General features: G+C 71.8%; 106 protein-coding genes and 1 pseudogene (2 of these 107 cut by a window edge). 65 read left to right on the top strand and 42 right to left on the bottom strand.

Going from position 1 to position 113,391, the window contains the following annotated elements; genetic code table 11:
• Both rpmF and F4562_RS02520 read left to right on the top strand, forming a co-directional pair.
• Positions 1–78 carry the end of a 50S ribosomal protein L32 gene (gene rpmF, locus F4562_RS02525; RefSeq protein WP_184540614.1) on the top strand. It extends 90 nt beyond the left edge of the window, so only the last 78 of its 168 coding nucleotides appear in the window; its start codon lies beyond the left edge, outside the window; its stop codon occupies positions 76–78.
• Between the two features lie 133 nt (positions 79–211).
• Complete coding sequence (locus tag F4562_RS02520) at positions 212–1,030, top strand: class I SAM-dependent methyltransferase (RefSeq protein WP_184540613.1); 819 nt, start codon at positions 212–214, stop codon at positions 1,028–1,030.
• Positions 1,031–1,089: 59 nt separating this feature from the next.
• Here F4562_RS02520 and F4562_RS02515 read toward each other — a convergent pair whose 3' ends face one another.
• From F4562_RS02515 to F4562_RS02500, 4 genes are all read right to left on the bottom strand, one after another.
• Positions 1,090–2,460, bottom strand: coding sequence for an aminopeptidase P family protein (locus F4562_RS02515; protein WP_221206609.1), 1,371 nt, complete (start codon positions 2,458–2,460; stop codon positions 1,090–1,092).
• A complete protein-coding gene (locus F4562_RS02510) occupies positions 2,453–2,740 on the bottom strand; it encodes a hypothetical protein (RefSeq protein ID WP_184540612.1) in 288 nt (95 codons plus the stop codon). The genes F4562_RS02515 and F4562_RS02510 overlap by 8 nt, the downstream gene beginning before the upstream one ends.
• Before the next feature lie 129 nt (positions 2,741–2,869).
• Entirely contained in the window at positions 2,870–3,514 is a 645-nt protein-coding gene (locus F4562_RS02505) for a hypothetical protein (protein ID WP_246473335.1), read from the bottom strand.
• Between the two features lie 210 nt (positions 3,515–3,724).
• Positions 3,725–6,517 (bottom strand): NACHT domain-containing protein, encoded by a 2,793-nt coding sequence (locus F4562_RS02500; RefSeq protein WP_184540611.1) that lies wholly within the window; start codon positions 6,515–6,517, stop codon positions 3,725–3,727.
• A 362-nt stretch (positions 6,518–6,879) separates the two neighbouring features.
• Here F4562_RS02500 and F4562_RS02495 point away from each other — a divergent pair, with 362 nt between their 5' ends.
• From F4562_RS02495 to F4562_RS02465, 7 genes are all read left to right on the top strand, one after another.
• Complete coding sequence (locus F4562_RS02495; protein ID WP_184540610.1) at positions 6,880–7,239, top strand: hypothetical protein; 360 nt, start codon at positions 6,880–6,882, stop codon at positions 7,237–7,239.
• 211 nt (positions 7,240–7,450) lie between these two features.
• Entirely contained in the window at positions 7,451–8,341 is an 891-nt protein-coding gene (locus F4562_RS02490) for an NAD(P)-dependent oxidoreductase (RefSeq protein ID WP_184540609.1), read from the top strand.
• 151 nt (positions 8,342–8,492) lie between these two features.
• Complete coding sequence (locus F4562_RS02485) at positions 8,493–9,761, top strand: pyridoxal phosphate-dependent aminotransferase (protein WP_184540608.1); 1,269 nt, start codon at positions 8,493–8,495, stop codon at positions 9,759–9,761.
• 118 nt (positions 9,762–9,879) lie between these two features.
• Entirely contained in the window at positions 9,880–10,383 is a 504-nt protein-coding gene (locus F4562_RS02480) for a TIGR00725 family protein (RefSeq protein ID WP_184540607.1), read from the top strand.
• A gap of 406 nt (positions 10,384–10,789) precedes the next feature.
• Positions 10,790–11,557, top strand: a complete 768-nt coding sequence (locus tag F4562_RS02475) for a serine/threonine-protein kinase (RefSeq protein ID WP_184540606.1) — start codon at positions 10,790–10,792, stop codon at positions 11,555–11,557.
• A gap of 155 nt (positions 11,558–11,712) precedes the next feature.
• Positions 11,713–12,657: an adenosine deaminase gene (gene add, locus F4562_RS02470; RefSeq protein WP_184540605.1), complete on the top strand. Its 945-nt coding sequence runs from the start codon at positions 11,713–11,715 to the stop codon at positions 12,655–12,657.
• 72 nt (positions 12,658–12,729) lie between these two features.
• A complete protein-coding gene (locus F4562_RS02465) occupies positions 12,730–13,098 on the top strand; it encodes an Mth938-like domain-containing protein (RefSeq protein ID WP_184540604.1) in 369 nt (122 codons plus the stop codon).
• An 82-nt stretch (positions 13,099–13,180) separates the two neighbouring features.
• Here F4562_RS02465 and F4562_RS02460 read toward each other — a convergent pair whose 3' ends face one another.
• The 3 genes from F4562_RS02460 to F4562_RS02450 all read right to left on the bottom strand — a co-directional run bounded on the left by F4562_RS02460 (position 13,181) and on the right by F4562_RS02450 (position 17,550).
• Positions 13,181–13,996: an SGNH/GDSL hydrolase family protein gene (locus F4562_RS02460; protein ID WP_184540603.1), complete on the bottom strand. Its 816-nt coding sequence runs from the start codon at positions 13,994–13,996 to the stop codon at positions 13,181–13,183.
• 162 nt (positions 13,997–14,158) lie between these two features.
• Positions 14,159–15,853 carry an ABC transporter ATP-binding protein gene (locus F4562_RS02455; RefSeq protein WP_184540602.1) on the bottom strand — a complete coding sequence of 565 codons (1,695 nt, stop codon included), beginning with the start codon at positions 15,851–15,853 and terminating at the stop codon, positions 14,159–14,161.
• On the bottom strand, positions 15,850–17,550 hold the full coding sequence (locus F4562_RS02450; RefSeq protein WP_184540601.1) for an ABC transporter ATP-binding protein/permease: 1,701 nt from the start codon (positions 17,548–17,550) through the stop codon (positions 15,850–15,852). Before F4562_RS02450 ends, F4562_RS02455 begins: the two co-directional genes overlap by 4 nt.
• A gap of 164 nt (positions 17,551–17,714) precedes the next feature.
• On the opposite strand from F4562_RS02450, the gene F4562_RS35630 reads away from it, so the two are divergent.
• From F4562_RS35630 to F4562_RS02430, 5 genes are all read left to right on the top strand, one after another.
• The gene (locus F4562_RS35630; protein ID WP_260315883.1) at positions 17,715–17,837 is read left to right on the top strand and encodes a hypothetical protein; all 123 of its coding nucleotides are present in this window, start codon (positions 17,715–17,717) and stop codon (positions 17,835–17,837) included.
• Positions 17,834–18,856 (top strand): ABC transporter substrate-binding protein, encoded by a 1,023-nt coding sequence (locus F4562_RS02445; protein ID WP_184540600.1) that lies wholly within the window; start codon positions 17,834–17,836, stop codon positions 18,854–18,856. The genes F4562_RS35630 and F4562_RS02445 overlap by 4 nt, the downstream gene beginning before the upstream one ends.
• 116 nt (positions 18,857–18,972) lie before the next feature.
• Positions 18,973–20,007, top strand: coding sequence for a FecCD family ABC transporter permease (locus F4562_RS02440; protein WP_221206608.1), 1,035 nt, complete (start codon positions 18,973–18,975; stop codon positions 20,005–20,007).
• On the top strand, positions 20,004–21,014 hold the full coding sequence (locus F4562_RS02435; RefSeq protein ID WP_184540599.1) for a FecCD family ABC transporter permease: 1,011 nt from the start codon (positions 20,004–20,006) through the stop codon (positions 21,012–21,014). The genes F4562_RS02440 and F4562_RS02435 overlap by 4 nt, the downstream gene beginning before the upstream one ends.
• Positions 21,011–21,823 (top strand): ABC transporter ATP-binding protein, encoded by an 813-nt coding sequence (locus tag F4562_RS02430; protein ID WP_184540598.1) that lies wholly within the window; start codon positions 21,011–21,013, stop codon positions 21,821–21,823. The genes F4562_RS02435 and F4562_RS02430 overlap by 4 nt, the downstream gene beginning before the upstream one ends.
• Before the next feature lie 14 nt (positions 21,824–21,837).
• Here F4562_RS02430 and F4562_RS02425 read toward each other — a convergent pair whose 3' ends face one another.
• Both F4562_RS02425 and F4562_RS02420 read right to left on the bottom strand, forming a co-directional pair.
• Positions 21,838–22,440 carry a CBS domain-containing protein gene (locus tag F4562_RS02425; protein ID WP_184540597.1) on the bottom strand — a complete coding sequence of 201 codons (603 nt, stop codon included), beginning with the start codon at positions 22,438–22,440 and terminating at the stop codon, positions 21,838–21,840.
• Between the two features lie 2 nt (positions 22,441–22,442).
• Positions 22,443–23,144: a CBS domain-containing protein gene (locus F4562_RS02420; RefSeq protein ID WP_184540596.1), complete on the bottom strand. Its 702-nt coding sequence runs from the start codon at positions 23,142–23,144 to the stop codon at positions 22,443–22,445.
• Between the two features lie 495 nt (positions 23,145–23,639).
• Here F4562_RS02420 and F4562_RS02415 point away from each other — a divergent pair, with 495 nt between their 5' ends.
• From F4562_RS02415 to F4562_RS02400, 4 genes are all read left to right on the top strand, one after another.
• The gene (locus F4562_RS02415; protein WP_184540595.1) at positions 23,640–24,281 is read left to right on the top strand and encodes a DUF305 domain-containing protein; all 642 of its coding nucleotides are present in this window, start codon (positions 23,640–23,642) and stop codon (positions 24,279–24,281) included.
• 399 nt (positions 24,282–24,680) lie between these two features.
• Entirely contained in the window at positions 24,681–24,992 is a 312-nt protein-coding gene (locus tag F4562_RS02410; RefSeq protein WP_184540594.1) for a heavy-metal-associated domain-containing protein, read from the top strand.
• 260 nt (positions 24,993–25,252) lie between these two features.
• A complete protein-coding gene (locus F4562_RS02405; protein ID WP_184540593.1) occupies positions 25,253–25,696 on the top strand; it encodes a hypothetical protein in 444 nt (147 codons plus the stop codon).
• A gap of 86 nt (positions 25,697–25,782) precedes the next feature.
• Positions 25,783–26,409 (top strand): DUF305 domain-containing protein, encoded by a 627-nt coding sequence (locus F4562_RS02400; RefSeq protein ID WP_184540592.1) that lies wholly within the window; start codon positions 25,783–25,785, stop codon positions 26,407–26,409.
• A gap of 344 nt (positions 26,410–26,753) precedes the next feature.
• Here the strand turns inward: F4562_RS02400 and F4562_RS02395 are convergent, their stop codons facing one another.
• Positions 26,754–27,122: a BlaI/MecI/CopY family transcriptional regulator gene (locus F4562_RS02395; RefSeq protein WP_184540591.1), complete on the bottom strand. Its 369-nt coding sequence runs from the start codon at positions 27,120–27,122 to the stop codon at positions 26,754–26,756.
• 539 nt (positions 27,123–27,661) lie between these two features.
• On the opposite strand from F4562_RS02395, the gene F4562_RS02390 reads away from it, so the two are divergent.
• Positions 27,662–28,255 (top strand): TetR/AcrR family transcriptional regulator, encoded by a 594-nt coding sequence (locus F4562_RS02390; RefSeq protein ID WP_184540590.1) that lies wholly within the window; start codon positions 27,662–27,664, stop codon positions 28,253–28,255.
• Between the two features lie 198 nt (positions 28,256–28,453).
• Here F4562_RS02390 and F4562_RS02385 read toward each other — a convergent pair whose 3' ends face one another.
• Positions 28,454–29,089: a GNAT family N-acetyltransferase gene (locus F4562_RS02385; protein WP_221206606.1), complete on the bottom strand. Its 636-nt coding sequence runs from the start codon at positions 29,087–29,089 to the stop codon at positions 28,454–28,456.
• 483 nt (positions 29,090–29,572) lie between these two features.
• On the opposite strand from F4562_RS02385, the gene F4562_RS02380 reads away from it, so the two are divergent.
• Entirely contained in the window at positions 29,573–31,945 is a 2,373-nt protein-coding gene (locus tag F4562_RS02380) for an acetyl-CoA acetyltransferase (RefSeq protein ID WP_184540589.1), read from the top strand.
• A gap of 89 nt (positions 31,946–32,034) precedes the next feature.
• On the opposite strand, the gene F4562_RS02375 is transcribed toward F4562_RS02380, so the two are convergent.
• From F4562_RS02375 to F4562_RS02345, 7 genes are read right to left on the bottom strand one after another with little or no spacing between them, the layout of a single operon-like run.
• Complete coding sequence (locus tag F4562_RS02375; RefSeq protein WP_184540588.1) at positions 32,035–32,745, bottom strand: GntR family transcriptional regulator; 711 nt, start codon at positions 32,743–32,745, stop codon at positions 32,035–32,037.
• A gap of 28 nt (positions 32,746–32,773) precedes the next feature.
• A complete protein-coding gene (gene deoC, locus F4562_RS02370; RefSeq protein WP_184540587.1) occupies positions 32,774–33,454 on the bottom strand; it encodes a deoxyribose-phosphate aldolase in 681 nt (226 codons plus the stop codon).
• Positions 33,455–33,502: 48 nt separating this feature from the next.
• Positions 33,503–33,973: a D-ribose pyranase gene (gene rbsD, locus F4562_RS02365; RefSeq protein WP_184540586.1), complete on the bottom strand. Its 471-nt coding sequence runs from the start codon at positions 33,971–33,973 to the stop codon at positions 33,503–33,505.
• A complete protein-coding gene (locus F4562_RS02360; protein WP_184540585.1) occupies positions 33,970–35,475 on the bottom strand; it encodes a sugar ABC transporter ATP-binding protein in 1,506 nt (501 codons plus the stop codon). Before F4562_RS02360 ends, rbsD begins: the two co-directional genes overlap by 4 nt.
• A gap of 1 nt (position 35,476) precedes the next feature.
• A complete protein-coding gene (locus F4562_RS02355; protein WP_184540584.1) occupies positions 35,477–36,508 on the bottom strand; it encodes a sugar ABC transporter substrate-binding protein in 1,032 nt (343 codons plus the stop codon).
• Positions 36,509–36,533: 25 nt separating this feature from the next.
• A complete protein-coding gene (locus F4562_RS02350; RefSeq protein ID WP_184540583.1) occupies positions 36,534–37,553 on the bottom strand; it encodes an ABC transporter permease in 1,020 nt (339 codons plus the stop codon).
• Position 37,554: 1 nt separating this feature from the next.
• On the bottom strand, positions 37,555–38,466 hold the full coding sequence (locus F4562_RS02345) for a ribokinase (RefSeq protein WP_184540582.1): 912 nt from the start codon (positions 38,464–38,466) through the stop codon (positions 37,555–37,557).
• A gap of 263 nt (positions 38,467–38,729) precedes the next feature.
• On the opposite strand from F4562_RS02345, the gene F4562_RS02340 reads away from it, so the two are divergent.
• Positions 38,730–39,821, top strand: coding sequence for an adenosine deaminase (locus F4562_RS02340; protein WP_184540581.1), 1,092 nt, complete (start codon positions 38,730–38,732; stop codon positions 39,819–39,821).
• A 63-nt stretch (positions 39,822–39,884) separates the two neighbouring features.
• On the opposite strand, the gene F4562_RS02335 is transcribed toward F4562_RS02340, so the two are convergent.
• Positions 39,885–41,483: an RICIN domain-containing protein gene (locus F4562_RS02335; protein ID WP_311733918.1), complete on the bottom strand. Its 1,599-nt coding sequence runs from the start codon at positions 41,481–41,483 to the stop codon at positions 39,885–39,887.
• Between the two features lie 343 nt (positions 41,484–41,826).
• Positions 41,827–42,846, bottom strand: a complete 1,020-nt coding sequence (locus F4562_RS02330) for a LacI family DNA-binding transcriptional regulator (RefSeq protein ID WP_184540579.1) — start codon at positions 42,844–42,846, stop codon at positions 41,827–41,829.
• A 274-nt stretch (positions 42,847–43,120) separates the two neighbouring features.
• Between F4562_RS02330 and F4562_RS02325 the strand changes: the two genes are divergently transcribed.
• The 4 genes from F4562_RS02325 (at position 43,121) to F4562_RS02310 (ending at position 48,903) form a co-directional block, all read left to right on the top strand.
• The gene (locus F4562_RS02325; RefSeq protein ID WP_184540578.1) at positions 43,121–44,380 is read left to right on the top strand and encodes an extracellular solute-binding protein; all 1,260 of its coding nucleotides are present in this window, start codon (positions 43,121–43,123) and stop codon (positions 44,378–44,380) included.
• Positions 44,381–44,451: 71 nt separating this feature from the next.
• Positions 44,452–45,402 (top strand): carbohydrate ABC transporter permease, encoded by a 951-nt coding sequence (locus tag F4562_RS02320; protein WP_184540577.1) that lies wholly within the window; start codon positions 44,452–44,454, stop codon positions 45,400–45,402.
• The gene (locus F4562_RS02315) at positions 45,402–46,361 is read left to right on the top strand and encodes a carbohydrate ABC transporter permease (protein ID WP_184540576.1); all 960 of its coding nucleotides are present in this window, start codon (positions 45,402–45,404) and stop codon (positions 46,359–46,361) included. Before F4562_RS02320 ends, F4562_RS02315 begins: the two co-directional genes overlap by 1 nt.
• A 40-nt stretch (positions 46,362–46,401) precedes the next feature.
• Positions 46,402–48,903 carry a glycoside hydrolase family 2 protein gene (locus F4562_RS02310; protein WP_184540575.1) on the top strand — a complete coding sequence of 834 codons (2,502 nt, stop codon included), beginning with the start codon at positions 46,402–46,404 and terminating at the stop codon, positions 48,901–48,903.
• Between the two features lie 77 nt (positions 48,904–48,980).
• Here the strand turns inward: F4562_RS02310 and F4562_RS02305 are convergent, their stop codons facing one another.
• The gene (locus F4562_RS02305; protein ID WP_184540574.1) at positions 48,981–49,787 is read right to left on the bottom strand and encodes an alpha/beta fold hydrolase; all 807 of its coding nucleotides are present in this window, start codon (positions 49,785–49,787) and stop codon (positions 48,981–48,983) included.
• Positions 49,788–49,988: 201 nt separating this feature from the next.
• On the bottom strand, positions 49,989–50,972 hold the full coding sequence (locus F4562_RS02300) for a zinc-dependent alcohol dehydrogenase family protein (RefSeq protein ID WP_184540573.1): 984 nt from the start codon (positions 50,970–50,972) through the stop codon (positions 49,989–49,991).
• Positions 50,973–51,305: 333 nt separating this feature from the next.
• Here F4562_RS02300 and F4562_RS02295 point away from each other — a divergent pair, with 333 nt between their 5' ends.
• The 16 genes from F4562_RS02295 (at position 51,306) to menC (ending at position 69,755) form a co-directional block, all read left to right on the top strand.
• Entirely contained in the window at positions 51,306–51,725 is a 420-nt protein-coding gene (locus F4562_RS02295) for an acyl-CoA thioesterase (protein WP_184540572.1), read from the top strand.
• The gene (locus tag F4562_RS02290) at positions 51,722–52,468 is read left to right on the top strand and encodes an energy-coupling factor ABC transporter ATP-binding protein (protein WP_312872050.1); all 747 of its coding nucleotides are present in this window, start codon (positions 51,722–51,724) and stop codon (positions 52,466–52,468) included. The genes F4562_RS02295 and F4562_RS02290 overlap by 4 nt, the downstream gene beginning before the upstream one ends.
• On the top strand, positions 52,465–53,094 hold the full coding sequence (locus tag F4562_RS02285; protein ID WP_184540571.1) for an energy-coupling factor transporter transmembrane component T family protein: 630 nt from the start codon (positions 52,465–52,467) through the stop codon (positions 53,092–53,094). Before F4562_RS02290 ends, F4562_RS02285 begins: the two co-directional genes overlap by 4 nt.
• Before the next feature lie 16 nt (positions 53,095–53,110).
• A complete protein-coding gene (locus F4562_RS02280; RefSeq protein ID WP_311733916.1) occupies positions 53,111–53,692 on the top strand; it encodes a biotin transporter BioY in 582 nt (193 codons plus the stop codon).
• A 47-nt stretch (positions 53,693–53,739) separates the two neighbouring features.
• Entirely contained in the window at positions 53,740–55,620 is a 1,881-nt protein-coding gene (locus F4562_RS02275; RefSeq protein ID WP_184540569.1) for an AMP-binding protein, read from the top strand.
• Positions 55,547–56,851: a thiolase family protein gene (locus tag F4562_RS02270; protein WP_184540568.1), complete on the top strand. Its 1,305-nt coding sequence runs from the start codon at positions 55,547–55,549 to the stop codon at positions 56,849–56,851. Before F4562_RS02275 ends, F4562_RS02270 begins: the two co-directional genes overlap by 74 nt.
• A 222-nt stretch (positions 56,852–57,073) precedes the next feature.
• On the top strand, positions 57,074–57,889 hold the full coding sequence (locus F4562_RS02265; protein ID WP_221206601.1) for a sugar phosphate isomerase/epimerase family protein: 816 nt from the start codon (positions 57,074–57,076) through the stop codon (positions 57,887–57,889).
• A 219-nt stretch (positions 57,890–58,108) separates the two neighbouring features.
• Positions 58,109–59,590 carry a serine hydrolase domain-containing protein gene (locus F4562_RS02260; RefSeq protein WP_184540567.1) on the top strand — a complete coding sequence of 494 codons (1,482 nt, stop codon included), beginning with the start codon at positions 58,109–58,111 and terminating at the stop codon, positions 59,588–59,590.
• A gap of 114 nt (positions 59,591–59,704) precedes the next feature.
• Positions 59,705–61,252 carry an ABC transporter substrate-binding protein gene (locus F4562_RS02255; protein ID WP_184540566.1) on the top strand — a complete coding sequence of 516 codons (1,548 nt, stop codon included), beginning with the start codon at positions 59,705–59,707 and terminating at the stop codon, positions 61,250–61,252.
• A gap of 1 nt (position 61,253) precedes the next feature.
• The gene (locus F4562_RS02250) at positions 61,254–62,198 is read left to right on the top strand and encodes an ABC transporter permease (RefSeq protein WP_184540565.1); all 945 of its coding nucleotides are present in this window, start codon (positions 61,254–61,256) and stop codon (positions 62,196–62,198) included.
• The gene (locus tag F4562_RS02245) at positions 62,195–62,989 is read left to right on the top strand and encodes an ABC transporter permease (protein WP_184540564.1); all 795 of its coding nucleotides are present in this window, start codon (positions 62,195–62,197) and stop codon (positions 62,987–62,989) included. Before F4562_RS02250 ends, F4562_RS02245 begins: the two co-directional genes overlap by 4 nt.
• Complete coding sequence (locus F4562_RS02240; protein WP_184540563.1) at positions 62,986–64,650, top strand: oligopeptide/dipeptide ABC transporter ATP-binding protein; 1,665 nt, start codon at positions 62,986–62,988, stop codon at positions 64,648–64,650. Before F4562_RS02245 ends, F4562_RS02240 begins: the two co-directional genes overlap by 4 nt.
• 55 nt (positions 64,651–64,705) lie before the next feature.
• Positions 64,706–66,241: an N-acyl-D-amino-acid deacylase family protein gene (locus tag F4562_RS02235; protein WP_184540562.1), complete on the top strand. Its 1,536-nt coding sequence runs from the start codon at positions 64,706–64,708 to the stop codon at positions 66,239–66,241.
• Positions 66,238–67,806 (top strand): PucR family transcriptional regulator, encoded by a 1,569-nt coding sequence (locus tag F4562_RS02230; protein ID WP_184540561.1) that lies wholly within the window; start codon positions 66,238–66,240, stop codon positions 67,804–67,806. The genes F4562_RS02235 and F4562_RS02230 overlap by 4 nt, the downstream gene beginning before the upstream one ends.
• Positions 67,807–67,860: 54 nt before the next feature.
• On the top strand, positions 67,861–68,649 hold the full coding sequence (locus F4562_RS02225) for a GNAT family N-acetyltransferase (protein ID WP_246473332.1): 789 nt from the start codon (positions 67,861–67,863) through the stop codon (positions 68,647–68,649).
• The gene (menC, locus tag F4562_RS02220; protein WP_184540559.1) at positions 68,646–69,755 is read left to right on the top strand and encodes an o-succinylbenzoate synthase; all 1,110 of its coding nucleotides are present in this window, start codon (positions 68,646–68,648) and stop codon (positions 69,753–69,755) included. The genes F4562_RS02225 and menC overlap by 4 nt, the downstream gene beginning before the upstream one ends.
• Before the next feature lie 187 nt (positions 69,756–69,942).
• Here menC and F4562_RS02215 read toward each other — a convergent pair whose 3' ends face one another.
• Genes F4562_RS02215 through F4562_RS02205 form a run of 3 tightly spaced genes read right to left on the bottom strand, consistent with a single transcriptional unit; the run spans position 69,943 to position 72,920 of the window.
• Positions 69,943–70,788 (bottom strand): M55 family metallopeptidase, encoded by an 846-nt coding sequence (locus F4562_RS02215; RefSeq protein ID WP_184540558.1) that lies wholly within the window; start codon positions 70,786–70,788, stop codon positions 69,943–69,945.
• 26 nt (positions 70,789–70,814) lie between these two features.
• Complete coding sequence (locus F4562_RS02210; protein WP_184540557.1) at positions 70,815–72,248, bottom strand: MFS transporter; 1,434 nt, start codon at positions 72,246–72,248, stop codon at positions 70,815–70,817.
• Positions 72,249–72,308: 60 nt separating this feature from the next.
• Entirely contained in the window at positions 72,309–72,920 is a 612-nt protein-coding gene (locus F4562_RS02205) for a TetR/AcrR family transcriptional regulator (protein WP_221206600.1), read from the bottom strand.
• Positions 72,921–73,001: 81 nt separating this feature from the next.
• Between F4562_RS02205 and F4562_RS02200 the strand changes: the two genes are divergently transcribed.
• Entirely contained in the window at positions 73,002–74,315 is a 1,314-nt protein-coding gene (locus tag F4562_RS02200; RefSeq protein WP_184540556.1) for a M14 family zinc carboxypeptidase, read from the top strand.
• A gap of 135 nt (positions 74,316–74,450) precedes the next feature.
• On the opposite strand, the gene F4562_RS02195 is transcribed toward F4562_RS02200, so the two are convergent.
• Positions 74,451–74,735: a YiaA/YiaB family inner membrane protein gene (locus tag F4562_RS02195; protein WP_184540555.1), complete on the bottom strand. Its 285-nt coding sequence runs from the start codon at positions 74,733–74,735 to the stop codon at positions 74,451–74,453.
• Between the two features lie 238 nt (positions 74,736–74,973).
• On the opposite strand from F4562_RS02195, the gene F4562_RS02190 reads away from it, so the two are divergent.
• Complete coding sequence (locus F4562_RS02190) at positions 74,974–75,789, top strand: tRNA(His) guanylyltransferase Thg1 family protein (protein WP_184540554.1); 816 nt, start codon at positions 74,974–74,976, stop codon at positions 75,787–75,789.
• A 47-nt stretch (positions 75,790–75,836) separates the two neighbouring features.
• On the opposite strand, the gene F4562_RS02185 is transcribed toward F4562_RS02190, so the two are convergent.
• Complete coding sequence (locus F4562_RS02185; RefSeq protein WP_184540553.1) at positions 75,837–76,940, bottom strand: cytochrome P450 family protein; 1,104 nt, start codon at positions 76,938–76,940, stop codon at positions 75,837–75,839.
• Positions 76,941–77,571: 631 nt separating this feature from the next.
• A pseudogene (locus tag F4562_RS02180) lies at positions 77,572–78,306 on the bottom strand (enoyl-CoA hydratase family protein); the annotation flags it as partial.
• Positions 78,307–78,437: 131 nt separating this feature from the next.
• On the opposite strand from F4562_RS02180, the gene F4562_RS02175 reads away from it, so the two are divergent.
• The gene (locus F4562_RS02175) at positions 78,438–79,217 is read left to right on the top strand and encodes an SDR family oxidoreductase (RefSeq protein ID WP_184540552.1); all 780 of its coding nucleotides are present in this window, start codon (positions 78,438–78,440) and stop codon (positions 79,215–79,217) included.
• Between the two features lie 165 nt (positions 79,218–79,382).
• Positions 79,383–80,012 carry a TetR/AcrR family transcriptional regulator gene (locus F4562_RS02170; RefSeq protein WP_184540551.1) on the top strand — a complete coding sequence of 210 codons (630 nt, stop codon included), beginning with the start codon at positions 79,383–79,385 and terminating at the stop codon, positions 80,010–80,012.
• A gap of 99 nt (positions 80,013–80,111) precedes the next feature.
• Here F4562_RS02170 and F4562_RS02165 read toward each other — a convergent pair whose 3' ends face one another.
• Both F4562_RS02165 and F4562_RS02160 read right to left on the bottom strand, forming a co-directional pair.
• Positions 80,112–80,867 carry a CoA-transferase subunit beta gene (locus F4562_RS02165; RefSeq protein WP_221206599.1) on the bottom strand — a complete coding sequence of 252 codons (756 nt, stop codon included), beginning with the start codon at positions 80,865–80,867 and terminating at the stop codon, positions 80,112–80,114.
• A 2-nt stretch (positions 80,868–80,869) separates the two neighbouring features.
• The gene (locus F4562_RS02160; RefSeq protein ID WP_221206726.1) at positions 80,870–81,805 is read right to left on the bottom strand and encodes a CoA transferase subunit A; all 936 of its coding nucleotides are present in this window, start codon (positions 81,803–81,805) and stop codon (positions 80,870–80,872) included.
• A gap of 91 nt (positions 81,806–81,896) precedes the next feature.
• Here F4562_RS02160 and F4562_RS02155 point away from each other — a divergent pair, with 91 nt between their 5' ends.
• Positions 81,897–82,988, top strand: coding sequence for an NAD(P)H-dependent flavin oxidoreductase (locus tag F4562_RS02155; protein ID WP_184540549.1), 1,092 nt, complete (start codon positions 81,897–81,899; stop codon positions 82,986–82,988).
• Between the two features lie 35 nt (positions 82,989–83,023).
• On the opposite strand, the gene F4562_RS02150 is transcribed toward F4562_RS02155, so the two are convergent.
• From F4562_RS02150 to F4562_RS02135, 4 genes are all read right to left on the bottom strand, one after another.
• Complete coding sequence (locus F4562_RS02150; protein ID WP_184540548.1) at positions 83,024–84,136, bottom strand: acyl-CoA dehydrogenase family protein; 1,113 nt, start codon at positions 84,134–84,136, stop codon at positions 83,024–83,026.
• 9 nt (positions 84,137–84,145) lie between these two features.
• A complete protein-coding gene (locus F4562_RS02145; RefSeq protein ID WP_184540547.1) occupies positions 84,146–85,141 on the bottom strand; it encodes an acyl-CoA dehydrogenase family protein in 996 nt (331 codons plus the stop codon).
• The gene (locus F4562_RS02140; RefSeq protein ID WP_184540546.1) at positions 85,138–86,280 is read right to left on the bottom strand and encodes an acyl-CoA dehydrogenase family protein; all 1,143 of its coding nucleotides are present in this window, start codon (positions 86,278–86,280) and stop codon (positions 85,138–85,140) included. The genes F4562_RS02145 and F4562_RS02140 overlap by 4 nt, the downstream gene beginning before the upstream one ends.
• A gap of 121 nt (positions 86,281–86,401) precedes the next feature.
• Positions 86,402–87,280, bottom strand: coding sequence for an enoyl-CoA hydratase (locus F4562_RS02135; RefSeq protein WP_184540545.1), 879 nt, complete (start codon positions 87,278–87,280; stop codon positions 86,402–86,404).
• Positions 87,281–87,422: 142 nt separating this feature from the next.
• On the opposite strand from F4562_RS02135, the gene F4562_RS02130 reads away from it, so the two are divergent.
• From F4562_RS02130 to F4562_RS02120, 3 genes are all read left to right on the top strand, one after another.
• The gene (locus tag F4562_RS02130) at positions 87,423–88,601 is read left to right on the top strand and encodes an acyl-CoA dehydrogenase family protein (RefSeq protein WP_184540544.1); all 1,179 of its coding nucleotides are present in this window, start codon (positions 87,423–87,425) and stop codon (positions 88,599–88,601) included.
• Positions 88,598–89,413, top strand: a complete 816-nt coding sequence (locus tag F4562_RS02125; RefSeq protein WP_184540543.1) for an SDR family oxidoreductase — start codon at positions 88,598–88,600, stop codon at positions 89,411–89,413. The genes F4562_RS02130 and F4562_RS02125 overlap by 4 nt, the downstream gene beginning before the upstream one ends.
• A 158-nt stretch (positions 89,414–89,571) precedes the next feature.
• Positions 89,572–90,723 carry an acetyl-CoA C-acetyltransferase gene (locus F4562_RS02120; protein ID WP_184540542.1) on the top strand — a complete coding sequence of 384 codons (1,152 nt, stop codon included), beginning with the start codon at positions 89,572–89,574 and terminating at the stop codon, positions 90,721–90,723.
• Between the two features lie 186 nt (positions 90,724–90,909).
• On the opposite strand, the gene F4562_RS02115 is transcribed toward F4562_RS02120, so the two are convergent.
• Positions 90,910–91,425 (bottom strand): MarR family winged helix-turn-helix transcriptional regulator, encoded by a 516-nt coding sequence (locus tag F4562_RS02115; RefSeq protein ID WP_184540541.1) that lies wholly within the window; start codon positions 91,423–91,425, stop codon positions 90,910–90,912.
• 18 nt (positions 91,426–91,443) lie between these two features.
• Here F4562_RS02115 and F4562_RS02110 point away from each other — a divergent pair, with 18 nt between their 5' ends.
• From F4562_RS02110 to F4562_RS02075, 7 genes are all read left to right on the top strand, one after another.
• The gene (locus F4562_RS02110) at positions 91,444–92,445 is read left to right on the top strand and encodes an EamA family transporter (protein WP_184540540.1); all 1,002 of its coding nucleotides are present in this window, start codon (positions 91,444–91,446) and stop codon (positions 92,443–92,445) included.
• Between the two features lie 397 nt (positions 92,446–92,842).
• A complete protein-coding gene (gene kdpF / locus F4562_RS34530) occupies positions 92,843–92,932 on the top strand; it encodes a K(+)-transporting ATPase subunit F (protein ID WP_184540809.1) in 90 nt (29 codons plus the stop codon).
• Positions 92,932–94,593 carry a potassium-transporting ATPase subunit KdpA gene (kdpA, locus tag F4562_RS02095; protein ID WP_184540539.1) on the top strand — a complete coding sequence of 554 codons (1,662 nt, stop codon included), beginning with the start codon at positions 92,932–92,934 and terminating at the stop codon, positions 94,591–94,593. Before kdpF ends, kdpA begins: the two co-directional genes overlap by 1 nt.
• A 2-nt stretch (positions 94,594–94,595) precedes the next feature.
• Entirely contained in the window at positions 94,596–96,722 is a 2,127-nt protein-coding gene (gene kdpB / locus F4562_RS02090; RefSeq protein ID WP_184540538.1) for a potassium-transporting ATPase subunit KdpB, read from the top strand.
• Positions 96,723–97,583, top strand: coding sequence for a potassium-transporting ATPase subunit C (locus F4562_RS02085; protein WP_184540537.1), 861 nt, complete (start codon positions 96,723–96,725; stop codon positions 97,581–97,583).
• Position 97,584: 1 nt separating this feature from the next.
• Positions 97,585–100,173, top strand: coding sequence for a DUF4118 domain-containing protein (locus F4562_RS02080; RefSeq protein ID WP_184540536.1), 2,589 nt, complete (start codon positions 97,585–97,587; stop codon positions 100,171–100,173).
• Positions 100,174–100,284: 111 nt separating this feature from the next.
• A complete protein-coding gene (locus tag F4562_RS02075) occupies positions 100,285–100,917 on the top strand; it encodes a hypothetical protein (RefSeq protein WP_311733914.1) in 633 nt (210 codons plus the stop codon).
• A 191-nt stretch (positions 100,918–101,108) separates the two neighbouring features.
• Here F4562_RS02075 and F4562_RS02070 read toward each other — a convergent pair whose 3' ends face one another.
• Both F4562_RS02070 and F4562_RS02065 read right to left on the bottom strand, forming a co-directional pair.
• Positions 101,109–101,321: a DUF397 domain-containing protein gene (locus F4562_RS02070; RefSeq protein ID WP_184540534.1), complete on the bottom strand. Its 213-nt coding sequence runs from the start codon at positions 101,319–101,321 to the stop codon at positions 101,109–101,111.
• A complete protein-coding gene (locus tag F4562_RS02065; protein ID WP_184540533.1) occupies positions 101,309–102,145 on the bottom strand; it encodes a helix-turn-helix domain-containing protein in 837 nt (278 codons plus the stop codon). Before F4562_RS02065 ends, F4562_RS02070 begins: the two co-directional genes overlap by 13 nt.
• A 231-nt stretch (positions 102,146–102,376) precedes the next feature.
• On the opposite strand from F4562_RS02065, the gene F4562_RS02060 reads away from it, so the two are divergent.
• Positions 102,377–102,889, top strand: a complete 513-nt coding sequence (locus F4562_RS02060; RefSeq protein WP_221206597.1) for an ATP-binding protein — start codon at positions 102,377–102,379, stop codon at positions 102,887–102,889.
• Between the two features lie 61 nt (positions 102,890–102,950).
• On the opposite strand, the gene F4562_RS02055 is transcribed toward F4562_RS02060, so the two are convergent.
• On the bottom strand, positions 102,951–103,127 hold the full coding sequence (locus F4562_RS02055; RefSeq protein WP_184540531.1) for a hypothetical protein: 177 nt from the start codon (positions 103,125–103,127) through the stop codon (positions 102,951–102,953).
• Between the two features lie 720 nt (positions 103,128–103,847).
• A complete protein-coding gene (locus F4562_RS02050) occupies positions 103,848–104,105 on the bottom strand; it encodes a hypothetical protein (protein ID WP_184540530.1) in 258 nt (85 codons plus the stop codon).
• Between the two features lie 346 nt (positions 104,106–104,451).
• Between F4562_RS02050 and F4562_RS02045 the strand changes: the two genes are divergently transcribed.
• A complete protein-coding gene (locus F4562_RS02045) occupies positions 104,452–105,408 on the top strand; it encodes a cyclase family protein (RefSeq protein ID WP_246473330.1) in 957 nt (318 codons plus the stop codon).
• Positions 105,409–105,740: 332 nt separating this feature from the next.
• Positions 105,741–106,175 (top strand): ester cyclase, encoded by a 435-nt coding sequence (locus tag F4562_RS02040; RefSeq protein ID WP_184540529.1) that lies wholly within the window; start codon positions 105,741–105,743, stop codon positions 106,173–106,175.
• A 196-nt stretch (positions 106,176–106,371) separates the two neighbouring features.
• On the opposite strand, the gene F4562_RS02035 is transcribed toward F4562_RS02040, so the two are convergent.
• Positions 106,372–107,061, bottom strand: a complete 690-nt coding sequence (locus tag F4562_RS02035) for a PhzF family protein (RefSeq protein WP_184540528.1) — start codon at positions 107,059–107,061, stop codon at positions 106,372–106,374.
• A gap of 241 nt (positions 107,062–107,302) precedes the next feature.
• On the opposite strand from F4562_RS02035, the gene F4562_RS02030 reads away from it, so the two are divergent.
• The 3 genes from F4562_RS02030 to F4562_RS02020 all read left to right on the top strand — a co-directional run bounded on the left by F4562_RS02030 (position 107,303) and on the right by F4562_RS02020 (position 109,451).
• Positions 107,303–108,175, top strand: a complete 873-nt coding sequence (locus F4562_RS02030; protein WP_184540527.1) for an alpha/beta fold hydrolase — start codon at positions 107,303–107,305, stop codon at positions 108,173–108,175.
• A 262-nt stretch (positions 108,176–108,437) separates the two neighbouring features.
• Positions 108,438–109,031: a DUF6194 family protein gene (locus F4562_RS02025; protein WP_311733913.1), complete on the top strand. Its 594-nt coding sequence runs from the start codon at positions 108,438–108,440 to the stop codon at positions 109,029–109,031.
• A gap of 147 nt (positions 109,032–109,178) precedes the next feature.
• On the top strand, positions 109,179–109,451 hold the full coding sequence (locus tag F4562_RS02020) for a hypothetical protein (RefSeq protein WP_184540526.1): 273 nt from the start codon (positions 109,179–109,181) through the stop codon (positions 109,449–109,451).
• Positions 109,452–109,641: 190 nt separating this feature from the next.
• Here F4562_RS02020 and F4562_RS02015 read toward each other — a convergent pair whose 3' ends face one another.
• The gene (locus F4562_RS02015; RefSeq protein WP_184540525.1) at positions 109,642–110,640 is read right to left on the bottom strand and encodes an EamA family transporter; all 999 of its coding nucleotides are present in this window, start codon (positions 110,638–110,640) and stop codon (positions 109,642–109,644) included.
• Between the two features lie 69 nt (positions 110,641–110,709).
• Here F4562_RS02015 and F4562_RS02010 point away from each other — a divergent pair, with 69 nt between their 5' ends.
• Both F4562_RS02010 and F4562_RS02005 read left to right on the top strand, forming a co-directional pair.
• Positions 110,710–111,567 (top strand): LysR family transcriptional regulator, encoded by an 858-nt coding sequence (locus F4562_RS02010; RefSeq protein WP_184540524.1) that lies wholly within the window; start codon positions 110,710–110,712, stop codon positions 111,565–111,567.
• 173 nt (positions 111,568–111,740) lie between these two features.
• Positions 111,741–112,049 carry a MiAMP1 family antimicrobial peptide gene (locus F4562_RS02005; RefSeq protein ID WP_184540523.1) on the top strand — a complete coding sequence of 103 codons (309 nt, stop codon included), beginning with the start codon at positions 111,741–111,743 and terminating at the stop codon, positions 112,047–112,049.
• A gap of 154 nt (positions 112,050–112,203) precedes the next feature.
• On the opposite strand, the gene F4562_RS02000 is transcribed toward F4562_RS02005, so the two are convergent.
• Positions 112,204–112,689 (bottom strand): GNAT family N-acetyltransferase, encoded by a 486-nt coding sequence (locus F4562_RS02000; protein ID WP_184540522.1) that lies wholly within the window; start codon positions 112,687–112,689, stop codon positions 112,204–112,206.
• A 48-nt stretch (positions 112,690–112,737) separates the two neighbouring features.
• On the opposite strand from F4562_RS02000, the gene F4562_RS01995 reads away from it, so the two are divergent.
• Positions 112,738–113,391, top strand: partial view of an HAD family hydrolase gene (locus F4562_RS01995; RefSeq protein WP_184540521.1) — the 5' portion only. 78 nt of this gene lie beyond the right edge of the window; the window shows 654 of its 732 coding nt (coding positions 1–654); the start codon lies at positions 112,738–112,740; the stop codon falls past the right edge of the window.

Below are 113,391 nucleotides of genomic sequence, written 5' to 3'. Positions count from 1 at the left end.
ACCGTGAACGGGCGGGAACTGCTGGTGCCCCGCCGTCTCGTCCGCGCCTACCGGCGCGGCCTGGTCGTCCCCGACTGACATCCGGGGAGACGGGCCCGCGGCGGTCCGGCACGGCCACACCATGCTCTGCCGTGCCAGATCAGACCACGCCGGCCCGGTCCGCGGGAGCGGGCCGGCGTGGTCGTCACGACTCCACAACGAGGAGGAACCCATGGAACCGGCGAAGGTCGGGGCGATCTTCGACGCCACCCACGCCGAGTTCGCCCTGCTGTCCCCGCACCTGTGGGACCCGATCGGCGAGGCGAGCGTCGCAGCCGCGGGCATCGGCCCGGGTGACCGGGTGCTGGACGTGTGCTGCGGCGCCGGCGCGTCCGCCATCCCGGCGGCCGCGGCGAGCGGGGCGAGCGGCTCGGTCGACGCGATCGACCTGGCGGAGTCCCTGCTGGAGCAGGGGCGCCGCCGCGCCGCCGTCCGAGGACTGGACACCGTCCGCTTCATCCGGGCGGACGCGACCCGGTGGGTGCCCGCGGACGGCGAGCCCTACGACCTGGTGTTGTGCGTGCACGGAATCTTCTTCCTGCCCGATATGGACGCCGCCGCCGCGCGCCTCGCCGGCCTCCTGCGCCCGGGAGGCCGGTTCACCGTCACCACGTGGGCGAAAGGCGCGTTGGAGCGGTTCGGCATGGCGTTGCACGCGGCGGTCGAGCGAGAGCGCGGCACGCCGCCGGAGTCGCCGTCCAACCGCGACTCGGTCACCAGGATCGACTCCGAGGACGGCATGCACGCCTGGCTGGCCGGCCTGGGCCTGGTACGGACACGTGTCCGGCGCGTGCCGCTGACCGTGCCGCTGACCGCTGACCTGGCATGGCTCCTGGTCATCGGCAGCGGCTTCCGCGGCATGCTCGACGGGATGGAGCCGGAGGCGGTCGTCCGGGTGCGCGAGGGCCTGCTCGGGCTCCTCGACGAACGGGGGATCGACTCGGTGGACGCCACGTCACTGGTCGGAGTCGGCGTGGTGACCCGGCCGTAGGAGGCTTCCCCGGGTGTCGATCCCCGAGGCCGTCGAACGCGGTGCGCGACCGCCGACGTCTACCGTCTCCCCTCGGTGGCCCGGCTCATCCACTCCTCCAGCCCGGTCGCGTCCAGGGGCAGCTCGGCGGTGAGGGAGACCATGCCGTCCGCCGTGACCAGCAGGTCGTCCTCGATGCGGACCCCGATGCCGCGCAACTCGGGCGGGACGGTGCGGTCGTGGGCGTGGAAGTACAGGCCGGGTTCGACGGTGAGCACCATGCCGGGCGCCATCAGCGCGCCGTGGTAGGCCTCGGGGCTGGACCCGGCGCAGTCGTGCACGTCCAGCCCCAGGTGGTGGCCGATGCCGCAGACCAGGTAGCGGCGGTGGTGCTGGCCGCGCTCGGAGAGCGCCTCGTCCACCGAGACGGGCAGCAGCCCCCAGTCGTGCAGCCCCCGTGCGATGACCTCCATGGCGGTGTGGTGGAAGTCGGTGAACCGGCGGCCGGGGGCGACCTGCTCCAGGGCCGCCCGGTGTGCCCGCTCCACCAGGTCGTGCACCTGCCGCTGGGCGGGGGAGAAGGTGCCGGAGGCGGGGAAGGTCCGGGTGACGTCGGCGGTGTAGTGGCTGCGCACCTCCACGCCCATGTCGAGCAGCAGCAGCTCGTCGGGGAGCACGGGGCCGTCGCAGCGCACCCAGTGCAGGGTGGGGGCGTGCTTGCCGCTGCCTACGATGGTGGCGTAGCCGGGGCCGTTGCCGTACGCCCTGGCGTGGCGGTCGAACGTGCCCTGCAGCCAGCGCTCGCCCGGCCCCTTCACCGCCGTGGGGATCTCCGCGAGCACCGCGGCGAAACCCTCGACGGTGCGGTCCACGGCCTGGCGGAGCTGCCCGATCTCCCACTCGTCCTTGATCATGCGCAGCTCGGCCAGCACCCGGCCCAGCTCCTGCGACGGCTGCTCCCAGCCGGGGCCGGCGCACAGGGCGCCGCCGGGCGGGCCGGCGAACTCGGTCAGCGGCCGGACGTCGAGGCCCAGCGCCGCCGACCAGTCGGCCAGGGTGGGGGCCGCTCCCACCCACAGCTCGCCGTGGGCAGCGTCGTCGAAGAATCCCGGCTCGCCGGGATACGCCGGGGCGGGCATGTACAGCGTGGCGTCGCCTCCGCCGCCGAGCACGACCACGGCGTTCTCGACCGCGCAGCCGGTGAGCCAGTAGAAGTCGCTGTCGGGACGGAAGTCGTAGGCCGTGTCGTTGCTGCGCACCGGGGCCCGGCCCGCCGCCACCACGACGACCCGGCCGGGGAGCGCGGCGGCGAGCCGCACCCGGTGGCCGGCGGCGGCCTCCGCCGCGCCGGGCACCACGGGCGGGGTGCGGTCGGGCACGTCCCAGCCCTGGGCCATGTACTCGGTGAACGCGGGGATCTCGGACAGCTTCGGCAGCTTGCCGTCACTCACCGGTGATGCCTCCTCCTGTGTCGCGGACGAGCTCGGACGGCCGGGCGAAGACGCGTTCGTCGCCGACGCCGTCGTGCCGGTCCTCGTTGGTGACCCTGACCCGGGTGTCACAGGCCCGGGCGGCCGTGTCCAGTCGCAGGCCCGCGCCGACGTACATGTCGTCGAAGCGGACGGCGGCCGATGGCACCTCGTCGGTCGCCGGCCGGTCCGGGTCGTACGGCGGCGGCCACTCGGTGCGTTCGGCGAGCAGCTCTACGGTGGCAGGGAAAGGACGAAGCACGCGAATCTCCTTGAATGCCCAAGGATAGATCATTTCCCCGATGAACGGCAGTGGCCCGGCCGTCCCCGCGAAACCGGGTGACGCGTGCGTTCCCGCTCGGCGGCCCGGGCCGTCCCGTCCGGTACGCCCCTACACGCCGGGTACGCCGGCGAGCAGCAGCACGCCCCAGGCGACCGCCGCGGCGGTGATCGCGCCTGCGGTGACCTGTGCGGGCGTGTGGTGGCTCACCCGCACGCGGGCCCAGCCGATCACGGCGACCAGGACGGCACCGGCGGCGAGAGTCGGCGCGGCCGGCAGCACGTGCGCCAACACCACGGCCGCTCCGGCCGACACTCCAGTGTGGAAGCTGATCTTCCACACCAGGGTGATCGAGCCCAGCACCACGATCCACCCGAGCATCACGGCGGCGGTGACCGTCACCATGAGCGGGGCGCCCAGCAGGACGAGCAGGACCAGACCGGCCACCACCGCGGCGAGCCCGGCCAGCATCGGCCCGGTCCGGCCGGCCCGATCGACCACATGCATGGAGTCCAGGCGGCCACGGCGCACTCCGACGGCGATCACCGCCGCGGGCACGCCCGCGCACACGGCGGAGGCCAGCAGGCCCCAGGCGGCCCCCGCCCACCCGCCGGACAAGCCGCCCGCCACCACCGGCAGCGCGAGCGCGACGTACTGCGGGGCGAAGACGTCGGTCAGCATCCAGGCCGCACGACGACCACCGCCCGAAACGCGCGGGCCGGACGCGCGCTCACCGGTCAACGGTCGATCGCTCATGTCGTCCCCCTGGGAAGCGGCGCCGCACGGTGCGGTCGTCCGGGGCGGCCCGTCGATCTCCTCCGGCCCCGTCCCCGTGGGAGATCCCCATAGGAGAGGGGAAGGCACCGACGATCTTGACCAAGATCAGAAGGGTAACGTACGGGACGCGCGGAGCCGTCATCGGGGTCGCGCTCACCATCCGGAACCGTCGTCCGGTGGCCGGAGGAATCATTCACGTCCCACGGAGCGATCCGTCCCCCCAGGGCCGTCGCGGCGACCCGCCGGAGGATGCCGGGGATCGCAGAGCACGGCTCGCAGCCGGTCATGCCTGAACTGGATCCTCGGACCGGCGGCGCGCAGGACCCCGCGGTCACGGGCATCGTCGAGAAACCGCTTCCCGCGCAAGGGGAAGACACCGCGCAGCCGGAGCTGGAGGAAGAGCAGGCAGGTGCGCCAGGCGTCGGAGATCCCGACCATGGAACCGAGGGCGATGATCGTCCCCAGGCCGAGGGCGGCGGCGATCCCGGCCGCCGGGCCGTGCGCGTGGCCGTTCTGGACGCCGAGCGCCAGCCCGATGGGAACTCCGGCGGTGAGGCCGACGGCCAAGGCACGATGGCGGTCCCGGCGCCAGGAGGTGCCGGGGTCCGGCGGGGTGTCGGCGTCGGAGACGGGACGTGCGGCCGCGGTCATGAACCCGAAGGTGAATCCGGAGATCAGCCCGGCGGCGACCCCGTACGACGGGGTCTTGGTGAGACCGTAGGCGAGCCCGACCGGCAGGCCCGCCGCGAGAGCGGTCACGAGGTCGGTTCCGTCGGGACGCGGCCTCGCCCACCACGGCCGGACGCCCGAGACGACGCGGATCCTCATGGCGGCACGGCCGGCGGTGACGGCGATGACAGCGCCGGCGGGCAGGCCGGACGGGTAGCCGCTCTGGTTGCCGACGGCCATGGTCACCGCGGTGAAGAGGAACAGCCCGATCGCGGGGCTGTAGGCGAACCGCGACGGCCGCCACGGAACGCGCCGGGCCCATCGCGGGACGACCGACCGGATCGCCCTTTCCCAGCCGGGGCCGGGGTCTCTGAGTTCGGAGATCAGGGCGGCCATGAACCCGAAGAGCCCTCCCATGGCGGCCCCGTAGCCCGCGCCGAAGAGGGCACCGGTGTGCCCGGCGACGGTGTACCGGCCCACCGGGCCGAAGACCAGCGCGCCGACGCAGCTCATCAGCGCCACCCCCGCCAGGGTGTTGAGCAGACATCGTTCCCAGGCGGGCGCCCAGTGGTGCATCCGCCACCAGTCCAGGTCGCCGCGGCCCATCCGGGAGGCCAGGTAGCCCAGCCACCGCCGTGCCCGCTCCGGATCGGGGCCCGGCTCCCGGCCGGGCTCATAGGCCGTGGGGACGACGCGGCCGAGGAGGAAGTCCTCGACCTGGTCGCGGGTCCCGAAGCGGCCGGATGTCAGCAACTCACCGGCGGCGTGCGGGTCCTCGCGGACGAGGCTCAGGTTCAGCGGCGTGTCCAGCGCCCGGCTGACCTGGTCGTCGGGGCTGTGCCGCAGGCGGTCGATCAGCTTCTCCAGTTCGTCGCCGCCACGGGCCGGGGAACGCCGGAAGCCGCTCAGATACCCGATCGCGCGGTCGGGGGAGACCGGTGCCAGTTCGACCGCCACGGCACCGTGCAGGGGCAGCCCTCCGGCCTCCACCGCGGTGGCGAAGGCGTCGGTGCGGGTCAGCACCACCAGCCGGAAGGTGCGGCGCCGCCGGTTGATGTGCCGCAGTGCCTCGGCCCGCCGCGCGTCGTCCATCTCGTCGAAACCGTCCAGGAACAACGCCACCCGGCCGCCGCGCACCAGCTCGGCCGCCGCGTCGGGGCCGTACTCGGGGGCGTGCAGGAAGCCGTAGGTGGTGGCGAGCTGTCCGGCGAACCAGTCCCCGAGACTCTGGCGGCGGGGATCCCAGCCGTGGGCGGCCAGCAGGACGGGGACCGGGGTGCGCACCCGCATGCCGGCAGGAAGACCCACCCGCTGGTCCAGCGCGTCGAGCAGCATCAGGATCGCCGTCGTGGTCTTGCCGCAGCCGTAACCGCCCATCATGACGATCCGGCCGGAGCCCAGCCCGGCGTAGAGGGCGAACAACTCGTCAAGCCCTCCCTCGTGCACCAGGTCGGCTGTGGCCCGCGTATGGCCCGGCAGCGCCGCGAACCGTACCCGCCGCGCCGGATCCCCGACGGCCACCTCGACGGGGCCGATGACCGGCCGCCGTGTGCCGATCCAGCGCGGCGGGATCGGCGGCGGGATGTCCAGCCCACGCCAGGCCGCCTCCTCCTCCCACTGCGCGTGGACGTTCCGCGCCAGCGCGTCCGCCGCCCGCGACAGCGGATCGGCCGGTTCCTCCTGGTACGCCGGTCGCGGGCGGCGCCCGTCCTCGTGCGGCGGGTCGTACCGCCCGCCGCCGTGGCCCCGCGGGGTCGCCGCCGGGATCGGGGCCCCCTCCGGTTCCCCGCCCCACGCCGGGCCGGGGCCGCCCCACGCAGGGGCGGGGCCGGTTCTCTCGCCGGTGCCGTCCGGGAGACCGGCCACGTCTTCCCGCCCGGCCCGCGTCGGTACGGCGACACCGCGTGGCTCCGCGACCGTGGCCTTCAACGGCACCTTCGTGACCCTCGCGGACGAGGCGTCGGCGGCGGAGCTGACCGCGGCGCGTCCTCGCGCGTGCCTGCGGGCCTGCCACAGGGGATGAACCCTCCTGCGCCAGGCGAGAAACCTGAAGCGCTCCTCGGACGTCGCACCGGCGAGTTCGAGGACGGAGTCAGCCATGGCCTCCCGCGGAAAATAGCTGCCCTTACGCCAGTGGCCGACCGTCGAGGGAGCGACTTCCAGTGCCTGGGCCACCTCACTCTGTTTCGGCTCCCGGCCGGATCCCATGGTGAGCTTCCGTCGTGCCGCCTCCACCGCCAGATCCCAGAAGCGGTCGAAGAATTCGGCGACCTCGTCATTTTCCTCGTCTGCCTTCCGATAGGCCCTGACCATGCCTTTGTCGGCCTCCTTTAATTCGAGGTCAGGGAGCCAGGTTACATCCCTCTCCCCATGCCCGGAGGCCGACGGCGACACGTTTCCGGATTTCCGTCCGTACCCGGGGAAAACACGGGAAGGAAGTGAACGAAAGCTCGATTTCAAATTTCATTGCACCGGGCCATCGCAGGTCGCAGGCGTGAAACATTTCATTACGGCTTCCCGTTGCGGAAGGGCTTCACAGGCCCGCAGGCATGATGATCTGCTCTCCCGTGCCGCCGATCGGCGGCGCATCCCCAGTACGGATCACCCGGGGGGCGGAACGCTCCGGCTGTGCGGAACACCGGACGCGCCGGCCGGCCGGGTGGAGAGGAAAACAAATGCGAAGCAGCAGGAAAGCCAGATGGGCCGCCGCGGTGATCGCGGTCGCCGCCGTGGGCGGCGGTCTCACCGCGGCGACCTCCGGAGCGGCGCTCGCCTCCGCGACCGGGACGGCGACGGCCCCGTCGGCGGTGTCGGCCGCCCCGTGCGGCCTGAGCTACAGCGGACCGGTGGGAGGCCGGTATGACTACACCATCCGCAACTGCCACAACTACGCCGTGGAACGCAAGCTCGATCTCCGCAGGCCGATCGTCGGCTACCCGGACGGCAAGTGTCACCGCATCCCGGCCAACTCCTCCATCAGAGACTGGGTGAGCCTTCCCGACAGCGTATCGATCGCCGGTATGAAACCCTGCTAGGACCGTGATCGGGGACATTCACCGGACCGTGTAGCCACGTTGCCACGGCGGGAGGGCGTCCGCCCGGCGGATGCCCTCCCAGGGTGGCCGCGGGCACCCACGCGGCGGTGAGCGGTCCGCCCGGGGCCGTCGCGGCACAATCGTTCAAGACGCCCGCCGTCGCACCGGAGCGGAACGGTCACCGGGAGCAGGCGTCACAGGAGGTGGGTGGATGGACATCGGTTTCATCGGTCTCGGGCTCATGGGACAGCCCATGGCGCTCAACCTGGCCCGCGCGGGGGCGTCCCCCGTCGTCTGGAACCGCACCGCCGGCAGGAGCGAGCCGCTGCACGCGGCCGGCGCGGCGGTGGCGGACAGCCCCGCCGAGGTGTTCCGGCGGGCGCGCGTGGTGTTCCTCATGCTGGCCGACGACACCGCGATCGACTCCGTGCTGGAGCGCGGGACACCCCGGTTCGGGGAGCGCGTCGCGCGGCGCGTCATCGTGCACATGGGCACGACCTCGCCCGCCTACTCGTCGGGACTGGAGGCCGACGTCCTCGCCGCCGGAGGCGGTTACGTCGAGGCCCCGGTCTCGGGCTCGCGCGGCCCCGCCGAGGCCGGGCGGCTCGTGGCGATGCTGGCGGGCCGGCCCGAGACCGTCGAGGAGGTGCGTCCGCTGGTGCGGCCGATGTGCCACGAGGCGATCGTGTGCGGCCCGGTGCCCTCCGCCCTGCTGACGAAGCTGTCGGTCAACCTGTTCCTGATCACCATGGTGACCGGCCTGGCGGAGGCCGTGCACTTCGCCGACCGGCACGGTCTCGACCTGCGCCTGCTCCTGGAGGTGCTCGGCTCCGGCCCGATGGCCAGCGACGTCTCGCGCGCCAAGGCGCTCAAGCTGGTCGAACGCGACTTCACCGCCCAGGCGTCGATCGCCGACGTGCTGAAGAACAACCGGCTCATCGCCGAGGCGGCACGGGAGTCCCGCGTGGCCTCGCCGTTGCTGGACGCCTGCCACGCCCTGTTCGGCGAGACGCTCGCACTGGGGCACGGTGCGGCGGACATGGCGGCCGTCGTCCGCGCGATCGAAGCCAGGACCGAATCGGCGCGGGGGCCGCAGCGCTGACCGGTCACCCGGCCGGGACCCGCCCCGGGGGGACCGGACGTGCCGGGCCGGCCGCGGGTTCCCCCTGTCATCGCTGCCCCGCGCGGGGCATGCTGGACACGTGCCCGGCCCGGTGCCGCTCCCGCCGAGCGGCCGAACGAAGGCGGTTCCCATGACTGCGCATTCCGCGACGCTCGCCGTCGACGAGGCCGTCCGCGCCCGCCGCGAAGCCGGGCACGACGTGCTGCACCTGGGGTTCGGTGAGGCCGGGCTGCCGGTCGCGCCGGGGTTGGCCGAGGTGCTCGCCGACGCCGACCGGCGCAACGGTTACGGCCCCGTCGCCGGCTCGCCGCAGGCCCGTGCCGCCGCGGCGGGCTGGTTCACCCGCCGCGGCCTGGACACTGAGCCCGGCCAAATCCTGTTCGCCCCGGGCAGCAAGCCCCTGCTGTTCGCGTTACTGGCCGCCGCCGGCGGTGACGTGGTGCTGCCCCGCCCCTCGTGGGTCTCCTACGCCGCGCAGGCCGCCCTGCTCGGCCGGCGTGTCATCCGGGTACCCGTCCCGGAAGGGGCCGGGGGCATCCCCGATCCCGGGCGCCTGGAGCGGGCACTGCGGAGAGCGTCGGCGCGCGGCGCCCGGCCGGGTGTGCTGATCCTCACCGTCCCGGACAACCCCACCGGGACCGTCGCCCCCGCCGAGCAGATCGAGGCGGTCTGCGCGATCGCCGGCCACCACGCCCTGACGGTTGTCAGCGACGAGATTTACGCCGAACTGCACCATCACGCCCCCGTCACCGGTCCGGCACACCACCTGCCCGAACGCACCGTCGTCACCACGGGCCTGAGCAAGTCCCTGGCCCTGGGCGGATGGCGGATCGGTTACGCCCGCACCCCCTCGGGCGCCTGGGGCCGGCGCCTGCACCGGAAGCTGACCGGGGTCGCCAGCGAGATCTGGTCCAGCCTGGCCGCCCCCATGCAGGCCGTGGCCACCCATGCCCTGAGCGACCCGCCCGAGATCGTCGAGCACATCGCCGCGTCCCGCCGCCTGCACGCCCGCGTCGCCGCCGCGGCGCACGCCCGGTTGCTCGCGGCCGGAGCCCGCTGCCGCCCGCCCCAGGCCGGTTTCTACCTCTACCCGGACTTCGCCCCTCTGCGTGACGTCCTGCGCGCCCGGGGGATCACCACCGGCACCGGCCTGGCCGCCGCCCTGCTCGACCGGCACGGCATCGCCACCCTGCCCGGCAGCGCGTTCGGCGACCCCGGCACCGCCCTGACCCTCCGGGTCGCCACCAGCCTCCTGTACGGTGCCACTCCCGGGCAACGCCGGGCGGCGCTGAGCGCGGATGAACCGGAGACCCTGCCCTGGATCGCATCCGCTCTCACCCGTCTCGGTGACGAGCTGGGAGCGCTGACCGGCGAGCGGCGTTCCCACCGCCGTCCGTGACCCCCGGCTCACCCGGCGTCCGCCGCCGCAGGTGCCGGCGGCGGACAGGCACCGTGCCGTACGTCGCGTGCGGTCACTTCACGGCATCCCCGCTGCCGCCTGCGGGCAGGATCTCACCGTGACGATCCAGGTATCGGTGTGCGGTCCGCGTGACTGCACACGCGAAGAGGAGTCCGACGCCCGTGAGGTCGGCCGGTTGCTGGCGGAGCGCGGCGCGGTGGTGATCTGCGGTGGTTACACGGGGGTCATGGCCGCCGTGGCGGCCGGGGCCCGGTCGGCGGGCGGGACGGTGGTGGGCGTCCTGTCCCGCGCGGACCGGGAGCAGGCCGGCCCGGACCTCTCCATCGTGATCCCGACCGGTGCCGGGGAGGCACGCAACACCATCATCGTCAACTCGGGTGACGCTGTGATCGTCGTCGGCGGATCGTGGGGGACGCTGTCCGAGCTGGCGCTCGCGATGCGCCGCGGGCGGATCCCCGTGGTCCAGCTCGGCGGCTGGCGGATTCTCGACGGTGAGGGGCGCCCGGTCGCCGGCGTCCGGCACGTCTCCTCCCCCGAGGAGGCGTTGGCGGCCACCGGGCTCTGGCCCGGCCACGACGACTCCCCGGTGACTCCTCGCTGACCCCCGGGGCTCCTCGGTGACCGAGCCGCGGGCGTGAGGGGCGACGGCGGCGAGCGACCCGATCCAGGGTGGTGGGGGCCGAACGCGCGGCCGGTACGGCGACACGGTTGAACAATCGGTGATCTCCTGGACCGTTCACGGCATCGGGCCGGATCCGCGGTCGTTTGAAGACCCCTTTTTTTCTACGGCCTGTCCCGGCTGACCGCCAAGAACGCCGCGCTCATCGCCAACATGATGCGGCGCTGCCGGGCCTGATACGAACGCACCTGACAGTGGTCGGGGCCGGCCTCGTTCTCGGCCGTCCGAAAGCATTCCTCGATATCGGAGGCCCGGAACCGGGGCCGCTCATCAGCCCATTCCCGAGTTCGTTCCTACGACGACGCGGTTCGCTCCCTACTATTTGTCAATGACATTTTTCGGGGTCGATGGTGTCATCACCGGAACCATCGGGCCGTTCAGAATCGTCCGGTTACTGGGTGAAGGCGGCATGGGCCGGGTCTTTCTCGGGACTTCACCCGGCGGCAGACAGGTCGCGGTCAAGGTCGTCCGGCCCGAACTGGCCTCGGACCCCGGTTTCCGGCGCCGGTTCAGGGGCGAGGTCGAAGCCGCCATGGCGGTCAGCGGTGCCTTCACGACACCTGTCGTGGACGCCGACCCTGAAGGTCCGCTGCCCTGGCTGGCCACGGTGTACGTGCCGGGACCGTCGCTGCAGGCCGAGATCGACGCTCGCGGGCCGATGGCCGAGCCCGAGGTCCGGACGCTGGGGGCGAGGCTGGCCGAGGCGCTGGTGGCGATCCACCGCGCCGGGCTCATCCACCGGGATCTCAAACCGTCCAACATCCTGCTCGCCGATGACGGGCCCCGGGTCATCGATTTCGGGATCAGCCGGGCCATCGAGGGGACCGCGCTCACCGCGACCGGCGGCGTCATCGGGTCTGCCGGCTACATGTCGCCGGAGCAGGTGGCCGGGAACGAGTTGACTGCGGCCAGTGACGTGTTCGCGCTCGGCGCTGTGGTGACGTTCGCCGCGACGGGGAGACCCGCGTTCGGGACTCGGAAAGACGACCCGTACAAGTGGGAAGTCCTCCGCGCTCCGGGCCGACTGATCGCCAAGTACGAGCGGGAACTCCACGCCTTCGACTTCCCCGGCTCGGACGCCACGACCGTCAGCTGACGGACTCGTCGAGACGGACCGCGGAAACCCGAGGTTCGCCGCCCTCATCGGTGAGGTCTCCACGCGCCACGACGACGACCTACCGGGACCGGAGGCCGGTGCGCGGGCGAATCCCTCCGATCTCAACTCCGCACAAGCCCTCTAGGGTGGAAGGGGTGAGGGATCTCCGCTTGTTGCCCAAGGCCCACCTGCACGTCCACCTGGAGAGCACCGTACGGCCGCAGACCGTGCGCGAGTGGGGCGGGCCGCCCGAACCGGAGGGGCCGTTCGCGAGTTTCCGTGAGTTCGCCGACCAGCGGGCCCGGGTGCGCGAACTGCTGTGCACGCCCGAGCGGTTCCGGCGGGTGGCGCTGGAGTTCTGCCAGGACGAGGCGGCCCAGGGCACCCGCTACGCCGAGGTGACCTTCACCGCCGCCTCCCACGGTGAGCGCGTCGGGGCACTGGAGATGCCGCTGGAGGCGGTGCTGGACGGACTGGCCGAGGGCAGGCGCTACGGGATCGAGTGCCGGGTGCTGCTCGACCACTCACGCCGCCGGCCGGTGGAACGGCTGTGGCGGACGCTCAAGCTGGCGACCCGCTACGACGAGGTGATCGGCATCGGGCTGGCGGGTGACGAGAGCCACCCGCTGGCGCCGTTCGCCGAGGTGCTGGACGCGGCCAGGGACGCCGGACTGCACCTGGTGCACCACGCGGGCGAGTCGGCCGGGCCCGCCGGCATCCGCGAGGCCCTCGACCTGGGTCACGGCGAGCGGCTCGGGCACGGCATCCGGGTGCTGGACGACCCGGCGCTGGTGGCCGAGGTGCGCGAGCGTGGCGTCCCGTTGGAGGTCTGTCCCACCTCCAACGTCCTGCTCGGGCTCGTCCCCACGCTCGCCGCGCACCCGCTGCCCCGCCTGCGCGAGGCCGGGCTGGTCGTCACGATCAACACCGACGGTGAGACCGCGCTGGCCGACGAGTACGCCCGGCTGCGCGATGTCTTCGGCTTCACCGATGCCGACCTGGCCGAGCTGGCCGCGGCCGGGGCCGGGGCCTCCTTCGCCCCGCCCGCGGTGAAGGAGCAGATCACGGCGGGGGTGACCGCCTGGCTCGGCCACCCGTAGCGGTCGGTCGGTCGGTCGGGGTGAGCCGGGCAACGCTGATCTCTGTGACCCGGAGATATGTATTCTCACCGTATGGAACGCCGATCTCCGTTGATCACCCATATCTCCTGGGGCCGGACAGCAGCCGAGGGCCTCGGCGAAGGCAAGGACCTCAAGCTCCACCCCGGCGGCGGACGCCCCTGGGACTGGAACGAGACGGGGACGCGGCACGCTCCCGGCATCCAGCCCGCCGACGTTCAGGAACTGCTCGACCACGGCAGCCAGGTGATCGTTCTCTCCCGTGGAATGCAGATGGTGCTGCAGATCTGTCCCGAGACGCTGGATCTGCTGAAGGACAGAGGCGTCGAGGTCCACGTGGAGGAGACGACGGCCGCCGTCCGGCGCTACAACGCCCTCGCGGAGACCGTCGCCGTGGGTGGTTTGTTCCACTCCACATGCTGATCGGACGCGTGACGTCCCCCGCGTGACCTGAAGCATACGCGCGGCCGTCCCTCATCGCCTGCTGAGCGGCAGCCTCGTGGTGTCACAGGCCGAGGTCGGCGGGGTAGGTCAGCTCGGCGAGCAGCCGCTGGCCGGCGGTATTGGGATGGAAGTAGTCCCAGGTGCTCAGATGGGACAGCTCGAACGGATGGTTGAAGACGGCACCGCCGTCGTGGCGGCAGGCGACCTGCTCCACGCAGACCCTGGACAGCACCGCGTTGAAGTCGGCCACGCGCCGGTGCACCCGGTCGCGCCTGTCGGCGTCGGCCTGGTCGGTGGAACGCGGCCTGGCCAGCATCGACTGGCAGATGTTCAGGGTGGACCAGGCGGCGCGGGCGGCGGAACTGTCCTTGCCGGCCTCCCACAGCCGCTCGATGTCGGGGATGCTCGAGACGAAGATCGATGCGCCGGGGAGCCCGGTGGTGAGCGTCCGCATCGCCGTACGGAACCCGGCCTCGAAGTCGGCCACCGTGGTCATGCCCGCCTCCGACGAGGCGCAGGCGTCGTTGGCCCCCACCAGGATCGTGACGTAGTCGACCCCCTGCGAGACGGCTTTGCGTGCCTGCTCGGGCAGGTCGGCGACCTTGGCGCCCGACTTGCCGTCGTTGTGGGCGACGAGGGACGGGTTCACCCCCCGGGTGCGCAGGTAGTGGCTGTTCACGGTCGGGCTGGACCCGGTGGACCACGACCTGGACGGACAGTCGAGGTAGAAGCCGCAGGCGTTGAATCCGCGGGTGATGGAGTCGCCCATCGAGGCCATGGAGCCGGGGACCGGCGGGGCGTCCGCCACGGCCGTCGCCGGGACGGACGTGAGGGTCGCTGCCGCGAGGAGGGTGAGGATGCGGCGGGGGGTGGTCAAACGGGCCTCCTGAGGTTCTCCCCGGATCAGCTCTGTCGCTCAGAATGTTGGCCCACTTCACTGCCTTTACAAGGCTCCATTGCAATTCATTGACTTCCCGGTGGCATTCGCGGTCCCGGGCCGGGACGGCTCGGCGGGCCGCCGGGCAGGGGCGTGGGCGGCTCACACGCCCTGCGACTCCAGGTCCAGCAGGCGTGCCAGCCGGCTGCCCGGCTCGGCGGTCAGCGCGGCGAAGGTGCCCTGGTCGACGACCCTGCCCTCCTCCAGCAGCACGATGTGGTCGGCGCGGCGGATCGTGGCCGGGCGGTGGGCGACGACCAGCGTGACCCGGTTCTCGGCCGCCGCCGCCAGGGCCTGGGCGAGGCGGGCCTCGTTCTCGGAGTCGAGGTTGGCCACGGCCTCGTCGAGGACGAGCACGGGCGGGTCGCAGGCCAGTGCCCTGGCGACGGCCACCCGGGCCCGCTGCCCGCCGGAGAGGGTGACGCCGCGTTCGCCGACGGGCGTGGCGGGGTCGACGGTGAGCTGCGCGGCGGCCAGGGCCGGGGAGACATCGGCCGCGGGGGCGCCGAGCCGCACGTTCTCCTCGACGGTGCCGGCGAACAGGTGCACGTCCTGGGGGACTACGCCGACGTGGGCGGGTAGGTCGGCGATCCGGTCCAGGGGGGTGCCGCCGAGCAGGATGCGGCCCCCGTCGGGGTCCCAGTAGCGCAGCAGCAGGGAGACACAGGTGGACTTGCCCGCCCCGGACGGGCCGACGAGGGCGACCGTCTGCCCCGGGGAGACAGTGAAGGACACTCCGCGCAGGACCTCGGGGCCGTCGGGGGTGTAGCGGAAACGCACGTCGTCGAAGACCACGGTGAAGGGTGCGGCCGGAGGCAGCGGGTCGTCCGGTTCCTTGACGGTGGCGGGGGCGGTGACGAGGGTGTGCACGCGGTCGGTCGCCGCCCGCAGTGTGCCGTACTCCTTGAGCAGCAGGGTCACCTGGGTGGCGGGACCGAGGGATCCGGCCGCGAGGACCATCGCCAGCGGGGCGAGGGCCGGCGCCAGGTCGCCGGAGCGCACCAGCAGCGCCACAAGCAGGAGCGTGCCCGCCGCCGCGACCGCGACGAGCATGTCGATCAGGGCGGCCTCCAGCCCGCCCCGGGCGGCGCTCGCGGCCTGCGCGCGGGCCAGGGCACGCGTGCGGCCGGCCAGCAGCCGCCTGCGCCGGTCGAGCGCGCCGAAGGCGGTCAGCTCCCGTAGCCCTTGGACGGTGTCCACGATGTCGGAGGCGAGTTCGGCGGTGGCGGCGCGCATCTCGTAGCCGTGACGACGCGATCGGCGGTGCAGCCACAGCGGCAGCGTCAGCACGCACAGCGCGACGGGCAGCGAGACGGCGAGCAGCCACGGGCTGATCATGGCCGCCGCGACGGTGCCGGTGACCAGCACCGCCGCGGTGGTGAGGAGCTGGGCCAAGGTATGGGCGAAGAGCCACTCCAGCGTCTCGACGTCCGACAGTGCGGCGGTCGACAGGTCACCGGTGCGCCGCCCGAGCATCCTGGCGGGGGCGATCCTGGCGATGGCGTCGTAGACCTGCCCGCGCAGCCTGGCCAGGACGAGATAGGCCAGGTCGTGCGAGACGTAGGCCTCCCACCAGGTCGCCAGCGTCACCACGAGTACGAGCAGCGCGAGCGCGGCGGCGAGCGGGCCGAGCGGGGTGGACTGGCCCGTGGCGACGCGGCCGAGCAGCCACGCGGCGCCGGCGACGGCGGCCAGGGTGGCGACCTGGCCGATCAGGTTGGCGGCGAGGGTCGAGAGGAAGGCGCGGCGATGGCCGCCGACGGCTCCGGCGAGCCAGCGCATCGGGGAGCGGGTCACGCGGAGACCTCCTGGGCGGCGAGCAGACGGTGGTAGTGGCCGCGGGAGGCGGCCAGCGCGGCGGGGACGCCGCTCTCGGTCACGGCGCCGTCGTCCAGGACGACGATGCGGTCGGCGTCCCCGACGGTGGACAGGCGGTGGGCGATCAGCAGGCAGGTCCGGCCGCGCCGCAGCTCCGACAGGGCCTGCTCGGTCTGGCCGTCCACGTGGGAGGTGGCCTCGTCCAGCAGCAGCACGGGCGCGTCCGCCAGCAGGGCGCGGGCGATGGCCAGGCGCTGGCGTTGTCCTCCGGACAGGGTGGCGCCGCGCTCGCCCAGCGGGGTGGCGTACCCCTGGGGGAGCGCGGTGACGAAGGCGTGGGCGCAGGCCGCCCGCGCCGCGCGCTCCAGGTCGGCGTCGGAGGCGTCCGGGCGGGCCAGCCGCAGGTTGTCCGCCACGGTGCCGTGGAACAGGTAGGTGTCCTGTGCGACGACGGCGATCCCGGAGCGCAGTGTGGCCGCAGTGAACTCGCCCAGCGGCCGGCCGCCGATGGTGACGACGCCCTCGTCGGGGTCGAAGAGCCGCTGCAGCAGGGCCGCCAGCGTGGACTTGCCCGCTCCCGAGGGGCCGACCAGGGCGACGGTCTCCCCCTCCCGGACGGTGAAGGTGACGTTCCGGACGGCAGGTCGCCGCCCGCCGGGGTAGGTGAAGGTGACGCCCCGGAAGGTGATCTCCGGGTGGGCGGGGAAGGCGGTCACCGTGCCCGTGTCGTCCACCGCGGGCTTGGCCGACAGCAGCTCCTCCAGGCCGTCCACGGCGGTGACGCCCAGGTATCCGGCATGCCAGGCCGCCGACAGGTCGCGCACCGGGCGGAAGCACTCGACGGTGACCGTCAGCACCGCGAAGACGCTCCAGGCGTCCCCGGCCCCGGCCGAGGCCGCGGCCAGGACGGCGCCCGCGGTGCCCGCCTGGATGAGGAAGGTGCTGACGCCCGTCTCCACCAGGGAAATCCTGAGCTGGCTCATGGTGGTGAGATACAGCTCGTGGGCGCGGGCGGCCAGTTTCGTGCCCAGCCGCCCGGCCGCGCCGAAGGCGCGCAGCGTGGCCATGCCCTGCATGGCCTCCAAGTAGTCGGAGGCCAGGTCGGCGAAGGCCGTCCACCTGGCCCGGCCCCGGCGCAGCAGGGAGGCGTCCCACAGGCGCGGGACGACCAGCACCGCGCCGACCGCCGCCGCGAGCACGCCGGCAGCCGCGCTGTTCACCGTGAACAGCCATCCGACGAGGGTGACGGGCACACAGAAGGTGATGACGACCTGGGGGAGATACCGGCTGAAGTAGGCGTCCAGCCCTTCGACGCCGTCGACCAACGTGGTCTGCACGCGTCCCGTGCGGGCCCCGGTGAGGTAGGCCGGGCCGAGCCGGCCCAGCTGTTCCACCAGGCGGTCGCGCAGTCGGGCCCTGATCAGCGCGCCGGCCCAGGCGGCGACGGTCTGACGCGCCCACAGCAGGACGGCGCGCACGGCGACGACCGCGAACGCCCAGGCGAGCAGGGTCACGGCGGTGTCGTAGCGGCCCGCGGAGAGCTCCGTGAGCGTGGAGGCCAGCAGCAGGGCCTGGGTGACGTAGGAGGCCGAGACTGCGAGGCCCAGGGTGACGCAGGCGGCGACGGGCGCCCGCACGCTGCCCGCGAGCTGGAGGAGTCGCCGGTGGACGATCATGTGTTGTCCTTCCCGCCGCCGGCGGCGGCATCCGGGAGAGAGAAGACGTAGGCCCGGAAAAGTCTCAATCCCGACAAATCCCTATTTTTCACGCCAGCAACTTGGCGTGACACGACCGCAAATGGTAATCGTTCCCATAATGGTTTTCATCTCTAGGAGGTCTGATGAGCAGCACGGTGCTCTCCTTCCGGGCCGAGGCCGCGCTGGATCCGGGCCTGTCCGCCATGTCCACCGCTCTCCGGGCCGTGTACGCCATGTCCGCCGCTCCCGTCGGGGCGGGACGATGACGCGCGCGGGCATGGTGGCGCGCAGGGGCGTCGCCGCGGCGCTGCTGGTCATGCTGGCGGCCTGCGGGCAGCAGAACACGTCCCCGGCCGCCGCTCCGGCGAGCCTCCCGACCGGCGGAGCCGCCACCGCCACCCAGACCGCAGCCACCCCGGCGGCGGCGACCCCGGCCGCGGCCTCGCTCAGCGTCACCGATCCCGCCGGGAAGAAACTGACCCTGGACGAGGTACCCGAGCGGATCGTCTGCCTGACCGGCATCTGTGACGACATGCTCGTCGAGCTGGGCCTGACCCCCACCGCCACGACCACGCCCAAGCTGCTGACGCGGCCTGACTACCTCGGGGCCGCCGGCGCCGGGATCCCGGTGATCCCGGGAACCTTCGGCGGTGAGGACGTCGCCGCGATCGCGAAGGCCGAGCCCGACCTGGTCATCGGCCTGGCCGGGGTGCACGACCAGCTGCGGGCGGCGGTGGAGAAGTTCGCACCACTGTGGGTGGTGAAGGTGAAGAACCACGAGGACTCCATCGCCTACCTCCGCGCGCTCGCCGCGCTGACCGGGCGCGGGCAGCAGCAGGCCCAGGCCGAGGACCGCTTCCGCGGAAAGATCGCCCAAGGGCTGGCCGTCTCCCGGGAGAAGGGGCTGGACCGCGTGACCGCGCTGGCCATGTACGGCAGTTCCTCGGTGGGCGTCAACACCACCGACGACGTCCTGGGTGCCTTCCTGGACCAGTTCTTCGCCTACCCGTGGCCGAGCAAGGGCGGCGGCTTCGAGACCGCGCAGGCGTACAGCATCGAGGAGATCCTCGCCCGGGCACCGCAGGTGATCTTCGTGCAGTCGTTCGCCTTCGGCGGCGCCAAGCCGGTGACCGAGACCTACCGCGACAATCCGGTGTGGAAACGCATCCCCGCGGTCGCCGCCGGCAAGGTCTTCGAGGTGCAGCCCGAGCTGTGGGCCTCCGGGCGTGGCACCAGGGCGTTCGGCATCATCCTCGACGAGGCGATGGCGAAGGCGTCCGGGTGACGGACTCCCCGCAGCGGGGAGGCGGCCCGGCCGCGTCCCCGCACTCCGCCGTCGTGCCCCCCGCGAGCGGCGCACCCCCCGTAACCGGTACGACGACCGTACTCCCCACGACCACCGTGCCTCTTACGACTGCCGCACCCGCCGCGACCGGCGATGGCGCGGTGTCGCCGCGGGCACGCCGGACACCGGCCCTGGCCGCCCTGGCCGGTGTGCTGGCCGTCCTGGTGACGGCCGGACTGTGCCTGGGCACCCCGCTCATCGCGCCCCACCGCCTGCCCGCCGTGCTCGGTGACCCGGCGTCGCTGGAGTACGTCGTGCTCTGGGAGCTGCGCCTGCCCCGGCTGCTGATCGGGCTGCTCGGCGGGGCCGCCGTGGGCGTCGCCGGGCTCATGCTGCAGGAGTCGCTGCGCAACCCGCTCGCCGTGCCCGAACTGCTCGGGGTGTCGGCGGGCGCCGCGCTGGCGGTGGCGGCCTGCGTGGTGTGGGCGCTGCCGGTGCCCTTCGCCCTGCACCCGCTCGTCGGACTCGCCGGGGCGGTGCTCGGCGGCGCCGTGACGCTGGCCGTCGCGCGTACGGCCCGCAGTGCCCAGGGGGTGCTCCTGGTGGGGGCGGCGGTCTCGACCGCCGTCCAGGCGCTGATGCTGGCGGTGCTGGCCACGGCCGACCGGCTCCAGTACGACCTGCTCTTCCGCTACCTCGTCGGCAGCCTGAGCGGCCTGATGTGGGAACAGGCCGGCCACGCGCTTCCCTGGTTCGCCGTCGCTGTGCCCCTCGTGCTGGCCTGCGTGCCCGCGCTGGGCCTGCTGCGACTGGGCGACGAGGCGGCCGCCGCCCTCGGCGGCCGGGTCACCGCCGCCCGCCTGGGAGTGCTGGCCGTCGCCGCGCTGCTCGTCGGCTCCGTCGTGGGTCCGTGCGGCCCTGTCTCCTGGGTCGGTTTGATCGCCCCGTTGCTGGCCAGGCGGCTGCGGCCGTCCGGCGACGCCCGGGTGTGGCTGCCGTGGTCGGCGGCGCTCGGCGCGTCCGTGACCGCGGCGGCCGACCTGGCCGCCCGGCTCGCGCTCGCCCCGGTCGAGACACCGCTGGGCGCCTGGACCGCGTTCGCCGGCGTGCTCGCCGGAGCCCTCCTCTTCCGGGGCGGGAGGACGGCGTGACCGGCGCCGTGCGGAAACCGCTCATCCCGGTGGCGTTCGCCCTGGTGACGGTCCTGGCGGCCGTCGCGCATCTGCTGGCACCGGGGATCTCGCCGCGCACGCTCGTCGGGGTGCTGGACGCCGCCCCGCAGGGGCTGCAGGAGCGGATCGTCTGGGAGCTCGGCCTGCCGCGCCTGCTGACCGCCCTGCTCACCGGTGCGGGGCTGGGCGTGGCCGGATTCCTGTTGCAGGCCTCGCTGCGCAACCCGCTGGCGGCTCCCGAGTTCACCGGGGTCAACCCGGGCGCGGTCCTCGGCCTCCTCGCCGGGATGACGCTCGGTCTCTTCCCCGCCGACTCCGTGACCGGCGCGCTGGCCGCCGCCCTGCTGGGCGGGGCCGCCGGGGGAGCGCTCAGCTGGACCTTCACCGCCCGCGGCGGTGCGGATCGGCTCGTCGTGGGAGGCCTGCTGTGCTCGGCGGTGCTCGCCGGGCTCACCACCATGCTGCTGGCCTACCGGCCCGACCGTTTCGGCAACGCGCTGCGCTGGCTGATCGGGTCGGCAGAGGGCCGGGTGTGGGACCATCTGGGTTTCGTCGGCTGGTGGATCCCCGTCTGGATCGCGCTGATGTGGGGCTGCTCGGCGGTGTTCGCCGTGCTGGCCGGCGGGGACGACCACGCCAACGCGCTCGGTGTGCCTCCGCACGCCGCACGTGCACTGGCGCTCGCCGGGGCGGTCGCGCTGACGGCGGGCGCGGCCAGCCTGGCGGGCGCGGTCGCCTTCGTCGGCCTCGTCGCACCGCACGCCGCCCGATGGCTGGCCCGGGGCGGGCCGCGTGCGGGCGTCCCCGCCGCCGCGCTGGCCGGGGCCGTCGTCCTGGTCGCCGCGGACGCGCTCGCCCAACTGCTCACCCGGCTCGTCTCCGGCGGCGCGCTGGCCCAGCGTCTCGGCGTGCCGACCGGGGTGGTCACCGCGCTGACCGGCGCCGCCGTCCTGATCGCCCTCGCCAGGAAAGAGAGGACCGCATGACCGTCCAGGTACGTGACCTGACCTTCTCCTACGGCCGCGAACCGGTGCTGTCCGGTGTCGACCTGACCGTCGCCTCCGGCGAATTCGTCGCCCTCCTCGGTGTGAACGGCTGCGGCAAGAGCACCCTGCTCAAGCTGATCGCCGGACTGCTGACCCCCACGGAGGGAGTCGTCCTGCTCGACGGCATCCCGCTGAGCGGACTCTCGCGCCGGCAGATCGCCCGCCGGGTGGCCGTGCTGCACCAGAGTCTGCCTCCAGTGCCGGGGCTGACCGTGGAACAGCTCGTGCGACAGGGCCGTTATCCCGCCCGGGGCCCTCTCGGCATGCTCTGGGAACCCGACGCCGATCACCACACCGAGGAGGCCCTCGACCTGGCCGGGGTGACCCACCTGGCGGGCCGGGTGCTGGACACCCTGTCGGGTGGTGAGCGGCAGCGCGTCCGGCTGGCCCTGGCCGTGGCCCAGCGGGCCCCCGTCCTGCTCCTGGACGAACCCACCGCCCACCTCGACATCCGTCACCAGCTGGAGGTCCTCACCGTCGTACGTGAACTGCGAGCCGCGCGCGGCCTGACCGTCATCGCGGTCCTGCACGAGATCGATCACGCGGCCCGCTTCGCCGAGCGCATCGTGGCGCTGCGCGGAGGAAGAGTCCACGCCGACGGCCCGCCGGACCGGGTGGTCACCCCCAGACTGCTCGCGGAGGTGTTCGGCGTGGCCGGCAGAGTCGTCATGGACGAGCTGCACCGCAGTCCGCGCTGCCTGCCCGACCACCCCGTCGCCACGCCCGTCGCCGCGTCCGGTGGCGCGTGACGGGCGGTGGAACGTCACCCGGGACGCGTGACCCGGACGACACCGGGGACCGTGCGGGCGATCAGGCCGGCGATCCGGTCGTGCTCCTCCGTCTCACCGGTGGTCGCGCGGATCTCCGCGATGCCGTCACGGACGACGACGTCCCAGCGGGGGCCGGAGGGGAACTGCTCGCGCAGCGCGGCGATCACGTCGGAACGCAGGTCCTCGTCCGGGCGGGCCAGTGCGGCGATCAGATCCCGGCGGCTGATCATGCCCACGACGTGGTCGCCCGCCACCACGGGCAGGCTCTTGATCCGCTTGCTCACCAGCAGGTCGGTGAGTGTGGCCGCGTCGGTGGTCTCGGTGACGGTGACGACCTGCCGGGTCATGACGTCCTCGACCCGGTGGGCGGAGGAAGCCGGCCGGCTGGGGAGGGGACGCATGCTCGCGCGGGGGTCCGGGTCGAACTCGCCGCGCAGCAGATCCATCTCGCTGACGATCCCGACCAACCGGCCGGTGTCGTCCAGGACCGGCACCGCGGTGATGTCGTGCTCGTGCAGAACCCTGATCACCCGCCGCACCGTGTCGCCGGGGTGCACGGTGACCACCGGGTGTGTCATGACCTCTCTGACCAGCATGGTTACCGTGCCCTCCAGGCCGGGGTGTCGTCGACGTCCCACTCCAGTTCGTCGATCACGTCGACGACCCCGTCCACCCGGCGGGTCATCAGCACGGCGAGCTGGGCGTCGCCGCGCCGGTGCATGCGCCCGGTGAGCGTGACGATTCCCTGCGAGACGGTGGCGGTGGCGTCGTTGGGCTCGGCCCACAAGGAATGGCCGAGGATGTCCTCGCGCACCTCCTCGGCGATGTCGGCGTCGCCGCGGACGAAGACCTTCAGCAGGTCATGGCGGCTGACGATGCCCTGGAGCACCCCGTCGCGGTCGACCACGGGCAGCCGCTTGACCCCGTGCTCCTCCATCAACCTCGTCGCGGTCACGATCGAGGCGTAGGGCTGGACCGTGACCGCCGGGGCGGTCATCAGCTCCGCGGCGACGTCGCCCCGGGCCTTGTCGCGGCCGTGGTCGCCCTCCCGGGCGAGGTGGTGGCGCATCCGGGCGCGCAACGGCGGCTGGTACCCCTCGTGGTAGTAGCGTTCCTTGAACTCCTCCTTGTGCAGCAGGTCCGCCTCGGAGACGACGCCGATGACGTGCCCCTCACCGTCGACGACGGGGACCGCGCTCACCCCGTGGGCGATGAGCACCTCGGCGACGTCCTTGAACGGGGTGCTGCCGTTGACCGAGGCCACCTGCCTGGTCATGACGTCCTTGACCTTCACCTGCATCACTGAACCCCTCTCACCCGGGCCCGATCCGGCGGGACGGGCCCGCGGGCCGCCGGCCTCCCACGGGCGTGGTCCCGGCGGGGCGGGCCGCCGCCTGCCGTTCACCGGGTTCCCTTACCCCATCTCACCGCCGTCGGACGTCCCGCGGTACAGCCGGAGGTCCCGCGCACCGGGGTCTTTCGGCAGGCGGCGGGTTGACGCCCGACCTCAGTGCCATCGGGAATGACCGTCCAGGACCTCGCCTTGCGGACACCGAGCACGGTCGCGGCTCTGCCGGGGAACAGCGGCACCGGCCCGCCCGGTACGCCCGTCGCAGCTCCGGCCGCCGGAACCTGAAGATCACACTGTGTACCCGGCTCGGCTACGGGCAGACAAGCCATGCACCTCAACGGCCCCCGGTGGCCGGTGCGCAGACCGAGTGTGTGCGCGGGAAAGTCCCGTGGACCTGCCCGCGGCCAGGTCTGGCGGTGTCTAGGAGCATGGAAAGGAAACGTCATGTCCGACAACCGATCCATCACCCGCAGGCTCGCTCTGACCGCCACAGCGGGAGCCGGTGCCCTCGCGCTGCTCACCGCCTGCGGAAACAGCGACGGCACCGTGACCAAGCTCGCCGGCATGGCCGATGCCCCGGTTGCCTCCCCGACCCGGCAGCCGGGTGCGTCCTTCAACGAAGCGGACGTGATGTTCGCCCAGATGATGATCGAACACCACCGGCAGGCCGTGGAGATGGCCGACCTGGCCGAGACGCGCGCCACGAACCCCGAGGTCAAGCAACTGGCCGGCAAGATCAAGGAGGCTCAGCAGCCGGAGATCGACACCATGACGGGCTGGTTGTCAGAGTGGGGCGTGCCCGGGACGCCCGCACCGGCCGAGACGCCCTCGGAGGGGATGGGGGGCCATGGCATGCCCGGAATGATGAGCCCCGAGGACATGCGGAAGCTGGAGGCGGCCGAGGGGGCGGAGTTCGACCGCCTGTTCCTGCGGATGATGATCGACCACCACGAGGGGGCGATCAAGATGGCCAGGATCGAGCAGGAGCGGGGAACCAGTCCGGAGGCCGAGGAACTGGCCAAGATCATCGAGACTACCCAGCAGGCGGAGATCGAGCAGATGAGGAAGCTGCTCGACCGAATGTGATCCGTACTTCGGCGCGAAGCCGTGATCACGGCGCGTCTTCACCGCTGCGGGCAGTGCAGGAAGGCCGGCTGAATCCCGTACCCATCCGGGACCGGATACGTTCCATGATCGTAATTGCCGGCTCGCCGGGTCCGGGCATGGCGTGCCCGCCCCTCCAGCTGACCCCAAAAGTACTACTGGCGATAGTAGGAAGTGGGTCCTGGGTGGTACCGGAGCTGTCCGGCGCATATCAGGGTGGGCCTCTGACGTGAACGAATGGGCGGTTCGTGCCCCCGTTCCGGCGTGGAACCGGCCGCCCGTCGACGACGTCGCGGGTCCCTCTGGGAATATGAACCCCCTGGGGGTATGTTAAGCTCACAATGAGATACCCCATAGGGGTACATGTGAGAGGAGAACCTCATGTGCACGGCATGCTCATGCGGCACCGCGGACGCCGTCACCGCCCCCCAGGCCGAGGCGGTGGCCCGAGCCGCCGACGCGAACGTCTACACGGTCGGCGGGATGACCTGCGGGCACTGCGTCTCGTCGGTCTCCGCCGAGATCGGCAAGGTCGGCGGTGTCACCGGGGTCTCGGTCGACCTGCCCACCGGCGTCGTCACCGTCCGTGGCACGGGCTTCTCCACCGAGGAGATCCGCCAGGCCGTCGACCGGGCCGGTTACGTCCTGGCCGACGCCTCGCCCACCGACGCCTCGCCCGCCGGCGCCTCGTAGGGATCTCGCCCGGAGAACCGACGGTGGGCGTGCACTGGCGTGCGCGCCCACCCGCGGGGCCGGTCCGGCTTCGACGCTTGCTGTCGGAACTGCGAGGTACCGATCGGGTGTCTCGGCCTGATCCGGCGCGGAGGTCATTCCGATCGTGGGCCCGCGCCATGCGGCCGCTCGCCACCGTGGAGCCTCTCCGTATTTTCTACGACTATCCATCGTAAGATGCTGGGAGGAAGTGGCCGGGTCGTACGCGGGCGAGGGGGAAGATGAACGGTTCATCCCGCCGGTCCGCCCTGCAGGTGTCACGCTGGCTTCTCATCGCTCTGATCCTCGGCATCGCCGGGATGCACACACTGGGGCACCTGAGCCACGAACGGGGACACGGCGGCCTGGCCGCCGTCTCCGGGCATGCCTCACCTGATGATCACAAAATCCCGGAAGCCCGGCCTGTCTCCGCCCCCGTCCCGGAGACCGGCATCGAGCACCTGCTTCCCCTGCCCGGTGACCCCCTTCCCGTTCTGGATCCGACCTCCGTCTGCCTGGCGGTTCTGGCGTCGCTCCTGCTTCTCTTCCTCGGCGTGTGGTCGGCGTGGACGCGGCAGGTTCAGGACGCCCGAGCCGCCGACGCCTCACCGGTGCTGCTCGTCGCCCGCCCTCCCCCGCGAAGGACGGCGCTGCGCCTGGCCTCCCTGTCGGTTCTGCGGATATAGGCCGACCATCCGCGCGGACGGCATCTGAGATCCGTCCGCAGACGATCGGCATGCAGATACGACGAACCAGAAAGAGATCACCAGGTATGTTCGCCAACCGATCCGTTCTTCGCAGGCTCGCGCTGTCCGTCACGGCGGGAGCCGGTGCCCTCGCGCTGCTCACCGCCTGCGGCGGGGGCGATGATGCGATGACAGGCCATGCCGGCGTGTCCAGCAGTGTCCCCACGCCGACCGCGAGCCAGTCGCCGGGAGCCTCCTTCAACGACGCCGACGTCATGTTCGCGCAGATGATGATCCCGCATCATGAGCAGGCCGTGGAGATGGCCGAGCTGGCCGAGACGCGGGCCGCTGATGCGAAGGTGAAGGAGCTGGCGGCGAAGATCAAGGCCGCCCAAGACCCGGAGATCGCCACCATGACCGAGTGGCTGACCGCCTGGGGCCGGCCTGCGGTTCCGGAGGGAGGCCATGGCGGGCACGGCATGCCCGGCATGATGACCGAGGAGGACATGGTCAAGCTCCAGGCGGCCAAGGGGGCAGCGTTCGACAGGCTCTTCTGCCGGCTGATGATCGCTCACCACAAGGGGGCGATCGAGATGGCCGGGACCGAGCAGGCGCAAGGGGCCGACCCCAAGGCCAAGGAGCTCGCCAAGACCATCGAGACCGCCCAGCAGGCGGAGATCGAGCAGATGCAGGAGATCCTCGACCGGCTCTGATCCGGTAGGAAAGTCGGCGGTGTCCGAACCCGGTCCGCATCCGGACACCGCCGGCTTTCGACACCGTGGTTCACGCGCCGCGTTCGCCGAAACCCGCATCCTCTCCCGGCAGCCGCTCGGCGAGACCACCGATGACGCCGCGGAGACAAGGTCCCCGCGGCTTTCTCCCGCGCGAGTCGGCGCAGGCGCGGCTCCGGCCAGGCCTGTCGTGGCCCTCAGCTGCGGGCGGGGCGGTAGATGATGGAGAACCGGCGTCCCCGGCGGTCAGGGCGGGGTGATGCCGCCCGCACGGATGGGTCTGTTTGCGGGCGGGCAGGCCGGTCACCTGCTCGGGGTGGCGGCCGTCATCCGTGATCCCCGAGCGGATACACCCGCAGCGCGGCCTCCAACGCGACCGCCTCCTCGGGGGTCAGCCGCTCCAGGAAGTGCACCAGCGTGGCCGCCTGGTTGCCGCTGGAGGCGAGCGTGCTGCGCATCAGCTCCGCGGTGTAGGCCTCCTTGCTGGCCACCGTCTCGTAGATGTACGCCCGGCCGACCGCCTTCCTGCGGAGCAGGCCCTTCTTGTGAAGCTTGTCCATCACCGTCATGACGGTGGTATAGGCGATCTCCCGCTCACGGCGGAGGTCTTCGAGCACATCCCTGACCGACGTGGGCCGGCGGTACGACCACAGGCGCTCCATGACCGTGGACTCCAGCTCTCCCAGACCACGCATCGCATGAAACTCCCATCCACCGGTGAAATTTCAATTCTACCGACCGTCGTGGACATCGGGTCAGGTGTCGTTCCTGCCGTCGGCCGGCGAATGGCGAGCTCGTGATTCAGCCGGTCCTGATGTCATGGAATGCGCTTCCGAAAGAGTCGTTTCCATATACCCGAACCCCGTATGAGGTAGGCGGGATTGAGACAAGATGTGGGCCTGGAGGATTGCCGTGCCTGAGTCCACACCGCATTGGTCGCCTCGAGCGTGAGAAGAACCACGGACATGGCCGTCACGCGCACCCAGAGTATGCGAACCACGCGGATCAAGCGGACCACACGAGTCATGTGAACCACACAGGTCATGAATCGTCCGAGTTCGGTGGAGCCTCCACCCGCACCTGGGAGGATTCACTACTCACTCCCCGTCCTGGCCTCCTGCTGACCTGCACTGTGACGGTCGGGACCGGCCATCTGTCGGCCCTCGTCACAACGCGGCCCCGACGACTCGTACTCGTTCAAGTACCGAGGTATCGTCCCTGGTACTTTTGAGCCATGGTCAGAGGCCTGTCGGAGAAGTCACGCGCACGCCGCGAGGAGATGATCGGCGAGTTGCTCACCCTCTTCCTGGCCGAGGGTTTCGCCGCCTTCAGCGTCGAAGACCTGGCCAGGCGGCTGCGCTGCTCGAAGAGCACGCTGTACCTGGTCGCGCCGAGCAAGGAACAGATCGTGGTCACGGTCGTGCGCGCGTTCTTCAAGGGCGCCGCGGCCCGGATCGAGGCCCGGGTGGCCGTGCGCGACGCGGGGGAGCGGCTGGCCTCCTACCTGGAGGCGGTCGCCGGGGAGCTGCGACCGGCGTCTCCGGCGTTCTACGCCGACCTCGCCGCGTTCGCGCCGGCCAACGAGGTCTATCTGGACAACACCCGCATGGCGGCCGGGCGGGTGCGCGACCTGGTCGCCGAAGGGGTCGAGGCCGGGCGGCTACGCCCCGTCGACGCCTCGTTCGTGGGGGCCGCGGTGGGACAGGTGATGGCCGCCGTCCAGCGTGGCGAGATCAAGGCCGCGACCGGCCTGGACGACGCGGAGGCGTACCGGCGGCTCGCCGATCTCCTCATGACCGGCCTCACCGGCGACCGCGTCCACCGATAGGGCGACCCTCCTGGTCATCTGCAGACCGTCCGCCGGTGCCGGTCTCCAACGTCATGAGGAGCCCCGCGTTTTCCGGACGGCTTCATGAAGATTCGGGGCACCTCAGTCCCGAATACTCAGGCGGCAGCGGACGAAGTCCTGGAACCGGGGTTCCCCAGAGGTCGGATGTCCACCACACCGGGTCGACTCCGGCTGTGATCAAATTTTGAACATGGACAGGGGAGCCACGCAGAGGGTCTGCTCGGCGCCGTACTCCTCGAACGTGCTGACGGGGCGAAAGCCAAGGCGGGCGGCGAGTTTCAGCGATCGCTTGTTCGCGGTCTGGGTCACGAGCAAGACCGGCTGGTCGGGGAGTTCGTCAGCCGCAGCGCGCAACACGGCCGTCGCGGCCTCGAATGCGAACCCCACGCCCCATGCGCTGCGCCGCAGTACGTAGCCCAGTTCCAGTTCCCCGCCATCCTCGGTGACATGTCCGGGGGCCTCGGCCGACCGGCGGGCGAGCATCAACGTTCCGATAAATCGGTTCGTCGTGCTGTCCGCGATGACATAAGCGCCGGGCTTGGATGTCGCGTCGGCGATTGCTGCGTCGAAGCGCTGCTCGACGTCACTCCGAGGCCGGGGACCGCCGATGTACGCCTGAACCTCGGGATCGGTCGAAAGCTCGATGAACCCTTCACGGTCGGCATCGTGCAACGCTCTGCGAAGCAGGAGTCGCTCCGAAGAGATTTCCGCGGCGGACAGCGTGCGTGATGGGCCCATAGGCCCGAGATCATAGAACACGGGATCCTTGTCCGGGCTGCCGCTCCCGCCCGCCCCCGTGACGTCGATGCGCACCTGGCCGGCCTCCGGGACGTCGCCTACGCGGCCTACCGGTTCGTGCCTCTGACCGCCTCCCATCGCGGGGCCGGCCCCTTAGTCAAGGAGCAAGCATGGCTGCGTCTGTTCGCCGACGCCTGTCGCCTTCCCGCGCGCTTCGAGGACCGCGGCACCGGTCCGTGTCGTGCGTGCGTGCGTGTGGAAGCCGGTCATGGCCAACAACCACTGTCAGGTGTAAATATATGTATAAGTCCTATTATTAATATTTCGGCGTGATATTTATTCTATAAGTGGTCGATTGTCCGTTTATTGTCTGTCGTATTCTGGCGCGTCCGAAGTTACTTTGGGTCGCGCGGGGGAGCAGCGGGTGACCGGAAGGAAAGTGATCGTGAATGCCGGGAAGCGGAAACGCCCGCGCCTTGCTTCTCCCGGGGGGCCGAGTGGTCGACGTCACCCGCGGAGGAGGGGGACCCTGGTCCCCTCAGTTCTTGGAGTATGACGATGACCTTTCATGACATAGATTCCCGCACACCGGTGCTCGTAGGCGTCGGGCAGGCGTCCGAGCGGATCGGGGAGCCCGGATACCGGCGGCTCTCGCCCGTCGAGCTGGCCGCGGCGGCGGCCCGCGAGGCGATCGCCGACACCGGGGCGGACGCCGCGGCCGTCGCCGCGGCCGTCGACACCGTGGCGGGGGTGCGCCAGTTCGAGATCTCCACGCCCGTCGCCCGGGCCCCGCTGGGGAAGTCCACCAACTACCCCCGGTCCGTCGCCGCGAGGGTCGGAGCGCGTCCCCGCCGGGCGGTCCTCGAGGTGGCCGGCGGGCAGGCCCCCCAGCACCTGGTCAACGAGTTCGCCGCGACCATCGCGGCGGGTTCCGCGCAGGCGGTTCTGCTCTTCGGGTCCGAGGCGATCTCCACGGTGCGGCACTTCGCCAAGGCCGAGGACCGGCCCGACTTCGGGGAGACCGTCGAAGGCGACCTGGAGGACCGCGGCTACGGTCTGAAGGGGATGGCCTCCCGGCTGCACACCGCCCACGGCCTGACGGACGCGCCGAGCCAGTACGCGCTGTTCGACAACGCGCGCCGGGCCAGGCTGAAGCAGAGCCGGCAGGAGTACGCCGCCGGAATGGGAGCGCTGTTCGCCCCGTTCACCAAGGTCGCCGCGGCCAACCCGCACGCCGCCGCACCCGTCGAGCGCAGCGCCGGGGAACTGGTCACCCCCACCCCGGGCAACCGGGTCATCGCCGACCCCTACCTCCGTTACCTCGTCGCGCGGGAGAAGGTCAACCAGGGGGCCGCCGTCCTGCTGACGTCCGTGGCCACGGCCCGGCGTCTCGGCGTTCCCGAGGAGAGATGGGTCTTCCTGCACGGGCACGCCGACCTGCGCGAGCGCGCTCTGCTGGAGCGGGCCGACCTCAGCTCCGGCCCGGCCTCCGTCATGGCCGTGCGGCACGCCCTCGACGTGGCCGCCCTCGGCGTGGACGACCTGGACTTCATCGACCTGTACAGCTGTTTCCCGATCGCCGTGTCGAACATCTGCGACGGTCTCGGCCTGACCGGTGACGACCCGCGCGGCCTGACGGTCACCGGCGGCCTGCCGTTCTTCGGCGGGGCGGGCAACAACTACTCGATGCACGCCATCGCCGAGGTCGTGCAGCGGCTCCGGGCACGGCCCGGCGCGTACGGGCTGGTGGGTGCCAACGGCGGGACGCTGAGCAAGTACTCGGTCGGCGTCTACTCGACCACCCCCGCCGAATGGCGCCCGGACGGCAGCGCCGCGCTCCAGGCCGAGATCGACGCCTGGCCCGCCGTCGAACAGGCCGTGCACGCCGACGGCTGGGCCACGATCGAGACCTACACCGTCAAACACCGTCGTGACGGCGGCCGGACCGGCATCGTGATCGGCAGGCTGGAGGCCGACGGGCGGCGCTTCCTGGCGACGGCGGCCGACGGGGACGAGGAGATGCTCGACCTGCTCGGCGACGGCGAGCCCGTCGGCCGCCGCGTCTACGCCCGCTCCTTCGGCTTCGGCAACCGGGTGAGCGGCAGCGACACCCGGATGGACGAGCTGTTCCCGCCCCGGCCCGCCGTGCTCCGCGACGACTACGAGCACGTGCTCGTACGCCGGGACGGGCACATCCTGGAGATCACCATCAACCGCCCGGAGAGCCGCAACAGCCTGCACCCGCCGGCCAACGACGAGCTGGACGAGGTGTTCGACGCCTTCTTCGCCGACCCCGGCCTGTGGGTCGCGATCCTCACCGGCGCCGGCGACAAGGCGTTCTCCGCGGGCGACGACCTGCTGTACTCGGCCTCGGGCAGGTCCATGTGGATACCCAGGAACGGCTTCGCCGGGCTGACCGGCCGCAGGGAGATGCGCAAGCCGGTCATCGCCGCGGTCAACGGCTTCGCCATGGGCGGAGGCTTCGAGGCCGTCCTGGCCTGTCACCTGGTGGTGGCCGACGCCACCGCGCGCTTCGCGCTGAGCGAGGCGAAGGTCGGCCTGGTCGCCGGCGCGGGCGGCCTGGTCAGGCTGCCCCGGGAGATCCCGCCGAAGCTGGCCACCGAGATGATCCTCACCGGTCGCCGCCTCCACGCGGCGGAGGCCCTGGAGCACGGCCTGGTGAACCGGGTGACCGGGGCGGGGAAGGCTTTGGAGGGTGCCCGTGAGCTCGCCTGGGAGATCCTGGAGAGTTCCCCCACCTCGGTCCGGGCCTCCCTGCAGATCATGGAGGAGACGCGGGCGATCCCGGACGTGATGGACGCCGTCACCCACCCGTCCGAGGCCGTGGACGACCTCCTGGCCAGTGAGGACCTCATCGAGGGCCTCACGGCCTTCGCCGAGAAACGCCCGCCCCGGTGGCGCAACCGCTGAGGAACGCCGGTGGCGCAACCGCTGAGGAACGGACGTCGGCGCCGCGCCCGTGCAAGCACGGGCGCGGCGCCGTGTTCAGGCAGGAGCCGTCACCGCCTGGTCAGCAGGGACGACACCTTCAGCAGGTCGCTGTCGATCCACACGTCCGAGTACTCGACCGGACGCCGGTCGTCCAGGTAGGTGACCTGCTCCAGGTAGAGCACCGGCCTGCCGGGTGCCATGCCGAGCGCCGCGGCCACCTCGCCGTCGGCCGCCTGCGCGCTGAACGTGCGCCGCCCGGTCTCGATCCGCAGGCCGTACTTGCCCTCGATGGTGGCGAACAGCGTCTCCGTCGAGAAGTCCACCTCCTCGATACCGGGGCACACGTCGACGCGGACGTAGTTGACGAACAACGCCACCGGCCCCGACGCCGTGTGGCGGCGGCGCCGGAGCAGGAACAGCGGGGTGTCCTGCGGCAGATCCAGCAGCGCCGCCACCGGCCGGGGGGCGGGGACGACGCGCTGGTCGAGCACCTCGGTGGTGAACGGTATGCCCTGCTGGGCGAAGTCCTCCGACAGGGAGTGCAGCTTCTGCGCGATGGACGGTTCGATCGCGGCCGAGGTCACGAAGGTGCCCCGGCCACGGATCTGGACGAGCAGACCCTCCGCGAGGAGGGTCTGCATCGCCCGGCGTAACGTGCCGCGGCTGACGCCGAAGGCCCCGGCCAGGTCGGGTTCCGGCGGCAGGCGGTAGTGCGGCGGCCACTCACCCGTGGCGATGCGAGCCCGGACCTGCTCGGAGATCTGGGCGTGCAGGGGCACGGGGACCTCCCTGCTGAGCCCGGGGGGCTCAGTAGGCGACGGCCGGGGCGACCTGCTCTCCGCTGACAATTGACACTCCCGCGCTCGTGCCCAGCCGGTCCGCCCCGGCCTCCAGGAGGGCGACCGCCTGGGCGTAGGACTTGATACCGCCAGAGGCCTTGACCTTGACGCCGGCCGGCACCCGCTCCTTGAGGAAGCGGATGTCCTCCGGGGTCGCGACGCCGACGGCGCCGCTGCTGGCATTCTTCACATAAGCCACTCCGGCTTCCACCGAAAGCGCCACGGCCGCCTCCCGCTCGGCCGGGGTCAGCAGGGGCAGCTCCAGCATGACCTTGATCGGCACACCGGCCGCCTTCACCACGGCGGCGATGTCGTCGCGGAAGTCGTCGAACCTGCCGCTGCGCAGCCAGCCGACCTGGACGCCGATGTCGATCTGCTCGGCGCCGAGGCGGACCAGCTCGGCGGCCTCGGCGGCCTTGCCCGCGGTGGTCATCGCGCCGACGGTCGGGAAGTCGAGCGCCGAGGCGACCGTGATGCCGGTGCCCTTGAGCACGTCGACGGCGAGGGGAACCCAGGAGCCGGCGACCATCGCGGCGTCGAACCCGTAGGTCACGCACTCCTCGCAGTGGGCGATCATCTGTTCCCTGGTGAGGCCGGTCTCGATCCGGGTGTGCTGGATGTGGCGGGCCAGTTCCGCGGGGCTGTTCACGTCTTCCTTCTCTCTACTCTGCGTTCTGTCACGGGGTGGTCTGCGGTTTCACGCGCCTTGTGCCTCCACGCGGGCGCGGTAGTAGTCGGGGACGACGACGCCGTCCTTGGCGAAGAAGCGGGTGACGTCGACGCCGCTGACCAGGCCGACGTTGCCCCACGGCTCGTACGCGCCGGTGCGCACGACGGCCTTGGCCTCCCGGGCGACCGCGCCGAGCATGTCGGTGTGCGGGCGCTCCTCGAACTCGGCGTCGCCGAAGCGCTCGCGCAGCCACGCCTCCAGCGGGGCGTTGAACTCCGGCACGTCCCCGGCGCGGACGACCCGCTCCACGATGATCTCGTTCGCGATCAGGTCGATGACCGTGCGCAGGTCGGGCAGGTCGGGGGCGACGGCGAGGTCGATGCGCTCGGCGTCCCGCGGGATCGGGAAGCCCACGTCCACGACCAGCAGCAGGTCGCCGTGGCCGAGCGAGGACAGCGCACCGGCCAGCCGCGCGTTGAGGATCCCCTGTCGTTTCATCGGTCTTCCCCTCCGGCCACGCCGGTGGCGATGGCCATGATCTTCTCTTCGGTGGCCTCCTCGCGGCTGAGCACGCCCGCCAGCCGGCCCTCGCGCATGACCGCGATCCGGTCGCAGACCCGCAGCAGCTCCGGCAGGTCGGAGGAGGACATGACGATCGCGACGCCGTCGGCGGCCAGCCCGCCGAGCAGGTCGTAGATCTCCGCCTTGGCGCCCACGTCGATGCCGCGGGTGGGCTCGTCGAGCAGGAGCAGGCGGGGGTCGATGGACAGCCAGCGGGCGATGACCGCCTTCTGCTGGTTGCCGCCGGACAGCTCGCCGATGCCCTGGACGCCCGAGGCGTGCTTGACCCGCAGCCTCCGGGCCCGTTCGGCGGCGTCACCGGCCAGGCGGCGCCGCGACAGCAGGCCGAACCGGGAGGCGCGGCCCAGCTGGAGCACGCCGATGTTGTCGGCGACGCTCATCGTGGGCAGGATGCCCTGCTGACGGCGTTCGGCGGGGACGTAGGCGACGCCGGCGCGGATGGCCTCGGCCGGCGAACGGAACGTCACCGCCTTCCCCTCGATCCTCAGCGAGCCGCCGGTGAGCGGGTCGGCGCCGAACACGCCGCGCAGCAGCTCGGTGCGTCCGCTGTCGGGCAGCCCGGCCACGCCGAGCACCTCGCCGCGCCGCACCTCGGCCGACACCCCGGCGAAGCCCCTGCCGGTCAGGCCGTCCATCCGGGCCAGGACCGGCGCGGCGGGGTCGGCCCACCGCCCCCGCTCCTCCTCGGCGAGCTCCCGGCCGACCATGGCGCCCACGACCTCGTCCGGGGTGGTCTCGGTGGTGCGCCAGGAGGCGGTGATCCGGCCGTCGCGCAGCACGTGGATGCGGTCGGCCAGGGCGAACACCTCGGGGATGCGGTGCGAGACGTACAGCAGGGCGACGCCGGAGCCGCGCAGCCGGCCCAGCAGGGTGAACAGCCGCTCCGACTCGGCGGGGGTGAGCATCGCGGTCGGCTCGTCCAGGATCAGCACCCGGCACCGGCGGGCCAGCGACCGGGCGATGACGACGAGCTGCTGGGTGGCGAGGTCGAGGCGGCCGACCGGCGTGCGCGGGTCGAGGTCTAGGTCGAGCTCGGCGAGCAGTTCGGCGGTGCGCCGCTCCAGCAGGGCCCGGGAGGGGAAGGGGCCCCGGCCGGGCTCCGTGCCGAGCAGGACGTTCTCGGCGACGGTGCGCTCCCGGCAGAGCGCCAGCTCCTGGGGGACGAGCGCCACCCGGTGGCGGGTCAGCAGCTCGGCGGGCTCGAAGCGCCGCACCTGCTCCCCGTGGATGACGACCCGCCCCTGGTCGGGAGGCTGGAGCCCGGCCAGGATCTTCATCAGCGTGGACTTCCCCGCGCCGTTCTCGCCCATCACGGCGCTCAGCTCGCCCGCGTACGCGTGCAACGTCACGTCGTCCAGCGCCCGGTTCGCCCCGAAGGACTTGCCGGCGCCCTCGACCAGGACCGCCGGTTCGGCCATGTCAGCCCTCCACCGGCACGTCGTCGACGTTGTCCTCGGTGACCAGCACGGCCCCGGTGTCCACGTCCGCGATGGGCGTGCCGTCGCGCAGGTGGTCGACGAGGAGCTTGACGGACCGGTAGCCCTGGTCGACCGGGTTCTGGCTGATGGTCATGTCGACCACGCCGCCCTTGAGGTACTCCACGGTCTGCGGGAGGACGTCGAAGCCCACCGCGTGGATCTTCCCGGTGTTGCCGGAATCCTTGATCCACTTGGCTGCGGCGGTGAAGCTGCAGCAGTCCAGGGAGGCGACGGCGACGGCGTCCTTCTGCGCGGCCATCGTGCTCTCCACGGTGTTGTACGCCTTGCTGGGCTCGTTCCCGGTGTTGACCGGGCCGACGATCTCCAGGCCGGATCCCTCCAGGCCGCGCTTGAACCCGGTGAAGCGGTCGTGCGACCAGCCGGCGCCGGTGTCCACCGAGAAGACGACGACCTTGCCCTTCTTGTCGCCGACCAGCTTGACCAGCTCGGCGGCCTCGGACTCGCCGGACTTCTCCAGGTCCTGGCCGACGAAGGCCATCTGCGCGGAACCCGGGTTGTCGGTGTTGAAGGAGATGATCGGGATGCCCGCCGCCGCGGCCTGGGCGATCACCGGCTTGAGGGCGTCGCTGCTGGCCGACGAGACGGCCAGGCCGTGGACCTGCCCCTGGTTGATGAGGGTCTGCAGCTCCGACACCTGCTGGTTGGCGTCGCCGCCGGTGGGGCCGACGATCTTGGCGTCGACGCCGAGTTCGGCGGCGGCCTTCTCCACGCCCTGACGGATGGGGGAGGCGAAGGCGAGCGACGGGTCGTGGTAGCTGAGCCGGATCACCAGCTTCTTGTTCTGCTTGACGTCGTCGCTGATGCGGGAGGCGAGCTTGAACTCGCCGCCGGAGGCCGCGTCACCGCCTGCGGCGGCCGTCCCGCCGGGGGCCTCGATCGCGCCGCATCCCGCGGCCAGCAGGACGGAGGCGGTGACGGTGGCGACGGTGAGCAGGGAACGGAACTTCTTCATGGGGGGTACTCCTCTCAGGAGCGTCTCAGGAGCGCGTACGGCGGCGCAGGAGGGTGTCCACCGCGACCGCGAGGATGATGACGGCGCCGGTCGCGACCGTCTGCCAGAAGGAGGAGATGCCGCGCAGGTTCAGCACGTTCTGCAGGACACCGATGAAGGCGACGCCGATCAGCGTGCCCCACATGGTTCCCGAACCGCCGAACAGCGCGGCGCCGCCGATGATGACGGCCGAGATGACGGTCAGCTCCATGCCGGTGCCGGTGACGCCCTGCACGTAGCTGAGGAAGGACAGGCCGAGCACCCCGGCGAAGGCGGCGAGGGTGCCCGACATGACGAAGGCGAGGATCTTGACCCGGCCCGCGTCGATCCCGCACAGCCGGGCCGCCTCCTGGCTGCCGCCGACGGCGTAGGTGTGGAAGCCGTACCGGGTGCGCGACAGGATCACCCAGCCCAGGAGCACGGTGAGGATCAGGAAGATGAGCTGCATGGGGACGACGCCGAACAGCCGTCCCTGGCCGAGGAGGGTGAACTCGGCGACGCCGGGGGTGCCGGAGCTCAGGGAGATCGGGGAGCCGTCGCTGAGCAGCAGCGCCAGCCCGCGGAAGACGCTCAGGCTGCCGAGGGTCACGATGAAGGAGGGGATGCCCAGCCCCACGGTGAGCGCCCCGTTGAGGAACCCCGCCGCGGCGCCGGACAGCACTCCCGCGAGCGCGGCGACCGTCCACGGCAGCCCGTCGCTGATGAGCAGGCCGGTGACGATGGCGCCGAGCGCGTAGATCGAGCCGACGGACAGGTCGATCTCGGCGTTGATGATCACGAAGGTGACGCCGACCGCCATGATGCCGATCTGGGCGATCTGCTGGCCGACGGTGAGGAAGTTCTGCGTGGACAGGAAGCCCGGGGCCAGGGCCGCGCCGATGAGGAGCAGCACGACCAGGGCGGACAGGGTGCCGCTCTCGCGTGCGTGCAGCAGGCGCGTCCAGCCGGAGGGGCGGGACGCCGACGCCCGCGCCTGCGGGCGGGCGTCCGATTGGAGTGCGGTCATGTCAGGCTCCTGCGAGAAGTGCGTCGACGTCGGATCGGTGGGGCAGGGCGGGGATGACCTCGGCGCGGCCGACCGCGTGCGCTCCCGCGGCGGCGGCGAACCCGACGGCCTCCGCCAGGGACGCCCCCTCGGCGATCCGCACGGCCAGGGCGGCGGTGAAGGCGTCGCCCGCGCCGGTGGTGTCGACGACCTCCGGAGCGCGGACGGGTGCGACCCGGGCCCGGATCCCGGCCTCGTCGACCAGCGCGCCGTCACCGCCCAGCGTCATCACCAGCGCGCCGCCGAAGCCGCCGGCCCGCAGCGCGTCGGCCAGGCGGTCCGGGTCGGTCTCGCCCGGGGCGTCCGCGAGGATCCGCGCCTCGCTCATGTTCGGCGTGAGGTAGTCGATCCAGCCGAACGCCTCCCGCGGCAGCGGGACGGCCGGCGCGGGGTTGAGCAGGGTCGTCGTGCCCGCCTCCCGGCCGGCGCGCAGCGCCGCGAGGGCCGTGGCCAGGGGGATCTCCAGGCTCACCACCAGCAGGTCGGCCGCGGCGATCTCGCCGGCGAAACGCTCGACGTCGCTCTCGCCGAGCTCGTCCAGGGCACCGGGGGCGACGAGAATCCGGTTCTCGCCCCCCGGCTCGACCATGATGAAACCGATCATGGTCGCACCGGTCCCGGTGCGCACGTGAGCGTGACCCACGTTCTCGGCCGCCCACAGCTGCCTGGCCTGGTCGCCGAAGGCATCGGGGCCGACGATCGTCAGGAGGTCGACATGGCCGCCGAGGCGGGCCGCGGCGATCGCCTGGTTGGATCCCTTGCCTCCGGGGCCGAGGCTGAACACGCCACCGAGCACCGTCTCCCCGGCCTCGGGGATCCGGGAGGCCGACATGGTCATGCCGACCCCGTAACTTCCCACGACTGCGATCCTCATCCGCCACCTCTTGTATATGGACATATATGAACATGAGGTTGGGGAGAAGTTAAGCCCTCGTCCCGTTCGTGTGTCAAGGGGGTAAAACGCGCATTTCCTAGCGTTCGACGGTGACACCGGGTGAAGACACGCGACCGCTCCGGCACCGGGCGGCGGGAACGCCGCGTCCCACAGGGACGCGGCGACCCGGCGCGGATGCCGGCGTGGCCGTCGGAGAGGTCGCTACCGGTCGGTGCCGGTCGGTGCCGATGGGGACGTCGGAGATGTCGGAGACGGCGGCGGAGGACACCGCCTCCGGAACGGGGGAGAGCGTGATCGAGCTGTTCCAACTGCCCAAGGCGGAGCTGCACCTGCACATCGAGGGCACCCTCGAACCGGGGCTGGCCTTCGAACTCGCGCACCGCAACCGGGTCACCCTGCCGTTCGGCTCGGTCGAGGACCTCGCCTCCCGGTACCGGTTCGAGAACCTGCGGGGGTTCCTCGACCTCTACTACACGACCATGGCCGTCCTGCGCACCGAGGACGACTTCGCCGACCTCGCCCGCGCCTACCTCGGCCGGGCGAAGGCCCAGGGTGTCCGGCACGCCGAGGTGTTCTTCGACCTCCAGGCGCACCTGCGCCGCGGCGTGCCCGCGGAAGCGGTCGTCGACGGCCTGTCGGCCGCCTTGGCCGAGGCCGAACACGACGCGGGGATCACCGGCGGGCTCATTCTGTGCTTCCTGCGGGACCTGCCGGTGGCCGACGCCGACGCGGCCCTGACCGCCGCCATGCCCCGCGTCGACCGTCTCCTCGGCGTCGGCCTGGACTCGGCGGAGCTCGGACACCCACCGGGGCCGTTCGCTCCGGTGTTCCGGCGCGCGCGTGAGGCCGGACTGCGCGCGGTCGCGCACGCGGGGGAGGAGGCGCCGGCCGCCTACATCCAGGAGGCGCTCGACACCCTGGGCGTCGAACGCGTCGACCACGGCATCCGCGCCGTCGACGACCCCCGCCTGATCGAGCGCCTCGTCACCGGCCGCGTCCCGCTGACCGTCTGCCCGCTGTCGAACGTCCGGCTCAAGACGGTCGGAAGCCTCCGGGAGCACCCGCTCCCGGAGCTGATGGACCTGGGGGTCGTCGTGACCGTCAACTCCGACGACCCCGCCTACTTCGGCGGTTACGTCGCGGACAACTTCCTGGCGCTCTCCCGGGAGGCGGGGCTGACCCTCCGGGCGGCCGAACGCCTGGCCCGCAACTCCATCGCGGCGTCGTTCGTCACCCCCGGGCGGGCGGCGTCGTTAATCGCCGAAGTGGACCGCTGGGCACACGCCGTCCGCGACCGCCCGCCGGGCCGGCCCGCCGCCGGACCGCCGTACTGATCCCGCCGGCGGGCCCGGTACGGGGTCGCTGCCCGGCCCGCCGCGTCCGGCGGACCCGGCTGATCATCGCGGGATCGTGTCCGCGCCGCCGACGCCGGCGCCCGCGGCCGGCGGTGTGGAGGAGGCGGAACCGGCCGAGTAGGCGTACGGCGGCGGCGGAACGCTGCCGTCGGCGCGCAGCCAGTCGCTCATGGTGCTGCCGCTGCTGTTCGCCCGCCGGATCGTCGCCCTGTCGTAGAAGTTGCTGCCCGTCCAGGTCAGCTTCGTGTCGCCGAAGTCCTCCGTGATCGTCTTGGCGCTCTTCACGTGGTTGCTCTCGGCGTAGACCTCGCCCCCCTTACCCAGGCCGATGAAGTAGTCGTCGACCTCCACGTAGTTGGCGAACACGTGGGCGTACCCGAACCGCACCCGCGGATGGCGGGTGTTGGACCCGTCGAACCAGTTGTGGTGGTAGGTGACGCGCAGGTAGCCCGTGTCCTGCGCGCCGTTGCCGTCGCTGTGCCCCAGCAGCATCGACTTGTCCGTGCCGACATACCGGTTGTGGGAGACGGTCACCAGGTCCGACCCGCGCTTGACGTCCACCGAGCCGTCGGCCGACGGGTGGAAGGTGTTGTGGTCGATCCACACGTGATGGGAGTAGCACTGCACGTTGATCGAGTCGTCGGCGGAACCGGTGAACGTCAGGTTCCGGATGATCACATTCTGGACGTGGGTGAACCCGTCCTTCTCGGCGGGGTCGCAGAGGTCACCGCCCCACGCGACCTCGTCGGGGCCCCAGCCGTTGACGTCGAATCCGAACCCGTTGATCGTCGCGTTCGACCCGACGCCGATGATGGTCTTGTTCGACCCGACGTCCAGCATCTTCGCGCCGTTGCCGTTGATCGTGCCCGACACCCGGACGATCCGGGGTGTGTCGTCGGCGACGGCCGCCGCCAGCTGCGCGTAGTCGCCGACGGTCACCGTCTGGCCGCCGGCGCCGCCGTTCGTGCCGGTGCGGCCGTGCCCACTCAGGGTGGCGAAGCCCACCAGTCCGGCGGCGCTGCCCTGGGAGCCGGTCGGTGTCACTGTCGGTGTCACCGTGGGTGTGACGGTGGGACCCGCCGTCGGGGAGACGGTCGGGGACGCGGTCGGGGTCGGGGATCCGGCAGGGACCAGCCGCCACTGCTTGCTCGCCGCCGAGTCGCAGGAGTTCTGCTGGACCGGTGCGCCGGCGGCCGTCGAGCCGTCCCTGGTGTTGAGGCACTTGCCGCTGCCCGCGTTGACCACCCGGTGGTTCGAGCCGGAGGCGGCCGGCTGCCAGGTCTGGGAGGCGGCGCCGGTGCAGCTCTCCTGCCGTACGGCCTTGCCCGCGGAGGCGCTCGCCCCCTCGACACCCGCGCACTTGCCGCTGTGCGCCGCCTTAAGCTGGAACCCGCCGCCGACGGCGGTCAGGTGCCAGGTCCGCGCGGCGGAACCGTCGCAGCCGGACTGGGTGAGCTGTACGCCGTCGGAGCCGCCGGCGCCGGGCACGGTCAGGCACAGGCCGCTGCCCGCGTTGACGAGCGTGTAGGCGCCGGGGGCCGGATCGGCCGCGGCGGCGGAGGCGCCGATCGCCCATCCGGAGGCGGTGAGGACGCCGGCGACGGCGATCGCGGCGGCTCTCCTGCCGAATCTGTTCTGCACAGTCGAGCTCCTTGCTGGTCCGGCAGGCCCGCGTGGACCTGCCTCCCGGATTCCCCCCAGCGAGTGCACGCCGCTCACACAGGTGAACGCACCCGTTCCAACGGATGGAATCACCATAGGAAAGCGCTTTCCTAGTGTCAACGAGCCGTGAAACTTTCAGCTTCGTACCGGGGTGGGCCGTCGTCCGAAAACGCGGACAAGCGCCACCGGAGCACTCCGGAGGGCGAGCCGATGACGGGGCGTCGGCGAGCAGTGACTCAACCGTTTGACGACCGCCGGCGCGGCGGAGGCGTCCGGCCGGCGCCCGTACCGAATGCCGCCGGCGCCGGTGCCGCCGAGGACCTCACGCCCGTGCCGGCGCTCCCGTGCTGCCCCGCGGGGTGAGCTGCGGCGCGGCGTCCTCGAAACCCGCGACGCGCTCGCCGGCGATCAGGGACATGAGCGCGCGGGCGGCGTGGCCGCCGTAGGCGGGGATGTCACGGCTCAGCGCGGTGAGCGGGGGCCTCACCACCTGGGAGAGGGGCGAGTCGTCCCAGGCGACGACGGACAGGTCGCCGGGGACGTCGAGCCGTAGTTCCTGGGCGACGGACAGCCCGGCCACGGCCATGATGTCGTTGTCGTAGACGACCGCGGACGGACGGCCCGGCGCGCTGAGCAGGCGGCGGGTGGCGCGGGCGCCCTGCTCGCCGGTGTAGTCGGTGTGCACGATGACGTGGCCGTCCAGGCCCAGCTCCTCGCACACCTCGGTGAACGCGCGGTCGCGCAGGACCGTGTGGACGAGCCTCGGCAGTCCGGCGACGCGGGCGAGGCGGCGGTGACCGAGCGCGGCGAGGTAGCGCACGGTCTCGCGCACGGCCGCGCCGTCGTCGGACCAGACCGGGGTGAGCGAGCCCGCCTCCGACGGGTGGCCGATCACGACGGCCGGCATGCGCAACGCCTGTGTCACCGCCACCCGGGGATCGGACAGGTGCAGATCGACCAGGATCGCCCCGTCGATGCGACCCTCGCCCCACCAGCGCCGGTAGAGGTCCATCTCCTCGGTGTGGTCCCTGACGACCTGGAACATCAGGGCGTACGACTGGGCGGACAGCTCGTCCTGGATACCACTGATCAGCTCCATGAAGAACGGCTCCACGCCGAGTATGCGCGCGGGCCGGCACAGGGCCAGGCCGATGGAGCGCGCGCGGGCGCCGTTCAGCGCGCGGGCGGCGCTGTTCGGGCGCCAGCCGATCTCCTCGGCGATGGCCATGATCGTCGCCCGGGTCGTCTCCGACACCCCGGGCTGGCCGTTCAGCGCGTAGGAGACCGCGACCTTCGACACGCCGGCGCGCCGGGCGATGTCCGCAATCGTCGGTCGCTTCACGAAGCCCCCTGGCTGAACCGGTTATTCGACGTGTTTCCCGCCGCGTACCTTACTACGCCCGATATGCCGGCCGCTGCCGGGGATCCGGGCCGCATGTCCGAGCAAACGGCGGGACTTCGGGTGGAGGGCGGGCGTATACGGGGAGAGCCGGGGCGGGTCAAGGAACGGTCACATCGTTAACACACCGTTGACATCGTTGTCATCCGCCTTCTAGATTCAGGCGCACTTACCCGGTTAAGTGCCCCTCCCCACCCCCCGACATCAGGAGGACACCGTGCACAGACGCCTCACGGCCACGGTGGCTGTCATCACGATCGGCCTGCTGGCCGGTGCCTGTGCGACCGGCACCGCCCCGCAGGCGGAGCAGGCCCCGGCCGGCGGCCCGGCCGACCTCACGTTCTGGATGACCGGTTCGGAAGACGACGCCCTGGTCATGCAGAAAGCCGCGGATCTCTACACCCGGAGCCACCCGAACGTGAAGATCAAGGTTTCGGCGCTGAGCTGGGACGACGGCCACGCCAAGGTCCTGGCCGCGGCCACCGGCAAGAACGGGCCCGACATCGTCTCCGGCGGCCTGTCGTGGGGCATCGAGTTCGGCGGCCTGGGCGGCATGGTCGACCTGCGCGAGCAGGGCGTCCCGGACGCGGTCAAGGGCAAGACCCAGCAGGGCGTCTGGGAGTCCATCACCTCGCCGGACGGGGCGGTCTACGGCACCCCGCTCGACATGACGGTCTACCTGACCTACTACCGCAAGGACCTGCTGGAGAAGTCCGGCCTCCAGCCGCCCAGGACCTGGCAAGAGCTCACCGCCGCCATCCGGAAGCTCCGGGCGGACGGGGTGAAGGTGCCCTACTCGATGGACTGGGGCAACATCGACTGGCTGCAGTACTTCAACTTCCTGCGCCAGGCCGGCGGCAGCCTCTACACCCCCGACTGCGAGCCCGCGCTGAACGACGACGCGGGCGTCACGGCTCTCGACTACTGGGCCGGGCTGTACACCGAGCACAAGGCGCCGACCCAGACGGCCGAGGTGCCCGCCGCGCTGGCCAACGGCGTCGCGATGGTGTCCGGCGGCAGCTGGCAGATCAAGGCCGTCGACACCGCCCAGCCGAAGATGAAGGGCAAGTGGGCCACCGCACCGCTGCCCGCCGGTCCCGCCGGTCCCGGTGCCTTCATCGGCGGCCGGATCGTCGGCGTCATGTCCCACAGCAAGTACACCGCGCAGGCCGCCGACTTCATCAAGTCCCTCTACACCCCCGAGGCGGTCAGGACCCTCACCGAGGCCGCCGCGGCGCGCGGCGTGCTGTGGATCTCGCCGTTGACGGACAACATCGCCGACCTGCCCGCCACCCCCGACCAGGTCGAGGCGATCAAGGCCGCGTTCGCCTCCGGGTACGGGCCGCCCAACTGCCCCGGCTGGGAGACCAGCCAGGCCGAGGTGACCAAGAAGCTGCAGGAGGTCGTCTACGGCAGATCCGCCGCCAGGACCGCCCTGGACGCCGCCGCCAAGATCATGGAACGGAACGCGGGCTGACCGCCGCCCCGGCCCCAGGGCCGGCCGCACGTCACCGCGCGGCCGGCCCCGACCTACCGAAAGGGGACACGATGGCCACCGCTGCCGTCGATCGCCGCAAGGGGCGTCACACCGGTCCCGGCCTCGGCTCCGCTGCCCGGCGGGTGCGACGGGACATGACGTCCTACCTGATGCTCCTGCCGTTCCTGGCGCTGTTCACGGGCTTCCTGGTCTGGCCCCTGATCAACTCCCTCTATCTGAGCCTGACCACGTTCAACGGCGTCAAGCCGCCGCGGTTCGTCGGCCTGGCCAACTTCCGGCGCCTGCTGCAGGACGAGCGTTTCCTGCACGCGCTGTCCAACACGCTGGTCTACGTGCTCGCGGCCGTGGTGCTCACCTCGGGGTTCGCGCTGGCGCTGGCGCTGGCCTTCCGGGGGCAGGGCTGGGGCGACCGCGTCATGCGGACGATCTTCTTCCTGCCCTCGGTGACGTCCACGATCGCGCTGTTCCTGATGTGGCGGTGGATCTTCGCCGCCGAGGACTACGGCCTGGCCAACACGGTGTTCGGCTGGTTCGGCGGCGACCCGGTGGCCTGGCTGGCCACCCCCTCGCTCACCGTCCCCGTCATGGTGCTGATGGCCACCTGGTCCGGGATGGGATACGCGATGGTCATCTTCGTCGCCGGCCTCAACACCATCCCCGAGGAGTACTACGAGGCGGCCAGGATCGACGGCGCCACCACCTGGCAGCAGTTCAGAGGCATCACCCTGCCGCTGCTGCGTCCCGTCACCACCTACGTCGTCGTCACCACGATGATCGCCGCCTTCCAGGTCTTCGAAGCGGTCTACATCGTCTTCCGCCAGGTCAGCAACGTCGGCGGCGTGCTCGACTCCGGGCTCATGATCGTGCCCTACCTCTACGACATGGGCTTCACCAAGTTCCAGCTCGGCTACGCCTCCGCGATCGCCTGGGCCCTGTTCCTGATCATTTTCGTCATCAGCCTGGTGCAGCTGCGCATCGGCCGTGCCATGAGGGAGCTGTGATGGTCGTTCGGACCCGGCCGCCCGCCTCCCGCACCGCCCCGGCGGCGCCCGGCGGCACCCGCGGCCGCCTCCGCGGACGCCGTTCGCGGGCGGGGTGGGCGAAGGCGCCCCTCCACCTGCTCGCGATCACCATGATCGTCCCGTTCTACTGGATGGTGATCACCGCCTTCAAGCCGGTCTCGGAGATCACCCGCAACCCGCCGTCGTTCGTCCCGGAGAGCCCGACGACCGTCGGCTACCACGACCCGCGGTGGCGTCCCGACGCGGACAACCCCGGCCACGTCGCCGGCCTGTTCCAGCGCTTCACCGAGGTCGACCTCGGCTTCTGGCGGTTCGCGGTCAACAGCGTCGTCATCGCCACGGTCATCACCGTCCTGGCCCTGCTCGCGGCCTCCCTGGCCGCCTACGTCATCACCAAGCACGACATCAGGGGCCGCAGGGTGATCTTCCTGATGATCCTCGGCTCGATGATGATCCCGTGGCAGGCCACGCTGGTCCCCAACTACCTGGTGGTGCGCAACCTCGGCTGGGTCGACAGCTACCTCGGATACATCGTCCCGGCGATTCCCAAGGCGTTCGTCGTCTTCTTCCTCGTGCAGTACCTGCGGTCGATCCCCGACGACCTCATCGAGGCGGCCCGGATCGACGGCGCGGGGGAGTGGCGCATCTGGTGGCAGGTCGTCATGCCGCTGCTGCGGCCCGCGCTCGCCGCGATGTCGATCTTCGTGATGCTCAACGAGTGGAACAACTTCCTCTGGCCGCTGATCATCGTGGAGAGCGACCAGATGGCCAACCTGCCGGTGGCGCTGGCCCGGCTCAACTCGGCCTTCACCGGAGCCCAGCACATGGGCGTGATCATGGCCGCGTCGCTGCTCGCCTCGCTGCCGACGGTCGTGTTCTTCCTGCTGTTCCAGAAGCACTTCACCCGCGGCATCGCCATGTCCGGGCTCAAGGGCTGACCCGGCCCGGACCGTACCGCCTCACCAAGGAGAACCCCACTTGAGCACCTACCGCCCGCTGCACGACGGCTGGACCCTCACCCAGGTGGACGGTGACATCGCGGGCGTGGCCGCCACCGTCCCCGGGTGCGTGCACACCGACCTGCTGGCCGCCGGGCTCATCGACGACCCCTACCTGGACGACAACGAGAACCGGCTGACCTGGATCGGCCGCACCGGCTGGGAGTACGGGACCGTCTTCACCTGGGCCGACGACGGGCACGACCGCGTCGACCTGGTCTGCGGGGGGCTCGACACGGTCGCCGCGATCGAGCTCAACGGCGTCGAGGTCGCCACCACGGCCAACCAGCACCGCTCCTACCGCTTCGCCGTGCGCGAGCTGCTGCGCGAGGGGGAGAACACGCTGCGGGTGCGTTTCACCGCCCCCTACGCATACGCCGAGGCGCGCCGGGCCGAACTGGGGGAGCGTCCGGGGGCCTACGACGAGCCGTACCAGTTCATCCGGAAGATGGCCTGCAACTTCGGCTGGGACTGGGGGCCGACGCTGGTCACCTCGGGCATCTGGCGGCCCATCGGGCTGCACTCGTGGAGCGGGGCCCGGCTGGCCGGGGTGCGTCCGCTGGTGAGCGTGGACGGGGCGGACGGCCTGGTCGAGGTGCACGTGACCGTGGAGACCACGCTCGCACACCCCGTCACGGTGACCGCCGAGGTGGCCGGGATCGGCAGCGAGGTGACGCTGGAGGCGGGCGAGCGCGACGCGGTCCTGAGGCTGCGGGTCCCCGGTCCCGACCTCTGGTGGCCGCGCGGGTACGGCGGGCAGCACCGCTACGAGCTGACCGTCCGCCTCGGCCCCGGCGCAGGGACCGGGCGGACCGGGACGGCCGGGCGGGACGAGGTGGCCGGATGGGACGGGACGACCGGGCGGGGCACGCGGACGGCGAAGACCGGGGCGGCCGAGGGGACCGGGGAGACCGGGGAGACCTGGCGCCGGTGGATCGGCTTCCGGGACGCCCGCCTGGACCGGACCGGCGACGGGTTCACGATCGTGGTCAACGACGTGCCGGTCCTGGTGCGCGGCGTCAACTGGATCCCCGACGACTGCTTCCCGGCCCGCGTCACCCGCGAGCGCCTGGCGGAGCGCTTCGGCCAGGCGGTCGACGCCAACGTCAACCTGCTGCGGGTCTGGGGCGGCGGCCTGTACGAGAGCGAGGACTTCTACGACCTGGCCGACGAGCTGGGCCTGCTCGTCTGGCAGGACTTCCCGTTCGCCTGCGCCGCCTACCCCGAGGAGGAGCCCTTCGCCTCCGAGGTGGCGGCCGAAGCCCGCGAGAACGTCGCCCGCCTGTCCTGGCGGCCCTCGCTGGTGCTGTGGTGCGGCAACAACGAGAACATCGAGGGGCACGCCGACTGGGGCTGGCGGGAGAAGCTGGACGGGCGGACCTGGGGCGGCGGCTTCTACTACGACCTGCTGCCCCGGATCGTCGCCGAGCTCGACCCCACCCGCCCCTACTGGCCGGGCAGCCCCTACTCCGGAGCCCCCGGCCTGCCGCCCAACGACCCCGCCCGCGGCACCATCCACATCTGGGACGTGTGGAACCGCGAGGACTACACCCGCTACGGCGCCTACACCCCCCGGTTCGTCGCCGAGTTCGGCTTCCAGGGCCCGCCTGCGTACGCCACCCTGCGCGGCGCGGTCAGCGGCGAGCTGGCCGCCGACGCCCCGCTGGTGCGCCACCACCAGAAGGCGATCGACGGCGACGCCAAGCTGCTGCGCGGGCTGGGCGAGCACCTGCCGCAGCCGCGCGACTTCGACGACTGGCACTACCTGACCCAGCTCAACCAGGCCCGCGCGGTGACCTTCGGCATCGAGCGCTTCCGGTCGCTGGCGCCGTACTGCGCGGGCACGATCGTCTGGCAGCTCAACGACTGCTGGCCGGTCGTCTCCTGGGCCGCGGTCGACGGCGCCGGGCGGCGCAAGCCGCTGTGGTACGCGCTGCGCCGCGTCTACGCCGACCGGCTGCTGACCGTCCAGGACGGGGTCGTGGCCCTGGTCAACGACGGCGCCGGATCCTGGAGCGGCGAGCTGGAGCTGTCCCGCCTTGCCCTGGACGGGCAGCCGCTGGCCAAGGAGGCCGTCCCGGTCGACGTGGCGCCCCGCGCGGTGCTACGCGTCCCGCTGCCCGGCGCCGTCGCCGTCCCCGGCGACCCCACCGCCGAGCTGCTCGTCGCACGGCTGGGCGAGCACCGCACCGTCCGGTTCTTCGCCGAGGACACCCGGGTGGCCTTCCCCGCCGCCGATTACCACACGCGGGTGTCCCCGGCCGGCGACGGCCTGGACGTCACCGTCACCGCCCGGACGATCCTGCGCGACCTGGCGCTCTTCCCCGACCGCCTCGACCCGGACGCCCGGGTCGACGACCTGGCGGTGACGCTGCTGCCCGGCGAGAGCGTCACCTTCCACGTCACCACGGACCGCGAGTTCGACCCGGCCGCGCTGACGGCACCCCCGGTGCTCCGCTGCGTGAACGAGGCGCGGGCGTGACCGTCCCGGCCGCGGGCATCGGCGGCGCCACGTCCGCGGGGGTCACCCGGCGTCCGGCCCGTCCAGTGACGCGGGGGTCACCCGGCGTCCGGCCCGTCCAGTCCTTCCAGCCACGACACGAGCAGCTCCGCGAAGGCGTGCGGGCGTTCCAGGTGCAGGAAGTGGCCGGTGTCCGGCCAGGTGACGACGCGCGACCCGGGCGGCGCGGGGACGGACGCCTCCCACGCGGCGGGCTCGGGCCGCGAGCGCAGGCACAGGACCGGGCGGGAGCGCCGGGCCAGATACCTCTCCGCCGCCCGGCGCGTGCCGAACGCCCCCGGGGTGAGATACAAGCCCTCGTAGCACTGGGTGAGCACATGACCGGGGGTGGCGAGCAACTGGTCCCGGATCGGGCCGGGCAGGGTGCCGAGCTGGCGTACGGCCGCGGCCGGGCCGTCGGCGCGCAGCGCCGCCCGCCGGCCGGAGAACAGGAGCTCCTCGCGGTCGTCGGCGCCGTAGGCGGGGTCGACGACCACCAGCGCGGCGACCCTGTCCGGGTGTTCCACGGCCAGCGCGGTGACGACCTGGGCGCCCATCGAGTGCCCGACCGGTATGGCGGCCGCGACGCCGAGCCGCTCCATGAGCGCCACCAGGTCGCCGGCCAGGTCGGCGGGGCGGTAGCCGTCCGGCGGCGCGGACGACCCGCCGTGGCCGCGCAGGTCGACGCCGATCACGCGGAAGCGCGGTGGCAGGGCGGCGGTCACCGGCTCCCAGGCCCGCGCGTGGCCGCCCCAGCCGTGCACGAGCAGCAGCACCGGGCGGTCGCCTCCGGCCCGGCCGCCGCCCTCCCGCGGGCCCTCGTCGGTGTAGTACAGCGTGACGTCGCCGAGTTCCGCGACCGCCATGGGCCCTCCTTGGTGGTGGGTCGGTTCGAACCTTGTCGTCAACCTGCCGTCCACCGGCCCGCGTCCCGCCGCAGGTGCTGATCGAGTCGTTGTCCGCCGAGATGGTCGCGCTCGGCCCGGAGGAAGTTTCCGGAGCCGGAGGGAACAGCGGGGCCGGGGGACGTCCCGGACCGGCGGACCCGGACCCGGAGGGAGACCGGGTCAGGGCAGGATCAGCACCTTGCCCAGGCTGGCGCGGGTCGTGCTCGCCACGATGGCGTCCCTGACGCCCTCCAGGGGGAACTCCTCCTGGACGGGGGTGGCGACGTCGCCGCGCAGCACCAGTTCGCCCGCCTCGTCCAGGGCCCGCTGGATGCTCGGGTGGTCGGCGGTGTGCACCCACGACCGCAGCATGTACAGGGCGACGCGCAGGTCGGGGCGGCGGCGCGCCAGATCGGGCGGCAGGGGGCGCCCCGACAGCAGGCCGTAGTGGACGAGGGTCCCGCGGGCGCGTGTCAGCAGCGCCAGCTGCTCGCCCTCCTCACCGCCGACCGCGTCGAAGGCGACGCCGGGCCCGCCGCCGGTCAGCCGGGTCAGCTCCGCGGGCCAGTCCGGGGCGTCCGTGCTCAGCACCGCCGACCACGGCTCCCCGGCGGACGAGACGGGCGGGGCGGGATCGGCGGGGCCGCGCACCAGCCCGACGGCGTGGACGCCCCGGCGGCGCAGCAGCCGGGCGAGGATCACGGCGATCGCCGACCGCGCCGCGTTGACCGCGACGACGGGACGGCCGAGGGGGTCGACGAACTCCTCGACCATCCGCAGGGCGGTGAGCGGGTTGATGTAGGAGAGCGCGGCCTGGGCGTCGGTCAGCTCCGGCCGCACCCGGAAACACCAGTGCGCGGCGGTGGTCTTGACCTGCTGCCAGGCTCCGGCGCTGCCGATGGGGAGCACCCGGTCGCCCGGTCTCAGCCCGGTGACGCCGGGGCCGGTGCGTTCGACCACGCCGACGCCCTCGAACCCGGGCACCAGCGGCAGGACGGTGCGCGAGCGGTAGGCGCCGGAGATGGTGACGAGGTCGGAGGGGTTGACGGTGGCGGCGGTCATCCGCACCCGCACCTCGCCCTCCTGCGGGGGAGGAGGGGTGTAGGACTCGACCTCCACCACCTCGGCCGCGGGCCCGAAGGCCCTGGCGATCGCTCGGCGCACGAAGCCACCTCCCCTTCGGGACTCTCCCGGACCACCCGGCCTCCGGCGGGCGTACGGGCTCCGCCGGTCGCAGCATAGTGTGGTCGCGGTGCCCCGCTCCACGGAGGCGGGACGTCGTCGTCCCGTTCCCGCGCGAACCGGTCGGCGACTATTCGGATAAGCTCCTCGGTTAATCGACAAATACCGAAAACATAGTGACAATTGGTTGGCCGGTTCGACGATCGGTTAGTCTGTCTCCCCGCGGCATTGCCCCCGTATGTGATGTTGTGCCGGTAAGCATCTGGTCGGCGGGGAGAAGGCCAGGTGGAACGAGTAGTGCGAAAGGACCGGGCGATGCGACTGCGGGTCCCCTTTTCCGATGTGGACATGCATGGGAATGTCCATAATGGTCGCTATGTCGCCTATGCCGAGGACGCCATCAATGAGTTCATCAGGGAGAGCGGCCTCAGCGACCAGTTCGACCCCGCCTCCTCCAGGCTCGCCTACCACGTCAAGAAGGTGGAGATCGTCTACGAGCGTCCGCTCGGCTTCGGCGAGCTCGCCGACATCACCGCGCGCGCGGCCCGCGTCGGTCGCACCAGCCTGACCTTCGAGGTGCTCGTGCACCCGGCCGAGCCCGCCGGGGCGCCGCCCGCGGTCCGCGCTCAGGTGGTGTGGGTCTGCGTCGACCCCGAGACGCGCGTCCCCTCGCCGGTGCCCGAGTCCACCGCCGCGGCGCTGCTCCTCGCCTCAAGGGCGGGCACGCCGACGTGAGGGCGGCGGGTGACTCGACGACCCCTGTCCCGGAGTCAGCGGCGGGATCCCCGCCCGCCCCGGCGCCGGTCATCGAACTGGACGGGGTGAGCGTCTCCTTCGACGGGCGGCCGGTGCTGCGGGAGGTGTCCCTGCGGCTCGCCGAGCGCCGCATCGGCGTCATCGGGCAGAACGGCTCGGGCAAGAGCACCCTCGCCCGGCTGCTCAACGGCCTGGTCCTGCCGGACGAGGGCAGCGTCCGCGTCGACGGCCTCGACACCGGCAAGGACGCCCGGCGGGTCCGCGCCAGGGTCGGGTTCGTCTTCCAGAACCCCGACAACCAGATCGTCTTCCCCATCGTCTCCGAGGACATGGCGTTCGGCCTCAAGAACCTGGGTGTCCCGAAACGGGAGATCCCCGGCCGCGTCACCGCCGCCCTCGGAGAGTTCGGCATCGGGCACCTCGCGGAGCGCCAGGCCCACCTGCTCAGCGGTGGGGAGAAGCAACTCGTCGCGCTGGCCGCGGTGATGGTCATGCGTCCCTCGGTGGTGGTCTTCGACGAGCCGACCACGCTGCTGGACCTGCGCAACCGCAACCTCATCCGGGACGCCGTCGCGCGGATGGAGCAGAGCGCGGTCATGGTGACCCACGACCTCGACCTGCTGGCGGGGTTCGACCGGGTGCTGGTCGTCCACGAGGGGCGGATCGCCTACGACGCCGACCCGGCGTCGGCCGTCGGCTGGTACCGGGAGCACTGCTCGTGAGCCTCTCCCTGTACGAACCGGGCACCACACCGCTGCACAGGCTGCGGCCCGGGGCCAAACTCGGTGCCCTGTTCGTGGTCGGCGTCGTGGTCTTCCTGGTGAGCGACCTGCGGATCCTCGCCGCGGCGGTGGCGACGGCCGCGGTGCTGCTGCTGTCGGCCCGCGTCCGGCCGAAGGTGCTGGCGAGAAGACTGTCCGGGGTGGCGGTCATGCTCGCGGTGCTGTTCGCCGCGACCGGCCTGCTCCAGGGATGGGACACCGCGCTGACCGCGTTGCTGCGGCTGGTCACGCTGATCCTGACGGCGTTCGCGGTGACGCTGACCACCCGGCCCGCCGCGCTGCTGGAACTGTTCGAGTGGCTGATCTCCCCACTGGCCCGGCTCGGCGTCGCCAACCCCGAGCGCATCAGCCTCAGCGTGTCGCTGGTGCTGCGCTTCGTCCCCGAACTGTCGCGGCGCTACCACGAGATCCGCGAGGCGCAGGCGGCACGCGGCCTGCACGCCAACCCCGTGGCGCTGCTGGTGCCGCTCATCGTCCGCACCCTGAAATCGGCCGATGACGTCGCCGACGCCATCGACGCGCGTTGTTATCCACCGCCGCGCCGCTCCCCCGGCGGCCGTGCCTGAACACCTGGAGTACCTCGTGAACGGTCGTGTGGAGAAAGGGATCACCACCCGGGACGTCGTGCTCGTCGCGCTGTTCGCGGCGTTCATCATCGCCCTGGGACTGATCCCGCCGATCACCGTCGGGATCGTCCCGGTGCCCATCACCCTGCAGACCCTCGGCGTGATGCTGGCCGGGGTGGTCCTGGGACCGGTGCGCGGGATGCTGTCCTGTGCCCTCGTCATGCTGCTCGTGGTCGTCGGCCTGCCGGTCCTGGCCGGGGGACGCGGCGGCATCGGCGTCCTGGCCGGCCCCACCGGCGGCTACGCCCTGGGGTGGATCCCCGGCGCGCTGGTCACCGGGCTGCTGGTGAAGTACTGGGCGGTGCGCCTGACCCGTCACTGGGCCCGGATCGCCGCCTACGCGCTGTCATGCGTGGTCGGCGGCATCCTGGTGGTCTACCTGCTCGGCGTCCCCTGGCTCTCCGTCGCCACCGGGGTGACGCTCGGCAAAGCGGTGGTCGGCAACCTGGTCTTCCTGCCCGGCGACCTGATCAAGGCGGTCGCCGCGGCGCTCATCGGGCACGGTGTCCACCGCTCCTACAGCATGCCGCTGAAGTAGATGAGGCGGCCGACGGCGCCGTACCCGGCGCGGGAGGATGGGCTGCGATGCCGCTGACCGAGCGGATCGTCACCTGGGCCGGACGCCGCCCCCAGGCGCCGGCGTTCACGGTGGGGGAACGGACCGTCACCTACGGGGAGCTCGCGGCGCGCGCGGCCGGCGTCGCGGCGGGGCTGCGCGCGGCCACGGGCTCCTCGGCGCGCTCCGACCTGACGAGCACGTCACTGCTGGCGCTGGGGGTGGGCAACACCCCCGAGTTCGCGGAACTCTTCGCCGGGGCCACCGCCGGAGACGGGGCGTGCGCCGTGCTCGACCCGGCGTGGCCGCGCGAGCAGGTCCGGGAGGTGCTGCTGCGGCTCCGTCCCGACCTGGTGGCCGCGGAGGCGGGCTCGGCCGTCGCCGCGGCGGCGCGCGAATGCGGGATCCCGCTGCTGGTCACGCCCGCCCCCTGTGCCGCAGGGGACGGCGAGGACGCCCCGGAGGGCGGGGAGGCCGGCGGTGGTCCGGCAGGTCCGGAGCGTGGGGAAATTGGTGCCGGCCCGGCGGACCCGGAGCGCGGGGACGTCGGCGGCGGCTCGGCGGACCCGGAAGGCGCGGACGTCGGCGACACCCCGGCCGGGACGCCCTACGCCGCGTGGCTGGCCCGGCACCGCATCGGCGCCGACCCCGCGCGCGACCTCCGCGCCGGCGACCCCGGCAGTGCGTTCCTCGTCGGATTCACCTCCGGCACGTCCGGCCCGCCCAAGGCGTTCCACCGGTCCCGGCGGTCATGGCGGGAGAGCCTTTCCCGCGCGGCCGAGGTGTTCGGCACCGGACCGGGCGACCGCGTCCTGGCGCCCGGCCCGCTCTCCCACGGACTCGGCCTGTACGCCCTGGCCGAAGCCCTCCACGAGGGGGCGGAGTTCACCACCCTCCCGCGCTTCGACGCCGCCGACGCCCACGCGGTCATCGCCGCGCGCGGCATCACCCGCCTGGTGGTCGTACCGACGATGCTGCGTGCCCTGTCCCGGGACGGGGAGGACACACCGGGGGAGGACACGCTGGGGGAGGACGGCGCCCGCTGCGCCGAGGCGGGCCCTACGGCCCGCCGTGCCGAGGCGGGCCCTGCGGCCCGCGACGGCGCGCGGCCCGCGCACACCGGTGTCACCGCCGTCGTCAGCAGCGGGGCCAAGCTCGACCCGGCCACCTTCCTGCGCGCGCGCCGCGTCTTCCCCGGCGCCCACGTGTACGAGTACTACGGCGCCTCCGAGCTGAGCTTCATCACCGTGCGGCACACACCCCCGCACGCCGAGCCGGACGAGCGGCCGGGGGTCGTCGGCCTGCCCTTCCCCGGTGTCGAACTGCGGATCGGCCCGCAGGACGGCACGGCCCCGGGCATCCCCACCGGTCCCGGAACGCCGGGAACGGTGTGGGTGCGCGGGCCGCTCACGAGCGGCGGTTACCTGTGGGGCGACGACGGCAGGGCCTTCCGGACCGAGGGCCCCTGGGCGACGGTGGGCGACCTGGGATGGCTCGACGAGCAGGGGGAGCTGCACATCGCCGGTCGCTCCGGCGGCATGGTGATCACCGGCGGGTACAACGTCTACCCCGCCGAGGTCGAGGCGGTGCTCAGAGGCGTCGACGGCGTGGAGGAGACACAGGTGCTCGGGGTGCCCGACGACTACCTCGGCAGCGTGCTGGTCGCGGTGGTCTCCGGCCCCGCGGCCGGGAGCCTCACCCACGACGACGTCGTCCGCGAGTGCGGGCGTGCTCTTCCCCGCTACAAGATTCCACGCCGGGTGTACATGGTGGGGAAGTGGCCGATGACGCGCAGCGGGAAGATCTCCCGCGTGACCCTTGAGGAGTGGATCCACCATGGTGACGGCCGGCTCGTCCGACTCCCCGCCCCGCCGGAGCCGACAGGACGCCCCCTTGCCCCATTTCCGTGACGGCCGGCGCCGTCCCGTCGTCGTGGCGGCGCTGCGCACGCCGGTCGGCCGCGCGGGCGGCGCACTGGCCGGGGTCAGGGCCGAGGATCTGCTGGCCCCCGTGCTCCGCGCCGTACTCGACGCCTCCGGAGCGCGACCGGAGGAGATCGACGACGTCGTCATCGGCAACGCGGCCGGCGGGGGCGGGAACGTGGCCCGGCTGGCCGCGCTGACGGCGGGGCTGCCGGTCGGGGTCCCGGGCGTCACCGTCGACCGGCAGTGCGGGTCCGGGCTGGAGGCCGTCATGCTGGCGGCCCGGCTCGTCGCCGCGGGTGCCGGGGACTGCTACCTGGCCGGTGGTGTGGAGAGCACCAGCACCGCCCCCTGGCGGGCGGAACGCCCGGAGCGGCCCATGGGGATGCCGCGGTTCTACGCCCGCGCGCGGTTCTCCCCCGAGTCGATCGGCGACCCGGAGATGGGGGTGGCCGCGGAGAACGTCGCCCGCGCCTACGGCATCAGCCGGGAACGGCAGGACGCCTTCGCGCTGCGCAGCCACCGGCGCGCGGTCGCGGCGGCGCAGGCGGGGAGATTCGCCGCCGAGACGGTGCCGATCACGGTGCCGGCCGGGGTTCGCCGGCGCGGGGAGCGGGTCGTGGTCGACACCGACGAGTGCCCGCGCTCCGGCACCTCGGCGGCGGCGCTCGCCGCGCTGCGTCCGGCCTTCGCCGAGGGCGGCACGGTGACGGCCGGCAACTCCTGCCCGCTGAACGACGGAGCGAGCGCCATGCTGGTGACCACGGCGGACAACGCCCGCCGCCTGGTCGAGGAGAACCGGAGAAGGGGCCGCGGGGAGGGGAGCGGCGGGACCGCGCTTCTCGGCTTCGTCGACGGCGCGTCCGCCGGTGTCGACCCGAACCTGCTCGGCATCGGACCGGTGGAGTCCACCCGCCGGTTGGTCGCCCGCAACCCCGGCCTCGTCCCGGGGGCGACCGCCGTGGAGTTCAACGAGGCGTTCGCCGCGCAGGTCCTGGCCAGCCTGGACGAGCTGGGCATCGACGAGGAGGAGGTGAACCCGGACGGCGGGGCCATCGCCCTCGGTCATCCGTACGGCGCCTCCGGCGCGATCCTGGTGACCCGCCTCTACACGCGGCTGGCCCGTGACCCCGCGCCGGTCCGGACCCGGGGGATGGCCATGCTCGGCATCGCCGGCGGCCTCGGCCTGACCGCCCTGTTCGAGCGCGTCGAGGTGTGACGCCCGGCGTCGAGGCGTGACGCCCGCGCCGAAGGACGGCGACCCGGTCCGGGCAGGGGAGCGGTTCGTGCCGGGCGGGGTGGGTGACCGCTCCTGGTCGGGCGACCGCGAGCCGCGTTTCCATCGCCCGGCCTTCCCGGACGGCGGGCGGACGCGCTTGGTAAGCGTTTTCCGTGATGCCCTAGCATGACGGCGACCATGAACGCGAAAGGGTGATCCAAGGTGTGGAAGAAGCCGCCGCCGTTCCTCACGGCGGGTATGTGCAGCGTCACCTATCGGCCGCTTCCCCCCGGCCGGATCATCCGGCTCGCCGCGGACGCCGGTCTCGGCTGCATCGAATGGGGCCAGGACGCGCACATCCCGCTCGGTGACGAGGCGCAGGCGCGACGTGTGGGAGAGGCGACCCGGGCCGCGGGACTCGACGTCTCGGCCCTGGGCTCGTACTACCGTGCGGGGACCGTCGCCGACCCCGACGAGGACAGGCTGGTGTGGGGCCGGGTCCTCGCCGCGGCGCGTGCCCTGGGGGCCCCGCGCATCCGGGTCTGGGCAGGGGACACGCCGTCGGCGGCGGTGACTCCGGCCGGCCGGCGGCGAATCCTGGACGCCCTGCGACGGTGCGTCGACAGCGCCGCGGAGGCCGGGGACATCACGGTCGCGACCGAGTTCCACGGCGACACCCTGACCGACGACGCCGGCTCGGCCCGGTCGATGCTCGACGACGTCCCCGGGCTGCGGACCTACTGGCAGCCGCCGAACGGGATGCCCCACGCCGAAGCCCTGTCCGGCCTGGGCCTGGTGCTCGACCGCGTGGACGCGGTGCACGTCTTCAGCTGGTGGCCGACGCACCGCGAGAGGTGGCCGCTCGACCACCGCGAGACGCTGTGGCGGGAGGCCCTGGGCATGGTCGCGTCGGCGCGCCGCCGGATCGACGCGTCGATCGAGTTCGTCCCGGAGGACGACCCCGCCGTCCTGCCTCGGGAGGCGGCGACCCTGCGGCGCTACCTGGACGACGCCTCCTCCGCCCTGCCCCGCCCGTGAGACCCTCCGCCCGGACGGCCCCGCGGGGCTGAAGCGTTCTCACGTGGTGAGACCGAGTGACGGCCGTCTCACCAGCCGGGAAGGCTTCGGCCCCGAGCCGTGCGCGTCGCCTTGTGCCCGCAGGACGAAGAGCCTTGTGCCCGCAGGACAAAGAACGGTGCGCATCCGTCGTCGCGCACGCCAAAGGGCGGCACCGGTCGCCTGGTCGATACTGACGGCATGGATCTCGAACGAGTCAAGCGCGAGGTGTCCTCGCTGGTCAGCCCGCATGATCCCGGCCTGGCCGTAGGAGTGTACGTCGACGGCGCCGCGGTGCTCACGGTCGCCCAGGGGGCGGCGTGCGTGGAGTTCGACGTACCGGTCGATGAGCGTACCCGGTTTGACATCGCCAGCATGAGCAAACAGTTCACGGCGGCGTGCGTGTTGCTGCTGGAGCGCGACGGGAAGCTGACGCTCGACGACGATGTGCGGGTGCACGTGCCGGAGCTGAGCTTGGAGACGCCGGTGACGTTGCGGCAGTGCCTGCAGCACACGGGCGGCCTGCCGGAGTGGTACATGCTGCAGGCGCTGACGGGTGTGCCACTGGCGGAGATGACGGAGCAGCGGCTGCTGGAGGTGCTCGCGGGCATCCGCCGGACGACGTTCGCGCCGGGCACGAATTTCTCCTACTCCAACACCGGGTATGTGCTCGCGGCGGTCGTGGTGGGCAGGGTGGCGGGTTCATCGCTGGCGGAGTTCGCCCGCCAGCGGCTCTTCGAGCCGCTGGGGATGGCGGACTCGGTGTTCCGGGACGACGCGTCGGTGCCGCTGGAGAGGCTGGCGTACGGCTACGCCAACGCGAAGGGCGAGCCACGCCGGGCCGACACCGAGGAGAGCGCGGTCGGCGACGGCGGGCTGGTGACGAGCGTGGCGGATCTGGCGCCGTGGTTCGGGTTCCTGGCGGACGGGCGGGTGCTCGGCGCCGATCTGCGCGAGCGGTTGCTGGAGCGGGGGGTGCTGGCCGACGGCACGGTCGAGCCGTACGCGCTGGGGATCTATCACGGCGAGAACTGGTTCGGCCACGCGGGTGGCATGCACGGGTACCAGTCGAACCTGCTGTATCTGCCCGATCCGGGTGTCGGCATCACGGTGCTGACCAACCAGACGGCGGTCGATCCGGTGAAGCTGTCGCACCGGCTGGCGCGGCTGCTGCTCGGCAGGGAGGAGCCGCCGAAGCCCGGACCGGGGACGCCGGCGCCGCCGGAGCGGCTGCACTGGCACGATCCGATGGGGGACGGGACGCTGACCCTCGAACCCACCGCTGAGGGCATCGCGATCAAGGACATCGGGGTGTTCACCGCCGGCGCCGACGGGCGCTGGCACGGGACGGGAGACGCCGAAGGCGCCTGGCTGGAGATCGACGGTGACCGGCTGCTGCTCCGCGTCGGCCCCATATCGCGACCCCCGGTCGCCTTCGACACCGCCGAGCCGCCCTCGGACGCGCCGATGCCCGACGGCGTCTTCCACAGCCGGGAGCTCGGCGTCGACGCCACCGTGAGCGGCGGCGAGGTGAGCATCGGCCGCGAGCTGAAGCTGCACCCGGTTCCGGCCCCGGGCGGGGCGTGGGAGGCCGGGCTGTTCACGTTCCGCATGCATGAGGGCGACCTGCTGGTGAGCGGCGGCGGCCTGCGGCGGATGCGCTTCGAGGGCACACGCGGCTGATTGTCCTGTAGGACGAGGCGGGGGCCGTCGGTTTTGGCTGCCCGGTCAGTGAACGGCAGCTGTCCTGCTCCTAGCGTCCGACTATCCCCCGCCGTACCTTTCCGAGGTGGTCCCATGGCATACGCGAAAACCGCGACCGTTGCCGTCGTACTCGCGCTCACCACCGCCTGCTCCTCTGGAGGAACCACGCCCCAAACCGACGACTCCCTGCTCTGGGCCGTCAACAACCCGCCCAACAGCCTGGACATCGCGCACGGTTTCAACAACGCCTCGACCCTCATCCAGACCGCGGTCCTCGACACAATGGTCACCCTCGACGCCCGCGGCGTCCCTGCGCCCCGGCTGGCGACGCAGTGGACGCAGCCGGACCCGGCCACCTACCTGTTCACGCTGCGCAAGGGCGTTCGCTTCGCCGACGGCACCCCGCTGACGGCCGACGACGCGGCGTTCTCCCTGCGCCGCCACCTGGATCCGAAGGTCGCCTCGCAGGCGGCCAGCTACTTCACGACGGTCAAGCAGGTCGAGGCGGTCGGCGACGACCAGGTCAAGGTCACGCTGAAGCGGCCGAACTCCGCGTTCCTCGCCATGTCGGCGATCGCCTGGCAGGTGACGCCACGTAAGCTGGCCGAGGCGCATCCCCAGGACCTGGGCAGCCCCGAGGTGGGCACGATGGGCACCGGCCCCTTCAAGGTGACGAAGTTCTCGCTCACCTCAGGCGTGGTCCTGGAGCGCAACGAGTCGTACTGGGGCCGCAAGCCCGCGCTGCGCAGGGTGGAGTTCAAGACCATCACCGACCCGGAGACGCTGCGGCTGGCGGTCAGGTCGGGCGAGGTGGACGCCACCGACGGCCTCTACGTCCGCGACGCGCGCAAGTGGACCGGCCTGCCCGGCGTCAAGACGATCTTCTACCCGGGCAACAACATCGGCTACCTGTCGCTGGCGGTCAAGACGGGCCCGCTGAAGGATCTGCACGTGCGGCGGGCCATCGCGTACGCGATCAACCGCAAGGCGGTGGCGGACCTGATGACCGCCGGTCACGGCACGCCGGCGGCGACCATGCTACCGAGCCCGCAGCTGGCGGCACTGTACGGCGACGGCCTCCCGGCCCTGCCGGCCTATCCCTACGACGTGCAGGCGGCCAAGGCCGAGCTGGCCAAGTCCGCCCACCCGCAGGGGTTCGAACTGGAGGTGCCGTACGCCAGCACCGGTGACGGCGGCACGGTCATGCAGGCCGTGGCCTCCGACCTGGCCAAGATCGGCATCAAGCTCATCCTGCAGCCGAGCCCCGTCGACCAGTACCGGGCACGGGTGATGCAGCACGACCGCCTGTCGATCCAGTACGTCAACCTGGCCTACGGCACGCCCGATCCGCTCGAGGTCCTGCCCGACATGGTCAGCCGCGCCGCGGCCGAGCCGGAGGGCTTCAACTTCTCCGGCTACGGCACCGCCGCCACCGACAAGCAGCTGGACACCCTGGCCTCGACGACCGGTCAGGAGAGAAAGGAGCAGGTCACCGCGCTGCTGACGGAGATCGCCGAACAGGTGCCGTACATCCCGCTGTTCTACACCGACCAGGCCGTCGCGCTGAACGAGAAGTTCACGGGCACGTTCACCACCTGGTCCACGGACGGCATCGCCTCGCTCCGCCCGGCGGGCCGCTGACATGGCGGTCATCAAGCGCCTGTGCGCCGCCGTACTCCTGCTCGGGGTCCTGTCCGTGCTCACCTACGGGCTGCTCGCGGTGGCGCCGGGCGGTCCCGAGCAGGTGCTGCTCGGCGGGCGCCCGTCCACGCCGGAGACCAGGGCGGCGATCCGCGAGCAGTACCACCTGGACGATCCGTTCCCGGTCCGTTACGCGCGCTGGCTGGGCGACGCGCTGCAGGGTGACTTCGGCACCTCGATCTCCTCACGCGAGCCGGTCACCACGATGATCGCCGACCGGCTGCCGGTGACCGCCGGGCTGGCGGGCTACGCGCTGGTGCTGACGGTCGTGGTGGGCGTGCCGGCCGGGCTGATCGCGGCGATGCGCCGCGGCGGCAGACTGGATCAGGGCATCACGCTGGCGTCGCTGGTGGCGTTGTCGATCCCGTCGTTCGCGCTGAGCATCCTGCTGCTGTACGGCTTCGCGGTCGCGCTGGACTGGTTCCCGGTCTTCGGCGCCGGTGACACCCCGATGGACCGTCTCGTGCATCTCACGCTGCCCGCGATCGCGCTGGCCGCCGCGCAGGCGGCGATCGTCGTCAGGCAGATGCGCGCCGCCGCACTCGACCTGGCCGCGCAGGACTTCCTGACCTTCGCCAAAGCGCGTGGCCTGCCCCGGCGACGGGTGTGGGTCAGTTACGCGCTGCGCAACGCGGCGCTGCCCGTGCTGACGGTGGGCGGGCTGCTGCTGGCGGCCAACCTGACCGGCTCGGTCTTCGTCGAGCAGGCATTCGGGCTGCACGGGCTGGGTGCGCTGCTGATCGGCGCGGTCGGCCAGAAGGACATCCCGGTGGTGCAGGCGCTGGTGCTGCTCGGCGGGGCAATCGTGATCATCGTGAACCTGCTGATCGACCTGGCCTACGTGGCCGTCGATCCCCGGGTCAGGCACAAGGCGGCTGCGGCATGAGGGCGATCCTGGTGGCCGTACTGGGCCTGGCGCTGGTGGCGGCCGTGGCCGGTTCGTGGCTGGCGCCGTACGATCCCGCCGCGCAGGATCTCGCGCTCGGCGCAACCGGCCCGAGCGCCGCGCACTGGCTCGGCACCGACGACCTGGGCCGCGACGTGCTGTCGCGGCTGCTGGCCGGCGCCGGCTCCGCGCTGATGTGGCCGGTGCTCGTCGCGGTCTGCACGATGGTGCTGAGCACGGCGCTCGGGCTGCTGGCCGGCTACCGGCTGGGCTGGGTGGACGCGCTGATGATGCGCACGGTCGACCTGGCGATCGCGATGCCGGGAATGCTCGTGCTGATCGTGGTGGTGGGCGTGCTCGGTGGCGGGTACGGCTGGGCGGTGCTGGCCATGGCGTTGCTGTTCACGCCCGGTGACATCCGGGTGATCCGCAGCCTCACCATCGCCCAGCGTGAGCTGGCCTACGTCGAGGCCGCCCGCACGCTCGGCCTGCCCGCGTCGCGGATCATGTTCCGGCATCTGCTGCCGAATCTGGCGCCCACGGTGGTGGCCAGCGCGCTGCTGAGCTTCGTGGCGGCGTTGGTGGCGCTGGCGGGCCTGTCGTTCCTGGGGATCGGGCTGCCCGCCGGCACGCCCGACTGGGGCCTGATGATCGAGGAGAACCGCGGGCTGCTGGATCTGAACCCGTGGGCCTCGATCGCACCCGCGGCTCTGATCACCGTGGTCGCGTGCGCGGCCACCCTGCTGGGCGACCGCGTGTTCGAGTCGCTGTCGAAGGGAGGACTGCGGTGAGGATCTCCGGGCTGCGCATCTCCGGATCCGGGCTCATCGTCGACGGCGTGGACCTGGAGGTCTCCAGCGGCGAGACCGTGGGCCTGGTCGGCGAGTCGGGCAGCGGCAAGTCACTCACCGCGCGGGCCGCCGCGGGCCTGCTGCCCAAGGGGCTGCGCGCCACCGGCTCGGTCACGCTCGACGGCCGGGAACTCCTCGGCACGCGTGAGCGGGTGTGGCGCTCGGTGCGCGGCACCCGGGTGAGCCTGCTCATGCAGGACCCGTTCGCCATGCTGAATCCCCTGCGTACGGCGGGTGCCCACATCGCCGAGTCGATGCGGGGGCGCCGGGACCGGGCGGAGGTGCTGCGCCGGCTGGCCGAGGTGGGCATCGACGATCCGGACGTGGCGAGGCGCCACCCGTTCCAGCTGTCGGGCGGCATGCGGCAGAGGGTGGCGCTGGCCGCCGCGCTGGCGGCGGACCCCGAGCTGCTGATCGCCGACGAGCCCACCACGGCACTGGACGCCACGACGCAGCACGAGATCCTCATGCTCATCAAGGACATCCAGCGGACGCGCGGGATGGGCGTGCTGCTGATCACCCACGATCTGCGGGTGGCCTTCGAGCTGTGCGACCGGGTGGCGGTCATGTACGCCGGGCGCATCATCGAGCAGGGGCCGGCCGCCGAGATGGGCAAGGAGCCGGCCCATCCGTACACGGCGGGACTGCTGGCCGCCGTGCCGACCGTCGAGCGGCGGCTACCCCGGCTGACCGGCATCAGGGGCAGCGTGCCCGCCGCGGCGGAGGTGAGTGACGTGTGCGCGTTCGCCGCCCGCTGCGACCAGGCGACGCCCGAGTGCGCGCACACCCGGCCGCCGCTGCGCGAGCTGCGTCCGGACCGGCTCACGGCCTGCCTGCACGAGGTGCGTCCCCGGATCCTCCCCGAGGAGGGGCCGCGGGACCGCCGCGAGATCGGCGCCGAGGAGGTGCTGCGCGTCACCGAACTGCGCAAGGCGTACGGCTCGTACGTCGCGCTGGGCGGTGTCTCCCTGCACGTCAACCGCGGCGAGAGCGTCGGTGTCGTCGGCGGTTCCGGATCGGGCAAGACCACGCTCGCCCGCTGCGTCCTGGGCCTGGTCAGGCCGGACGCGGGCACGATCGAGCTGGCCGATCCGCTTCAGCCGCGGCACCGGCTGGTGCAGTGCGTCTTCCAGGACCCGTCGACCTCGCTCAACCCGGCCCTGACGGTCGGCGCTACGCTGGCGGAGGCGGCGGCCCAGGGGCCGGCGAAGGGCGGGCTCACCGTGGCCGAACTGCTCGAGCTGGTGGGGCTGCCGGCCACGTACGCGAGCAGGCGGCCGGCCGGGCTGTCGGGTGGGGAGCGGCAGCGGGTGGCCATCGCCAGGGCGTTGTCCGTGCAGCCGGCGCTGCTGATCTGCGACGAGCCGGTGGCCTCGCTGGACGTCTCGGTCCAGGCGCATGTCCTGGAACTGCTGCGGGAGGTCGGCACCAGCATGGTGTTCATCACTCACGACCTGGCGGTGGTCAGGCAGATGGCCGACCGGCTGGTGGTGCTCTCACGCGGTGAGGTGGTGGAGAGCGGCGACACGGCTCAGGTGCTCGACGCCCCGGCGCACGACTACACGCGCAGACTTGTGGCCTCCGCACCCGCCACGCCCTGACATTCCATCTTTTCGTACCTAGCGCCCGCGACGGCGGGCAAGGGAGGCTGACGCTATGCATGACCTGCTGCTTCGTGACGGGACCGTCCACGACGGGCTCGGGGGGGCGCCGCAGCACGCCGACGTCGCGATCGCCGACGGACGCGTGGTCGCCGTCGGGCACGGCCTCGGCCCGGCCCGGCGCGTGATCGACGTCTCCGGCCTGCTCGTCAGCCCGGGGTTCGTCGACCCGCACAGCCACTCCGACACCGTGCCCTTCCTACAGGAGCCGCAGCCGTTCAAGCTGCTGCAGGGCGTGACCACCGAGATCGTGGGCAACTGCGGTTTCTCGTGCGGCCCGGCCGACCCGGAGATGAGGGGCCTGGTGCCCGCCGAACTGGCCAGCGCGTCCTTCCCCACGTTCGGCGAGTACCTGGACGCGGCCGAGGCGGCCGGGCCGAGCAACAACCTAGCCGTGCTGGTCGGGCACAACACGCTGCGCCTGGCCGCGGCGGGGATGAGCAGCGAGATCACGCCGGACCGGCTGGCGCACATGTGCGAGCTGGCCGCGCAGTCCTTCGAGGCGGGCGCGGTGGGGTTGTCGAGCGGCCTGGAGTACGTGCCGGGCGCCTACGCGGACCTGGAGGAGCTGGTCGCGCTCGCGCTGGTGGCCAAGCGCTGGGAACTGCCGTACGCCACGCACATGCGCAGCGAGAGCGAGGGCCTGGCCGACGCCCTCGACGAGGCGATCGCGGTGGCGAAGCGGGCGGGCGTCCGGCTGCAGGTCTCGCACTGCAAGGCCTCGGGACGGGCGGTGCACGGCGCCTCCGCGATGGTGCTGGACAAGCTCGCCCAGGCCCGCCGCGCGGGCGTGGACGTGCGCGCGGACGTCTATCCCTACCTCGCCTTCGGCACCGTGCTGGTCGCGGTGCTGCCTCCGGTCGCGTGCGAGGGCGGCGAGCAGGCGCTGCTCGCGCGGCTGGCCGACCCGGCCGAGCGCGCGGCGCTGCGCGCGCTCGCCGAGAGCCCGGACACCGGCACCGGCGTCGGCTTCTGGCGCGAACTGCACCCCTCGGACGTGCAGATCCTCGTCCACAACGATCCGGGCGTCGAGGGCAAGCGGCTGGCCGACTTCGGCGGCGACCCGTGGGAGGCGCTGTGCGACCTGCTCAGGTTGGACCCGCACGCAAGCGGCGTCTTCCACACCATGCACGAGCGGGACCTGGCCGCGTTCCTCGCCGACCCGCTGATCTCCATCGGCTCCGACGGCGGGCCTCCGGTCGGCCCCAACCATCCGCGGACGTTCGGCTCCTTCCCCACCTACCTCGGCACGTACGTCGAGAAGGAGGACATGCCGGAGGCGATCCGCAAGGTCAGCTCCGCCGTCGCCGCCCAGTTCGGCCTGACCGGACGCGGCTGGCTGGGGCCCGGCGCGATCGCCGACCTCTGTGTCTTCGACCCGGACACGATCGGCCACGCGGGCACCTACGAGCAGCCTGACGTGCGGCCGACCGGCGTGGAGCACGTCTTCCTGGCCGGCCGCCAGGTGATCGCCGACGGCGAGTTCACCGGCGGCAGGCACGGCCGGATGCTCAGGCGGGGCGCCCGGTGACGGCGCGCGGGCGGGTCACGCTCGGTGTGCTGATCGACAGCCTCGGCCCCGGCGTGGTGCGTCCGCTGGCGCTGCCGCACGGCCGGGAACCGCTGGTGGGAACCCCGGTCATCTACGACCCCGAAGGGCCGCAGGCCGGGCTCGACGGCGCGGTCCTGCTGGTGGCCGGCCGCCCGTCGGCCGAGATCCTGGCCCGCGCGGGCGAGAGCGGCGTGGCCGTCGTCGTGGTCAAGCCGGGCACCTGCGACGAGCAGGCGCTGGCCACCGCGGCCGAGGCGGCGGGCACGGCGCTGCTCGCCGCACCGGCCGAGCTGTCCTGGGGGCAGCTCTACACGCTCGTCGACGCCCTGCTCGCGATGGTCGCCCCGGCCGAGGACCCGGGCGCCGCGCGGGCCGCAGACCTGTTCGTGCTGGCCAACGAGGTGGCGGTCCGGGTGGGTGGCGCGGTGGCGATCGAGGATCTGGCGATGCGGGTGCTCGCCTACTCCACGGTCGAGGGCCAGCGCATCGACGAGCTGCGCAAGGAGGGCATCCTGGGCCGCCGGGTGCCCGAGCACCCGACCAACGCCGAGGAGTACGCGACCGTGCTGCGTGCCGACGGGGTGGTCTGGAGCTATGAGCCGCGCGAGTTCTACCCCCGCCTGGCCATCGCGGTCCGAGCGCACGGCGAGGCGCTCGGCACGATCTGGGTGGTGCAGGCGGAGGAGCCGCTGGCTCACGACGCCGCCGCGGTGCTCGAGGAGGCGGCCGCGGCCGCGGCGCCGCACCTGGCGCGCATCAACCTGGCCGCCGACGAGGCGCGGCGCCGGCGCGACGAGTGCCTGGGCTGGCTGCTGCGCGGTATCGGCGCGGTCGACGAGCTGGCCACCTCCTTCGGTCTGCTGCCGGGCGAACCGGTGACGGTCGTGACCCTGGGCCCCCATGCGGGCTCGGCCGACGTCTTCGCCGCGACGCACGCCGCCGACCTGCTGCGCACCGCGTTCGTGGCCTACCGGATCAGGGCCGCGACCGGCGCGGTGAACGGCCGCGCCTACGCGATCGTCGCGGCTGAGGCGTCCGCGCCGCTGCTGCGCAGGATCACCGTGGACACCCTGGCCAGGGTAAGCGAGCGGCTGGGCGGCGGCTGGCGGGCCGGCATCGGCCGTACCGCCGCCTCCGTCGCCGCCGTGCCCGTCGGCGCGCGCCAGGCGGAAGAGGCGCTGCGCGCGGTCTGCGGACCGTTCACCCAGGAGCTGGCCGGCTCGCACGAGGAGTTGTCGGCCGCGTTGTTCCTCATGGACATGGAGGCCGTGCTGCGGTCCAAACCCTCCCTGTCCGGTGAGCCGCTGGCGCTGATCGCCGCGCACGACGCCAGGCACGGCACCCACTACGTGCACAGCCTGACCGTCTGGATCGGTGCCCACTACGACGTGCCCCGCGCGGCCGAGCTGTTGTCGCTGCATCCCAACACGCTGCGGTACCGGCTGCGCAGGATCGGCGAGTTGATCGCGCTGGACGACCCGGACACGCGGCTGGTGCTCGCCCTCCAGTTGAGGCTGAGCGGCGCCACAAAGCAGGCCGGGTGAAGTTCGGCGTGGACGCCAACGCCTCGGGCTGCGCGTGCCGCGATGCTGAGGAGCATGACCGAACTTCTCACCTCCGCCCCGGCCGGGGCCGGGGTCAAGGTCCGTTCCCTTCACGGGATAGAGGCGCTGCAGCGCGCTGACCGGCTGTTGCGCGAAGTCTGGGGGACCAGACGTGGTGACGACCCGCCGATAGCCCTCGACCTGCTGTGCGCGTTCTCCCACACCGGCGGGTACGTGGGCGGCGCCTTCCTCGGCGGCGAGCTCGTCGGGGTGGCGGCGGGGTTCCTGGCGGCCGGACGAAGTCTGCACTCGCACATCACGGGCGTGGCCGCCGGGGCACGCGGGTGCGGCGTGGGTCGTGCGCTCAAGGAACACCAGCGGGCCTGGGCGGCCGAGCACGGGCTCGTCGCGGTGTCCTGGACGTTCGACCCGTTGCTGCGGCGCAACGCCTTCTTCAACCTGACCCGCCTGGGTGCCCGGGTCGTCGGCTACCTGCCCGATTTCTACGGGCCGATGAGCGACGGCATCAACGACGGCGGGCCGTCCGACCGGCTCTTCGTCACCTGGCCGACCGAGGCGGCCGCTTCCCCGCCGGTTTCGGATCACGACGGAGTGGTCGTGGTGGACGAGACGGGGGCCGTGCAGGAGGCCGGGGACGCGCCGCTGCTGCGGTGCGCGACCCCGGCGGACGTCGAGTCGCTGCGTGCGACGGACCCGGCGGCGGCCAGGCGGTGGCGGGCGGCGCTGGAGAGCGGGCTCGGCGGCGCGCTCGACAGGGGATACCGGGTCACCGGGTTCACCCGCTCCGGCTGGTACGTGCTCGCCCATGGAGGTGCCGCGTGAAGCTCGACGCCGTCGAACTGCGCGAGGTCGCGCTGCCGCTGGTCAGCCCGTTCCGTACCTCGCTCGGCACCCAGACGGTACGCACCGCGCTGCTCGTGCGAGTGCTCAGCGAGGAGGGCGAGGGCTGGGGCGAGTGCGTGGCCGAGGACGAGCCGGCGTACTGCCCCGAATACCTCGCCGGGGCCGCCGACGTGATCAAGCGGTTCATGATCCCGGCGCTGGCCCCGCTCGACCTGCACCCGGCGGCGGTCGGCCCCGCGCTGCGGCACCTACGCGGGCATCCGATGGCCAAGGCGGCCGTGGAGATGGCGGTGCTGGACTGCTGGTTGCGGGTACACCGCACGAGCCTGGCCGACCATCTGGGAGGGGTGCGGCGGCGCGTGCGCGTGGGCGTCTCGGTGGGCATCACCGAGACCGTCGACGCGCTGCTGGACACCGTGGACAAGTATCTGACCGCCGGCTACGCCAGGATCAAACTGAAGATCGAGCCCGGCTGGGACCTCGAGCCGGTCAGGGCGGTGCGCGAGACGTTCGGCGCCGGCGTGATGCTCACCGTCGACGCCAACACCGCCTACCAGCCCGGCGACCTCAGGCACCTGGCGAAACTCGACGCGTACGGGCTCGCACTGGTCGAGCAGCCCTTCGCCCCTGACGACCTGCACGCGCACGCCGCGCTCGCCGCCCGCATGGACACGCCCGTCTGCCTGGACGAGAGCATCACCAGCGCGCGCGACGCGGCCACGGCCATCCGGCAGGGCGCCTGCTCGATCATCAACATCAAGCCCGGCCGCGTCGGCGGCTATCTGGAGGCGCGCCGCATTCACGACTTGGCCCAGGCGAACGGTGTGCCGGTCTGGTGCGGCGGCATGCTGGAGACCGGCCTGGGCCGGGCCGCCAACCTGGCGCTGGCCAGTCTGCCCGGCTTCACGCTGCCGGGTGACATCTCCGCCACCGAGCGGTACTACCACCGCGACATCACCCGCCCGTTCGTGCTCGACGGCGGTGAGATGCCGGTTCCGGCCGAGCCCGGTCTCGGCGTGCTGCCCGAGGAAGCTGCTCTGGAGGCCTGCACGACGGCGGTGGAGACCGTGAGCTGCGAACTCTGAACGGCCGTTCCACGTTCTGAACGGGCTTGCGGCAAAGTTGCGTGTTCATCGAAGAGGGCGTCGATCGCAGATCATCGAGATCGCGATCGACGCCCTCGCGGTGCTCGGCCACATCGAGGAGGAGCACCTGGCGGTGCCCCGCACGGCGGTCGAGGTCGCCATGCGGGGCCCGTGTTCCCTGTGGGGGCTAGCGTCTGCCGTACAGGGCCATTCTGCTGATCATGGCGTCGGCGGCGAGGTGGTAGCAGACCGTCACGCAACCCAACACCTCCGTGGGCGTGGCGAAGGTGGCGGCGAGCGTCTTGTCGGCGATCCTGCGCACGCCCGGGATCTGCGCTCCCAGCTCGGCCGCGGGTGTGCTCGGCATGTCGATCTCCAGCTCCAGAACCTCGGGCATCTGGAGTGGTGTCAGCTCTGCGGCCCCCCGTACGGTCTCCGCCGCCGCCTCCCGGATCAGCCGCCTGGCCTCGGCCGGCGAGAGGCTGTCGGCGGCGGTGTGCCCGTGCGCGACCTTCACGGCGACCGCCCGCACGCCGGGGAAGGCCTTCTCTGCGACGCCGCAGATGACGTCGTCGCCGGTGAGCAGCCCCACCGGAACGCCGACCGCGGCGGCCTGCAGCGCGTTGACCTCGGCCTCCGACACCGGCCGGCCGTTGAGCCGCACCTCGTAGAAGTGTGAGGAGTAAGTGTGGGCGAGCACGCCCGGCGAGCCGGCGGCGGCGTGGTAGCCGAGGAACATGGCCACGTCGTGCTCGGCCGAGATGCCCTCGGCCATGCAGTCCAGCTTGGGAGTGCCGAAGATCAGCCGGGCACGCGGATCGAGCTCCTCGTGCAGCAGGTTGTCCATGGTGCCGTGGCTGTCGTTGACCAGGACGCTGTCGGCTCCGGCCGCGAACGCGCCTTCGATGGCGGCGTTGGCCTCGGCGGTCATCAGCCGCTGCGATCGCGGATACCCGTGGCCGCCGCGGGAGACCTGGTCCATGGTGGCGACGCCCGCCACGCCTTCCATGTCGATGGAGATGTAGACCCGCATCGGCTGCTCCTTTTCCTCAGATGTGATCACAGCGTGTCACTGTGGGCGGCGGCGGGCTTTGTCGCGGGGGCCGAAACCACGCCCACGCCTTTGGCCTGCCGTACCGCGGAGGGGATCACGAAAGCGGCGCCGACGGCCAGCAGGCCGAGTCCCGCGGACAGCAGGTAGGTGTCGACGAAGCTGCTCTCGGTGGGGACTCCCGCCACCGAGCCGGCCGCCAGCACCATGGCGCCGAGTTGCGCTCCGAAGGTGCCGCCGATGCTCTTGGCGACGAAGACCACGCCGCTGACCCCGGCCGCGCGGTCGGCGGGCACGTCGGCGGCCACGGCGTTGAGCGCGGCGGTGAGGCCGATCGACCCGCCCAGTCCCATGATCGTCACTCCGGCCACGATCTCCCACGGGGAGGAGTGCCAGAAGGCGAGCATGGCGGTGCCGGCGCAGACGAGCCCACTGCCGAGCACCAGCACGGCGCGCCGCCCGAGGAGCCTGGACATCGGCCCGACCAGCGGTGCGATCACGGTGCCCGCGACGCCCATCGGGAACATGTAGATCCCGATCCACAGGATGTCGGCACCCAGGCCGTACCCGGTCTCGACGGGCGCGGCCAGCATCATCGGCAGGGCGACCACGAGCCCGAAGGAGGCGAAGCCGAACACGAACCCCATCGTGGTCACCCCGGCCGGAGTGCGTCCGGCCAGCAGTCGCAGGTCCACGAGCGGGTCGGCGGAGCGCAGCTCGATGACCGCCCACAGTCCCAGCGTCAGCGCCGCGGCCGTGAACAGGGCGAGGGTGGCGGGAGCCGTCCAGCCCCAGCTGGAGGCGGTGGTCAGGCCCAGCATGAGCAGGGCAAGGCCGCCGCCGAGCAGCAGCCCGCCGGCCCAGTCGACGCGACCGGCGGCCGCGCGGGGCGTGGCGGGCACCACGAACCAGGCCCAGAGTGCGGCCACCAGCGCACCGGCCAGGGCCAGGATGAACAGCCACCGGTAGCCGAGAGCCGCGCTGATCGGCCCGGCGAGGATGAGGCCGAGCGCGCTGGCCAGGGCGGCGACGCCGATGACCAGGCCGTTGCCGGTGGCGGCCTGTTCGGGTTCGAGGGTGTCGCGGAACAGCCCCACGGTCAGGGGCAGCATGCCCAGCCAGACGCCCTCCACCGCCATGCCGGCGATCAGCACGGTGACGTTGGGCGCCAGGGCGGTGAGGAGGACTCCGGCGCTGGTGATCGCCATCAGCGTGAGCAGCAGCCGCCGTTTGTCGTACATGTCGGCCAGGCGGCCGACGATCGGGGTGCTGATCGCCGAGCTGATCAGCGAGCCGGTGAAGATCCAGGCGAGCGCCTCCGGCGAGGCGGCCAGTTCCCGTTGGATCAGCGGGAGCGCGGGTGAGAGGGTCATCTCCATGGTTTGGAGGACGCCGATGAACAACACCGGCGCGCCGATGATGCCGAAGCCGGATCTGGACATGGTGCTGCCTTTCAGGTGGGGTGACGTGCGGCCGCGCGTTCCCCCGAACCCGCGGCCCGGCTATGCCTGGCCGAGCACCCTGGACGTGACCAGGGATCGCGCGACGTCGACGAAGAATTCCTCGGAGCTGTCGTGGGCACCGAGTACGACGCTCTGCCCGAGCCCGGACAGCAGCGCCTTGAGCGCGCGGGCCAGACGCACGGCCTGCTCACCCGTGACGGGCGCCTTGCCGTGCTCGCGGCCGACGAACAGCGCGGCGAGGTCGGTCTCGGTCGATCGGACCGAGGCGTTGAGCCTGCCGAGCAGCTCTGGATCGTTGAGGACGAGGTCGAGAACGCGTGTCTCGAACAGTAGCTTTCCGGCGGCCTCGGGGTCGGCCGACATCCGCCAGAACTGGCGAGCGACCTCGGCCACGACCTCCTCAAGTGGCAGGTCGGGACCGAGGGGCTCGATCGATCGCAGGTCGAGGGGGCCGGCGTAGTCGTCGACCATGGCGACCATCAGGTTGTTCTTGCCGCCGAACAGAGAGTAGACCGCACCCGTCGTCAGGCCGGCAAGCTCGGCGATGTCCTCCAGCTTCGCCTTGGAACCCTCCTGCCCGACGACCTCGCGCGCCGCGTCGATCAGCGCGCGCTTGTTGGCCGCCTTGCTTTCCGCCCTGGTCAGCCGCATGTCGTCGACATCTCCTCATCTCTGGTTAGCCAAACGATAATCTGCTTTACTTCAATAATCCAGATTATCGGAAGGCTGAAAATGGATGTCGACCAGCACATGAGCCGGGTGCCGGACTACACGGCGTTCCCCACCGTGGACCAGATGCGCGCCGAGCTCGACGAGCTCGCCGCCGCCCACCCCGACCTGGTACGGCTGCGCCGCATCGGCACCTCGCGCCTGGGTGAGCCGCTGCGTGTGGCGACCATCGGCGCCGGCCGCCACAACGCCGTGATCATCGGCGGGCCGCACCCCAACGAGCCCATCGGCTCGCTCACCGTCAGCAGCCTGCTGCGTCAGCTCATCGAGGACGCCGCGCTGCGCGAGGACTTCGGCTACCGCTGGCACCTCATCCCCTGCGTCGACCCCGACGGCGCCCGGCTCAACGAGGGCTGGTACGTACGGCCGGGCGACCGCCGCGCCTACGCCGAGCACTTCTACCGCCCCGCCGAAGCCGACCAGGTCGAATGGACGTTCCCGCTGACCGGCGAGAAGTACTTCTTCGACCGCACCATGCCGGAGACCGAGGCGCTGATGCGGCTGATGGACGAGGTCGAGCCCGACTTCGTCTACTCCCTGCACAACGGCGAACTGCAAGGGGCGTTCTACTACCTCAGCAAGGACGAGCCCGCGCTCGCCGCCCGTCTGGCCGCCATCGCGACCGCCCAGGGGCTGCCCCTGCACATGGGTCCGCCGGAGGTGCCGAGCGCGGTTCCGATCGGCCCCGCCGCCTACCGGACCCCGAGGGGCGCCGAGCTGGGGGCGATCTACGGCATCGGCGGCGGCAGCGTCGACTACGCCGACCGCTTCGACGCCCTGCACCTGATCGCCGAACTGCCCTACTGGGCCGACCCCCGCATCGCCGACGAGACCCCCACCGACCAGGAGTACGGCGAGACGATCCGGGCCGCTCTCGCCGCGCAGCGTGCCCTGATCACCGAGCTGGCGCAGTCCGTGTCGGTGGTCAGGGCAGAGCTGACCGTGCGCTCACCGTTCCGTTGTGCCCTGGAGGACTTCCTCGCCTGCCACGACGAGTTCATCTCCGAGTGGGAGTCCTTCCCCGGCACCGACCGGCCCGCCACGGTCGCCGAGGCGCTCGGCAACCGGCAGCTCGTGCACATCATGCGGCTGCGATACTGCGGCACCTATCTGCGCATGCTGGACGCCGAACTCGGCGCGGGCAACCAGACCCCCGCCATCCGGGCCGAGCGAGCCCGCTTCGGCGCGCGCTTCGACGAGTGGTTCGCCGAGGCCGAAGCCGACGCGACGGCCACCCCCATCCCGATCCGCACGCTGGTCGCCGTGCAGCTCGGCGCGGCCCTGCTCGCGGCGGAGGCGGCGAAGCGGAAGCCCTGATCTGAGCGACGCCGCATCAGGTCGTCTTCTTCACGGCGACGGCCGGGACGGAACGCGAGAACGTCCGCGAAGCCTCCGACCGCAAGAAGACGGTGAACGCCGCACGCGCAGGACCGCCCCCACGTGTGCGAGCCGTCAGTCGTTCCTGAAGGGGTCGTGCTCGGCCAGCAGCTTGTCCAGCCTGGCCTGGTCGACCCGGCTGACGACACTGGCCTCCTCGTTCCGGTCCCGGACGCACTTGGCGAGCGTGAACGTCGACGTCACCACGTACAGCAGCCCCAGGCCCATGAAGGCCCGCACCCAGGCGGTCACGGGCAGGTAGGCGATCCCCAGCCCCAGGGCCGTCACCGACAGCCCGAACGAGATGACGGCCTGGATGTAGAAAGCGGTTGTCGTCGTGGTCTTCACCGGCTGTGTCATACGGGCCATCCTCGCGAGGGCCCGCCCGCGGGTCGTGAGCACGGCTACTCAGTTACCGGTGAGTATGACCACCCTGGCGTCGCCGCCGGGAGCGCAGGCCGGCCGGGGGGCGGTGCGTACGCCGGGGAAAACTGGCCCGCGCTCGCCGACGGCCCGCCCGGCGCGGGCCGACCCGGGCATACTGCACCACATGTCTCCCTTTTGAGAGAGCCCGCATGACTGATTTGGGAAAGCCCGTATGACTGACAAAACCGCTCTGGGTGACCGCATCAAGGGCTACGAGCAGCCGACCCGCATGGTGCTGCCGCGCCGCACCTTCTCCGTGGTCCGCGTGGACGGCCGCTCCTTCCACCGTTTCCTGCGGCACGCGGACAGGCCGTACGACTTCGCCGTGGTGAGCGCCATGAACGCCGTCGCCGAAGCCCTGTGCTCGGAGATGTCCGGCGCCGTGTTCGCTTTCACCCAGTCCGACGAGTGCTCGGTCCTCCTCACCGACTTCGACGCCCACGGCACTCAGCCGTGGTTCGGCGGGGTCGTGCAGAAGATCACCAGCATCGCCGCATCCGTCGCCACGGTCGCGTTCAACCGCGCGTACCGCGGCGGTCGCGATGACGCCCACGCCATGTTCGACGCCCGCGTGTTCACCATTCCCGACCCGGTCGAGGTCGCCAACTACTTCCTGTGGCGGCAACGCGACTGCGTCCGCAACAGCGTCACCATGGCCGCCCAGGCGGTGTTCTCGCACAAGCAGCTCCACGGTGTCTCCACCGGCCGGATGCAGGAGATGCTGTCGTCCCAGCACGGCATCGACTGGAACGACTACCCCGCCGCGGTGAAGCGCGGCCGGGTGTGCGTCCGCCGCACGGCGGAGGAACTCCTCACGTATGTGGACGGGCGGACCCAGCAGGAAGCCACCGCTCTCGCGGTCCGCTCCCGGTGGGTGTCCGAGGCGGCTCCGCAGTTCACCGCCGACCCGGGCGGGTGGCTCGCACAGGTCATCCCGCCGCCGCCGTCCCTGGCGCTGCCCGCGCCGGAGGAGACCGCCCACGTCTGACACGGGGTACGGCGGGGGCGATCACGGTCGCCGGCCCCGGCCCTCGCTCAGCGCGACGGTTGCAGGACCACAGGGAGCTCCTCGAGGCCGCGCACGATGACCGCGGGCTTGTACCGGATCTGCTGTCGGGATACGGCGAGGCTGATGTCCGGATACCGCCGCAACAGTGTTCGCAGCGCGGTCTTCCCTTCGAGGCGGGCGAGGGCCGCGCCGAGGCAGTGGTGGATCCCGCGACCGAAGGAGATGTGCGCGTTGTCGCCCCGGCGGATGTCGAGGGCATCCGGATCGTCGAACACCTCGGGGTCGCGGTTCGCCGCTCCCAGCGCCATGAGGATCGGCTCCCCGGCGGGGATGACGACGCCGCCGACACGCACGTCCTCTGTCGGGAAGCGGAAAATCGTGGTCGCCGTCGGGCCGTCGTATCGGAGAATCTCCTCCATCGCGCTGTCCATGAGCGGGGGGTTCTCCCGCAGGAGCCGCAGCTGGTCGGGGTGGTCGAGTAGGGCGAGCACCCCATTGCCGATCAGGTTGGCGGTGGTCTCGAAGCCGGCGCTGATCAGGCCGAAGACGTTGCCCACCAATTCGTCCTCAGTGAGCTTCCGGTCGCCGTCACGTGCGGCGATGAGCGCGGAGATCACATCGTCCGACGGGTCGGCGCGCTTGACGGTGATGATCTCACGCACATAGGCCATGAGTGACTTCGTCCCCGCGAGGGCCTCCTCGCGGCTCAGGCCGACCAGCGGGTCCATCCACTGGCGCAGTTTGCGGTGGTCGTTGCCGGGAATTCCGAGCACCTCGCCGATGACCATGATGGGCAGCGGGTAGCAGAAGACTCCCAGCAGATCGACTCTCTGGTGAGGGGCGACGTCATCGAGCAGTTGATCGGTGATTCTTTCCACGGTGTCCCGCCAGCCGGCGATTCGGCGCGCGGAGAACACTTTGGAGGCGAGTGTTCGCATTCTGGTGTGGTCCGGCGGGTCCTTGAAGAGTAGTGAGTGCCCCATCTCGGTCCCGGCCCCGTACGCCATCCCGGCGGTGTGGAAATCAGTGTTGGCCGTCTCCTGGTTCACGCTCATTCGCGGATCGTTGTACAGCGCGCGCACATCTTCATACCGGGTGACAAGCCATACGCGGACACCGGGGAACTGCACGGGATGCACCGGTCGGTGCTTCCGCAGCCAGGCGTACGTCGGGTGCGGGTCCTGGTAGAACTCCGGAGCGAAGGGCTCCACGGGTGGTCCGCTCATGCCGATCGGCGATGTGCTCACTGATGATCCTTCAATCTTCTGTCCCGAACCGCGCTTCATCTGCGGGAGAGCGGACGCTCTGCGGGCCGCCGGTGACTTCGTCTTCCGACCGGCTCACACCCTAGTTAAGCGATCTTGTAAAACCCTTGGAGTCGTCGGCGGTGACTTGAACGCGGGCGTGTGTCATCCTTCAACTGTCCGTTTGTCGATGCCGACGTGATCACGCCTTCGGCCGGACGGCTCATCGCCTCTCGCCGCCGGCAAGAGGGATCAAGGAGTTCGCAAGGACGGCGTGTCGACGGCCGGGCGCGGGTGGCGCAAAGCTCGTACGGGCTCGCTGGAGTTCCGCTCCGGCGGGCGGTCAGGCGTGGAGGCTCGGCCCGGCCTCCGTTGGCGGCTTCGGGCCGCCCGGCACCTGTGCCCGGCCGGCGTCGTCGTCCCGACGAGGGGTGCCGGCCGCTGGAGCCCGGGCCGACCTCGGCGGCGCAGGGGCGGGCGACGCCGCCGGCGCTGACGACGGCGTCGAGGACGCGGCGCCGGTGCTGAACGCGGCGCGGAGCCTGTCGGAGACCCCGGCGAGGTTGAGCTCGAAGGTGAACCCCTGCTCGAAGCGGTAGGACCTGTTGACGTCGATCGGGTCGATGCCGTTCAGCGCCTCCTTGGCCGCGCGGATCACCGCGGTGTCCTTGGCGGCGATCTCCCCGGCCACCGCCATCGCGGCGTCGTCGAGCCCGGCGCGTGGGACGACCTCGAGGACCGAGCCGTACCCGGCGAGCTGCCGGGCGGTTATGGTGCGGCCGGTGTAGTAGAGCGTGCGCAACAGATGCGGGGGGACGAGCCGGGAGAGGTGGGTGGCGGCGCCCAGGGCACCCCGGTCGACCTCGGGCACGCCGAAGTACGCGTCGTCGCTCGCCACGATGGTGTCGGCGTTGCCGACGAGGCCGACGCCCCCACCGAGACAGAAGCCCTGAACCGCCGCGACCACCGGGACGGCGCATTCGTAGATCGCCTTGAAGGCGGCGTGGCACCCGCGGTTCGCCCGCAGGAGCGCCTCGAACCCTGGTGTCCGCCGCATTTCCTTGATGTCCACTCCGGCGTTGAAGCCCCGGCCTTCGGCGCGGAGCACGACGACCCGGGTGCCGGGGGCCGCGCCGGCCTCGTCCACGGCGTCCGCCAGTTCACGCCACCCCGCCGCGGGCAGCGCGTTGACGGGCGGGAAGTCCACAGTGATCACGCGGATCCCATGGCGCTCGGTCGAGCTGACGCCCATGTGCCGCCCCCTGCCGAGGTAGTCGGTCAAATGTTTGTTAGGTAGCCTAGGACGCGTCCGGCCGCGGGAGAAGGCGTGAGCCGAATCCGCGTGGCCCGGACGTGACGCGGCCGGTGGTCGACGGAGGCGGAATGGCGTTGGAGATCGACCTGACCGGTCGTACCGTCCTGGTGACGGGAGGCGCCCGCGGCGTGGGTGCGGGGATCACCGAGTCCTTCGTCGAGGCCGGTGCCGTCGTCGAGATCTGCGGCCGCACCGAGCCCGCGCCGGGTACGCCGGGTTCCGCCGCGCCGCGCTTCAGCCGGGTCGACGTACGGGACGAGACGCAGGTCCGGCGCTGGATCGACGAGGTGGCCGGGCGGCACGGCGGCATCGATGTGGTGGTGAACAACGCCGGAGGGGCCCCCTCCGCCGACTTCGCGTCGGCGTCCCCCCGCTTCCACCGGAGAGTCACCGAGCTCAACTTCCTGTCGGCCGTGTTCGTGGCGCAGGCGGCCTTCCCCGTGGTCAGCGCGGGTGCGGGCGGGGGAGTGGTGCTGAACATCACCTCGATCAGCGCGCGGCGCCCCAGCCCCGGGACGGCCGTGTACGGCGCGGCCAAGGCCGCGCTGGAGAGCCTCACCGCGAGCCTCGCCGTGGAGTGGGCACCGAAGGTGCGGGTCAACGCGATCAGTTGCGGTCTCGTCGAGACCGAGGGGGCGGCGGGCCACTACGGTGACGCCGGGCAGATGGCCCGGGTGGCCGGGACCATCCCGCGCGGGGTGTTCGCCAGGCCCGCCGACATCGGGGCGGCCTGCGTGCTGCTCGCCTCACCGCTCGCCGTCCACATCACCGGCGCCGTGCTCAACGTCGACGGCGGCGGCGAGCGGCCGGCCTTCCTGCAGTACGCTCCGGACCCCGCGAGGCGCTGACGAGGCGGTCCCGCGTGCCGAGGCCGCGGGCGGCCGGGGAACGGGCGGGGGGAACGGGCCGGGCCGTCGCGTACGGCGGCGGTCCCGCGTGCCCGGGGCCGCGGCCTTGGACAATGGGGGCGGACACGTGCCCGGGGTGGGGTGCGGTGCTGAGAGGAGACCTCTATGGCGGTGGCCAAGTCACGCCGGGCGGAGCGGGGGAGCGAGCCGGTCAGGACCGACGGCAGCGTGGACAGGCGCGCGCAGCTCCTGGCGAGCGCGGCCGAGCTGTTCGCCGCCCAGGGGTACGCCAAGACCACGGTGCGCGACATCGGCGACAGGACGGGCATCCTGGCCGGGAGCATCTACCACCACTTCAGCTCCAAGGAGGCCATGCTCGACGAGATCCTCCGGGAGTTCCTCTCCGGGCTGCACGAGCGGTTCTCGGCCATCGAGGAACGGGAGGCCGACCCGCGCAGGGCTCTCAGCGAGCTGATCCGCACCTCGTTCGCCGCGATCCACGACACGCCGCACGCGGTGGCGGTCTACCAGAACGAGTCGGGCAACCTGGCGCACCGGGAGAGGTTCGGCTACGTCGCCGACTACAGCTCGCGCATCGAGCAGCTCTGGATCCGGGTGCTCACCGCGGGGCAGGCGTCCGGGGTGTTCCGCCGGGACATCGACGTGAAGCTGGCCTACCTGCTGATCCGCGACGCGGTCTGGTCCACGGTGCGCTGGTACCGGCCCGGCGGGCAGTTCCCGTCCGAGACCGTCGCCGACCAGTACCTCGAACTCCTCTACGGCGGCCTGCTCTGACGCACTCGGTCATGCCATCGGCGGGCCGTACGACCGGAGCGCGTCGAAGTCGGCCCGGGCTCGCTCGACGGCTTCGGGGAGGACCGCCGCTCATCGTGCTCAGCCGGGGACCTCGCGGGAACGCAGCGATCCCGGGTCGACGACCTCGCGGATCAGCCGCAGCTCCTCGGCGGTCGGCGCGCGGGTCTCGCCCGCGCCGGTCCCGTCCAGCGGGAATCCGGTGCACTCCTGAACCTGCCGCACCGTGACCCCGGGGTGGACCGACCTGATCCGCAGCCGCCCGTCGGGGCCGTAGTCCAGGACGGCGAGGTCGGTGACGACGACGCCGAGGCGGTGGAAGCGCCGGGCGGCCGGTCCGCCCGTCCGGGCCCGGTCGTTGCCCACTCCCGAGACGACGTCGACGCTTTCGACGAAGACCCTGGTGGAGTGGTTCGGCACCCAGTAGTCGGTCCGGTGGTTCACGGTGTTGCCCGGCGCGCCGCGGACGCCGATCAGCTGCCGCGACGGCCGGCGCCAGTCGCCGATGGCCGAGATGTTCTGGTTCCCGTACCGGTCGAGCTGGCTCGCACCCATCATGCTCTGGCGCCTGCCCGTCTGCAGGACGTCGAAGACACGTCGATACGGCAGCCACGCCTCGATCACCCCGCCCGCCGCCGCCGTCTGCCCGAGGGGCGGGAGCTCGCTCATCAGGAACGCCTCACCGTCGGACAGGACGAGGTCGGGGGAGTGGGTCAGGCGCGCCAGCCGGGCCCCGGCGGCGGGGACGGTCCCGACGGCGTGCGCCAGCACCTCGCCGGCGTCGCGCCAGGTGTCGGAGGCCGCGGTGACGCAGACTTCGGCTCTGGTGAACTCCATGGTCAGCCACGCCTCTCGCCGATGCCGCGGGTTCCGCGGGGACCGTCGGTTTCGCCGATGCGGCCGGCGCAGCCGGGAATACCGGCGCCGCCGGTGCCGCCGGCGTCGTGGAACCCGGCGACGGCGGCCCGGTAGTCCGCCTCGTCGCCGCGCAGGAACGACTCCTCGAAGCGTCGCCACGCGGCGGGGTCCTTCGCCGCTCCCGCGTACTCCCGCTGGAACGCCTCGTCGCGGTCGTAGTCGGGGACGCAGGAGGTGAAGTGGGCACCCCGCGGCGTCTCGACCACTCCGGTGACGTGCATCCGGCTGACCAGGAGGGACTGGACCGGGGCGTCGCGGACGAGGTCGCCGGTCGGGACGATCCGTTCGCAGCTCAGGTAGCAGCGGTCGGCCGCCATGGCGTAGAGGTCGTCGAAGTACGGGTCGGGCCCGAGGTACTGCCCGTTGCCGGCCGCGTCCGCCCGGTTGAGGTGGATCAGCGCGACGTCCATCCGCAGCGCGGGCATCGCGACGTACTCCTCGTCGTCGTACGGGGAGGAGACGGTGCGCAGGTCCGGGTTCATGGTGAGCACGTCGGAGCCGAGGCCGGCCCGGGTCGGGAGGAACGACAGCCGTTGCGCGGCGGCGCGCAGCCCGGCCACGAACATGCCCTCGTCGTACTCGGCGGTCTCGACGGCGCCGCTCTCGCGGGCCGCGCGGAAGTGCGGGTCGAGGGCGATGCTGTCGAGCGAGACGAAGCCGTAGACGAGCCTGCGGACCTTCCCGGCCGCGCAGAGCAGTCCGACGTCGGGCCCGCCCAGGCTCACCACGGTCAGGTCCGTGACATCGGTGCGCAGCAGCGCGCGGACCAGCGCCATGGGTTTGCGGCGCGAGCCCCAGCCGCCGATGCCGACGGTCGCCCCCGGCTCGATCGCCGAGGCGAAGTCCTCCAGGGACATCGTCTTGTCGCGCAACGAGATCACTCCTTTACCCCGCCCGGACCCGGTCGTTAGTATGCACCAAACAAGTGTTTGTTAGAAGGGTCTGCCGATGAGCCGGAAGGTGTGGCATCCCGCGCTCCGGACCCGGGCCACGGAGCTGTTCGGAGTCGAGTACCCCGTCGTCCAGACCGGCATGGGATACGTCTCGGACCCCCACCTGACCGCGGCCACGGCCAATGCCGGAGGGCTCGGCGTCCTCAGCGCCGCGCTGCTCTCCTACGAGCAACTGGCGGAGGCGGTCGACACCCTGCACTCGCTCACCGACCGGCCCTTCGGCGTCAACCTGCGCGCCGACCAGCCCGACGTGGTCAAACGCGCCGACCTGCTGATCCGCAAGAAGGTGAAGGTCGTCTCCTTCGCCCTCGCACCGCGCGAGGACCTCGTCAAACGGTGCAAGGACGGCGGCCTGGTCGTCATGCCCTCCGCCGGGGCCCGCCGGCACGTCGAGAAGGCGGCGGCCTGGGGTGCCGACGCGGTCGTCGTCCAGGGCGGGGAGGGCGGCGGCCACACCGGCCGGGTCCCGACCAGCCTGCTCCTGCCGCAGGCCCGCGACGCGGTCGACATCGTCATCCTGGCCGCGGGCGGCTACTTCGACGGACGCGGCCTGGTGTCGGCCCTCGCCTACGGGGCCGACGGCATCGCCATGGGCACCCGCTTCCTGCTGACGTCCGACTCGCCGGTGGCGCAGGCGGTCAAGGAGGAGTACCTCAGCAAGACCGTCGACGACACGGTGCTCACCCGGCAGATCGACGGCGTCCCCCAGCGGGTGATCCGCGGACGTGCGATCGACGAGCTCGAACGCGCCTCCGCCCCCGGGCGCCTGCTGAGGGCCGCCAGGAACGCGGTGGCCTTCCAGCGGATGTCCGGCACCCCGTGGGGCGACGTCATCAGGGAGGGACTCGCCCTGCGGAGGCGGCACCGGCTCAGCTGGAGCCAGGTGGTGATGGCGGCCAACGCTCCGATGCTGTACCGCACCGCGCTGCTGGACGGGCGTCCGGACGTCGGCGTCATGGCGACCGGGCAGGTCGTCGGCCTGATCGACGACCTGCCCAGCTGCGCGGAACTGCTCGAACGGATCACCGCCGAGGCCGTCGCCGTCCTGGAGCGGCTCGGATGCGGCGAGCGGTCCGAGGCGGGCTGACGGTTTCCGGTCGGGCTGATGGTTTTCGGTCGGGCTCAGCCCGTCGCGAGGCGCAGGTGCTCGAAGAGCCGCCTGCGCCACTCGTGCGGCTGCCCGAACAGCTGGGAGGTCGCGTGGGCCCGCTTGAACACCAGGTGCGCGTCGTGTTCCCAGGTGATCGCGATGCCGCCGTGCAGTTGGATCGTCTCCGCGGCGACCTCGTTGAGCGCGTCGGAACACCAGGCCTTCGCCGTCGCCGCACGCTCGGGCAGGTCCGGTGTGCCGCGCGCGGCCGACCACGCCGCCGCCCGGGAGATCGTGCGGGACGTCTCCACCAGCACCAGCATGTCGGCCATCCGGTGCTTGAGCGCCTGGAAGGAACCGATCGGGCGGCCGAACTGCACCCGCTGCCCGGTGTGGGCGACCGTCATGTCGAGCCCGCGCTGGGCCGCGCCGACCTGGAGCGCGGTGACGGCCACGGCCGCCACATCACGTAACCCGGCGAGCAGGGCGGCGGCGTCCGCGGCCAGGAGCCGGGCGGGGGCGGAGTCGAAGTCCACGCGGGCGAACCGCAGCGTGAGGTCCATGCCCGGGGTGGGCACCCGGTGCACGCCGTCCGCCTCCGGGGCGACCTCGTACAGCCCGACGGCGCCCTCGCCCGTGTCGCCGACGACGAGCAGGACGTCGGCCGCCGCTCCGTCGAGCACCAAGTGCGCCGAGCCCGTGAGACGGCCCTCACCCGACACGCGCACGTCGGAGCGGTCACGGTGCCAGCGTCCGTCGGCCGTCGCCCAGGCGAGCGCGGCCAGTGTCGTCCCGGCCGCCACACCCGGCAGCAACCGTGCGCAGGCCGCGTCGTCACCCGAGCGCAGGATCGCCTGCGCTCCCAGCACCCCGGAGCCGAGCAGGGGAGAGGGGGTGAGCGCGTACCCGAGCCGCTCCAGCACCACGTGGGTCTCCACCAGGGAGAACCCGGCGCCGCCGAACTCCTCGGGCACGGCCAGCGCCGCGACGCCGATCTGCTCGCAGAGGATGCCCCACAGGCCCTCGTCGTAGCCGGCGGGGCTGCCCGCCGCGCGCCGTACCGCCTCGCCGTCGCCGCGCCGGCGCAGTACTCTGCCGACGACGGCCGACAGCTCGGACTGCTCCTCGGACAGTGCGAATCTCACGGGTGCTCCTCAGGCGGTGACGGCCGCGAGCACCCGGGCCCGGTGGAAGGCCGTCGTGCCCCAGGCGGTGGTGAGAGCGCGGATCTTCGTGATCCACAGTCCGAGGTCGTACTCCTCGGTGTAGCCGATGGCCCCGTGGGTCTGGAGCGCGGTGCGGGCGGCGCGGTAGGCCGCCCGCGACACCGCCACCTTGGCGGCCGACACGTCACGTGCCGTGGTCCCGGCCTCCGCCGCGAGTGAGACCGCCGCGCCGTACACGAGGGGGCGGGCGAAGTCCAGGGCGACGCGGACGTCGGCGAGGGCATGCTTGAGCGCCTGGTACTCGCCGATGGGCCGGCCGAACTGGCGGCGTGACCCGGCGTACTCCACCGCGGCGGCCAGCACCCGTTCCCCGGCGCCGAGCAGCTGGGCCGAGCAGGCCAGCGTGGCGGCGTCGAGCGCCCGCGCGACGCGGCCGGGGTCGAGTGTCGCCAGCACCCGGCGGGGACGCACCTCAAAGAGCCTGCGGGAGCGGTCCACCGAGGCCCGCATGGCTCCGGCGGACGCGGTGCGGAGCGTGACGCCGTCGAGGAGGAGCACCTCGCCCGCGATGTCGGCGTCGAGGGCGAACGGGGTCGCCGGTGGCGCGGCGACGGTCACGATGGCCGTCCCACCCGCCAGATCCTCCAGAGGCGTCAGGTCCTCCAGAGGCGGCCCGCCGTCGAAGGCCGCGAGCAGGGCCGGGGCCAGGACCACCGACTCGACGTACGGGCCGGGCACCAGGTGGCGGCCGAGGGCCTCGAAGGCGACGACCACGTCGGCGGGTCCCGCCCCGAGGCCGCCGTGGGTCTCGGGCACGCAGAGAGCGCTCACCCCCGTCTCGGCCAGCCGCCGCCACAGTTCGAGACCGCCGGCGCCGTCGCCGTCCGCCCAGCGCCGCGAGACGGCGGGCACCCGCGCGGCGCCGAGCAGGTCGTCCAGGGAACGCGCGAACTCGCGTTGCTCGTCGCTCGGGGCGAACCTCATCGGTTTCCTCTCGGCAGGCCGAGCAGGCGCTCGGCCACGATGTTCCGCTGGATCTCGTTCGTCCCCGCGTAGATGGGCCCGGCCAGGGCGAACAGGTAGCCGTCCATCCAGTCGCCGTGCAGCTCCGCCTCCGGGCCGAGCAGGTCCAGAGCCGTCTCGTGGAGGTGCACGTCGAGCTCCGACCAGAAGATCTTGTTGACGCTTCCCTCGGCGCCGACGTCGCCGCCGGCGGCGAGCCGGGTGACGGTGGCGAAGGTGTACAGGCGGTAGGCCTGCGCGGCGATCCAGGCGTCGGCGACGCGCTCTCCCAGGGCCGGTGCCCCGCCGCCGCGTTCCCGCCACAGGCCGACGAGCCGGTCGGCCGCCGCGCGGAAACGGCCGGGCGAGCGCAGGGACAGGCCGCGCTCGTCGCCCGCGGTGCTCATGGCCACCCGCCAGCCGTCGCCCGGTTCCCCCAGCACGTCGGCGTCCGGTACGAACACGTCCGTGAAGAAGATCTCCGCGAAGCCGGGGTGGCCGTCCAGTTTGCGGATCGGGCGGACGGTGACGCCGTCCGCGTCCAGCGGGAAGAGGAAGTAGGTCAGGCCCCGGTGCCGGCCCGCCGACGGGTCGGACCGGAACAGCCCGAAGCCCCGGTGCGCGAACGCGGCCCGGGAGCTCCATGTCTTCTGGCCGTTGAGCACCCACCCGCCGCGGGTGTCGTCGCGGACCGCGGTGCTGCGCAGCGCCGCCAGGTCGCTGCCGGCCTCGGGCTCGGACCACGCCTGGGCCCAGATCTCGGCGCCGTCCGCCATCGGACGCAGATAGCGTTCCCTCTGTTCGACGGTGCCGTACCCGAAGATGATCGGAGCGAGCAGGGAGATGCCGTTCTGGGCCACCCGGGCGGGTCCTCCCGCGCGGTAGTACTCCTCCTCGAACAGGACCCATTCCAGGAGCGACGCCCCACGTCCGAGGTACTCACGCGGCCACGACACGACGGACCAGCGGTCCGCCGCGAGCGTCGCCTCCCACTCGCGGTGGGCCGCGAACCCGCGGGGGGTGTCCATGTTCGGCAGGGGCGTCCGCGGTACGTGCTCGCTCAGCCAGGCGCGGGCCTCCTGCCGGAAGACGCGTTCCCGCTCGCCGAGGTCGAGGTTCACCGGGTGGCCCCCCGTTCGCCGGGGTTCACCGACGGTCCTTCCCCGGTGGCCGGTGCCGGGGAGCACGGCGTCAACCGCATCCTCTGGCCGGACGCCCTCCCCCGGTGGCCGGGGCCGGGGTTCACCGGACGCCCTCGGCCCGCGTCGCCGAGTCGCGCATGCCGCGGGCGTCCATTCCGGCCAGCGGGTCGCCCCCCACCTCGGCGTTGTGCGCGTGGGCCGCGTGGTGCAGGCCGAAGGCCGAGTCCATCCCGGCCCGCATCCCCTGGAGGTCCTCCGCCTGGTTGATCGCCTTCTTCGTCAGCGCCAGCCCGAAGCCCGGCATCTCGGCGATCCGCCCGGCGATCGCCAGGGTCGTGCCCTCCAGTTCGTCCCGGGGCACCACGTGGTTGACCATGCCGAGCTCGTGGGCCCGCCGGGCCGTGACGCGGTCGCCGGTGTACAGGAACTCCCGGGCCGCGCGCGGGTTCATCACCCAGGGGTGGGCGAAGAACTCCACGCCGGGGATGCCCATCCGCACGACCGGGTCGGAGAAGAACGCGTCGTCGGACGCCACGATGAAGTCGCACGACCAGGCGAGCATGAGCCCGCCCGCGATGCAGGCCCCCTGCACCATGGCGATCATGGGTTTGGGGATCTCGCGCCACCGGCGGCACATGCCGAGGTAGACCTCGGACTCGCGGGCGAGGCGCCGGTCGACGCCCCGCCTGCCGGTGTGGTCCCACCAGATCACGGCTCTGCGCTCGAACGACTCGTCGGCGTCCCGTCCGGGGCTGCCAATGTCGTGCCCGGCGCAGAAGTGGCGGCCGTTCCCGGCGAGGACGATCACTTTGACCTCGTCGTCGTCGACCGCGCGGACGAACGCCGCGTCGAGCGCGTAGGTGACCTTCGAGTTCTGCGCGTTGCGGTACTCGGGCCGGTTCAGCGCGACGATCGCGACCGGCCCGCGGCGTTCGTAGGTGACCACCGGTTCCCCGGAGGGGGTCTCCGCACTGCTCATCGTCGTCTCCCGCCGATCGTCCGCCGAGTGGCGTCCAGCCCGGGTCCACCCTGCCTAACAAGCGTTTGATTTGCTATCGTGACGCGTGCGGCGGAGCGCCGCAACCCCCGACCGGCGGGACGCACACGGCAGAGGGGCTGATGTGGACCTGACGTACTCGGCGGCCGACGAGGCGTTCCGCCTCGAGATCCGGGACTGGCTGGAGACCCACCTGTCGGGCGACTTCGCCGGGCTGCGCGGGACCGGCGGGCCCGGCGGGGAGAACCAGGCGTTCGAGGAGCGGCTCGCCTGGGACCGGCACCTCGGCGCCCACGGCTGGACCTGCCTCGGCTGGCCGCCGGAGCACGGGGGACGGGGGCTGAGCCTGCCACGCCAGGTGATCTTCCACGAGGAGTACGCGCGCGCCGACGCCCCCGGCCGGGTCAACCACCTCGGCGAGAACCTGCTGGGCCCGACGCTGATCGCGTTCGGCACCGACGGGCAGCGACGCCGTTTCCTGCCGCCCATCGTCGCGGTGGAGGAGCTGTGGTGCCAGGGGTACTCCGAGCCCGGCGCGGGTTCCGACCTGGCCTCGGTGTCGGCCCGGGCCCGTCTCGACGGGGACGAGTGGGTCGTCGACGGCCAGAAGGTGTGGACGTCGCTGGCGCACCGGGCGGACTGGTGTTTCATGATCGCCCGTACCGTCCCCGGCTCCCGGCGCCACGCCGGCCTGTCGTACCTGCTCGTGCCCATGCGCCAGGACGGCGTCGAGGTGCGGCCGATCACCCAGCTGACCGGCACGGCCGAGTTCAACGAGGTGTACTTCGACGGTGCCCGCACCGGGGCGTCCATGGTCGTCGGAGCCCCCGGCGACGGCTGGCGGGTCGCCATGGGAACCCTGGGACTCGAACGCGGTGTCTCGACCGTCGGGCAGCAGATCGGATTCGCACGCGAGCTCGACGCCGTGGTGGCCCTCGCCCGGCGGACCGGCGCGATCGACGACCCGGTGATCCAGGACCGTGTCGCGCGTGCCCGGATGGGCCTGGAGGTGATGCGGCTGCACGCCCTGCGCACCCTCGCGGACGACGCCTCCACCGGCCCCGCGCAGGCGTCGGTGTCCAAACTGGTCTGGGCCACCTGGCACCGCGCTCTGGGCGAGCTCGCCATGGAGGTCGCCGGGGCGGCGTCACTGGTCGTCCAGGCCCCGCCGTACGAGCTCGACGACCTCCAGCGCCTCTACCTGCAGACCCGTGCCGACACCATCTACGGCGGCTCGAACGAGATCCAGCGCAACATCCTCGCCGAGCGGGTGCTCGGCCTGCCCAAGGAGGTCCGGCCGTGACCGCCGGGCGGACCGGTGGGCGGACCGGCGGGCCCGTCCCGGCCTACGTGCCCGGGCACGGGCTGCTGGCAGGGCGTACGACGGTGGTCACCGCGGCGGCGGGGGCGGGCATCGGCGCGGCGGTCGTGCGGCGCTGCCTGGAGGAGGGAGCCCGCGCCGTCGTCCTCGGCGACACGCACCGGCGCCGGCTCGCCGAGGCCGCGGAGGCGCTCGGGGCGGAGTTCGGGACGGACCGGGTGGCGGCCGTTCCGTGCGACGTGACCGAGGAGACCCAGGTCGGCGCGCTCCTCGACCGGGCCGAGGACTTCGGCGGGGTCGACGTGATGATCAACAATGCCGGGCTGGGCGGCACGGCCTCCGTCCTCGACATGACCGACGACCAGTGGGGCAAGGTCCTCGACGTCACGCTCACCGGGACCTTCCGCTGCGTCCGGGCCGCGGGCAACCGCATGGTGAAGGCGGGCAGGACCGGTGTGATCGTCAACAACGCCTCCGTCGCCGGGTGGCGCGCGCAACGGGGGCAGGCGCACTACGCGGCGGCCAAGGCGGGAGTCATGGCCCTGACCAGGTCCGCCGCGATGGATCTGGCCCCGCACGGGATCCGGGTGAACGCCGTCTCACCGAGCCTCGCCATGCACCCCTTCCTCGCCAAGGTCACCACCGGGGAGCTCCTCGCGGAGCTGACGGCGAAGGAGGCGTTCGGGCGGGCCGCCGAACCGTGGGAGGTCGCCAACGTCATGGTCTTCCTGGCCAGCGACTACTCCTCCTACCTCACCGGCGAGGTGGTGTCGGTGAGCAGCCAGCACCCCTGACCCGCACCCGGCCTGGATCGGCCCGCTGCCCCGTACCGGGTCCGCATCCGCCTGTTGACCCGTACCCGGCCCGCATCCGGTCCCGGCCCCTGACCAGCACCGGGACCGCACCCGGCCCTTGACCCGCATCCGCCCCCGGCTCACGAAGGAGGCCGCACATGGCCGAGGCATATCTCATCGACGCAGTCCGCACCCCCGTGTGCCGTCGCGGCGGCGGGCTCGCCGGGGTGCACTCCGCAGACCTGGGTGCCCACGTGATCAATGCGCTCGTCGGCCGGAGCGGGATCGACCCGGCCCGCGTCGACGACGTCGTCTTCGGTTGCACGGACACGATCGGCTCCCAGGCGGGCGACGTCGCCAGGACCGCGTGGCTCGCGGCCGGGTTGCCGGACCACGTGCCCGGGGTGACCGTCGACCGGCAGTGCGGCTCCAGCCAGCAGGCCGTGCACTTCGCCGCGCAGGCCGTCATGTCCGGTACGGCGGATCTCGTCGTCGCCGGCGGGGTGCAGAACATGTCGGCGATCCCCATCTCGGCCGCGATGACGGCCGGGCGGCAGTTCGGGTTCACCACCCCGTTCGCCGAGTCGAAGGGCTGGCTCGCCCGGTACGGGAACCGGGAGGTCTCCCAGTTCGGAGCGGCCGAGATGATCGCCGAGCGGTGGGGGATCAGCCGGGAGGACATGGAGGAGTTCGCTCTCCGCAGCCACCGCCGTGCCGTCGCGGCGATCGACGGGGGCCGGTTCGACGAGGAGATCGAACCGGTCGGCGGGGTCTCCGCCGACGAGGGCCCGCGCCGCGACACCAGCCTGGAGAGGATGGCCGCGCTCGCACCCCTGCGGGAGGGCGGACGCGTCACGGCGGCCGTCGCGAGCCAGATCAGCGACGGCGCGTCCGCCGTGCTGGTCGCGTCGGAACGGGCCGTCGCCGGGTTCGGCCTGACACCGCGGGCACGGCTCCACCACATCTCCGTGCGCGGCGACGACCCGGTCTGGATGCTGACCGCGCCGATCCCGGCCACCCGCCACGCACTCGGCCGGACCGGGATGTCGATCGACGACTTCGACCTCGTCGAGGTCAACGAGGCGTTCGCGTCCGTCGTGCTCGCCTGGATGAAGGAGATCGGCGCCGACCCGGACCGGGTCAACGTCAACGGCGGCGCCATCGCCCTGGGACACCCCATCGGGGCGACCGGCACCCGGCTGATGACGACGATGCTGTACGAGCTCGAACGGCGGGCAGGACGCTACGCCCTCCAGGTGATGTGCGAGGGCGGCGGCCAGGCCAACGTCACCGTCATCGAGCGGATCTGACCGCTTTCCCCCGTCCCGGCAGGTGGCCGGTGCCCGTGACGGGACGGTCTCCCGGGAGGGGCGGGTACCCGTCCGGAGGGGTCAGGTGCCTGGCCGGAAGAGCCGGATGTCCGTCCGGAGGGGGCAGGCGCCCGTCCAGAGAGCTCAGGTGCCCATCCGGAAGGCTCAGGTGCGCGTCCGGAGGGATCAGGCGTCCGTCCGGAGGGGTGCTTCGACGCGGGTGAGCCAGGCGGCGAGGAGCGTTTCGAGCTGTGCGGCCTCCTCGGTGGTGAGGTCGCCGAGGAGCCGGTGCTCGTTGCGTATGTGATCGGTGAACGCCCGGTCGATCAGGTCCTTTCCCGCGGGGGTGAGCGCGACCACCCGCCCGCGGCCGTCGTGCTCACTCGGGCGGCGGGTGACGAGCCCGTCGCGTTCGAGCCGGTCGATGCGCTTGGTCATCGCGCCGGTGGTGACCATGGTGAAGGCGGCGAGCTCTCCGGGAGCGCGTTCGAACGGCGGCCCGGCGCGCCGCAGGGTGGCGAGGACGTCGAACTCCCCCTCCCCGAGCCCGTAACGCCGGTAGACGACGCAGAGCTGCTCGGTGAGGTGCGCGGCGAGGCGGTGGAGCCGCCCGATGACGCCCTGCGGGCCGACGTCCAGGTCCGGTCGCTCGCGGGCCCAGTCCCGCTTGATGCGGGCGACGTGATCTGAGGGTTCGCTCATGATGAGAGCATAGCTTCCATGGAAGCTAATTTTCGATGGCTGGCCGTCACGGCGCTGGCGCCGGTCGCGTGGGGAGCCACCTACTTCGTCACCCACCAGTTCCTGCCTTCCGGCTACCCGCTGTACGGCGCCGCCGTCAGGGCCCTGCCCGCGGGGCTGCTACTCCTGCTCATCAGCAGGAAACGTCCCCGCGGGTCGTGGTGGTGGAAGTCCCTGGTCCTCGCAACCCTCAACATGAGCGCGTTCTTCGCGCTGATCTATCTGTCGGCCCAGTTGCTTCCGACGAGCGTCGCCTCGACGATCATGGCGACGTCGACCGTCGTGATGATGCTCCTGGCCTGGACGCTGCTGTCGGAGCGGCCACGGGTCCTGCACCTGGCCGGGGCCGGTATCGGCATCGGAGGGGTGTGCCTGATGCTGTTCACGGGCACGGCCGCCATGAGTGTCCCCGGCGTGCTCGCGTCCGTCGCGGCCATGACGATGTCGTCGTTCGGGGCCGTGCTGGCCAAGAGATGGAGCGCGGAGGTCGACGTGCTGTCGTCGACGTCGTGGCAGCTCATCGCCGGGGGAGTGATCCTGGTTCCCTTCGCCGTCGCGGCGGAGGGCCCGCCGCCGGCCCTGGACGGGGCCGCGGTCCTCGGATTCGGTTACGTCTCCTTCATCGCGACGGCCCTCGCCTTCGCGGCCTGGTTCACCGGGCTGCGGCACCTGCCGGCCGGGACGGTGGGGCTCATCGGGCTGCTGAACCCGGTGACGGGGGTGCTGCTCGGCACGGTGGTCGCGGGGGAGACGCTCACCGTGCGGCAGCTCTGCGGACTGGTGCTGGTCCTGGGCGGGATCCTGCTCGGACAGCCCGCCGCCGCCCGCCTCGTCTCGCTCGCCCGGCGCCGGGCCGTCCGCGGGCCTGGTTCCGTCCGCGGGTCTGATCCGGTCCAGGGGTCCGATTCCATCCGTCGTCCCGCGGTTCTCGCCACCTCGCCGGTCCCGGAGACGGCGCCTTCGACCGCCGAGAAGACGTGAACGATCATGGTCCGGACGATCCGCCGCGGTCCGGCCGTCGTACTCACCTCGTCGGAGAGCGACCGCCACCGGTCGTGACGGTTCCGGAGCGGTGTGGGAGCGACGGCCCGCGCGACCCCGGCGTGCCGTCGAGGCGCCTCGCGAAGGGGCGGGCCGCCTCTCGAAGGGACAGGTGTAGGAATACCGTCAATATCAGGGCCTTCGCCGTATGAATCCCATCAAGAACAGCAGAAACCCCTAAATCTGGCGATTTCCTGTTTCTAGGCCGCCCGCGACAGGGGCGGCGGAAACAAACATGTCCAGATTGAGGAGTGAGGATGGCGGACGTCATCTTCGTCGCCCTGACGATCGCGGTCTTCGCGGTCCTGGGGCTGGTCGTGAGGGCGGTGGAGCGACTGTGAGCACCGTCAACGCCACCGGGCTCGTCGTGGTCGCCGGCCTGCTGGTCTTCATGGTCGTGGCCCTGCTGTTCCCGGAGCGTTTCTGATGCCGTCGACCCTGGCGGGGATGGCGTTCGTCGTCTCCCTGCTGCTCGCGCTCGCGCTGTGCTACCGGCCGTTGGGCGACTACATGTACCGCGTCTACACCGGAACCCGGCACAACGCCGTCGAGCGGGTGATCTACCGGCTGCTCGGCGTGCGGCCCGACGGCGAACAGCGCTGGGGCGTCTACGCGCGCGGCGTGCTGGCCTTCTCGGTCGTCTCGGTCCTGTTCCTGTACGGCCTGCAGCGCCTGCAGAACCACCTGCTGCTGTCCCTCGGCATGGGGCCGGTGGAGCCCGCCCCGGCCTGGAACACGGCGATCAGCTTCGTCACCAACACCAACTGGCAGGCGTACTCCGGCGAGTCCACGATGGGCCACCTGGTGCAGACCGGTGGCCTGGCCGTGCAGAACTTCGTCTCCGCCGCCGTCGGCATGGCGGTGGCCGTCGCACTCGTCCGGGGCTTCGCCCGCACCGGGACCGACACACTGGGCAACTTCTGGGTCGACCTGGTCCGCGGCACGCTCCGCATCCTGCTGCCGATCGCGTTCGTCGCCGCGTCGGTGCTGGTGGCCGGCGGCGTGATCCAGACGTTCGCCGACCACGGCACGTGGACCACGCTGACCGGCGGTGAGCAGACGTTCACCCCAGCCGCGGCCGCCTCCCAGGAGGCGATCAAGAACCTGGGCACGAACGGCGGCGGCGTCTTCAACGCCAACGCCGCCCACCCGTTCGAGAACCCCACGTCCTGGACGAACTGGGTGGAGATCCTTCTGCTGACGGTGATCGCCTCCTGCCTGCCGCGCACGTTCGGCCGCATGGTGGGCGACAACCGGCAGGGTTACGCCATCATCGGCGTGATGGCGATCATCGCGGTCGTCAGCGTCGGCGTCACCCAGTGGGCCGAGCTGTCCGCGGGCGGCACGGTGCCGCAGGCGGTCGGGGCGGCGGTGGAGGGTCGCGAGACGCGTTTCGGCGTCTCGAACTCGGCCATGTTCGCCAGCGCCACCACCCTCACCAGCACCGGCGCGGTCGACTCCTTCCACGACTCCTACACCGCGCTCGGCGGTGGCATGCTGATCGTCAACATGCTGCTCGGCGAGGTGGCGCCCGGCGGGGTCGGCGCGGGACTGTACGGCATGCTGATCCTGGCGGTGATCACGGTGTTCGTGGCGGGCCTGATGGTCGGCCGCACCCCCGAGTACCTGGGCAAGAAGATCGGTGCCCGGGAGATCAAACTGGCCTCGCTGTACCTCCTGGTCACCCCCGCCCTGGTGCTGGTCGGCACGGCCGTGGCCATGGCCACCGAAACCGGCCGCGCGGCGATGCTGAACACCGGCCCGCACGGCCTGTCGGAGATCCTGTACGCCTACGCCAGCGCGTCCAACAACAACGGCTCGGCCTTCGCCGGGGTCAGCGTGAACACGCCCTTCCACAACACCACCCTCGGGTTGTGCATGGTCTTCGGCCGGTTCCTGCCGATCGTGCTGGTGCTGGCGCTGGCCGGATCGCTGGCCCGGCAGACGCCCGTCCCCGCCTCGGCGGGCACGCTGCCCACCCACCGGCCGCAGTTCGTCGGCCTCGTCGTCGGTGTGACGGTCATCCTGGTCGCCCTCACCTTCCTGCCGGCCCTGGCGCTCGGCCCCCTCGCGGAAGGAATCCACTAGAGATGTCAACGCACGTGCTGGAACCACCTGGCCAGGCGCCGTCACCGCAGAGGAACGGCCGGGCCGGCGGCGGTCTGCTCGACCCCGGACAGATGATCAGGTCGCTGCCGGACGCGGTCAGGAAGCTGAACCCCGTGACGATGTGGCGCAACCCGGTGATGTTCGTCGTCGAGGTCGGCGCCGCCTTCACCACCGTGCTCGCCGTCGCCGACCCGTCGTGGTTCGCCTGGGCGATCGTGGTCTGGCTCTGGCTGACAGTGATCTTCGCCAATCTCGCCGAGGCCGTGGCCGAGGGGCGTGGCAAGGCGCAGGCCGCGACGTTGCGCGCGGCCAAGCGCGACACCACCGCCCGCCGCCTCAGGAGCCGCGACGACCACGGCCGGTGGGACGAGGTCGGCGCGTCCGAACTCCGGCAGGGCGACCACGTGGTCGTCGAGGCCGGAGAGGTCATCCCGGGCGACGGCGACGTGGTCGAGGGCATCGCGTCGGTGGACGAGTCCGCCATCACCGGTGAGTCCGCTCCGGTCATCCGCGAGTCCGGCGGAGACCGCTCCGCGGTGACCGGCGGCACCAAGGTGCTGTCCGACCGGATCATCGTCCGGATCACCCAGAAACCCGGTGAGAGCTTCGTCGACCGTATGATCGCCCTGGTCGAGGGGGCGAACCGGCAGAAGACGCCGAACGAGATCGCGCTCAACATCCTGCTCGCCGCCCTGACCGTCGTCTTCCTGGTGGCCACCGCGACCATGCAGCCGCTGGCGGTCTACTCCAAGGCGGTCAACCCGGGCGTGCCGGACTCGCTCGCGCTGACCGCCGACGGCGTCAGCGGGATCGTGCTGGTCTCGCTGATCGTGTGCCTGATCCCGACCACGATCGGCGCGCTGCTGTCGGCCATCGGCATCGCCGGCATGGACCGCCTGGTGCAGCGCAACGTCCTGGCCATGTCGGGCCGCGCGGTCGAGGCCGCCGGAGACGTCTCCACGCTGCTGCTGGACAAGACCGGCACCATCACCCTGGGCAACCGGCAGGCCGCCGGGTTCGTCCCCGTCGCCGGGGTGAGCCGGGCGGAGCTGGCGGAGGCCGCGCAGTTGTCCAGTCTGGCCGACGAGACGCCCGAGGGCCGCTCCATCGTGGTCCACGCCAAGCGGGCCCACGGGTTACGCGAGCGTCGACCGGGTGAGCTGACCCACGCCGAGTGGGTGCCCTTCACCGCGCAGACCCGCATGTCCGGTGTCGACCTGGACGGCCGCCAGGTGCGCAAAGGCGCGGCGACCGCCGTGATGAAGTGGGTGCGCGACACCGGCGGCCACCCGACCGGAGAGGTCGGGCACATCGTGGACGGTGTCTCCGCCTCCGGCGGCACGCCCCTGGTGGTCGCGGAGAAGGGCCGGGTCCTCGGCGTGGTCCACCTCAAGGACGTGGTCAAGGAGGGCATGCGCGAGCGCTTCGACGAGATGCGCCGCATGGGGATACGCACCGTCATGATCACCGGTGACAACCCGCTGACCGCCAAGGCCATCGCCGACGAGGCCGGGGTGGACGGCTTCCTGGCCGAGGCCACTCCCGAGGACAAGCTCGCGCTGATCAGGAAGGAGCAGGAGGGCGGTCGCATGGTCGCGATGACCGGGGACGGCACCAACGACGCCCCGGCCCTGGCCCAGTCCGACGTCGGGGTGGCGATGAACACCGGCACCAGCGCCGCCAAGGAGGCCGGGAACATGGTCGACCTGGACTCCGACCCCACCAAGCTGATCGAGATCGTCGAGATCGGCAAGCAGTTGCTCATCACCCGGGGTGCGCTGACCACCTTCTCCATCGCCAACGACATCGCCAAGTACTTCGCGATCATCCCGGCGATGTTCACCGCGGTCTACCCCGGCCTGGACGCGCTCAACATCATGCGCCTGGCCAGCCCGCAGTCGGCGATCCTGGCCGCGGTGATCTTCAACGCCCTGGTGATCGTCGCGCTGATCCCGCTCGCGTTGCGGGGCGTCAGATACCGGCCGTCCAGCGCGTCCAAGCTGCTCAGCCGCAACCTGTACGTCTACGGCCTGGGCGGGATCATCGTCCCGTTCATCGGCATAAAGATCATCGACCTGATCGTTCAGTTCCTTCCGGGGATGTCATAAATGAACCGCATGCCCAGCTGGATTCGCCGGCACGTGGCGGCGCTGCGCGCGCTGCTCGTGCTCACGGTGGTCACCGGCGTCGTCTACCCGCTCCTGGTCACCGGCGTGGCGCAGGCACTGTTCGACGACAGGGCCGACGGCTCCGTCATCGACAAGGACGGCAAGGCGATCGGCAGTTCGCTGATCGGCCAGTCCTTCACCGACGCCGACGGCGACCCCGTCGAGAAGTACTTCCAGTCCCGCCCCTCCGCGGCCGGCGACGGCTATGACCCCACCTCGACCGGCGCCGGCAACCTGGGCCCCGAGGACGTCGTCGACACGCTGCCGGTGCCCGGCGCCAAGGATAAGGAGGGCAATCCGGACGAGGGCAGGCAGTCACTGCTCACCCGGGTCTGTGCCCGGTCCAAGGCGGTCGGGGAGCTGGAGGGCGTCAGCGGCGCCCGCCCGTACTGCACCCCGGACGGGGTGGGGGCGGTGCTCAAGGTCTTCCCCGACCGCGCCGTCAGCGTCAACCAGGCATGCCCCGCCGCCCCCTTCGTCACCGGCTACCGGGGGCTGAAGGTCGAGTGCGCCGAGCCGGGCGAGGACTACGCCGCGGGCCGGACCGTCCCCGTACGCGGGGACGCCGTCCGGGTGCGGGTGCCCGCCGACGCCGTCACGGCGAGCGGCTCCGGGCTGGACCCGCACATCTCGCCCGCCTACGCCCACCTGCAGGCGCCGCGGGTGGCCCGGGAGCGCGGGCTGCCGGTCGAGCGGGTGCGCGCGCTGATCGGCGAGCACACCACCGGCCGTGCCCTCGGCTTCATGGGCGAGCCCGTCGTCAACGTGCTCGAACTCAACCTCGCCCTCGACAGGGCCTGACATGCGGGGGCGACTGCGGGTCTACCTCGGGGCGGCGCCCGGGGTCGGCAAGACGTACGCGATGCTCAGCGAGGGCCGCCGCGCTCTCGCGCGCGGCCGGGACGTGGTCGTGGGCTTCGTCGAGACCCACGGCCGTGCCCGCACCGCCGACCTGCTGGAGGGCATGGAGGTCATCCCCCGTGCGACGCTCGTCCACCGGGGGACGGCCTTCACCGAGCTCGACGTGGCCGCCGTCCTGGCCCGTGCCCCCAAGGTCGCGCTGATCGACGAGCTGGCCCACACCAACGTGCCGGGTTCGAGGAACGCCAAGCGCTGGCAGGACGTCGAGGAGATCCTCGACGCCGGGATCGACGTCGTCTCCACGGTGAACATCCAGCACCTGGAGTCGCTCAACGACGTCGTCCGGCAGATCACCGGCATCCCGCAGCGCGAGACCGTGCCCGACGAGGTGGTGCGGCGGGCCGACCAGATCGAGCTGGTCGACATGTCGCCCGAGGCGTTGCGCCGGCGCATGGCGCACGGCAACGTCTACGCGCCGGAGAAGGTGGACGCGGCACTGTCGAACTACTTCCGCCTCGGCAACCTCACCGCCCTGCGCGAACTGGCCCTGCTGTGGGTGGCGGGGAAAGTCGACGAACAACTCGACCGCTACCGCGCCGAGCACGGCATCGCCGCCACATGGGAGGCGCGCGAGCGCGTGGTGGTCGCGCTCAGCGGCGGCCCGGAGGGCGACACCCTGCTCCGGCGGGCCTCCCGCATCGCGGCCCGCACCAAGGGTGCCGACCTGCTGGCGGTGCACGTCACCCCCTCAGACGGGCTGACCGGCGGCGACCCGGCCCACCTGGTCCGTCAGCGCGGCCTGGTCGAGAGCATGGGCGGCAGCTACCACCAGGTCGTCGGTGACGACATCCCGCGTGCCCTGCTCGACTTCGCCCGCGGTGTCAACGCCACCCAGCTCGTGCTCGGGGCGTCCAGGCGGGGACGCTTCGCCCAGCTCCTCCTGCGGGGCGTGGGGGTGGAGACCACCGCGCTGTCCGGCTCCATCGACGTCCACCTCGTCACGCACGAGGAGGCCAGGAAGGGCCGCACCCGGCCGGAGCGCTCCCGGGCGGCGCTCACCCGAAAGCGCCGGCTCATCGGCTGGACGGTCGCGGCGGCGGGCATGCCGCTGCTGACCGCCGCCCTGCTGCCCCTGCGGGACGCGATCTCGCTGCCCAGCGAGATCCTGCTGTTCCTGTGCCTGGTCGTCGGCGTCGCGCTCATCGGCGGCGCCCGGCCCGCGATCACCACGGCGGTGGGCGGCTCGCTGCTGATCAACTGGTTCTTCACCCCGCCGGTCGGGCGGTTCACCATCGCCGCCCCGGAGAACCTGCTGGCACTGGTCGTGTTCGTGCTGGTCGCCGCGGCGGTCAGCGCGATCGTCGACCTGGCGGCGCGGCGCACCCGGGAGGCCGTGCGCGCCCGTGCCGACGCCGAGGTGCTCTCCACACTGGCCGGGCACGTGCTGCGCGGCGAGGCCGCGCTGCCCTCGCTGATCGAACGGCTCCGCGAGACGTTCGCCCTCGACTCGGTGACCCTGCTCGAACGCGCCGGTGAACCCACGCCGGACGACCGGTCCGAGCCCGCCGCCTGGCGCATCGTCGCCACGTCGGGGGCGGCGCCGTGCACCAGCCCCGCGACCGCCGACACCGACGTGGGGATCGGCGACGACCTCGTGCTCGCCGCGCGGGGACGGCTGCTGGACGCCGGCGACCGGCGGGTGCTGGAGGCGTTCGCCGCCGAGGCCGCCGTCGCGCTGCGCCAGCAGCGCCTGCGGGAAGAGGCCGAGCAGGCCAGACCACTGGCCGAGGTAGACCGGATGCGCACCGCGCTGCTCGCCGCGGTCAGCCACGACCTGCGCACCCCGTTGTCGGCCGCCAAGGCCGCCGTCGAGAGCCTGCGCGGCCACGACATCGACTGGTCACCCGAGGACCGCGACGAGCTGCTGGCCACCGCGGACGAATCCCTGGCCCGGCTGGAGCGGCTGGTGGAGAACCTGCTCGACATGAGCCGCCTGCAGGCCGGCGTGCTGGGTCTGTCGCTCCAGCCCGTCGCCCTGGAGGAGGTCGTCCCCCGCGTCATCGACGACCTGGGACCGCTGTGGAACCGGGTCGAGGGCGACATCCCCGTCGACCTGCCGGAGATCGCCGCCGACCCGGCGCTGCTGGAACGGGTCCTGGTCAACCTGGCGACCAACGCCGTGCGCCACAACCCGCCGGATCTCAAGGTGTCGATCACGGCGAGCCGGCACGACGACGCGGTCGAGATCCGCGTCGTCGACCGTGGTCCCGGCATCCCGTCCGAGGACCACGAGCGGGTGTTCCTGCCGTTCCAGCGGCTCGGTGATCGCGACAACGGCACGGGCGTCGGCCTCGGGCTGGCGCTCTCGCGGGGGCTGACCGAGGCCATGGGCGGCACGCTCGTGCCCGAGGAGACGCCCGGCGGCGGCCTCACCATGATCATCAGAATGCCCGTCACATCCGGGGGTGACGCCATGACCGAGGAGGACGACGTCCCGGCCCCGCATGAGGGCGGAGATCACACCCCGTGAACGGTCTGATCACTTGACGCGCGTCATGACATGCGCGATAGGAAGGCATGTATGACTGATGATCGGAAACATGCCCGTCGAGGGCGGAATCACCCGCGTATCACCCGCCTGGTGAAGGTCCTGGTGGGTGCCCTGACGGTCGGGGCGGGGTTCGGCGCGCTGACCTCCCTGATCAACGCCGTCTCCCACCACTACGCGGACCTGGAGAGCCGGGCCGCCACGACCAGCGGGGTGTCGGCGATAGAGATCGTGAGCGTGCTGGTGGACTCCGGCTGGGCCTGGGCGGGAGCGGCGGTCGCCGTGGGGTGGCTGTTCACCCGCGTGGGGGAGAGTGGCCCCGCGGCACTGGCCCGAGGCGCCGCCGCGGGAGCGCTGGCCCTGCTCGCGGCCGTGGCCGCCTACAGCGTCATGGAGGTCGCCCGTAGCGGCGAACCCTTATCCTCCTGGCACCAGGAGGAGCCGCTGCTGTGGTGGGTCACCAGCGTCGTCTTCGGGGCACCCCTGGGGGTCGTGGGAGCGTGCGCAGGGCGTCCGGGAGTGATCGGCCTTCTCACGAGGTTGACCGTGCCGGTCGGCGCCGCCGTCCAGATGATCGTGCTCCCGCCCGGCAGGAATGAGGTGATCGAGGCCGTGGGGAGAACAGTCGTGTGGGTGGGGGCCGCCGCGGTCATCGCCTTCGTCGTCGTCCGCTTCCTCGGCGCGGAGCGGCGCCGGCACTCCCCGGCGGGCGTGGAGTCCCTGTAGGCGGGGCGGCCCACGCCGCCTCCACGCGAGGCCCGGGACCGGCACCGCTCATGGTCGCCTCCACGTGAGGCCCGGAACCGGCATCGCCCGTGACCGCGCCGGCCGGGGGAAGGCGACTACGGCCCCGCCTCCCTCGGCCGGTGCCTGTCACCTCGGTGCATGGGGTGCCCGTCAGTCGAAGTCGCCGTTCTTCAGGCGAAGTCGCCGTTCCTCACGCCGGTCAGGAAGGCGGTCCACTGGCCGGGGGTGAGCAGGAGGGCGGGGCCGGTGCGGTTCTTGCTGTCGCGCAGGGCCCGGTGGCCGGTGGAGAGCACCGCGACTTCGACGCAGTCGCTTCCGTCGTCACCGGAGAGGGTGGACTTACGCCACTCGGCTGTGCTGAGTTCCCGGGTCAGGTCGTCCATCGCCGTATCGTCTCCTTGATCATGTTGAGTGACTCGCGCCGGGGCAGCGCGTCCGCCCGGATCGAGTCGTATCTGAATGCGAGGTTTTTCAGGTCGTCGGGCCGGTCGCTCACCCGGTCTTCCAGACTTTGGGAGTCGATATAGGCCGCGGGATGTTTTCCCCTCGGTGGATCCGCGATGGTGAAGCTTCCCAGTAAGCCAAGCACGTTCTGCGCTGAGTAGGGAAGGATCTGTATGGATATATGCAGGTTTTCGCTGTCCTGAAGAAGGCGTTCGAACTGCCCCTTCATCACCTCGGGTCCGGCTATGGGCCGATGGAGAACACCCTCGTCCAGAATGACCCAGAGCAGTGGGGGCACGGCCCGCTTCAGGATCTCCTGCCGGTTCATCCGGGCGGTGACGTGTTCCTCGACCTGTCCGGCGGCGCTGCCCGGCCTGCGGCTCAGGATGGCCCGTGCGTAGTCCTCGGTCTGAAGCAGGCCGGGGATCATCAAACACGCCCACATGCGCAGCGCCTCCGCCTCGCGTTCGAAGTCGAGCCAGGGGCGGAACCAGCGGGGGAGCTGGGCCGCCGCGCGGTTCAGGCGGTCGAGCAGGTCCGTGAGCGCGGTGCCCGAACCCATGGCCTCGTCCATCCTGCGGGCCAGGTCCAGGGTCGGCGGGCGATGGCCGTTCTCGATCATGCTCAGCTGGCTGATCGACAGATGGATCGCGGCGCAGAGCTTTCTCTGGGTTAATCCTGCGGAAAGTCGGAGTTTGCGGAGTTCCGTACCGAATTGAATGCGCGGAGAGATTGACGGGTCCGGTTCCAGGTGGATGCTCATCCGCGGTCTCCTCTCGCCGTTTTCGGATCGGCTCCGGCCATTGTGCTGGGAGTTCTTCCGGTCGCGCGGGGAGTTCACATGATTGTGAACACAGTGTGAATACATTTCTCCGTCCCGGTCACCGGTCTTTTGTGAATCTGTGGGGGCCACGCCGAAGTCGCGGCGACGGCCCGGCCGCCGGGCCGGATGGGGTGGGAGGACCGGCCGGGGCCGGCCGGGGGAGGCGAACCGATGAGTCCGGAGACGTACAGAGAAATCCACCTGACCGGTGACCACGCGTCACCCGCACGGGCCCGGGACGAGGTCCGCCGATGGCTGGGGGAGGAGCATCCCGCCTACGAGGCCGTACGGCTGGTCGTCTCCGAGTTGGTGACCAACGCCGTCCTGCACGCCCGGTACGGGATCACGGGGCCTTCCGGGGCCGGTCCGCTGGTCCTGCGGCTGGTGGCGTACGGCGGCCTGCTGCGCGTCGAGGTCTCGGACGCGGGCCTGGCGGCCGGTGGCCCGCGCGTCCGCGCGGAACCGGCGGGTCTCCTCGCGGAGAGCGGCCGGGGGCTGGCGATCGTCGCCGCGCTGTCCGGCGGAAGCTGGGGGCACCGCTCGCACGGGCGGGAACCGGGCCGGACGGTGTGGTGCGAGGTCCCGGCACGGCCGTCGCCCCCGGAGGAATCGCCTCCTGCGGAGGCGGCTGCGGCGCACGAGCCGAGCGATGCCGTCACTCTCGCGGGAGGATCGTGCCGGTGAACTGACCGGTCCCACCCGGCCGACGCCCCGCCTCGGATCCGGGCTGTGACGTGTCGTCAGGTCAGATGGATTCGCACAGCCTGCTGAGCTCCGCGATGTCCGTGTTGATATCCGCGATCACCTGGTTGGGGTCGCCGCCTGTCATACCGGTCAAGCGGAAGTTCAGTTCCTGGAATTCGGCGGCCAGCCGACTGATCTTCGCCCCCACCGCTCCTTGCGCGTCGAGAACCGCGCCCATCAGATCACGGTACGTCTGCTGGGCCGCGGCCGCCTGGCTGCTGCGAACGGTCCCGGCGTTCCGGCGGTATGCGGTCAGCGCCGCCGCTGCCTCGTCGCAGCCGCCGGGCCGGACCGCCGGCAGCGGTGGAGGGGAAACCGGGACCGCTCGTGTGGGGCTGGGTGGTCGGGACGTGCCGGACTCAGGCGATGGCCTCGGGGGCGGCGGTGCATGCCGGGGGGTGACCGGATCCGGTGACGGTGGCCGCGGGGCCGGAGTGGGAACCACCGTGTCGGACTGAGGCGGAGGCGGGGCGGGGGTGGGAACCACCGTGTCGGACTGGGGCGGCGGAGGCGGGGCCGGTGGCATCAGGTAGGCGACCAGTGCGACCACGGCGGCGATCGCAGCCGCCAGAGCGCTCACTGCCGTCCAGTTCAGGCGCGAGCCTGCTCTTCCGCCCGCCGTCGGCGGCTGCGCTGATCCGCTTCCAGTCATGTCCTCATCGTGACCGAGCCGTCGCGCTCGGTCCAGAATGCCTCTGCCGATCTGTGAGCGCGCGTGTCCGTTACGTGCCCGATGGGGCGGTGATCAAGGGGAGTGTCGGGCACCCGGGTGGTGATGACGCGTGAAAAAAACTGCCTCCGGCACGAATTCCGTGAGCCGACTCGCCGCCAAGGGCCGAATGTGCGGCGTGCCTCGCCGCACTGAGGGCTGGGGCTTGACCGTCACACCTGTTGAAGCTCAGGGGATGTACACCTCGTAGTAGAAGCCCGCCAGATAAGGGCCACCCCCGCGGAACCAGTGACAGTAGACGAGCCCGGTGTACTGACCGTTCTGCGCAGCGTCCTCGTAGGCGAGGTCGCAGGCGGCCAGGGTCGGGTAGGGGCCCTGCAGGTACCAGTCCGGTGTCGGCCAGCCCCCGGCGGCCACGGCCGCACTGGTCTGGGTGGCGGCGAAGGCGGGTGCGGTACCAGCCAGGACACCGGCACCCAGTGCCACGGCGAGTACAGCGGAATGTAATCGGCGGATCTTCATCGGTGACTCCTCACGTTGAGAAAGGAGAACACCTTCATATGAGCACCGGCTACCCGGCTTGGGGAGATACCGGTTCTCCATATTTCGGTCGGATGGTGCGTTTGTTGAGGTTATTTCGCCCGGCCTGAACACGTGAGCGCTCCGTCGCCCTGCGCGGGCGGGGGGTTTCACGTCGGCGCCGGTCAAGGCGTCGATCAGCCGACCTTCCGAGCGGCGGTCAGCCGGGGCCGGCGAGGTCATGTCGAAGGAGAGGGCGGGATACCCTGCCTGCGGTGCCTCGAACCACGTGACCGGAGGAGTCGATGCTGGGATGACGGCAGGGCGACCGATGCCCACACAGGACGACGTGCTCGGGTACTTCGACACGCTGTCGAACTGGGGACGATGGGGCGACGACGACGAGCTCGGCACTCTGAACCACATCACCGACGACGTCCGGCTGGCGGCGGCGCGGGCCGTGCGCCACGGCAGGAGCGTGTCGTGCGCATGGGAGGTCGCCGTACCGGAGGACATGGAGCGGTCGACGACGACCTGCCCGTGCGCCGCCGACATGCCGGGTGCCGAGGACATGCCGGTGCCCGGATTCCACAACGACCGGCGCTGGGGCTTCTCGTCCGAGCGGCTCGGCGTCACGTTCCACGGCAACACCCTCACCCACGTCGACTCGCCGTGCCACATCTTCTGGGACGGCATGATGTACAACGGGCGGTCGCACTCGCTGGTCGACGCCGCGACGGGATCGGCGTGGGCGTCCGTCACGGCGGCGGCGAACGGGATCATCACGCGTGGTGTCCTGTTGGACATCGCGAGCGTGCGGGATGTGCCGTGGTTGGAGCCGGGGCAGGGGGTGTTTCCCGACGATCTCGAGGAGGCCGAGCGTCGCCAGGGTGTGCGGGTGCGATCCGGCGACGCGGTACTCCTGCGGACCGGCTATGGCCGCGTCCGGCACGAGACCGGTGCGGTCAGCGGTTTCACGCAGGCCGGCTGGCACGCGTCCTGCCTGCCGTGGCTGCATGAACGGGAGGTCGCGCTGATCGGCGCTGACACCCCCCAGGACGTTCAGCCATCGGGGTACGAAGGCGTGTTGATGCCGGTTCACGCCGTGAGCCTCGTCGCCATGGGTCTGTGGATGCTCGACAACTGCGACCTGGAGGCGTGCGCGACGACGGCTGCCGAGCTCGGCCAGTGGGACTTCCACCTCGCGGTCGCGCCGGTCCGCTTCGCCGGTACGTCCGGTAGCCCGGTCAATCCGATCGCCACGTTCTGAACGCGGTTCACGAGGTGCGACGCCATGAAGGACCCGGCCCCGCACCTGGAACTCGGCGTGATCAAGGCTCACTGGGAAAGGTTCGGTGGAATCGAGGCACGGTAAGCCCACGGTAAGACGGCAACGAGGCACCGGGCCGGCGCACCGGATCTCGGTCGGCTGCTGTCTCATCGGGATCCTCCTCTCATCCGCCATCGCTTCCCGCAGACCCATCCTGACCAGTGCCTTCACGGTGGAAAAAGCTCAATGGCCAATTGTGTAATTAATGGCCGGTAGTCTGGATTTTGTGGTATCGCGGGTGATCTGATTCCAGGTGCGGGAAGGGGGTTCTCGTGGGGGCCGACGTCACGGACCGGCTGGTCGACGCGATCAACGCCCACGACCTGGAGGCCGTGGTGCGGTGCTACAGCCCCGGAGCGGTCAACGTGACGCCGGAGATCCAGGCGGAGAACCCGGAGCAGATTGCCTCGTATCTCGAACAGGCATGGGAAGGCTTCCCGGACCTGCGCGTGGAGGTCCTGGAGAAGATCTGCGCCGGTGACGTCGTGGTGCTCCAGGCCGTGGTCACGGGCACCCACACCGGGCCCTACCTGATATGCGGGGGCGAGATGCTGGAGGGAAGCGGCCGGCGCACGGCCGTACGGTGCTGCTTGATCATCGCCGTGGAGGACGACCTCATCGTCAGCCACTCCGTCTACTTCGACCAACTGGAGGCGTACAGCCAGCTCGGCGTCCGCTTCCTCCCCCCGGCCGAACCGCCCGCCTAGGCTCGCGCGGGACCGGCGCTCCGCCCGCCCCGGCGCTGCACAACGCCGAACAGACCTGGTTCACCCGGACCGCGGCGCGGCCGGACATCGAGACGGGGCCCGCGTCCTTGACCTGGTGGCCGCCTATCAGGCCCAGAGCGGGGAAGAAAACGACACGCCGAGCATGGCGACCTTGCCGGGCGTGCCGGACCGCCGCTCAGGAGATCCGGTAGAGGTCGTCGACCTGCCTGCGGATCTCGGCGCCGGCCTCGACGACGGTGCAGCGTCCGCCGAGCTCCACCTCGACGTCGTCGACGGGGTTGGTCAGGATGATCGAACCGTGTTGCCCGTGCACGACCTCCAGCGGACGGCCGAGCCTGAGCGTCAGCAACATCGAGGCGCTCCCGCATGCCTCGTCCTCGCCCTTGCCGATGCGCGGCGCCCACAACCGCGCTCGCACCCGCCCAGCCTGCTGGTCCATCCACGCCCATACCTGGGTGAAGTCCTCCCCGGCGGGAAGCCCGGTCAGCGCGTCGATCGCGGCCGGGCTGTCCATCTCGTAGAAGCGCCAGGGCTTCGACCAGGCTGCCGGGGCCCTGAGCCACACCGTTCCGTTCGCCTCGCGGCGGCAGGCGACCGGTCCCGCCGCAGGCGTGAGCTCCCTGACCTCGGTGCCCAGCCGGTGCAGGACCTCCACCGTGGCCAGCAACGGGTGCCCGCCGAACCGGATCTCCTGATCGTAGGAGCCGTAGATGCCGACGATCCCGCGCTCGGCGTCACGGACGAAGACCGTTGCCGGGACGCCCAGGCGTACGGCGAGCTCGCGCCGCTGCTCCGCCGTCACCGATGTGCCCGGCGGTTCGAGGATCACCAGCGCCGGATTCCCGAAGGCGCCGTCCTCGTTCACGAACGCCTGAGCAAGCTGACATACAACCACAAGGACCCCCAAGACCATCGCAGCGGCGCATATCGTAGCAGCGCTTTTCTGAGGTCAGAGGGCCCGCCGCAGGTCGTACACCTCACCGCGGCCCCGGCGCCGTACCGCCATGGGAGAGTCCGCCTTCCGCGATCATCGACGCCGGGCTAGGGTGTTTTCGAACAAGTGTCCGATGTCTGTAGCGCCACGAGCCTTGAGGAAGAGTGATCGCATGGCCGAGTCCACAACCCACACCCTTGAGGTGCCCGGCTGCGTCGTCCGCTACGACGTACGGCAGGCCGAGGCGAGCACCGCGCCGACCCTGCTGATGATCGGATCGCCGATGGAGGCCGGCGGGTTCGCCTCCCTGGCCGAGCGCTTCCGGGACCGTACGGTGGTGACCTACGACCCGCGCGGGGTGGGGCGGAGCAGGCGGACCGACGGGGCCGGCGAGTCGACCCCCGACCAGCATGCGGACGACCTGCACCGGCTGATCGACGCTCTCGGCGGCGGTCCGGTGGACATCTTCGCCAGCAGCGGTGGCGCCGTCAACGCGCTGGCGCTGGTGGCCCGGCATCCGGAATCGGGGCAGGTGCGCACGCTCGTGGCGCACGAGCCGCCGGCCATCCAGGTTCTGCCGGACCGGGAGCGGGCTCTGGCCGCGGTGGCCGACATCCGCCGCACGTACGAGCGGGACGGCTTCGGACCGGCGATGGTGAAATTCATCGCGATCACCAGCCTGCGCGGAGAGGTTCCGGCCGACTTCGCCGATCGGCCCGTTCAGGACCCGGGGGCCTTCGGACTGCCGGCGGAGGACGACGGCTCCCGTGACGACGCGCTGTTCGGTCAGAACCTCACGACCTGCACGCATTACGAACACGACTTCGACGCGCTGCGTGGCGCGTCGACCCGGATCGTCATCGGGGTCGGAGCCGAGTCGGAGGAGACGATGGCCTACCGCGCAGGTGTGGCGGTCGCCGAACGGCTCGGTGTGAAACCGGTGATCTTCCCCAGCCACCACGGTGGTTTCCTCGACGGCGAGTTCGGCGTGAAGGGAGACCCGGACGCCTTCGCCGTCACGTTGCGCCAGGTCCTGGCCGAGTAGGGCCGCGGCTCACGGCGGCGTGCTTCCGGGCCGGGGAGGGAGGCCGAGCCCGATGTCGTCGGGCAGGAAGCGGATCACCGACGGCCAGGTCGCGGGGGAGCGCACCGCTGCCGCATGAGTCGTTGCGACCCGGTGCCCACGCCTGCGACCCGGCCGCCCCGGCTTCACCTGCCGATTTGAAGGTTGTCTTCCGGCCACCAGGAATTATCCGTGGATAATCAGTGAAACTCCCAAAAAGGAGTTGAAAGATAAAATTGAAGCCATGGATAACTCTGACGCCGTCGTCGGCGTGCCTGAGAAGACCGGCATCCCCTCACCGGCCGGGCCCCTCCGGATGACGGAGGATGACATCATCCGATTCGTGACCGGCCTGCCCGGTGTCGTCGCGGTCACGGCGAGCGAAGGCGACGGATCGCCCGAGGTGGCGTGGGGTGACACGTTCTTCTCCTACGACCCGGAGGGCGACCTGCCCGCCGACCGCCGGTTCCCGTTCGCCACGATCGTCACCAAGGACTACGCGGGGTTCGACACCGCCTCGAACCTCGACCGCCCCGGCGTGTTCAGACTGAACATCGCCGTCGGCCGCACCGAGTTCCAGGAGCTCGTCGGCTACCCGCCCGCCGCGCACGCCGACCACCACACGCGTTTCGACTACAGCGCCACAGACCGGCTCATGCCACATCCGGTGTACGCCGTCCAGGCATGGGTCTCGATTGTGAACCCGGGCGAGGCCACGGCCGCGCAGGCGCAGTCCCTCCTCACCCGCGCGCACGCCCGCGCCGCCCGTCGCCATCGGCCGCACCGCGCCGACCGCACGCCGCACCCGGAGAAGGCGGCCGATGATCAGCTTATGTAATCTTGGCGATATGTAAGCATTTAGACGGAAATATCGCGTCATGGCATGCCGGGTGGTTATCAGGGGAAATCCGGCTTGCATCGCTCGGCCCATGAAATAAGAATTGAATCGGCGAGGGAAGTCATCGGGCCTTAGAAAGGGGCTCTCATGATTCACCTCCGGTCTGTTCTCACCCGCACCGCCGCCATCGCCGTTCTCGGCCTGGCCGTCGTCGGCGTCCCCGCCGCCGCCAGCGCGGCCTCGGTGGGCGCCACCGCTCCTGCGGTTCAGCAGGATGCGTGCTCGACCGTCGCCGCGGTCGCCGGCCCGATCCTCGCGCTGGTCGACCTCGGCCTGATCAACCTGGACACCGCTGTGCAGATGATCGCCGACCTCACCGGGCTGCCGGTGGAGCAGGTCGTCGGCTGCCTCGGCGTCTGAGATCCGTCCCGGGTCCCGGCGGTGACGCCGTGGGAAGGGCGGGCATCCCACCGACACCGCCGGGACCCTCCGCTCGGTGAATGCCGATGAAGAAATCGGCATTCACCGAGCAATTCCAGTGAAGCTTTTTTTCCAAACTTTGAACCTGGGCGGCGTTCGGGGGAACACGAGCGACGCCGGGAAGCCTTCTTCATTCTTTCGCGGCGACGGCGACGGCATTGACGACGACGATGACCGCGATGCCAAGCCATTCGTTCGGGGCGAGCGCCTGGCCGAGGAGGAGCGTGCCGCAGAGGGCGGCCAGGACCGGGTTGACGCTCATGAACACCCCGAAGAAGCGCGCGGACACGTGACGCAGGACGACGAGGTCGGCGGCGTAGGGGACCACGGAGCTGAGGAGACCGGCCAGGCCCGCGTACAGCAGCGCGGCGCCGGTGAAGCGGCCCTGTGCGAGGAGCGCCGCGGCGACGGGAACATTGGCCAGGGCCGCGACCAGCGCGGCGGTGGCCGGCGCCTGCAGGCCGGGGAGGCGGGTGCCCACCAGCCGGTTGAGCAGGATGTAGGACGCCCAGCATCCGGCGGCGGCCAGCGCCAGTCCCAAGCCGACGTAGTCACTGGAGGGACCGGGCAGGACCAGGACGTACACCCCGATGCCCGCGCCGAGCGCGCACAGCAGGTCGCGCCTGCCCCGGGAGCCGGCGAGGGCGACGGCCAGGGGACCCAGGAACTCCAGGGTCACCGCCAGGCCCAGGCCGATGCGTTCGATCGCGACGTACAGGCACAGGTTCATCGCGGCGAAGACCGTCCCCAGCAGCAGGGTGGGCCACCACTGGGCCCAGGTGAAGCGGCGCAGCGGCGGCCGGGCGATCGGGAACAGGACCGCGGCGGCGACGAACTGCCGGACCGCGACCACACCCGCGGGGCCGATCGTGGGGAAGGCGTGTGCTCCGGCCGCCGCGCCGACCTGGTTCGCGGTCCCGCTGGCGATCATCGTCGCGATCCCGGCCAGCGGGGAGCGGCGCGTCCGCCCTTCTGGAGAGGCGGCCGTCCTCTCGCCGGGGGAGGAGGCCGCTCCCGTGCCTGGGGAGGCGACCGCCCCGGCGCCGGGGGAGAAGGCCGTCCGCACGCCGGCCTGCGGGACGGCGGCGGCCGACGGGAGGGTCGTCGGGAGGGAGGAGGGAGCACTCATGAACGCCAGTCTCACGACCCCGGCACGCGGTGAAAAATGACAGTGGTGCGGCATCTATACGATGGGCGTATGGATGCCGAGCTCCGCCATCTGCGTGCTCTGGTCGCCGTCGTCGACCACGGCACCTTCACCGATGCCGCGATCGAGCTGAAACTCTCGCAGGCGTCGGTGTCTCGCTCAGTCGCGGCGCTGGAGAACGTGCTCGGGGTACGCCTGCTGGACCGCTCGTCACGTCACGTCGCGCTCACCCCGGCCGGTGAGCGCGCTCTCGCGCACGCGCGCCGCGCCATCGCCGACGTCTCGCTGTTCCGGCGGGCCGCCGTCGGTGCCGGCGGTGAGCTGCGCGTCGGTTACGCCTGGTCGGCGCTCGGCCGGCACACCACGGACCTGCAACGCAGGTGGGCGGCCGAGCACCCTCAGCTGCCCCTGGTGCTGGTGCAGTCCAACACGCCGACCGCCGGGCTCAACGAGGGCACCTGCGAGCTGGCGGTCGTCCGTCGGTCCCTCGCCGACGTCCGTTTCGCCACCGCCCTGATCGGAACGGAGGCCCGCTACGCCGTGGTCGCCGCCGACGATCGGCTGGCCCGGCGCCGGTCGGTGCGCCTGGCCGACTTCGCCGCCCGCACCGTCGCCGTCGACAGCCAGACGGGGACGACCACCCCGGACCTGTGGCCCGCGGACGCCGCACCCGCCGCCACCCGGGCCACCCACGGCGTCGACGAATGGCTCACCCTCATCGCGGCCGGGCAGGCGGTCGGCATGACCGCCGAGGCCACCGTCGCGCAGCATCCGCGGCCCGGTGTCGTCTACCGGCGCGTCCGCGACGCACCGCCGGTCTCGGTGTGGCTGGCCTGGTGGAGGAACGATCCGCCCGCCCGCTCCGAGGCGTTCCTGCGCCTGGCACGCCGGGCCTACCAGACCGCGTAGTCGCGCAGCCGCGTGGCCTCACGGCTCTGCGGCGGCGCCGGGCGGCCCGGGGGCCGCAGAGCCGGAAGCAGCCACGCCCGGCCGGGGAGATGGGACGTCACGCGGTACCGGGGGAGGAGGGTAACCACAACCTGTCGTCACGGTAAGTAGCTGTTCATTTACTCTCTGTGGTCATGAAGAGAATCTTCCTCGTCCCCGCCCTGACGGCCGGGATCTTCGCGCTCACCACCGGTGCCGCCTACGCCTCGCAGTACATCGCCTACGAGGGCCCCGGCTTCACCGGCCGGTCCGTCCTCATCGACGCGTGCGGGCCGTCCAACATCCCCTACCACGGGTCCTACAAGTGGTACGGCGACGGCCAGTCCGGACGCATGTACAACCAGCCCAACGCGCACGGTGTGATGCACTTCCGGCTCCCCTCCAACAACAACGCCGAGCAGCGGACCCCCGTCGGCTGGCAGAGCATCTTCATCGAGTGCTGATCCCGGCCCGCAAGGGCGATGCCGGGTAGCGGCAGACCGCAAGCCCGGCACGACACCGGCCCCCACGGTGTCCTCGCACATCAGGCCCCCTCGGCGACCGCCGAGGGGGCCCTCCGCGTACCTCACACCTCATCCGGAACGCGTAGTGCATCGCTCAGAAAGCGCAGTACATGACGTGCAGGCCCACCCGGCCCAGTGTGGGATGCGCGAAAGCCCCCGGGACCGTGCCGACGACGGTGAACCCCAGCTTCTCGTACAGCCGTACCGCCGTCGTGTTGGACTCGGCCACGGCGTTGAACTGCATCCCCGCGTACCCGCGTTCCCGGGCCCAGTCCAGGGCGAAAGCGCACAGCGCGGTGCCCACTCCCCGGCCCCTGGCGTCCGCGGCGACCATGAAACTCGCGGTGGACACGTGCGACCCCGGCCCCGGACGGTTGGTCTGCATGTGCGCGGTGCCGAGGAGCCGGTCGCCGTCGACCGCGACGACCGTGCGTCCCGGCGGCGCGACCACCCACGTCCGGCGCGCCTGCGTGGAGGTCATGTCCGGGTCGTAGGTGAAGGTCTCCCGGGCCCGTACGACGTCGCGCACGATCGGCCACACCCGATCCCAGTCGTCGTCGGTGAAATCCCTGATCTCCATGGCGCAAAAGTATCGAACCATGGACAGGTATCACGAGATGATCATGCTGTGACGGATGTGGTTTTCTTCGATCTGGACGGCACCCTGGTCGATCATCGAAGCGCGGTCATGGAAACGATCGGTCAGATCGTCCGGGCCGCGCCGAACGCGACGGCTCCACCGGAGGAGCTGGTGACGCTGTGGTGGACGCTGGAGGCACGCCACATGCGGGAATACCTGACCGGTCAGTGCTCCTTCGCCGAGCACCACCGACGCAGGCTCCGTTCCTTCCTGCCGATGCTCGGCGAGCCGGTTCCGGAAAGTCCCGATCTTCTGGACGCCTGGATCGCCGAGCGCTACCTCACCGTGTTCGAGGAGTACTGGCAGTGCTATCCCGACGTCCAGCCATGTCTTGAGAGCCTGAAACGGCTTCCCCGAGGACCGCGTCTGGCTGTCCTCACCAACGGGGACCCAGGGCAGCAGCGCGCCAAGCTCGCCCGCTTCGGCCTCCTCGAATACTTCGAAGCCGTCCTGACCCCGACCGAGCTCGGCGCGGCCAAGCCCGCCGCCTACGCCGCCGCCTGCCGGTGGATGCGGACGGACCCCGCGCGGGCGGTCAACGTGGGCGACATGCTGGAGAGCGACGTGAACGAGGCCGCCCTCGCCGGGCTCACCGGCATCTGGCTGGACCGCGGTATCGACTTCGTCACCGGCGGGCCGTCG

This window comes from Streptosporangium becharense (genome assembly GCF_014204985.1).
In the GTDB taxonomy this organism is placed as follows: Bacteria; Actinomycetota; Actinomycetes; order Streptosporangiales; family Streptosporangiaceae; genus Streptosporangium; species Streptosporangium becharense.
The sequence above is the reverse complement of the archived record's forward strand: the minus strand, read 5'-3'. Positions and strand labels throughout refer to the sequence as shown.

Excerpts from the sequence above, each read along its gene's own strand:
- F4562_RS02520 (WP_184540613.1), top strand. The coding sequence starts at position 212 with ATGGAACCGGCGAAGGTCGGGGCGATCTTCGACGCCACCCACGCCGAG.
- F4562_RS02505 (WP_246473335.1), bottom strand. The coding sequence starts at position 3,514 with ATGAGCGATCGACCGTTGACCGGTGAGCGCGCGTCCGGCCCGCGCGTT.
- F4562_RS02500 (WP_184540611.1), bottom strand. The coding sequence starts at position 6,517 with ATGGTCAGGGCCTATCGGAAGGCAGACGAGGAAAATGACGAGGTCGCC.
- F4562_RS02495 (WP_184540610.1), top strand. The coding sequence starts at position 6,880 with ATGCGAAGCAGCAGGAAAGCCAGATGGGCCGCCGCGGTGATCGCGGTC.
- F4562_RS02490 (WP_184540609.1), top strand. The coding sequence starts at position 7,451 with ATGGACATCGGTTTCATCGGTCTCGGGCTCATGGGACAGCCCATGGCG.
- F4562_RS02485 (WP_184540608.1), top strand. The coding sequence starts at position 8,493 with ATGACTGCGCATTCCGCGACGCTCGCCGTCGACGAGGCCGTCCGCGCC.
- F4562_RS02475 (WP_184540606.1), top strand. The coding sequence starts at position 10,790 with ATGACATTTTTCGGGGTCGATGGTGTCATCACCGGAACCATCGGGCCG.
- F4562_RS02465 (WP_184540604.1), top strand. The coding sequence starts at position 12,730 with ATGGAACGCCGATCTCCGTTGATCACCCATATCTCCTGGGGCCGGACA.
- F4562_RS02450 (WP_184540601.1), bottom strand. The coding sequence starts at position 17,550 with ATGATCGTCCACCGGCGACTCCTCCAGCTCGCGGGCAGCGTGCGGGCG.
- F4562_RS35630 (WP_260315883.1), top strand. The coding sequence starts at position 17,715 with ATGAGCAGCACGGTGCTCTCCTTCCGGGCCGAGGCCGCGCTGGATCCG.
- F4562_RS02445 (WP_184540600.1), top strand. The coding sequence starts at position 17,834 with ATGACGCGCGCGGGCATGGTGGCGCGCAGGGGCGTCGCCGCGGCGCTG.
- F4562_RS02430 (WP_184540598.1), top strand. The coding sequence starts at position 21,011 with ATGACCGTCCAGGTACGTGACCTGACCTTCTCCTACGGCCGCGAACCG.
- F4562_RS02425 (WP_184540597.1), bottom strand. The coding sequence starts at position 22,440 with ATGCTGGTCAGAGAGGTCATGACACACCCGGTGGTCACCGTGCACCCC.
- F4562_RS02420 (WP_184540596.1), bottom strand. The coding sequence starts at position 23,144 with ATGCAGGTGAAGGTCAAGGACGTCATGACCAGGCAGGTGGCCTCGGTC.
- F4562_RS02415 (WP_184540595.1), top strand. The coding sequence starts at position 23,640 with ATGTCCGACAACCGATCCATCACCCGCAGGCTCGCTCTGACCGCCACA.
- F4562_RS02410 (WP_184540594.1), top strand. The coding sequence starts at position 24,681 with ATGTGCACGGCATGCTCATGCGGCACCGCGGACGCCGTCACCGCCCCC.
- F4562_RS02405 (WP_184540593.1), top strand. The coding sequence starts at position 25,253 with ATGAACGGTTCATCCCGCCGGTCCGCCCTGCAGGTGTCACGCTGGCTT.
- F4562_RS02400 (WP_184540592.1), top strand. The coding sequence starts at position 25,783 with ATGTTCGCCAACCGATCCGTTCTTCGCAGGCTCGCGCTGTCCGTCACG.
- F4562_RS02395 (WP_184540591.1), bottom strand. The coding sequence starts at position 27,122 with ATGCGTGGTCTGGGAGAGCTGGAGTCCACGGTCATGGAGCGCCTGTGG.
- F4562_RS02390 (WP_184540590.1), top strand. The coding sequence starts at position 27,662 with ATGGTCAGAGGCCTGTCGGAGAAGTCACGCGCACGCCGCGAGGAGATG.
- F4562_RS02380 (WP_184540589.1), top strand. The coding sequence starts at position 29,573 with ATGACCTTTCATGACATAGATTCCCGCACACCGGTGCTCGTAGGCGTC.
- rbsD (WP_184540586.1), bottom strand. The coding sequence starts at position 33,973 with ATGAAACGACAGGGGATCCTCAACGCGCGGCTGGCCGGTGCGCTGTCC.
- F4562_RS02360 (WP_184540585.1), bottom strand. The coding sequence starts at position 35,475 with ATGGCCGAACCGGCGGTCCTGGTCGAGGGCGCCGGCAAGTCCTTCGGG.
- F4562_RS02355 (WP_184540584.1), bottom strand. The coding sequence starts at position 36,508 with ATGAAGAAGTTCCGTTCCCTGCTCACCGTCGCCACCGTCACCGCCTCC.
- F4562_RS02350 (WP_184540583.1), bottom strand. The coding sequence starts at position 37,553 with ATGACCGCACTCCAATCGGACGCCCGCCCGCAGGCGCGGGCGTCGGCG.
- F4562_RS02345 (WP_184540582.1), bottom strand. The coding sequence starts at position 38,466 with ATGAGGATCGCAGTCGTGGGAAGTTACGGGGTCGGCATGACCATGTCG.
- F4562_RS02340 (WP_184540581.1), top strand. The coding sequence starts at position 38,730 with ATGTCGGAGACGGCGGCGGAGGACACCGCCTCCGGAACGGGGGAGAGC.
- F4562_RS02320 (WP_184540577.1), top strand. The coding sequence starts at position 44,452 with ATGGCCACCGCTGCCGTCGATCGCCGCAAGGGGCGTCACACCGGTCCC.
- F4562_RS02315 (WP_184540576.1), top strand. The coding sequence starts at position 45,402 with ATGGTCGTTCGGACCCGGCCGCCCGCCTCCCGCACCGCCCCGGCGGCG.
- F4562_RS02305 (WP_184540574.1), bottom strand. The coding sequence starts at position 49,787 with ATGGCGGTCGCGGAACTCGGCGACGTCACGCTGTACTACACCGACGAG.
- F4562_RS02295 (WP_184540572.1), top strand. The coding sequence starts at position 51,306 with ATGCGACTGCGGGTCCCCTTTTCCGATGTGGACATGCATGGGAATGTC.
- F4562_RS02275 (WP_184540569.1), top strand. The coding sequence starts at position 53,740 with ATGCCGCTGACCGAGCGGATCGTCACCTGGGCCGGACGCCGCCCCCAG.
- F4562_RS02270 (WP_184540568.1), top strand. The coding sequence starts at position 55,547 with ATGGTGACGGCCGGCTCGTCCGACTCCCCGCCCCGCCGGAGCCGACAG.
- F4562_RS02260 (WP_184540567.1), top strand. The coding sequence starts at position 58,109 with ATGGATCTCGAACGAGTCAAGCGCGAGGTGTCCTCGCTGGTCAGCCCG.
- F4562_RS02255 (WP_184540566.1), top strand. The coding sequence starts at position 59,705 with ATGGCATACGCGAAAACCGCGACCGTTGCCGTCGTACTCGCGCTCACC.
- F4562_RS02250 (WP_184540565.1), top strand. The coding sequence starts at position 61,254 with ATGGCGGTCATCAAGCGCCTGTGCGCCGCCGTACTCCTGCTCGGGGTC.
- F4562_RS02245 (WP_184540564.1), top strand. The coding sequence starts at position 62,195 with ATGAGGGCGATCCTGGTGGCCGTACTGGGCCTGGCGCTGGTGGCGGCC.
- F4562_RS02235 (WP_184540562.1), top strand. The coding sequence starts at position 64,706 with ATGCATGACCTGCTGCTTCGTGACGGGACCGTCCACGACGGGCTCGGG.
- F4562_RS02225 (WP_246473332.1), top strand. The coding sequence starts at position 67,861 with ATGACCGAACTTCTCACCTCCGCCCCGGCCGGGGCCGGGGTCAAGGTC.
- F4562_RS02215 (WP_184540558.1), bottom strand. The coding sequence starts at position 70,788 with ATGCGGGTCTACATCTCCATCGACATGGAAGGCGTGGCGGGCGTCGCC.
- F4562_RS02210 (WP_184540557.1), bottom strand. The coding sequence starts at position 72,248 with ATGTCCAGATCCGGCTTCGGCATCATCGGCGCGCCGGTGTTGTTCATC.
- F4562_RS02205 (WP_221206600.1), bottom strand. The coding sequence starts at position 72,920 with ATGCGGCTGACCAGGGCGGAAAGCAAGGCGGCCAACAAGCGCGCGCTG.
- F4562_RS02200 (WP_184540556.1), top strand. The coding sequence starts at position 73,002 with ATGGATGTCGACCAGCACATGAGCCGGGTGCCGGACTACACGGCGTTC.
- F4562_RS02195 (WP_184540555.1), bottom strand. The coding sequence starts at position 74,735 with ATGACACAGCCGGTGAAGACCACGACGACAACCGCTTTCTACATCCAG.
- F4562_RS02190 (WP_184540554.1), top strand. The coding sequence starts at position 74,974 with ATGACTGACAAAACCGCTCTGGGTGACCGCATCAAGGGCTACGAGCAG.
- F4562_RS02175 (WP_184540552.1), top strand. The coding sequence starts at position 78,438 with ATGGCGTTGGAGATCGACCTGACCGGTCGTACCGTCCTGGTGACGGGA.
- F4562_RS02170 (WP_184540551.1), top strand. The coding sequence starts at position 79,383 with ATGGCGGTGGCCAAGTCACGCCGGGCGGAGCGGGGGAGCGAGCCGGTC.
- F4562_RS02165 (WP_221206599.1), bottom strand. The coding sequence starts at position 80,867 with ATGGAGTTCACCAGAGCCGAAGTCTGCGTCACCGCGGCCTCCGACACC.
- F4562_RS02160 (WP_221206726.1), bottom strand. The coding sequence starts at position 81,805 with ATGTCCCTGGAGGACTTCGCCTCGGCGATCGAGCCGGGGGCGACCGTC.
- F4562_RS02155 (WP_184540549.1), top strand. The coding sequence starts at position 81,897 with ATGAGCCGGAAGGTGTGGCATCCCGCGCTCCGGACCCGGGCCACGGAG.
- F4562_RS02145 (WP_184540547.1), bottom strand. The coding sequence starts at position 85,141 with ATGAGGTTCGCCCCGAGCGACGAGCAACGCGAGTTCGCGCGTTCCCTG.
- F4562_RS02135 (WP_184540545.1), bottom strand. The coding sequence starts at position 87,280 with ATGAGCAGTGCGGAGACCCCCTCCGGGGAACCGGTGGTCACCTACGAA.
- F4562_RS02120 (WP_184540542.1), top strand. The coding sequence starts at position 89,572 with ATGGCCGAGGCATATCTCATCGACGCAGTCCGCACCCCCGTGTGCCGT.
- F4562_RS02115 (WP_184540541.1), bottom strand. The coding sequence starts at position 91,425 with ATGAGCGAACCCTCAGATCACGTCGCCCGCATCAAGCGGGACTGGGCC.
- F4562_RS02110 (WP_184540540.1), top strand. The coding sequence starts at position 91,444 with ATGGAAGCTAATTTTCGATGGCTGGCCGTCACGGCGCTGGCGCCGGTC.
- kdpA (WP_184540539.1), top strand. The coding sequence starts at position 92,932 with ATGCCGTCGACCCTGGCGGGGATGGCGTTCGTCGTCTCCCTGCTGCTC.
- kdpB (WP_184540538.1), top strand. The coding sequence starts at position 94,596 with ATGTCAACGCACGTGCTGGAACCACCTGGCCAGGCGCCGTCACCGCAG.
- F4562_RS02085 (WP_184540537.1), top strand. The coding sequence starts at position 96,723 with ATGAACCGCATGCCCAGCTGGATTCGCCGGCACGTGGCGGCGCTGCGC.
- F4562_RS02080 (WP_184540536.1), top strand. The coding sequence starts at position 97,585 with ATGCGGGGGCGACTGCGGGTCTACCTCGGGGCGGCGCCCGGGGTCGGC.
- F4562_RS02070 (WP_184540534.1), bottom strand. The coding sequence starts at position 101,321 with ATGGACGACCTGACCCGGGAACTCAGCACAGCCGAGTGGCGTAAGTCC.
- F4562_RS02065 (WP_184540533.1), bottom strand. The coding sequence starts at position 102,145 with ATGAGCATCCACCTGGAACCGGACCCGTCAATCTCTCCGCGCATTCAA.
- F4562_RS02060 (WP_221206597.1), top strand. The coding sequence starts at position 102,377 with ATGAGTCCGGAGACGTACAGAGAAATCCACCTGACCGGTGACCACGCG.
- F4562_RS02055 (WP_184540531.1), bottom strand. The coding sequence starts at position 103,127 with ATGGGCGCGGTTCTCGACGCGCAAGGAGCGGTGGGGGCGAAGATCAGT.
- F4562_RS02045 (WP_246473330.1), top strand. The coding sequence starts at position 104,452 with ATGACGGCAGGGCGACCGATGCCCACACAGGACGACGTGCTCGGGTAC.
- F4562_RS02030 (WP_184540527.1), top strand. The coding sequence starts at position 107,303 with ATGGCCGAGTCCACAACCCACACCCTTGAGGTGCCCGGCTGCGTCGTC.
- F4562_RS02025 (WP_311733913.1), top strand. The coding sequence starts at position 108,438 with ATGGATAACTCTGACGCCGTCGTCGGCGTGCCTGAGAAGACCGGCATC.
- F4562_RS02020 (WP_184540526.1), top strand. The coding sequence starts at position 109,179 with ATGATTCACCTCCGGTCTGTTCTCACCCGCACCGCCGCCATCGCCGTT.
- F4562_RS02015 (WP_184540525.1), bottom strand. The coding sequence starts at position 110,640 with ATGAGTGCTCCCTCCTCCCTCCCGACGACCCTCCCGTCGGCCGCCGCC.
- F4562_RS02010 (WP_184540524.1), top strand. The coding sequence starts at position 110,710 with ATGGATGCCGAGCTCCGCCATCTGCGTGCTCTGGTCGCCGTCGTCGAC.
- F4562_RS02005 (WP_184540523.1), top strand. The coding sequence starts at position 111,741 with ATGAAGAGAATCTTCCTCGTCCCCGCCCTGACGGCCGGGATCTTCGCG.
- F4562_RS02000 (WP_184540522.1), bottom strand. The coding sequence starts at position 112,689 with ATGGAGATCAGGGATTTCACCGACGACGACTGGGATCGGGTGTGGCCG.